96 protein-coding genes, 2 tRNA genes and 1 pseudogene (2 of these 99 cut by a window edge) are annotated in these 115343 nt (G+C 48.1%); 44 read left to right on the top strand and 55 right to left on the bottom strand.

From position 1 onward, the window contains the following. Window positions 1-248, bottom strand: partial view of a dipeptidase PepE gene (gene pepE / locus ACYVIC_RS06010; RefSeq protein ID WP_460858173.1) — the start only. 454 nt of this gene lie to the left of the window's left edge; only the first 248 of its 702 coding nucleotides appear in the window; its start codon is at window positions 246-248; its stop codon lies beyond the left edge, outside the window. A 155-nt stretch (window positions 249-403) separates the two neighbouring features. Between pepE and htpX the strand changes: the two genes are divergently transcribed. Continuing rightward, window positions 404-1270, top strand: a complete 867-nt coding sequence (gene htpX, locus ACYVIC_RS06005; protein WP_460858171.1) for a protease HtpX — start codon at window positions 404-406, stop codon at window positions 1268-1270. A 61-nt stretch (window positions 1271-1331) separates the two neighbouring features. Here htpX and ACYVIC_RS06000 read toward each other — a convergent pair. Further along, window positions 1332-1427, bottom strand: a pseudogene (locus ACYVIC_RS06000) (PhnA domain-containing protein); the annotation flags it as partial. A 167-nt stretch (window positions 1428-1594) separates the two neighbouring features. Between ACYVIC_RS06000 and ACYVIC_RS05995 the strand changes: the two are divergent. Together ACYVIC_RS05995 and ACYVIC_RS05990 are read left to right on the top strand one after the other, a co-directional pair. Continuing rightward, the gene (locus ACYVIC_RS05995) at window positions 1595-2746 is read left to right on the top strand and encodes a pyridoxal-phosphate-dependent aminotransferase family protein (RefSeq protein ID WP_460858168.1); all 1152 of its coding nucleotides are present in this window, start codon (window positions 1595-1597) and stop codon (window positions 2744-2746) included. Between the two features lie 99 nt (window positions 2747-2845). Next, window positions 2846-6124: a S41 family peptidase gene (locus ACYVIC_RS05990; RefSeq protein WP_460858166.1), complete on the top strand. Its 3279-nt coding sequence runs from the start codon at window positions 2846-2848 to the stop codon at window positions 6122-6124. 75 nt (window positions 6125-6199) lie between these two features. On the opposite strand, the gene ACYVIC_RS05985 is transcribed toward ACYVIC_RS05990, so the two are convergent. After that, complete coding sequence (locus ACYVIC_RS05985; RefSeq protein WP_460858164.1) at window positions 6200-8047, bottom strand: ABC transporter ATP-binding protein; 1848 nt, start codon at window positions 8045-8047, stop codon at window positions 6200-6202. 285 nt (window positions 8048-8332) lie between these two features. Here ACYVIC_RS05985 and ribA point away from each other — a divergent pair, with 285 nt between their 5' ends. The 3 genes from ribA to ydiJ all read left to right on the top strand — a co-directional run bounded on the left by ribA (window position 8333) and on the right by ydiJ (window position 12571). Then, window positions 8333-8914 (top strand): GTP cyclohydrolase II, encoded by a 582-nt coding sequence (gene ribA / locus ACYVIC_RS05980; protein WP_460858162.1) that lies wholly within the window; start codon window positions 8333-8335, stop codon window positions 8912-8914. Between the two features lie 94 nt (window positions 8915-9008). Then, on the top strand, window positions 9009-9476 hold the full coding sequence (locus tag ACYVIC_RS05975; protein ID WP_460858161.1) for a YehS family protein: 468 nt from the start codon (window positions 9009-9011) through the stop codon (window positions 9474-9476). A 44-nt stretch (window positions 9477-9520) separates the two neighbouring features. Further along, window positions 9521-12571: a D-2-hydroxyglutarate dehydrogenase YdiJ gene (gene ydiJ / locus ACYVIC_RS05970; RefSeq protein WP_460858159.1), complete on the top strand. Its 3051-nt coding sequence runs from the start codon at window positions 9521-9523 to the stop codon at window positions 12569-12571. Between the two features lie 61 nt (window positions 12572-12632). On the opposite strand, the gene ACYVIC_RS05965 is transcribed toward ydiJ, so the two are convergent. Then, window positions 12633-15242, bottom strand: coding sequence for a TonB-dependent receptor plug domain-containing protein (locus ACYVIC_RS05965; protein WP_460858157.1), 2610 nt, complete (start codon window positions 15240-15242; stop codon window positions 12633-12635). Between the two features lie 219 nt (window positions 15243-15461). Between ACYVIC_RS05965 and ACYVIC_RS05960 the strand changes: the two genes are divergently transcribed. The 6 genes from ACYVIC_RS05960 (at window position 15462) to ACYVIC_RS05935 (ending at window position 20428) form a co-directional block, all read left to right on the top strand. Further along, a complete protein-coding gene (locus tag ACYVIC_RS05960) occupies window positions 15462-16037 on the top strand; it encodes a GNAT family N-acetyltransferase (RefSeq protein WP_460858156.1) in 576 nt (191 codons plus the stop codon). Continuing rightward, window positions 16030-17364, top strand: a complete 1335-nt coding sequence (locus ACYVIC_RS05955; protein ID WP_460858385.1) for an NAD(P)/FAD-dependent oxidoreductase — start codon at window positions 16030-16032, stop codon at window positions 17362-17364. The genes ACYVIC_RS05960 and ACYVIC_RS05955 overlap by 8 nt, the downstream gene beginning before the upstream one ends. A 14-nt stretch (window positions 17365-17378) precedes the next feature. Further along, a complete protein-coding gene (locus ACYVIC_RS05950; protein ID WP_460858154.1) occupies window positions 17379-18026 on the top strand; it encodes a LysE family translocator in 648 nt (215 codons plus the stop codon). A gap of 184 nt (window positions 18027-18210) precedes the next feature. Further along, a complete protein-coding gene (gene trhO / locus ACYVIC_RS05945) occupies window positions 18211-19125 on the top strand; it encodes an oxygen-dependent tRNA uridine(34) hydroxylase TrhO (protein WP_460858153.1) in 915 nt (304 codons plus the stop codon). 171 nt (window positions 19126-19296) lie between these two features. Then, window positions 19297-19845, top strand: coding sequence for a cytochrome b (locus ACYVIC_RS05940; RefSeq protein ID WP_460858151.1), 549 nt, complete (start codon window positions 19297-19299; stop codon window positions 19843-19845). Window positions 19846-19858: 13 nt separating this feature from the next. Next, a complete protein-coding gene (locus ACYVIC_RS05935; protein WP_460858149.1) occupies window positions 19859-20428 on the top strand; it encodes a YceI family protein in 570 nt (189 codons plus the stop codon). Between the two features lie 18 nt (window positions 20429-20446). On the opposite strand, the gene ACYVIC_RS05930 is transcribed toward ACYVIC_RS05935, so the two are convergent. From ACYVIC_RS05930 to ubiG, 5 genes are all read right to left on the bottom strand, one after another. Then, complete coding sequence (locus tag ACYVIC_RS05930; RefSeq protein ID WP_460858148.1) at window positions 20447-21454, bottom strand: tetratricopeptide repeat protein; 1008 nt, start codon at window positions 21452-21454, stop codon at window positions 20447-20449. Between the two features lie 73 nt (window positions 21455-21527). Then, complete coding sequence (gene yfaE / locus ACYVIC_RS05925) at window positions 21528-21782, bottom strand: class I ribonucleotide reductase maintenance protein YfaE (protein WP_460858146.1); 255 nt, start codon at window positions 21780-21782, stop codon at window positions 21528-21530. Window positions 21783-21793: 11 nt separating this feature from the next. Beyond that, complete coding sequence (gene nrdB / locus ACYVIC_RS05920; protein WP_460858145.1) at window positions 21794-22924, bottom strand: class Ia ribonucleoside-diphosphate reductase subunit beta; 1131 nt, start codon at window positions 22922-22924, stop codon at window positions 21794-21796. A 70-nt stretch (window positions 22925-22994) separates the two neighbouring features. Beyond that, window positions 22995-25280, bottom strand: coding sequence for a class 1a ribonucleoside-diphosphate reductase subunit alpha (gene nrdA, locus ACYVIC_RS05915; RefSeq protein ID WP_460858143.1), 2286 nt, complete (start codon window positions 25278-25280; stop codon window positions 22995-22997). 393 nt (window positions 25281-25673) lie between these two features. Further along, a complete protein-coding gene (ubiG, locus tag ACYVIC_RS05910; RefSeq protein WP_460858142.1) occupies window positions 25674-26384 on the bottom strand; it encodes a bifunctional 2-polyprenyl-6-hydroxyphenol methylase/3-demethylubiquinol 3-O-methyltransferase UbiG in 711 nt (236 codons plus the stop codon). 188 nt (window positions 26385-26572) lie between these two features. On the opposite strand from ubiG, the gene gyrA reads away from it, so the two are divergent. The 10 genes from gyrA (at window position 26573) to ACYVIC_RS05860 (ending at window position 38552) form a co-directional block, all read left to right on the top strand. After that, the gene (gene gyrA, locus ACYVIC_RS05905; RefSeq protein WP_460858140.1) at window positions 26573-29191 is read left to right on the top strand and encodes a DNA topoisomerase (ATP-hydrolyzing) subunit A; all 2619 of its coding nucleotides are present in this window, start codon (window positions 26573-26575) and stop codon (window positions 29189-29191) included. Window positions 29192-29335: 144 nt separating this feature from the next. Next, window positions 29336-30418, top strand: a complete 1083-nt coding sequence (gene serC / locus ACYVIC_RS05900; protein WP_460858138.1) for a 3-phosphoserine/phosphohydroxythreonine transaminase — start codon at window positions 29336-29338, stop codon at window positions 30416-30418. Further along, complete coding sequence (gene aroA / locus ACYVIC_RS05895) at window positions 30415-31695, top strand: 3-phosphoshikimate 1-carboxyvinyltransferase (RefSeq protein ID WP_460858137.1); 1281 nt, start codon at window positions 30415-30417, stop codon at window positions 31693-31695. The genes serC and aroA overlap by 4 nt, the downstream gene beginning before the upstream one ends. 143 nt (window positions 31696-31838) lie before the next feature. Further along, window positions 31839-32528: a (d)CMP kinase gene (gene cmk, locus ACYVIC_RS05890; protein WP_460858135.1), complete on the top strand. Its 690-nt coding sequence runs from the start codon at window positions 31839-31841 to the stop codon at window positions 32526-32528. Between the two features lie 111 nt (window positions 32529-32639). Beyond that, window positions 32640-34319: a 30S ribosomal protein S1 gene (gene rpsA / locus ACYVIC_RS05885; protein ID WP_460858384.1), complete on the top strand. Its 1680-nt coding sequence runs from the start codon at window positions 32640-32642 to the stop codon at window positions 34317-34319. 40 nt (window positions 34320-34359) lie between these two features. Then, a complete protein-coding gene (gene ihfB / locus ACYVIC_RS05880) occupies window positions 34360-34668 on the top strand; it encodes an integration host factor subunit beta (RefSeq protein ID WP_460858382.1) in 309 nt (102 codons plus the stop codon). Window positions 34669-34709: 41 nt separating this feature from the next. Further along, window positions 34710-34952 carry a DUF1049 domain-containing protein gene (locus tag ACYVIC_RS05875; RefSeq protein WP_460858133.1) on the top strand — a complete coding sequence of 81 codons (243 nt, stop codon included), beginning with the start codon at window positions 34710-34712 and terminating at the stop codon, window positions 34950-34952. A gap of 2 nt (window positions 34953-34954) precedes the next feature. After that, complete coding sequence (locus tag ACYVIC_RS05870; protein WP_460858131.1) at window positions 34955-36091, top strand: N-acetylglucosaminyl transferase; 1137 nt, start codon at window positions 34955-34957, stop codon at window positions 36089-36091. 15 nt (window positions 36092-36106) lie between these two features. Then, the gene (pyrF, locus tag ACYVIC_RS05865) at window positions 36107-36811 is read left to right on the top strand and encodes an orotidine-5'-phosphate decarboxylase (protein ID WP_460858130.1); all 705 of its coding nucleotides are present in this window, start codon (window positions 36107-36109) and stop codon (window positions 36809-36811) included. Window positions 36812-36827: 16 nt separating this feature from the next. Next, entirely contained in the window at window positions 36828-38552 is a 1725-nt protein-coding gene (locus tag ACYVIC_RS05860) for a potassium/proton antiporter (RefSeq protein ID WP_460858128.1), read from the top strand. On the opposite strand, the gene ACYVIC_RS05855 is transcribed toward ACYVIC_RS05860, so the two are convergent. Next, window positions 38549-39172, bottom strand: coding sequence for a CIA30 family protein (locus ACYVIC_RS05855; RefSeq protein ID WP_460858126.1), 624 nt, complete (start codon window positions 39170-39172; stop codon window positions 38549-38551). The two genes, ACYVIC_RS05860 and ACYVIC_RS05855, sit on opposite strands and share 4 nt — an antisense overlap. Window positions 39173-39694: 522 nt before the next feature. Here ACYVIC_RS05855 and ACYVIC_RS05850 point away from each other — a divergent pair. Then, window positions 39695-40426: an SGNH/GDSL hydrolase family protein gene (locus tag ACYVIC_RS05850; RefSeq protein ID WP_460858124.1), complete on the top strand. Its 732-nt coding sequence runs from the start codon at window positions 39695-39697 to the stop codon at window positions 40424-40426. A gap of 160 nt (window positions 40427-40586) precedes the next feature. Continuing rightward, on the top strand, window positions 40587-41198 hold the full coding sequence (locus tag ACYVIC_RS05845) for a DUF938 domain-containing protein (RefSeq protein WP_460858123.1): 612 nt from the start codon (window positions 40587-40589) through the stop codon (window positions 41196-41198). 32 nt (window positions 41199-41230) lie between these two features. On the opposite strand, the gene ACYVIC_RS05840 is transcribed toward ACYVIC_RS05845, so the two are convergent. The 4 genes from ACYVIC_RS05840 to ACYVIC_RS05825 all read right to left on the bottom strand — a co-directional run bounded on the left by ACYVIC_RS05840 (window position 41231) and on the right by ACYVIC_RS05825 (window position 45282). Then, a complete protein-coding gene (locus tag ACYVIC_RS05840; RefSeq protein ID WP_460858121.1) occupies window positions 41231-41779 on the bottom strand; it encodes a methanogen output domain 1-containing protein in 549 nt (182 codons plus the stop codon). A gap of 157 nt (window positions 41780-41936) precedes the next feature. Then, window positions 41937-43124 (bottom strand): GNAT family N-acetyltransferase, encoded by a 1188-nt coding sequence (locus tag ACYVIC_RS05835; protein ID WP_460858120.1) that lies wholly within the window; start codon window positions 43122-43124, stop codon window positions 41937-41939. Further along, window positions 43124-44383 carry a kynureninase gene (kynU, locus tag ACYVIC_RS05830; RefSeq protein WP_460858118.1) on the bottom strand — a complete coding sequence of 420 codons (1260 nt, stop codon included), beginning with the start codon at window positions 44381-44383 and terminating at the stop codon, window positions 43124-43126. Before kynU ends, ACYVIC_RS05835 begins: the two co-directional genes overlap by 1 nt. After that, the gene (locus ACYVIC_RS05825) at window positions 44380-45282 is read right to left on the bottom strand and encodes an alpha/beta hydrolase fold domain-containing protein (protein ID WP_460858116.1); all 903 of its coding nucleotides are present in this window, start codon (window positions 45280-45282) and stop codon (window positions 44380-44382) included. Before ACYVIC_RS05825 ends, kynU begins: the two co-directional genes overlap by 4 nt. Before the next feature lie 197 nt (window positions 45283-45479). Between ACYVIC_RS05825 and yghU the strand changes: the two genes are divergently transcribed. From yghU to ACYVIC_RS05810, 3 genes are all read left to right on the top strand, one after another. Next, the gene (gene yghU / locus ACYVIC_RS05820; RefSeq protein ID WP_460858113.1) at window positions 45480-46316 is read left to right on the top strand and encodes a glutathione-dependent disulfide-bond oxidoreductase; all 837 of its coding nucleotides are present in this window, start codon (window positions 45480-45482) and stop codon (window positions 46314-46316) included. Window positions 46317-46507: 191 nt separating this feature from the next. Further along, window positions 46508-46708: a hypothetical protein gene (locus ACYVIC_RS05815; protein ID WP_460858111.1), complete on the top strand. Its 201-nt coding sequence runs from the start codon at window positions 46508-46510 to the stop codon at window positions 46706-46708. A 1-nt stretch (window position 46709) separates the two neighbouring features. Beyond that, window positions 46710-46997 (top strand): cell division protein ZapA, encoded by a 288-nt coding sequence (locus tag ACYVIC_RS05810; protein WP_460858109.1) that lies wholly within the window; start codon window positions 46710-46712, stop codon window positions 46995-46997. Between the two features lie 37 nt (window positions 46998-47034). Here the strand turns inward: ACYVIC_RS05810 and ACYVIC_RS05805 are convergent, their stop codons facing one another. From ACYVIC_RS05805 to zwf, 10 genes are all read right to left on the bottom strand, one after another. Then, window positions 47035-48900 carry a DUF885 domain-containing protein gene (locus ACYVIC_RS05805; RefSeq protein WP_460858107.1) on the bottom strand — a complete coding sequence of 622 codons (1866 nt, stop codon included), beginning with the start codon at window positions 48898-48900 and terminating at the stop codon, window positions 47035-47037. A gap of 105 nt (window positions 48901-49005) precedes the next feature. Beyond that, on the bottom strand, window positions 49006-50688 hold the full coding sequence (locus ACYVIC_RS05800; RefSeq protein ID WP_460858105.1) for an NAD-dependent malic enzyme: 1683 nt from the start codon (window positions 50686-50688) through the stop codon (window positions 49006-49008). A 65-nt stretch (window positions 50689-50753) separates the two neighbouring features. Then, window positions 50754-51599 (bottom strand): HDOD domain-containing protein, encoded by an 846-nt coding sequence (locus tag ACYVIC_RS05795; RefSeq protein WP_460858103.1) that lies wholly within the window; start codon window positions 51597-51599, stop codon window positions 50754-50756. Window positions 51600-51785: 186 nt separating this feature from the next. Further along, complete coding sequence (locus ACYVIC_RS05790) at window positions 51786-52253, bottom strand: Dps family protein (protein WP_460858101.1); 468 nt, start codon at window positions 52251-52253, stop codon at window positions 51786-51788. A gap of 205 nt (window positions 52254-52458) precedes the next feature. Then, window positions 52459-54048 carry an ABC-F family ATPase gene (locus ACYVIC_RS05785; protein ID WP_460858099.1) on the bottom strand — a complete coding sequence of 530 codons (1590 nt, stop codon included), beginning with the start codon at window positions 54046-54048 and terminating at the stop codon, window positions 52459-52461. Window positions 54049-54202: 154 nt separating this feature from the next. Beyond that, window positions 54203-54856 carry a bifunctional 4-hydroxy-2-oxoglutarate aldolase/2-dehydro-3-deoxy-phosphogluconate aldolase gene (locus tag ACYVIC_RS05780; protein WP_460858096.1) on the bottom strand — a complete coding sequence of 218 codons (654 nt, stop codon included), beginning with the start codon at window positions 54854-54856 and terminating at the stop codon, window positions 54203-54205. Beyond that, window positions 54840-55826, bottom strand: a complete 987-nt coding sequence (locus tag ACYVIC_RS05775; protein WP_460858093.1) for a glucokinase — start codon at window positions 55824-55826, stop codon at window positions 54840-54842. The genes ACYVIC_RS05780 and ACYVIC_RS05775 overlap by 17 nt, the downstream gene beginning before the upstream one ends. Then, window positions 55819-57651 (bottom strand): phosphogluconate dehydratase, encoded by a 1833-nt coding sequence (edd, locus tag ACYVIC_RS05770; RefSeq protein ID WP_460858091.1) that lies wholly within the window; start codon window positions 57649-57651, stop codon window positions 55819-55821. The genes ACYVIC_RS05775 and edd overlap by 8 nt, the downstream gene beginning before the upstream one ends. Before the next feature lie 9 nt (window positions 57652-57660). Continuing rightward, complete coding sequence (gene pgl / locus ACYVIC_RS05765) at window positions 57661-58353, bottom strand: 6-phosphogluconolactonase (protein WP_460858088.1); 693 nt, start codon at window positions 58351-58353, stop codon at window positions 57661-57663. A gap of 3 nt (window positions 58354-58356) precedes the next feature. Further along, entirely contained in the window at window positions 58357-59826 is a 1470-nt protein-coding gene (gene zwf / locus ACYVIC_RS05760) for a glucose-6-phosphate dehydrogenase (RefSeq protein WP_460858086.1), read from the bottom strand. A 268-nt stretch (window positions 59827-60094) separates the two neighbouring features. Here zwf and ACYVIC_RS05755 point away from each other — a divergent pair, with 268 nt between their 5' ends. Both ACYVIC_RS05755 and pyk read left to right on the top strand, forming a co-directional pair. Further along, complete coding sequence (locus tag ACYVIC_RS05755) at window positions 60095-60952, top strand: MurR/RpiR family transcriptional regulator (RefSeq protein WP_460858084.1); 858 nt, start codon at window positions 60095-60097, stop codon at window positions 60950-60952. A 136-nt stretch (window positions 60953-61088) separates the two neighbouring features. Beyond that, window positions 61089-62525 (top strand): pyruvate kinase, encoded by a 1437-nt coding sequence (pyk, locus tag ACYVIC_RS05750; RefSeq protein WP_460858082.1) that lies wholly within the window; start codon window positions 61089-61091, stop codon window positions 62523-62525. A gap of 59 nt (window positions 62526-62584) precedes the next feature. Here pyk and ACYVIC_RS05745 read toward each other — a convergent pair whose 3' ends face one another. After that, window positions 62585-63556: a DMT family transporter gene (locus ACYVIC_RS05745; RefSeq protein ID WP_460858080.1), complete on the bottom strand. Its 972-nt coding sequence runs from the start codon at window positions 63554-63556 to the stop codon at window positions 62585-62587. A 209-nt stretch (window positions 63557-63765) separates the two neighbouring features. On the opposite strand from ACYVIC_RS05745, the gene ACYVIC_RS05740 reads away from it, so the two are divergent. After that, window positions 63766-64755: a 6-phosphofructokinase gene (locus ACYVIC_RS05740; RefSeq protein WP_460858078.1), complete on the top strand. Its 990-nt coding sequence runs from the start codon at window positions 63766-63768 to the stop codon at window positions 64753-64755. 3 nt (window positions 64756-64758) lie between these two features. Here ACYVIC_RS05740 and ACYVIC_RS05735 read toward each other — a convergent pair whose 3' ends face one another. The 4 genes from ACYVIC_RS05735 to ACYVIC_RS05720 form a co-directional block, all read right to left on the bottom strand. After that, window positions 64759-65577 (bottom strand): LytR/AlgR family response regulator transcription factor, encoded by an 819-nt coding sequence (locus tag ACYVIC_RS05735; protein ID WP_460858075.1) that lies wholly within the window; start codon window positions 65575-65577, stop codon window positions 64759-64761. Beyond that, the gene (locus ACYVIC_RS05730; RefSeq protein WP_460858072.1) at window positions 65570-66652 is read right to left on the bottom strand and encodes a sensor histidine kinase; all 1083 of its coding nucleotides are present in this window, start codon (window positions 66650-66652) and stop codon (window positions 65570-65572) included. Before ACYVIC_RS05730 ends, ACYVIC_RS05735 begins: the two co-directional genes overlap by 8 nt. Window positions 66653-66772: 120 nt before the next feature. After that, a complete protein-coding gene (locus tag ACYVIC_RS05725) occupies window positions 66773-67171 on the bottom strand; it encodes an acyl-CoA thioesterase (protein WP_460858071.1) in 399 nt (132 codons plus the stop codon). A 104-nt stretch (window positions 67172-67275) separates the two neighbouring features. After that, the gene (locus ACYVIC_RS05720) at window positions 67276-67626 is read right to left on the bottom strand and encodes an HIT domain-containing protein (protein WP_460858069.1); all 351 of its coding nucleotides are present in this window, start codon (window positions 67624-67626) and stop codon (window positions 67276-67278) included. Window positions 67627-67701: 75 nt separating this feature from the next. On the opposite strand from ACYVIC_RS05720, the gene ACYVIC_RS05715 reads away from it, so the two are divergent. Further along, complete coding sequence (locus tag ACYVIC_RS05715) at window positions 67702-69477, top strand: M61 family metallopeptidase (RefSeq protein WP_460858067.1); 1776 nt, start codon at window positions 67702-67704, stop codon at window positions 69475-69477. Here the strand turns inward: ACYVIC_RS05715 and ACYVIC_RS05710 are convergent. The 3 genes from ACYVIC_RS05710 to ACYVIC_RS05700 all read right to left on the bottom strand — a co-directional run bounded on the left by ACYVIC_RS05710 (window position 69474) and on the right by ACYVIC_RS05700 (window position 71468). Then, on the bottom strand, window positions 69474-70283 hold the full coding sequence (locus ACYVIC_RS05710; protein ID WP_460858065.1) for a M23 family metallopeptidase: 810 nt from the start codon (window positions 70281-70283) through the stop codon (window positions 69474-69476). The two genes, ACYVIC_RS05715 and ACYVIC_RS05710, sit on opposite strands and share 4 nt — an antisense overlap. Then, window positions 70246-71103 carry a 6-pyruvoyl trahydropterin synthase family protein gene (locus tag ACYVIC_RS05705; RefSeq protein ID WP_460858064.1) on the bottom strand — a complete coding sequence of 286 codons (858 nt, stop codon included), beginning with the start codon at window positions 71101-71103 and terminating at the stop codon, window positions 70246-70248. Before ACYVIC_RS05705 ends, ACYVIC_RS05710 begins: the two co-directional genes overlap by 38 nt. Window positions 71104-71180: 77 nt before the next feature. Further along, window positions 71181-71468, bottom strand: a complete 288-nt coding sequence (locus tag ACYVIC_RS05700) for a hypothetical protein (protein WP_460858062.1) — start codon at window positions 71466-71468, stop codon at window positions 71181-71183. Between the two features lie 114 nt (window positions 71469-71582). Here ACYVIC_RS05700 and fabA point away from each other — a divergent pair, with 114 nt between their 5' ends. Further along, window positions 71583-72095 (top strand): bifunctional 3-hydroxydecanoyl-ACP dehydratase/trans-2-decenoyl-ACP isomerase, encoded by a 513-nt coding sequence (fabA, locus tag ACYVIC_RS05695; protein WP_460858060.1) that lies wholly within the window; start codon window positions 71583-71585, stop codon window positions 72093-72095. Between the two features lie 69 nt (window positions 72096-72164). Here fabA and rmf read toward each other — a convergent pair whose 3' ends face one another. The 5 genes from rmf to rlmKL all read right to left on the bottom strand — a co-directional run bounded on the left by rmf (window position 72165) and on the right by rlmKL (window position 78655). Then, a complete protein-coding gene (gene rmf, locus ACYVIC_RS05690) occupies window positions 72165-72347 on the bottom strand; it encodes a ribosome modulation factor (RefSeq protein WP_460858059.1) in 183 nt (60 codons plus the stop codon). 266 nt (window positions 72348-72613) lie between these two features. After that, window positions 72614-74377 (bottom strand): DUF3466 family protein, encoded by a 1764-nt coding sequence (locus ACYVIC_RS05685; protein WP_460858057.1) that lies wholly within the window; start codon window positions 74375-74377, stop codon window positions 72614-72616. Window positions 74378-74401: 24 nt separating this feature from the next. Continuing rightward, window positions 74402-76300: an ATP-binding cassette ATPase Uup gene (uup, locus tag ACYVIC_RS05680; RefSeq protein ID WP_460858055.1), complete on the bottom strand. Its 1899-nt coding sequence runs from the start codon at window positions 76298-76300 to the stop codon at window positions 74402-74404. Next, window positions 76300-76536 (bottom strand): glutaredoxin family protein, encoded by a 237-nt coding sequence (locus ACYVIC_RS05675; RefSeq protein WP_460858054.1) that lies wholly within the window; start codon window positions 76534-76536, stop codon window positions 76300-76302. The genes uup and ACYVIC_RS05675 overlap by 1 nt, the downstream gene beginning before the upstream one ends. A gap of 4 nt (window positions 76537-76540) precedes the next feature. Further along, on the bottom strand, window positions 76541-78655 hold the full coding sequence (gene rlmKL, locus ACYVIC_RS05670) for a bifunctional 23S rRNA (guanine(2069)-N(7))-methyltransferase RlmK/23S rRNA (guanine(2445)-N(2))-methyltransferase RlmL (protein ID WP_460858052.1): 2115 nt from the start codon (window positions 78653-78655) through the stop codon (window positions 76541-76543). 213 nt (window positions 78656-78868) lie between these two features. Between rlmKL and ACYVIC_RS05665 the strand changes: the two genes are divergently transcribed. The 3 genes from ACYVIC_RS05665 to ACYVIC_RS05655 all read left to right on the top strand — a co-directional run bounded on the left by ACYVIC_RS05665 (window position 78869) and on the right by ACYVIC_RS05655 (window position 80845). Further along, a tRNA-Met gene (locus tag ACYVIC_RS05665) sits at window positions 78869-78945 on the top strand. A 64-nt stretch (window positions 78946-79009) separates the two neighbouring features. Further along, window positions 79010-79086: transfer RNA gene (locus tag ACYVIC_RS05660), tRNA-Met, on the top strand. Window positions 79087-79375: 289 nt separating this feature from the next. Next, complete coding sequence (locus ACYVIC_RS05655; RefSeq protein WP_460858051.1) at window positions 79376-80845, top strand: protein adenylyltransferase SelO; 1470 nt, start codon at window positions 79376-79378, stop codon at window positions 80843-80845. Between the two features lie 55 nt (window positions 80846-80900). Here the strand turns inward: ACYVIC_RS05655 and ppsA are convergent, their stop codons facing one another. After that, on the bottom strand, window positions 80901-83279 hold the full coding sequence (ppsA, locus tag ACYVIC_RS05650) for a phosphoenolpyruvate synthase (protein WP_460858049.1): 2379 nt from the start codon (window positions 83277-83279) through the stop codon (window positions 80901-80903). 136 nt (window positions 83280-83415) lie between these two features. Here ppsA and ppsR point away from each other — a divergent pair, with 136 nt between their 5' ends. Further along, window positions 83416-84225: a posphoenolpyruvate synthetase regulatory kinase/phosphorylase PpsR gene (gene ppsR / locus ACYVIC_RS05645; RefSeq protein WP_460858047.1), complete on the top strand. Its 810-nt coding sequence runs from the start codon at window positions 83416-83418 to the stop codon at window positions 84223-84225. Here the strand turns inward: ppsR and ACYVIC_RS05640 are convergent. From ACYVIC_RS05640 to ACYVIC_RS05630, 3 genes are all read right to left on the bottom strand, one after another. Then, a complete protein-coding gene (locus ACYVIC_RS05640; protein ID WP_460858045.1) occupies window positions 84188-85273 on the bottom strand; it encodes a 2-dehydropantoate 2-reductase in 1086 nt (361 codons plus the stop codon). The two genes, ppsR and ACYVIC_RS05640, sit on opposite strands and share 38 nt — an antisense overlap. Before the next feature lie 22 nt (window positions 85274-85295). After that, complete coding sequence (locus ACYVIC_RS05635) at window positions 85296-86645, bottom strand: class II 3-deoxy-7-phosphoheptulonate synthase (protein WP_460858043.1); 1350 nt, start codon at window positions 86643-86645, stop codon at window positions 85296-85298. A gap of 156 nt (window positions 86646-86801) precedes the next feature. After that, window positions 86802-87260: a low molecular weight protein-tyrosine-phosphatase gene (locus ACYVIC_RS05630; protein WP_460858041.1), complete on the bottom strand. Its 459-nt coding sequence runs from the start codon at window positions 87258-87260 to the stop codon at window positions 86802-86804. 135 nt (window positions 87261-87395) lie between these two features. Here ACYVIC_RS05630 and ACYVIC_RS05625 point away from each other — a divergent pair, with 135 nt between their 5' ends. Then, window positions 87396-88073 (top strand): LuxR C-terminal-related transcriptional regulator, encoded by a 678-nt coding sequence (locus ACYVIC_RS05625; protein ID WP_460858038.1) that lies wholly within the window; start codon window positions 87396-87398, stop codon window positions 88071-88073. Here ACYVIC_RS05625 and ACYVIC_RS05620 read toward each other — a convergent pair. Genes ACYVIC_RS05620 through ACYVIC_RS05600 form a run of 5 tightly spaced genes read right to left on the bottom strand, consistent with a single transcriptional unit; the run spans window position 88040 to window position 91569 of the window. Next, the gene (locus tag ACYVIC_RS05620) at window positions 88040-88822 is read right to left on the bottom strand and encodes a CsgG/HfaB family protein (protein WP_460858036.1); all 783 of its coding nucleotides are present in this window, start codon (window positions 88820-88822) and stop codon (window positions 88040-88042) included. The two genes, ACYVIC_RS05625 and ACYVIC_RS05620, sit on opposite strands and share 34 nt — an antisense overlap. Window positions 88823-88824: 2 nt before the next feature. Beyond that, window positions 88825-89208 (bottom strand): curli assembly protein CsgF, encoded by a 384-nt coding sequence (locus tag ACYVIC_RS05615; RefSeq protein ID WP_460858034.1) that lies wholly within the window; start codon window positions 89206-89208, stop codon window positions 88825-88827. A gap of 17 nt (window positions 89209-89225) precedes the next feature. Further along, the gene (locus tag ACYVIC_RS05610) at window positions 89226-89606 is read right to left on the bottom strand and encodes a curli production assembly/transport protein CsgE (protein ID WP_460858032.1); all 381 of its coding nucleotides are present in this window, start codon (window positions 89604-89606) and stop codon (window positions 89226-89228) included. 43 nt (window positions 89607-89649) lie between these two features. Next, on the bottom strand, window positions 89650-91128 hold the full coding sequence (locus tag ACYVIC_RS05605) for a hypothetical protein (RefSeq protein ID WP_460858031.1): 1479 nt from the start codon (window positions 91126-91128) through the stop codon (window positions 89650-89652). A gap of 48 nt (window positions 91129-91176) precedes the next feature. After that, a complete protein-coding gene (locus tag ACYVIC_RS05600; RefSeq protein WP_460858030.1) occupies window positions 91177-91569 on the bottom strand; it encodes a curlin subunit CsgB in 393 nt (130 codons plus the stop codon). Between the two features lie 293 nt (window positions 91570-91862). Here ACYVIC_RS05600 and ACYVIC_RS05595 point away from each other — a divergent pair, with 293 nt between their 5' ends. From ACYVIC_RS05595 to ACYVIC_RS05580, 4 genes are all read left to right on the top strand, one after another. Further along, window positions 91863-94340, top strand: a complete 2478-nt coding sequence (locus tag ACYVIC_RS05595; protein ID WP_460858028.1) for a S8 family serine peptidase — start codon at window positions 91863-91865, stop codon at window positions 94338-94340. Between the two features lie 94 nt (window positions 94341-94434). Beyond that, window positions 94435-95367, top strand: coding sequence for an AAA family ATPase (locus ACYVIC_RS05590; RefSeq protein WP_460858380.1), 933 nt, complete (start codon window positions 94435-94437; stop codon window positions 95365-95367). Continuing rightward, window positions 95355-96308 carry a DUF58 domain-containing protein gene (locus tag ACYVIC_RS05585; protein ID WP_460858026.1) on the top strand — a complete coding sequence of 318 codons (954 nt, stop codon included), beginning with the start codon at window positions 95355-95357 and terminating at the stop codon, window positions 96306-96308. The genes ACYVIC_RS05590 and ACYVIC_RS05585 overlap by 13 nt, the downstream gene beginning before the upstream one ends. Next, window positions 96302-98245 (top strand): transglutaminase family protein, encoded by a 1944-nt coding sequence (locus ACYVIC_RS05580; RefSeq protein WP_460858024.1) that lies wholly within the window; start codon window positions 96302-96304, stop codon window positions 98243-98245. Before ACYVIC_RS05585 ends, ACYVIC_RS05580 begins: the two co-directional genes overlap by 7 nt. Here ACYVIC_RS05580 and ACYVIC_RS05575 read toward each other — a convergent pair. From ACYVIC_RS05575 to ACYVIC_RS05565, 3 genes are all read right to left on the bottom strand, one after another. After that, window positions 98219-98458, bottom strand: a complete 240-nt coding sequence (locus ACYVIC_RS05575) for a TIGR02647 family protein (protein ID WP_460858022.1) — start codon at window positions 98456-98458, stop codon at window positions 98219-98221. The two genes, ACYVIC_RS05580 and ACYVIC_RS05575, sit on opposite strands and share 27 nt — an antisense overlap. A 160-nt stretch (window positions 98459-98618) precedes the next feature. Beyond that, entirely contained in the window at window positions 98619-100127 is a 1509-nt protein-coding gene (locus ACYVIC_RS05570) for an alanine/glycine:cation symporter family protein (protein ID WP_460858021.1), read from the bottom strand. 83 nt (window positions 100128-100210) lie between these two features. After that, window positions 100211-100897 (bottom strand): glutathione S-transferase family protein, encoded by a 687-nt coding sequence (locus ACYVIC_RS05565; RefSeq protein ID WP_460858019.1) that lies wholly within the window; start codon window positions 100895-100897, stop codon window positions 100211-100213. A gap of 156 nt (window positions 100898-101053) precedes the next feature. Here ACYVIC_RS05565 and ACYVIC_RS05560 point away from each other — a divergent pair, with 156 nt between their 5' ends. Next, a complete protein-coding gene (locus tag ACYVIC_RS05560; RefSeq protein WP_460858017.1) occupies window positions 101054-101848 on the top strand; it encodes a CLCA_X family protein in 795 nt (264 codons plus the stop codon). A gap of 77 nt (window positions 101849-101925) precedes the next feature. Here ACYVIC_RS05560 and ACYVIC_RS05555 read toward each other — a convergent pair whose 3' ends face one another. Further along, window positions 101926-105144 carry a TonB-dependent receptor gene (locus ACYVIC_RS05555; RefSeq protein ID WP_460858016.1) on the bottom strand — a complete coding sequence of 1073 codons (3219 nt, stop codon included), beginning with the start codon at window positions 105142-105144 and terminating at the stop codon, window positions 101926-101928. A 269-nt stretch (window positions 105145-105413) separates the two neighbouring features. Here ACYVIC_RS05555 and ACYVIC_RS05550 point away from each other — a divergent pair, with 269 nt between their 5' ends. Next, entirely contained in the window at window positions 105414-108521 is a 3108-nt protein-coding gene (locus ACYVIC_RS05550; RefSeq protein WP_460858014.1) for a family 20 glycosylhydrolase, read from the top strand. Between the two features lie 31 nt (window positions 108522-108552). On the opposite strand, the gene ACYVIC_RS05545 is transcribed toward ACYVIC_RS05550, so the two are convergent. Genes ACYVIC_RS05545 through ACYVIC_RS05530 form a run of 4 tightly spaced genes read right to left on the bottom strand, consistent with a single transcriptional unit; the run spans window position 108553 to window position 112769 of the window. Beyond that, on the bottom strand, window positions 108553-110007 hold the full coding sequence (locus tag ACYVIC_RS05545; protein WP_460858012.1) for a M81 family metallopeptidase: 1455 nt from the start codon (window positions 110005-110007) through the stop codon (window positions 108553-108555). 9 nt (window positions 110008-110016) lie between these two features. Beyond that, window positions 110017-111507 carry a sodium:solute symporter family protein gene (locus tag ACYVIC_RS05540; RefSeq protein ID WP_460858010.1) on the bottom strand — a complete coding sequence of 497 codons (1491 nt, stop codon included), beginning with the start codon at window positions 111505-111507 and terminating at the stop codon, window positions 110017-110019. Window position 111508: 1 nt separating this feature from the next. Next, window positions 111509-111901 (bottom strand): RidA family protein, encoded by a 393-nt coding sequence (locus tag ACYVIC_RS05535; RefSeq protein ID WP_460858008.1) that lies wholly within the window; start codon window positions 111899-111901, stop codon window positions 111509-111511. A gap of 4 nt (window positions 111902-111905) precedes the next feature. Further along, the gene (locus ACYVIC_RS05530; RefSeq protein WP_460858006.1) at window positions 111906-112769 is read right to left on the bottom strand and encodes a MurR/RpiR family transcriptional regulator; all 864 of its coding nucleotides are present in this window, start codon (window positions 112767-112769) and stop codon (window positions 111906-111908) included. 166 nt (window positions 112770-112935) lie between these two features. Here ACYVIC_RS05530 and ACYVIC_RS05525 point away from each other — a divergent pair, with 166 nt between their 5' ends. Next, window positions 112936-114165 carry an alanine racemase gene (locus ACYVIC_RS05525; RefSeq protein ID WP_460858004.1) on the top strand — a complete coding sequence of 410 codons (1230 nt, stop codon included), beginning with the start codon at window positions 112936-112938 and terminating at the stop codon, window positions 114163-114165. A 6-nt stretch (window positions 114166-114171) separates the two neighbouring features. On the opposite strand, the gene ACYVIC_RS05520 is transcribed toward ACYVIC_RS05525, so the two are convergent. Continuing rightward, window positions 114172-115343 carry the 3' portion of a class I SAM-dependent methyltransferase gene (locus tag ACYVIC_RS05520; protein WP_460858002.1) on the bottom strand. 25 nt of this gene lie beyond the right edge of the window, so the window shows 1172 of its 1197 coding nt (coding positions 26-1197); its start codon lies off the right edge, out of view; the stop codon is at window positions 114172-114174.

The following is a 115343-nucleotide window of genomic DNA, read 5'->3' as shown; positions in this document are numbered from 1 at the left end:
ATGGCTTTAGCGTTAAGTATTGCCTGACGCGCATCTGCGAATTGGTGAATACTGCTGACTTTGATGCCATGCGGTGCTAAAGCCTGCTGCACGGTGGTGAGGTAATCGTCATAACTGATACTGACACCGGCATAAGGAATAAACAGCAGTTCATCGACAGCTGCTAAGTGGTCGCTGATCCAGGTCATATAAGGCGCCAGATAGGCACTGTTGTTGGCACGGGAACTGCTTAGTAGTAATAATTGCATGGCTAACTCCTTCATGTTGCCGCTATTGTATCTAAGATACAAACAGCAGACACCTTTAGTTACAAATTTTCATCTGCTGTTGTTGGTGAAAAACGTTGAAAACAGCCTCTAAGCCCATATAGTACGTTGCATTAAGCTAATTGAGGGTTCGCAGTATGAAGAGAATCGTTTTATTTTTAATCACAAACCTGGCAGTGATATTAGTACTGAGCATTGTACTGAATATCGTGTTTAGCGTTTTAGGTATAGATCGAAGTGGTATAGGCGGTTTATTGGTATTTGCTGCAGTGTTTGGTTTTGGCGGCTCTTTTATATCTCTAGCCATGTCTAAATGGATGGCAAAACGCTCTACCGGTGCTGTCGTTATTGAGCAGCCGCGCAATGCGACTGAGCAATGGTTAATGACCACGGTGGCACGCCAGGCAAAAAACGCCGGTATTGGCATGCCAGAAGTGGCAGTGTACGACTCACCGGAGATGAACGCTTTTGCCACAGGTATGAACCGAAACAATGCGCTGGTGGCAGTAAGTACCGGTTTGCTGCGTAATATGCGCGAAGATGAAGTTGAAGCGGTACTGGCACACGAAGTGTCGCATATTGCCAATGGTGACATGGTTACCCTGACGTTAATTCAGGGCGTGGTAAACACCTTTGTGATATTCCTGGCGCGTTTAGTGGCTGGTATGCTCAATAACAATGGCAATAATAACCAGGGCGGCGGTTTAGCCTATTTCGCTACGGTAATAGTGCTGGAAATGGTGTTTGGTGTGCTGGCCAGTATTATTGTGATGTGGTTCTCACGTCAGCGTGAATACCGTGCTGATGCCGGTGCCGCTAAGCTTGAAGGCGGGCCGAATAAGATGATAGCGGCGCTGGAGCGGTTGAAACATAACCACGAAAGCCAGCTGGAAGGCAGTATGATGGCCTTTGGTATTGCCGGTGGCGCGAAAAAGTCCGAATTGTTTTTAAGCCACCCGCCACTGGAAAAACGTATAGCGGCGCTACGTGGTCAGCAGTTTTAAAACGTAGTTAAGTAAGACACCTGGGGGCAAGAGTTATCGGCCCCCATTTTTTATTGTGGCGTTAGTCCTGCACTTTGCGTACAAACTCCGATTTTAAACTCATGGCGCCGAAGCCATCAATTTTACAGTCGATATCATGGTCGCCCTCTACCAGGCGGGTAGTGTATTCATAGCATGGCTCCAGCAGGGCAAAAAGGCCTATTATACGCTGTCGCTGCGCTTAAGCCGCACTATTAATCCTTTGAATAGCGGTAATAGCCGAACATGACTGGTATCAGGCTGTCGATTTGCTATGGTAAAGCAAAATAATTGTTCGGAGTGATTATGCAACAGGCTTTACTACCAGCACCGAAAATAGCGGCTTTTTTGCCACCACAACGTATTCTGATGGGCCCGGGGCCATCTGATGTGTACCCACAAGTACTAGCGTCGCAAGCAAGGCCGACAGTAGGGCATCTTGACCCGTTATTTGTCGGCATGATGGATGAGCTAAAGCAGCTGCTGCAATATGCTTTTCAAACCCGCAATGAGATGACGCTGGCGGTATCGGCACCGGGCAGTGCCGGCATGGAAACCTGTTTTGTTAATTTGCTGGAGCCGGGCGACAGCGTAATTGTCTGTCGCAATGGCGTGTTTGGTGAGCGGATGCGCCAAAACGTCGAGCGCTGCGGCGCCACCGCCATTACTGTCGACAACGCCTGGGGGGAGCCAGTTAACCCACAACAGGTTGAGGCTGCTTTAAAAGCCAACCCGCAGGTAAAATATCTGGCCTTTGTGCATGCAGAAACCTCTACCGGCGCCTTATCTGATGCGAAAACGCTGTGCGCCTTGGCTAAACAATATGACTGCTTATCCATTGTCGATGCAGTAACCTCGTTAGGCGGTGTTGAACTGCGGGTAGATGAATGGGGCATTGATGCTATTTATTCTGGTAGCCAGAAATGTTTATCCTGTGTGCCGGGTTTATCGCCGGTGTCGTTTTCAACCAACGCTGTTGCACGGATAAAAACCCGCACGCGGCCGGTACAAAGCTGGTTTTTAGACCAAAGTCTGGTGATGAGTTACTGGGGTGGTGGCGCTAAACGCAGCTACCACCATACGGCGCCGGTTAATGCGCTTTATGCTTTGCATGAATCGTTGCGTCAGTTGGCCAGCGAGGGGCTGGAACAAAGCTGGCAACGTCACCGTGAAATGCATCAGCTGTTAAAGCACGGCTTAACTGAGCTGGGGCTTGAGTTTGTGGTAGCCGAGTCCTATCGCTTGCCGCAGCTTAACAGTGTGTATATTCCACAGGGCGTAAATGATGCCGCTGCGCGCAAACAGCTGCTTGAGCTATACAACCTTGAAATAGGTGCTGGTCTGGGCGATTTAGCCGGTAAAGCCTGGCGCATTGGTTTAATGGGCTACGGTGCACGGCGCGAGAATGTGGCGTTGTGTGTTAAAGCATTGTCTGAGGTTTTACTTAATCAGTCATAACTGACATCTGGCCGTTTTTAGTTGGTGTACCTTGCGGCTTCTGCTAATTTGAAGCAGCAAGGTATTCATAACAAACACTAAATAACAACCGAGGCCAGAATGAAACTGCGTTATTCTCTGCTAAGTACTGCGCTACTTAGTATCCTTTCTCTGCCGATGCACGCTGTGCAAGGCTACTATCGCTCACCGGTACTACAACAGGATCAGCTGGTTTTTACCGCTGAGGGCGATCTGTGGCACGCGACGTTAACTGATGTGAATGCCCGGCGCATTACCAGCCACCTGGCAGAAGAAACTCAGCCGCTGCTATCGGCAGATGGCACTCAGCTGGCTTTTGTTGCCAATTATGACGGTGCCAGTGAAATTTACCTGATGCCGCTGTCTGGTGGTGTGGCAAAGCGTGTTAGTTTTGAAAACAGCCGGGTACGTATTCAGCAATGGCTGGCCGATGGCCGTATCTTATATGCTACTGACAGCGCTGCCGGCCCGGCCAATTACTGGTTGTTAAAAACGCTGGACCCGCAAACCCTGCAAACTGAAACGCTGCCGTTGGCCGATGCGTCGGGCGGTAGCATAGACGAGCAAAACGGCACGGTATTTTTTAGCCGTTTTGGTCTGCAATTAACCGGCGACAACACTAAAGTGTATCGTGGCGGTGCCATGGGCGAGTTGTGGCGCTGGGAACTGGGTAGCAAAGATGAGGCTGTGCTGTTAAGTCGTGGTCACAATGGCAGCATTAGCCAGCCGGTGTTTTATCAGGGGCGGGTGTATTTTGTCAGCGACGCTGATGGTAATAGTAATATCTGGTCGGTTAGCGCAAGTGGTGGCGATGTTAAACAGCACAGCTTTCACAAAGACTGGCGCATTGGCCGGATCAGCGTAGCCAATGGTCAGGTGTTATATCAGCTGGGAGCCAACTTGCAGCTGCTCAAGCTCGCTGATGGTCAAACTAATGCGTTACCGATAGCAATACAGTCAGATTTAGTCCAGCAGCGCGAACGCGTTATCAGCAAGCCATTGCGGTATTTCAACTCAGCCTATTATCAGGCGCAGCAGGACGACAGCGATAAAGTCGTTATTACAGCGCGCAGCCAGATTGCTTTAGCCGTGCCTGGCAAACAGCGGCTGGTGCAGATAAGCACGCCTGTTGGCAGCCGCTCGCGTGAGGCGGTGTTATCAAAAGACGGTAACTGGGTGTATGCCATTAATGATCACAGTGGCGAACATGAAATTTGGCGTTTCGCCGCTGATGGCTCAGACAACGCGAAACAACTGACTGCTGACGGTAGCGTGCATCGCTGGCAGCTTAAGTTGTCACCCGATGGAGAGTATCTGGCGCACGATGACAAAAATGGCGATTTGTGGCTGCTGCACCTGCCAAGCGGGCGTAATAGTAAAATCTACACCGGTGGTATAGGGTTATCGCCTTATGACGACATAAACTGGTCAGCCGATAGCAAATTATTGGCGTTTGCGTTTAATTCGTCGCGGCAAAGTCGCGCACAGGTGGTGTTATATAGCCTGGTTGAGCAGCAAAGTGCAGTTGTTACCTCAGAAAAATACGCCGCCTATTCACCGGCATTTAGCCCGGATGGCTTGTGGCTGTATTTTATTTCTAACCGCCAGTTTACTGCCACCCCGGGACACCCCTGGGGCGATCGTAATCTGGGGCCGTTATTTGATAAACGCAGCCAGCTGTTTGCCGTTAGCTTAAAACAGCAAGCTTGTTTTGCATTTCGGCCCGAGCAAGAACTTGATAACTGTAATGATAAGGCCGCCAAAGATAGCAGAACAGCAAAAAAAGGCAGCCTGGTCGACTGGGATGGCCTAAGCACGCGCTTATGGCAGGTGCCGCTGGCGGCAGGCAATTACAGCCAACTGGCTGTGAACGATAAGCGGCTGTATGTGTTAGACCGTGATAGTGGTGCAGCTGCTAAACCGCTATTAAAGCAAATTGAGCTTAGCCAAACTGAAGCCAAAGCTGAGGTGTTTGCCAGCGATGTTAGCGATTATCAACTGGCCGTGAATGGCAAAAAGCTATTTATGCGCAAACACAGCGCAGCAGGTGGCGGCGATATGTATGTTGTTGAAGCAACAGCCAAGGCCCCGGCTGAGCTGAATAAAACGAAACTGAACATCGCCAGTTGGCAGTTAAGTATTAAGCCTACCGATGAATGGCAACAAATGTTTGCTGATGCCTGGCGTATGCACCGTGATTTTCTGTTTGACAAAGGCATGCGTGGGCTAGATTGGACCGCCAGTAAAGCGAAATATCAGCCGTTATTGCAGCGGGTAACCGATCGTCACGAGCTGGACGATATTTTCGCGCAAATGATGGGCGAGCTAAATGCCTTACACTCGCAGGTGCGGGGCGGTGAATATCGCAGCGATGATGCCGCGGCCAAAGCCGCCAGTTTGGGCGCTGAATTTAAGCAAACCCGGCAAGGGCTTAGCATCAGCCATATTTACCGCACCGACAGCGAACTGCCGGCACAGGCAGCACCGCTGGCCAAACCCGGCGTAGAGGCGAAAACCGGTGACATTATTTCCGCGATAAATGGCCAGCCGGTAACCGATATCGCCGGTTTGACCAATTTACTGCGTAATCAGGCCGGTAAGCAGGTATTACTGAGTTTGCAGCGTGGTAAACAGCAATGGCAAACGGTAGTAGAGCCGGTAAGCGCAGGGCAGGACAGTATGCTGCGGTATCAGGACTGGGTGTCGGCTAATCAACACGCCGTTGCCAAGGCCAGCGAGCAGCAATTTGGTTATTTGCATCTGTATGCGATGGGGCCAAATGATATTGCCAACTTTGCCCGTGAATTTTATGCCCATTACGATAAAGCGGGTTTAATCATTGATGTCAGGCGCAATCGTGGCGGTAATATTGATAGCTGGATTATAGAAAAGCTGTTGCGTCGTACCTGGGCATTTTGGCAGCCAACCCAAGGTGCTGGCTATACCAATATGCAGCAAACCTTTCGTGGCCATTTAGTGGTGCTAACTGATCAGCTTACCTATTCAGACGGTGAAACCTTCTCTGCCGGGGTTAAAGCGTTGGGGTTAGGCCCGCTGATTGGTAAGCGCACCGCTGGTGCCGGTGTCTGGTTATCTGGCCGTAACCGGCTGGCCGATAACGGTATGGCACGGGTTGCTGAAACCGCCCAATTTGCCATGGACGGTCGCTGGGTTATTGAAGGCTATGGCGTAACACCGGATGTTGAAGTAGACAACTTACCTTTTGCCCACTTTAACGGCCAGGACGCGCAATTGCAGCAGGCGATTCAGTATTTACAGCAAAAGCTGCAATCTGAACCGGTTGCACCGTTAAACGCCGAGCCGTTAACTGCGCCGATTGCGGCAGATATTAAACCCTGATTCAACACTGAGTTAGAACCGCTAAAAACCAGCCCGGCATTACGCCGGGCTGGCTATAGTTTTTGCGGTGACCGCTCACTCCACACCGATAAAGCCACCGGTTTGATGCGCCCACAGCTGGGCGTATATGCCGCCGCTGGCAATCAGTTCACTGTGTGTACCTTGTTCGACGATATTACCCTGATCCAGAACAATTAAGCGGTCCATCTGCGCTATGGTAGATAAACGGTGGGCGATAGCGATTACCGTTTTTCCAGCCATCAGAGTATTTAAACTGGCCTGAATGGCGGCTTCTACTTCTGAGTCCAGCGCTGAGGTGGCTTCATCCAGAATTAGAATCGGTGCGTTTTTAAGCAACACGCGGGCAATAGCAATACGCTGGCGCTGGCCGCCGGATAACTTAACCCCACGCTCGCCAACCTGTGCATCAAAACCGCTGTTACCCTTAGGATCGGTTAAATCGGCAATAAAGTCGCTGGCTTCGGCTTGCTCTGCCGCCAGTTGCAATTCAGCTTCTGTCGCATCGGGTTTGCCATAGGCAATATTATCGCGTACCGAGCGGTGTAGCAGCGAGGTATCCTGCGTCACCATGGCAATATGCTGGCGCAGGCTTTCCTGGTTTACCAGGCTGATATCCTGGCCATCAATCAGGATTTTACCGCTTTCGACATCGTAAAAGCGCAGCAGCAGGTTAACTAAGGTCGATTTACCGGCACCAGAGCGGCCAACTAAACCGACTTTTTCACCGGGTTTAATCTCCAGGTTTAATTGCTGCAACACCGGTGCTTTGCCATTGTCGCTGCCGGCTTTACCGTAATTAAAACCAACATTATTAAAGCTGATGGCGCCCCGGCTTACCTGCAGCGGTTTGGCATCAACAGCATCCAGTACCTGTGCTGGTTGCGATAAGGTGGTTATGCCATCAGCCACAGTGCCGATATTTTCAAACAAGCTGCTGACTTCCCACATGATCCACTGTGCCATGCCGTTTAAGCGCAACGCTAAACTTACCGCTATGGCGATGGCGCCCACACTGATGGCGCTGTCGGCCCATAAATAAATCGATAACGCCGCTATGGCGAATACCAAAAAGTAGTTCAGCGTTTGTACCGAGACACTTAAGCCGGTGGCTAAACGCATCTGGCGGTATACCGGCTTTAAGAACACTTCCATGCTGTCTTTTGCGTAGGCTTCTTCGCGGTTGGTGTGAGAAAACAACTTAATGGTGGTGATATTGGTGTAACTGTCGACAATGCGACCGGTCATTTCTGAGCGGGCATCAGCCTGACGGGTAGAGGCGGCTTTTAAGCGTGGCACAAAGTAAAACTGCATCGCAATATAAATAGCCAGCCATACCAGCATCGGAATAATCAGGCGCAAGTCAGCATCGGCAATAAAAAATAACATCGAGCCGAAATACACCAAAATGTATACCATTACATCTAGCAGTTTCATTACGGTTTCGCGCACCGCTAGCGACGTTTGCATCACTTTTGTAGCAATTCGGCCGGCAAAGTCATTTTGGTAAAAACTGATACTTTGGCGCAATAAATAGCGGTGGGCTAACCAGCGGATAGACATCGGGTAATTACCCAGTAAGGTTTGGTGCACAATAGCCGCATGAAAAAAGCTCAACGCCGGCAGTAGCACCACGGTAACGACGGCCATCTTAATCAGCGTGGCACGCTCGCTGGTAAACAGCGCTTCCGGCTCATTTTGTACCAGCCAGTCAACCAATTGACCCATAAAGCTAAATAGTGACACTTCCAATATTGCCAGCAAAGCGGTGCTTATCGACATCAGGATCAGTGATGGCTCCATACCTTTGGTATAATGACGGCAAAACGCCAATATACCTTTAGGTGGCTGGGTTGGCTCAACGGCCGGAAAAGGTTTAATAATACGTTCGAAAAAACTTAGCATGAAAGATAACCGGTAGCTAAAACAGCGGCTATTGTAGCGGGTTTAATAAAAATTGCATGGCTGCTGCGCCGGTTGGCCTGATTTTATCGCTACTAATCGTAATAGGCATTTGGTAGTTTGTTTATGTGATAGTATCACATTTTAGCTGCGTCAATTGTTATCAGTGCTGCTATAATGCCTGCAGCAGTTAGCCTTGAATTACCACTGCTGTGGCCCAATAAAGTGTGCGCTGTAGCCAACAACGCTTATGCTGTCTTAAGTGTGGCCGTTATCTGAGAAGTCATAATGAAATTAAAACTTGTAACCTCGACCTTGTTGCCAACCCCTTTTGCCGAATTTCGTTTACATGGCTTTGAGGCACCTAACGGCAAAGAGCATGTCGCATTAACATTGGGCGATGTGACAACTGCTGAGCCGGTACTAGCGCGGGTGCATTCTGAATGTTTAACCGGGGATGCATTATTCAGCCTACGCTGTGATTGCGGGCCGCAGTTGGAAGCGGCGATGCGTAAAATTGCTGATCTGGGCCGTGGTTGTATTTTGTATTTACGCCAGGAAGGTCGTGGCATTGGCCTTATTAATAAAATCCGTGCTTATGCCGAGCAGGACAAGGGCCTGGATACGGTAGAGGCCAATGAAATTTTAGGCTTTTTACCCGATATGCGCGAATACGATATTGCTGCGCAAATGTTTGAGCAATTAGGTATTGCCCAGGTTCGTCTGCTTACTAATAACCCGCGCAAGCTAAAAGCGTTAACCGACGCCGGTGTTAATGTGCTGGAGCGGGTACAACACCGGGTAAAAACTACTGCCCATAGCCATCGTTATCTTGCCACTAAAGCCAGCAAGCTGGGGCATTTACCTTAAGCCGCAGGTTAATAGATAGCGGGATGCGGATTTAACGGTGGCTGTGGTATCATAGCCGCCGTTTTTCATCTGACTTTGTTTACAGGACACTATCTTGACCAATAACGACGTACTGCGCAGCTTGCGTTACACGCTAAATACACCTAATCATGGCATGATAGCCATTTTTGCCTTAACCAATGTCACGGTGACAAAAGAGCAGGTGATGGCCTGGTTAGAATCTGATGAAAGCGAGAGCTTTGCTGCGATCAGCGATGAGTTATTGGCTGGCTTTTTAAACGGCGTAATTATTCAGCGCCGTGGTGCCAAAGACGGTGTTATTCCAGTGCCGGAAACCAAGTTAAATTACAACATTATTATGCGTAAGCTGAAAATCGCCTTTGATTTAAAAGACGATGATATTTTAGCCTTACTGGAAGGTGCTGATTTTCGCTTAAGTAAGCATGAACTGAGTGCGTTTTTCCGCCGGCCTGATCATAAACACTACCGTGCCTGCCAGGAGCAAGTTCTGCGCTATTTTTTACGCGGCATTTCTCTGAAATTCCGTCCTGCTGCCAGCTGATCCTACAGTAAAGTTAATGTTATACTGCAGGCACTTATTGCCGAGTGTCTGCAGTTATGATCCCAAAGCTTAATCCCGAACTTGCGCTGGATGCCAGCATTGTTGCTTTCAGTAAAGCCTTAGTTGCCGCTGGTTTTAGCGGTGATATTGAAACCAGCTACGGCAGCCGTTTGGCAGTGGCCACTGATAACAGCGTGTATCAGGCCCTGCCGCAAGCGGTATTGCTGCCCAAATCTACTGATGATCTGGTTATTCTTACCTCGCTGGCGCAAACCTCCAGTTTCTCGCATATCAAATTCAGCCCGCGCGGCGGTGGCACCGGCACTAACGGCCAGGCATTGACTGAGCATGTGGTGGTGGATTTATCACGCCATATGCGTAATATCCTGGAAATTAACCCTGAGCAGCGCTGGGTAAGGGTGCAGGCCGGGGTAATTAAAGACCAGCTTAATGCCTTTTTAAAGCCGTATGGCTTTTTCTTCGCGCCGGATTTATCCACCTCTAACCGCGCCACTATCGGTGGTATGGTCAATACCGATGCCTCCGGCCAGGGTTCACTGGTGTATGGCAAAACCAGTGACCACGTGCTGGCACTTAAAACTGTGCTGATAGACGGCAATATATTAAAAACGCATAAAATGGCCACCTTTGAGGCAGAGCATCGCGCTGAGCAGCCCAACAGTATCGGCCGCATTTATCGTCAGGTATTGGACAGCTGCCGACAGTACCGGCCACAAATACTGGCCAAATTCCCCCGCATGAACCGGTTTTTAACCGGCTACGATTTAGAGCATGTGTTTAACGATGATTTAACCGAGTTTGATTTATCGCGCATTATTACCGGCTCGGAAGGCTCACTGGGTTTTGTGGTTGAAGCCAAGCTGAATATTACGCCGATTGCTAAATACAAGTGTCTGGTGAATGTGAAGTACGACAGCTTTGAAAGCGCGCTGCGTAATGCACCGTTTCTGGTCGCGGCTGAGGCGACCTCTGTTGAAACCGTCGACAGCAAAGTGCTGAATTTAGCCCGCAATGATATTATCTGGCATCAGGTAAGAGACTTAATCACCGAAGTGCCCGGCATTGAAATGCAGGGGCTGAACATGGTGGAGTACAACAGTGAAAGCCAGGCTGAGATTGAGCAAAAAATTGCCGCGCTAACGGCCCGGCTGGATGGCGCAATAGCCGATAAAACCGACGGCATTATCGGCTATCAGCTGACTTATGATAACGCGGCCATCAGCAATATTTACGCCATGCGCAAAAAAGCGGTGGGCTTGTTGGGTAATACCGCCGGCCGGCAAAAGCCGATTGCCTTTGCTGAAGACACCGCGGTACCGCCGCAGAATCTGGCCGACTTTATTATGGAGTTTCGCGCACTGCTTGACAGTCATGGCTTACATTACGGCATGTTTGGCCATGTTGATGCCGGGGTGTTGCATGTGCGTCCGGCACTGGATTTATGCGATCCGGCGCAAGAGCAATTGCTACGCACTATTTCCGATCAGGTGGTGGCACTTACCGCCAAATATGGTGGCTTAATGTGGGGCGAGCATGGTAAGGGCTATCGCAGTGAATACGGTCCGGCGTTTTTTGGCGATGAACTGTTTACTGAGCTGCGTAAAATTAAGGCCGCATTCGACCCGCGCAACAGAGTAAACCCCGGTAAAATTTGTACGCCGTTTAACAGTGCCGACAGCTTAGTGTCAGTCGATGGCGTAAAACGGGCGTACTTTGACCGGCAAATTCCAGTCGCCGTTAAAGACAGCTTTGACAGTAGCTTAAATTGTAACGGCAATGGCCTGTGCTTTAACTATGAAGAAAACTCGCCAATGTGTCCGTCCAGCAAAATTACTAAAGACAGGCGCCACAGCCCGAAAGGCCGAGCCGGTTTAATGCGCGAATGGTTACGCCTAACCGAAATGCAGGGTGTCGATGTGCTGGCGCAGGAGCAGCAATTACTGCAGCAATCTGGCGGTATTAAAGGCGTGTGGCAACGCACAAAAAATACTCTGGCAAAACGGCGCGGCGAGGAGGATTTCTCGCATGAAGTGATGCAGGCGATGGAAGGCTGTCTGGCGTGTAAAGCCTGCGCTGGCCAATGTCCGGTAAAAGTAGATGTACCCTCATTTCGCTCGCGTTTTTTGCAGCTGTATCACAGCCGCTATCTGCGACCGGCAAAAGATTATATTGTTGGAAATATCGAACGCACTGCACCCTGGTTGGCTAAAGCGCCAAAGTTGGTTAATTTTGTTGTTAAACAAAAAGCTACCGCGGCGTTATTAGAAAAAACCGTCGGCTATGTTGATACGCCGCTGCTATCTGTGCCCACCTTGTCGCAACAGGTAGGAGATTTATACCGCTTTGATTTAGCGGCACTGCAGCGGTTATCCTCAGAGGACAAAGCGCGCACCGTGCTATTAGTTCAAGACCCTTTTACCAGCTTTTACGAAGCAGAGCTGGTGGCAGATGCGTTACATTTGCTGCAAAAGCTGGGCTTTAACCCGGTATTGTTACCATTTTTGCCCAATGGCAAACCGCAGCACGTAAAGGGCTTTTTACGTGAATTTGCCAAAACAGCCGCCAGCGCCGCACAGTTTTTAAATCAGCTGCAACAGCTTGGTTTTCCTATGCTGGGGCTGGATGCGTCTTTAGTGCTGGTTTATCGCGATGAATACCACAAAACATTGGGCGATAAGCGTGGAGATTTTAATGTGCAACTGCTGCATGAATGGCTGGTACAACAAAGCCTACCACAGGTCAACAATAAGGCAGAGTTTGCCTTGTTAGCGCATTGCACTGAAAAAACTGCCTTGCCGGCAACCGAACAAGCCTGGCAGCAAATATTCAATAGCGCAGGGCTAAGCTTAAAACCGGTAAGCGTGGGCTGTTGCGGTATGGCTGGCACCTATGGCCATGAAGCACAAAACCTGGACAACAGCAAAGCGCTGTTTGATATGAGCTGGCGTGCGCCGGTAGAGCAGTTTGGTACAGCGCACATTCTGGTAACCGGTTTTTCCTGTCGCAGCCAGGTAAAGCGGTTGGTTGGTGATAAGCCGAAACATCCGTTACAGGCTTTGCTGCAGCTCTTATAATGTTGATAACATATCAATAAATAACCCGGCAAACATAGCCGGGTTATTTATTGGGTAATCATTAGAAGCGGTATACGCCTTTTAAGTAGTAGTAACCTCCATTAATACCCATAGGTGAGGTTTCATAGTACTTAGCACCGAAAGCGTTATTAGGTTCACCCACTGCACTGAGATTAAGCCGCTCAGGTTTAGTATCAAAAATGTTCTGGGCGCCAACGGCTACAGAGAAGCTATCATTGATAAAGTAACTCAGTTCAGCATCAAAGGTAACTTTGGCTTTTGCATTGACTTCAGTACCCGGTGACCCCGGCGTCCCAACCCAGTCAACATGCACGCCCTGATACTCGCCATAATAGTTTGATCTCAGGAAAAAAGACCAATTATCATAGCTTTGATTCCAGGTTAAAGTAGCACGATGTTTAGGTAAATCATTCTCAAGCCGAGACACTTTATCCAAGCCAGTTATTGCCGTCGCGCTTTTTACCTTAGTGTCGGTCCAGTTATAAGCAAAGTTAAAGCTGCTGCGGCCATCCATCAAATATGTTGAGTAGCTGGCAACAAAATCAATACCTTGAGTTTTGGTGTCAAAGTCATTGGTGAAGAAGCTGACTTGTTGAATAGAGTCTACGTTCTTAACACCTGCGGCTTTAAGCGCTGCGCGGTTGGCATCTGTTAAATTGATTTTACTCGACTGACTGATACGGTCATCAACATCAATACGGTAATAATCCAGTGTCATAAAGATATCTGCACCAGAATAAACCACACCTAATGCGTAACTGGTAGATTCTTCCGGCTGCAGCTCAGAACCGCCTAGTTCCACAGAAACAGGGTTAGTAGGTGGCAACAACGCTGAATCCACTAACAAACCTGAAGAAAGGTTCGTTTGCACATTACTTACATTGGCCTGACCGACCGTCGGTGCCCTGAACCCTGTACTATGTGACGCACGTAACGCCCAATCATCGGTTAACCGATATTGTCCCGTCAGCTTGTAATTTAATGTAGAGCCAAAGGTATCATAATCTTCGAAACGTAACGCAAATCCCAGCAACAGCAATTCAGTAACCTCAGCCTCGACGTCGGAGTAGAAGGCGTAGTTTCTGCGTGATGAGGTACCTGCATCTTCAGGTTTAAAGCCAGGGAAGCCATTTGAACCGATACTGAATCCCTGATCAACAAACTCGCCTACCTGGAAAGATGCCGCATCACCAGCGACCACTTCAAATGTTTCTTCTGTCCACTGTGCACCAAAAGCGACGGTTAGATCTTCATACAACCCGGCAGGCACAAATTTAACAAAGTCAGCTGTAAAGTTTTTCTCCAGCTGAATATATTTACCGGGGTTAAATTCTGTTGGGGTATCTAAACCTAGCGATGCATTTATGGTGTTGGTCATCATGTAACTTGACTCGTTTCTACCAACAGAGCCACTGAAGTCATACATTATTCCTTCCATCCAAGTGCTCTTAAATTCACCTTTAGTACCCACAGTTAAAGAAGTGTCTGTTACATTACCGCCAAACGTTGGTGTAAAACCACCGGGAAACATCGAGAAAAAAGTGAAACAATGTGCTGGTAACGCACCAACTGCTGAGTTAACGGCATCAAATGGCAGATTGTTACCATTGCCATCGGTGAGACCTACTGTAGGACAAGCACCAGCTGAAAAGTCAGTGTTACCGATCAGTAAGGTTTCTCCGCCATCGTTAGAGAAAACGCCGCCGCGGTTATACGGGTTACGATAATAAAAACCACCTGTAACATCCCGCTCTGAGTAGTTACCAAACATGTAGGCTTCACTGTCACTGCTCAGGTCTAAACCGGCATTAACAAAAATAGTGAGATCATCTTTGATTTTAGGTGAGCCCCACACCTGAGTGATAGGTGCAATATGCGGGTTGCCACCATCAGCAAACGCCTGAGCATCTGGGCGCTGAACACTGCGGCTCGTAGGATCAACGTTTTTATACTGAAAACTGGCGTTTACGAAACCGTTATCGGTCAACGGCATACCAACATTACCGGCAAACTCGGTACTAGTGCCATCGCCTTCATAATATTCGCCATGTTTAACTTCAAAAGTACCGCCACTATCGGCGTCTTTCAGCACAAAGTTAATCACACCGGCAATGGCGTCCGAGCCGTATTGTGCCGCTGCACCGTCGCGTAAAATTTCTACTTGCTTTAAAGCTATACCGGGAATAACCGACACATCCGCACCTTGCGCACCATCATTTATACCGCCACCTAGAAAAGCGATAACTGAAGACTTATGCCGGCGTTTACCATTAGTTAAAATCAAGGTGCTGTCGGCTGACAAACCACGCAAGTTCATTGGACGAACTAAGGTTGCTGCATCGCTGATAGGGTTAGAATGCACATTTAGTGATGGTACCGTGGTAGTCATCAGATTCAGCATGTCAGTACTGCCGTTTTTGTTTAGTTCTTCACCACCGATTATATCAATAGGCACCGGCGAATCGCCGATAGAACGCGGCGCTGAGCGACTACCTACCACGGCAATTTTTTCTACCGCTTGTTCTTTTTTTGCCGTATCTGGCGTGTTTTCTTCTGCTAAAACTGTAGCGTTTAAACCCAGCGTTAATGATGCTGCCAAGGCAAATTTCACTGCGCGGGCGACGGGATGGTAATTATTATGACTTTTCATAAGTGATATTTCCTGGATTATTATTTTGATACCAGACGCTTATGTTTTTATTTTTGCGTCCAATTAACAATATGAGATAAATGCGCCGTTGTCTAACGTAGTTTTTTGTTATTTTGTCTCATAAAGTGGTAATTTTGCCAATTAAGGTACGGAAAAACAGATTGCATGCGCATGTCAGACTGTTTATAACTGCAGAAAATGCCTTAATTGAATCACACTATGCAGCTTATTCCATTAGACCCTGACAATTTTTCGGCCGTAATTGCTTTGGCAAATCAGGTGCATGGCGATAACTATCTTGATAGCGTCAGCCTGCAGCAGATGTATTTGCAAGGTATAAAGCTAGGATTGAATGCCAGCCTGGTCGCGGTTGATGAAAGCGGCGAGGTAGTGGGTTACCGGCTGAGTTTTGCCCCAGGGCAATGGCAGCGTGATGAGTGGTGTTCACCGGAACTTTGGTCAGTGTTACCTGACGATATGGCCTACTTTAAATCGGTAGCTGTTGCACCGTCTATGCGGGGCAAAGGTGTTGCTAGTGCTTTGCTCAAAGCGTCAGCTCGGATACTGGTTCTGCAAGGCGCCGGTGCTGGCCTTGCGCACATCTGGCGGGAAAGCCCGGGCAATGCTGCCGAGCGCTACTTTAGTTATGCCGGCGCAGCCTTGCTTAAGGTGCATCCACTGCGTTGGCGGCATTTGTCAGAAACAGCAGGATATATCTGCCCACTCTGTGGTTTGCTATGCAGCTGCAGTGCCGCAGAAATGGAGCTAAAGTTTAGAGATCTAAGTGATGTTTGATCCTATGGTCGACCCTGTTATTCCTGTTGAGCAGCCTTACCCTCAGTCTTATTGGGCAGCACAAACTTTGTTTACCCCTGGTCATCCCGTGTTGGCAGCAGATATCAGCACAGATGTGGTGGTGATAGGTGCCGGTTACACCGGTTTAAGCTGTGCCAGCGAATTAGCCGGCACCTTTGGCCGTGAAGTTACCGTGCTTGAAGCCAACCAAAGCGCCTGGGGCTGTAGTGGCCGCAATGCTGGTTTTGTGCTGCGAGGCACAGGGCGTTTAGGTTTGGCTCAGCTGACACAGCGCTACGGTCATGATACTGCACAGCAATTTCATCTGGAGTATGGCACCGCCCTTGAGCGTGTGCAGCATATGATAGCTGCAGCTAACATTGACTGCCAGGCACAGGCTCCGGGTTACTTAAAAGTGGCACACAATGCCGCTTTAGGTAAACAGCTGCCGCAGCAAGCGGAGTATTTACAACGTCAGTTTGGCTATCAGGTGGAATATATCAGCCCATCAGCGCTGCAGCAGCACTATATGCACAATGTTCAGGCTTTTGGTGCGATCCGTTTTCCGGATTGTTACGGCATAAACCCCCTGGCATTGGCGTTAGGCTATGCCAAATTAGCACAGCAGCAAGGTGCAGCAATTTATTCTGCTTCGCCCGTGATAGCCTGGCAACGCAATGCTAATGGTTTTGTGGTGCAAACGCCGCAGGCAACCGTGCAGTGCCGGCAGATTATTCTGGCGACTAACGCCTACAGCGCCAAACAGTTTTATGCGCCGCTAAATCGTGCCAGCCTGCCAGTGCTTAGTAGTATCATCGTAACCGAGCCGTTAACTGAAACCCAACTGGCTGAAACCGGTCTGAACCATACACAATTGGTGATGGATACCCGGGCGCTAAAATATTATTACCGCAAGTTGCCCGACAACAGGCTGTTGTTTGGCGGGCGCGGCGCGGTTTATGGGAAAGATGCAGCCAAAGCCTGTTATCCGGCCAGATTGTTATCTGCCTTACAGCAGTGTTTTCCGATGCTGCAACAGTTGCAAATAGCCCATCACTGGAGTGGCTGGGTATCTGTGTCGTTGGATGATATGCCGCGTTTGTGCCAAAGCGAGCCGGGGATATTTTACGCCGCGGGCTACTGTGGCAGCGGTGTATCTTTTAGCAGCCTGGCGGGTAAGCGCCTTGCCCAGTTGGCCAGTGGTGTCGCGTTACCACCTCTACCTATTTATCATAGTGGTTTAAAACCATTCCCATTACCGCAGTTTCGCCGTGTCGGCCAGCAAGCGTATTATCAATGGGGCCGCTTTAAAGACCGTTTTTTATAATTTAAGGATGCAGTATGAGTTTTTGGCCAGAGTTTCTGTTAATAGCAAGCGTGCATCTGATGGCCGTTGCCAGTCCGGGGCCGGATTTTGCCATTGTGCTGCGCTACGCGGTAAGGTTTGGCCGGCAGCAGGCATTGGCAGCCAGTTTAGGTATTGGTGTTGCCATCCTGTTGCATGTTACCTGGTCGTTGGTGGGGATAGCGGTATTGATACAGACGACGCCCTGGTTATTTAACGTACTTAGTCTGGCGGCAGCGGTTTATCTAGCTTATATCGGCGTGATGGCACTTCGCAGCAAAGCACCACAACATCCGGAGCAGACTATAACCGGTCATGCAGAAGAAACTATACCCTCTGCTGGTAAAGCTTTTATCGCTGGTTTTATTACCAATGGCTTAAACCCCAAAGCCACCTTGTTCTTTTTATCACTGTTTGCTGTCATTATTTCGCCAGTTACACCACTTTTTTACAAATTGATCTACGGCGTTTATATGGCGGTTGCCACCGCTGCCTGGTTTTGTGTGCTGTCTATGCTGCTAACACACACAAAGGTAAGGGCTTTTTTACTGCTCAAAGGCTATTGGTTTGACCGGCTGATGGGCCTGTTATTGTTGGCACTGGCTTTACATCTGGTTGTCAGTAGTTTTGCACCTAAACTCTGAGTATTCGTCGTAGAGCGAACGAATCAACGTATGGATGCCCTAAACCAGGCCCAACCGGCTATCAATCTATTTAGTAAAAAACCACATTAGCGCTGTGGTCTTGCCTTGTCCGTGCTGAACGTTATAATACGCGCGATTTTAATATTGCTACGGATTTACGGTCCGTCGTTGCAAGAGGTAATTTATGTACGTAGTTGCTGCTTTATACAAGTTTGTTCATTTACCCGATTATATTACGCTGCGCGATACCTTGTACGACTTTATGGTCGCTCATAAAGTTAAAGGCACCTTACTGCTGGCCGAAGAAGGCATTAACGGCACCATCTGTGGTGAGCGTGCAGGTGTAGATGCAGTCAAAGCCTGGCTTGATGCGGATGGCCGTTTTGACGGCATGAGCTACAAAGAATCTTTGTCTGATGAGTCGGCGTTTTACCGTACCAAAGTCAAACTGAAAAAAGAAATTGTTACCATGGGCGTTGAGGGTATTAACCCGGCTCATATTGTTGGTACCTATGTAAAAGGCGATGACTGGAACACGCTGATCAGCGACCCAGACACTATTCTGATCGACACCCGTAACGATTATGAAGTGGCCATTGGCACCTTTAAAAATGCGGTTAATCCCAATACCACGACTTTCCGCGAGTTTCCAAAGTGGGCAGCCGACAATTTAGATAAAACTAAGCATAAAAAAGTCGCTATGTTTTGTACTGGTGGCATCCGCTGTGAAAAATCAACCGCGTTTTTAAAAGAACAGGGCTTTGACGAGGTGTATCACCTTGACGGCGGCATTTTAAAATATCTGGAAGAAATGCCACAGGAAAATAGCTTGTGGCAGGGCGAATGTTTCGTATTTGATCAGCGGGTGGCAGTTAAACACGGCCTGGAGCAGGGCAGTTATGATCAATGCTATGCCTGTCGTATGCCGTTATCAACAGCAGAAATGGCGTCTGAGCACTATGTTAAGGGCTTAAGCTGCCCGCATTGTTATGATCAAACTACTGACGAGCAAAAAGCTGCCTTTGCTGAGCGTCAGCGTCAGGTAGAACTGGCCAAACAACGCGGAGAAAAACATATTCGCGACGGCAAATTTGAGTAAATTTGGCTGATGCCTGTCATATACCCTAAGCCAGCAATATGCTGGCTTTATTTTTACCTGCTATTTAGCCATATTGAACCATTCTTTCTATTTAATAGAACACTAACGCGCTAATAATGCGATTTTAGTTTTAGTAATTAGGGTTATCATCTGCAGCTGTTAGGAGTATTTATGCTTAAAAATTCAGAATCTCATTATGGCATTGTCAGTGTTGTGCTGCATTGGCTGGTTGCGTTTACGGTATTTGGCTTGTTTGCTGTGGGCTTCTGGATGGTAGATCTCAGCTATTACAGCCAGTGGTATCGCACAGCGCCACACTGGCATAAAAGTACAGGTATTTTACTGGTAATCGTAATGCTGGTGCGGCTGCTTTGGCGCTGGCTTAGTCCGCCGCCGCAGGCGTTAGCGACGCATCGCAGTTGGGAGAGAAAAACCTCTGCTGTAGTTCAGTTTTGTTTATATCTGGGCATTTTTGTACTGGCATTGAGCGGCTACCTTATTTCAACCGAGGATGGCCGGCCTATTGCTGTCTTCGACTGGTTTGAAGTGCCGGCATTAGGCGCATTATTTAGTAATCAAGCTGATATTGCCGGGTTGGTACACGAATATGTTGCTTATAGCCTGATAGCACTTGCAGTGCTGCATGGCTTGGCGGCTTTGAAACATCACTATATTGATAAAGACCACACGCTTAAACGTATGTTGGGGCGTAAACCTTAACCCGGAGACAACCATGAAAAAACTGTTACTGGCCGCATCACTGGCGGCGATGATGACATTACCTACACAGGCTGCTGACTATGTAATTGATACGCAGGGAGCACATGCTTTTATTCAGTTTAAAATAAGTCATTTAGGTTACAGCTGGTTATATGGCCGTTTTAACACCTTTGCCGGTGATTTTAGCTATGATGCGGCTAAACTGACTGAAGCAAAAATTCAGCTGAGTATTGATACGGCCAGTGTCGATTCTAACCATGCTGAACGTGATAAACATTTACGCAGTGCCGACTTTCTAAATGTTAGCAAACATCCCAAAGCGACCTTTGTCAGCACTAAAATTGTGCCCAAAGCAGGTGACACCTTCGATTTGCATGGCAATCTGACGTTGAACGGCGTAACTAAAGAAGTGCTAATTGCTGCAGAGAAGCTTGGTGAAGGCCAGGACCCGTGGGGCGGTTATCGTGCTGGCTTTGCCGGGACAACCACATTAACTTTGAAAGACTTCGACATTAAAATGGATCTTGGGCCCGCATCTTCTACCGTTCAATTAGATTTAACGGTAGAAGGTATTCGTAAGTGATACAACCGGCACGCAGTGTTAGGGCTGCGTGTCGTCAGTTTGTGGCGTGACGCTGAAATGTTCTTTGGATTTAAGCGCACTGAGTAAGCTGACTAAAATTAAATTAAACTCGTCATCTTCCACCTGGGCAGTGGTTAGGGCAGCTACCAGCAAGCTGGCTTCAAAACTGTCACCCGTGCGGTACATCAGCTGGGCTAAACGTAACTTTGCCCAAAGTAGGGTTTTGTTTTCGCTGTCTTGATAAAAGTCGATGTATTTTTGTAGCGCACTGATGCCAACTTCAGGCGCCTGATCAGCGATAACCGCCAATCTGCCAATGTGATACAGGGCGTTATAGCGCTCTGTCAAATCGATTGCCAGCTCGGCTGCGTCCTGGTAGGTTGAAAATGCCTGCTGATACTCTGCCAGTTCGTTTAGGATCTGTGCTTTACGTGATAACAACCTTGCAGTGGGCGGGTTCGGCATCATGCTGTTAAGCAGTGCCAGCGCTTCGGCTGGTTTTTTTTCATTTAGTAAGATACGGCTTTGTGCCAGCAAAGCCTGCGCCGGATTATCTTTTGCCAGTTCATCAGCCATTTGCTGTGCTAAGGCTTTGTCGCCACCTGCCGCAGCGGGCGCTATGCTGTAAAAATCGATAAGTGCGGCTCTGGCAGCATAGTGGTCTGGCTTTAAGCGAATTGCCTGTTGCAATAAAGCAACGCCACGGGCGGCGCGATCTTTGGCTGCAAACACATTGCCGTCACTGGCCAAACGAATTTTACTTAAGCCGGCCAGGTAGTTCAGTTCGCTGTTTTGCGGAAACTGTTCAATAGCAAAGTTAAGTAAGGTGTTGGCGTCATCCAGACGTTGTTGGGCAATCAAAGCTTTTGCATAAATGACTAACAAATCACCTTGTTTTTTATACTGCGGGTTTTGGACCAGTTGATGCTCAAGCTCGGTATATTGCGCCCTCGCCAGCAATTGCTCAAAGTCGGCGACCTGAGGTGTGCTAAGGGCAGCGCTCAACAGTAGTAACAGTGACTTCATCGAGGTCGATCTCCTTAAAGATCAGCGATAAACAGCGTTAGTGTGCGGGATTTTCTGGATGATTTCTATGCAACTATGGAATTTCAACCGTAATATCTGTCAGCGGTACACTACAGCAAGGTAAAAACTCACCCTGACGCACAAACGCCAGCGGTTCTTGTAAGTAGCGAACTTCTCCCTGTAGCAACTTACAACGGCAAGCACCGCAATAACCTTCACGGCATTGAAAATTGACCTGTAATTGCTGTTGCTCCAGGGCATTGAGCAGATTTGGCGCACTGCCGTCAAATTCAACGACAGTGACGTTATCAACAGTTACCCTGAGCATCAACAATGCGCTTAAAGATCGAAATCGCCGAAGTCGCCACCATCAACTTCATTGTCTATCTGCCCGACCAGATAAGAGCTGATTTCAGCTTCCTGCGGGGCAACCTGCACGTTATCTGACACCAACCAGGTATTGATCCACGGAATAGGGTTTTGCGTGGTAGAGAAAATGGCTTTCATACCAATAGCCTGCATTCGGCTGTTGGTAATGTATTCCACATATTGGCAGAGAATATCTTTGTTCAGGCCGATCATTGAGCCGTCTTTAAACAAGTACTCTGCCCAATCTTTTTCTTGCTCGGCCGCTTTGCGGAAAATAGCGTAAGCTTCTTCTTCACATTCTTTGGCAATCTTCGCCATGTCGGCATCGTCATCACCGGCCGCCATAATGTTCAGCATATGCTGGGTGCCGGTTAAATGCAGTGCTTCATCGCGTGCAATCAGGCGAATAATCTTGGCATTACCTTCCATCAATTCGCGTTCGGCAAAAGCAAAGCTGCAGGCAAAGCTAACGTAAAACCGGATAGCTTCCAGTACGTTTACCGACATAACGCACAAATATAAACGGCGTTTTAACTCGTACAGGCTGATGCTGTGTGTTTCGCCATTAATAGTATGTGTACCTTCACCACAACGCTGATACAGGTTTATACCGTCGATTAGGGCATCGTAATAACGTGTGACATCGTCAGCACGTTCTAAAATGCGCTCATTGAGCATAATGTCGTCGAACACTTTATGCGGCTCAGCGCTGATATTACGCACAATGTGGGTATAGCTGCGGCTGTGGATGGTTTCGCTGAAGGCCCAGGTTTCAATCCAGGTTTCCAGTTCCGGCAATGACACTATCGGTAAAAAAGCCACGTTAGGCGAGCGGCCCTGCACCGAGTCCAGCAATGTCTGGTATTTCAGATTGCTGATAAAAATGTGCTTTTCGTGCTCTGGCAGGTTTTGGTAGTCAATCCTGTCTTTACTGACATCGACTTCTTCCGGCCGCCAGAAAAAGCTTAGCTGCTTTTCAATCAGCTTTTCAAAAATGCCATACTTTTGCTGATCATAGCGCGAAACGTTCACCGGGTTTCCGAAGAACATCGGCTCTTTCATCTGGTCATTTATTTGTCGGTTAAAGGTTGTGTACGCCATTGCCACTTATCGTCCTAACAGGGATTTATTACAAAGTACGGGCTACCGCAGCAGCCCGTTTAGTTAACCATTAAATTTTACAAGCGCCGCCGGCACAGCCATCGTCTTCTGCTTCGGGCTTAATGTCATCCTGGACGTCTGACGCGCCATCACGGGTGTTGTGGTAATACATGGTTTTTACACCCAGCTTATAGGCTGACAGTAAATCCTGTAGCAGCAACTTCATTGGCACTTTACCGCCGTCAAACTTATTTGGATCATAATTGGTGTTAGCAGAAATGGTCTGGTCGATAAATTTCTGCATAATCGCCACCAGCGCGATATAACCGCTGTTGTTCGGAATATCCCATAACAGTTCGTACTGGTGTTTCAGCCGCTCGTACTCCGGTACTACCTGCTTTAAAATACCGTCTTTACTGGCTTTAACACTGATATGGCCGCGCGGTGGTTCAATACCGTTTGTGGCGTTGGAAATTTGCGACGAGGTTTCAGACGGCATTAATGCTGACAACGTAGAGTTGCGCAAACCATGGCTGAGAATATCGTTACGCAGTTGCTCCCAGTCCAGCAGCAGCGGCTCGTTACAGACTTTATCCAAGTCTTTCTTATAGCTGTCTATCGGCAATATGCCCTGAGCATAAGTCGTTTCGTTAAACTTAGGACAGGCGCCGAATTCCTGTGCCAGCTTGTTTGATGCCTTCAGCAAATAATACTGAATTGCCTCAAAAGTACGGTGGGTTAAACCGTTGGCTGAGCCGTCAGAGTATTTCACGCCGTTTTTCGCCAGATAATAGGCGTAGTTAATTACACCCACACCCAGGGTACGACGGCTGATAGACGCATGGAACGCGGCCGGAATAGGGTAGTCCTGATAATCCAGCAAGCTGTCCAGTGAGCGCACAGCCAGTTCAGCCAGCGGCTCCAACTCGCTTAAGTCTTCAATAGCACCTAAGTTAAACGCCGACAGCGTACAAAGTGCAATTTCACCTTCCGGGTCGTTGACATCGTTCATCGGTTTGGTTGGCAAGGCGATTTCCAGACACAGGTTGCTCTGGCGTACCGGCGCTAACTTCGGATTAAACGGGCTGTGGGTATTACAGTGATCGACGTTTTGCAGATAAATACGGCCGGTGCTGGCGCGTTCCTGCATAAACAGGGTAAACAGCTCCAGTGCTTTTAAGCGCTTCTTGCGAATAGTGGTATCGGCTTCGTACTTAACATACAACTGTTCAAATTTTTCCTGATCTTCAAAGAACGCATCATATAAGCCAGGTACGTCAGACGGGCTGAACAGGGTGATGTAATCATCTTTAATCAGCCGGGTGTACATGAGGCGGTTAAACTGCACACCGTAGTCTAAATGCCGTACGCGGTTTTCTTCCACGCCACGGTTGTTTTTAAGTACCAGCAGCGACTCTACTTCTAAATGCCACAGTGGGTAAAACAGTGTCGCCGCTCCGCCGCGCACACCGCCTTGCGAACAGCTTTTAACCGCCGTTTGAAAATGTTTATAAAACGGAATACAGCCGGTGTGAAACGCTTCGCCGTTGCGAATAGGGCTGCCCAGCGCGCGGATGCGGCCTGCGTTAATGCCGATACCGGCACGCTGGCTAACGTATTTTACAATAGCACTGGAGGTGGCATTGATTGAATCCAGGCTGTCACCACATTCAATCAGTACACAAGAGCTGAACTGGCGGGTAGGGGTGCGCACGCCGGACATAATCGGTGTCGGCAATGATAGCTTAAACAAGGAGCAGGCGTCATAAAAACGCCGCACATAATCTAACCGCGTGGCTTTAGGATAGTTAGCAAACAAACAGGCGGCTACCAGCATATACAGGAACTGCGCGCTCTCGTATATTTCGCCGCTGACACGGTTTTGCACCAGATATTTGCCTTCCAGCTGTTTAACGGCAGCATAGCTAAAGTTTAAATCGCGGCTATGGTCGATAAAACTGTTCATTTGCTCCAGCTCGTCACGGCTGTAATCGGCCAGAATGTGCTGGTCATAGCGTTTGGCTTCAACCATTTTCACTACCTGATCATACAGGTGTGGCGGTTCAAATTGACCATAGGCCTTTTTGCGTAAATGGAATACCGCTAGGCGCGCAGCAAGGTACTGATAATCTGGTGTGTCTTTTGAAATTAAATCTGCAGCTGCTTTAATGATGGTCTCGTGAATATCTTCACTTTTTATACCATCGTAAAACTGAATATGAGATTTCAGCTCAACCTGAGATACCGATACATTGGATAAACCTTCGGCGGCCCAGGTAATAACACGGTGAATTTTATCCAAATCCAGAGGTTCACGCCGGCCATCCCGTTTAGTAACAAAAAGAGCTTGAGTCATTGCTGCAGATTTCCATTTCGGTTGTTGTGCATGGTGTTGTTCAGCCATGTAGCGCACGGCCATAATACCAGCAGCTATTGTTGCTTAATTACACAACATATAGGTGCTTTTGAGAAAGTAATCACAAGATAGTGTGGATCTGGACTTTTTGCAAGGCTTGACAATAGCGAAAAAGAGACGCTGAAAAGATGCGTTAGTAGCTGCTAACCGCGTCGCTAGTGTGCAAAGATGCACGCCAGCGACGCAAGCTTTTTTTTGCAAAAAAATTATTTATTCTATCAATATTTTTTTTATATCACATCGCTATTTAAGTGCAGATAAAACCAGCATGTAACCAATATTGATAACGCTTGACGCTAGCACTTAATATCATCAATACGGCAAGCTAAGCACTCAAAGCGGTTTGCGGGCAACGACAATATAATTTACGTCCAGGCCAGGCCCTGTTTTAAAGCTTTCATTCAGCGGATTAAAATGCAAACCGGTAGCATCGACCAGCTCTAACCCTGCGTGCTCAAGAAAACGCATTAGCTGCGAGGGACGGATAAATTTACTGAACTCGTGTGTACCTTTGGGCACCAGTTTCAGCACGTGCTCGGCACCAACGATAGCCAGCAGATAAGCTTTCCAGGTTTTATTCAGTGTAGAAAAAAACAATGTGGCACCAGGTTTAGCTAAATCAGCGCAGGCCTGTATTACCGACATGGGATCTGGCACGTGCTCTAGCATTTCCATGCAGGTAACTACATCAAAACTGCCAGGATATTCGCCAGCATAGTGCTCTGCTGTGGCTTGTTGGTAGTCAACCTCAACGCCAGCTTCCAGTGCATGCAGACGTGCGACATTTAAAGCGTCACCAGCCATATCCAAAGCGGTTACCTCAGCACCACAACGGGCCATGCTCTCGGCTAAAATACCACCGCCACAACCAATGTCGATAACGCTTTTACCGAATAACCCTTGTAATTCATCATTAATATAAGTCAGCCGAACCGGATTAAGCAGGTGTAAAGGTTTAAATTCACCTGAGGGATCCCACCAGCGTGAGGCAATATCATTAAATTTGGCGATCTCTGTGTGATCAACGTTATTGTCTAATGTCATAGTTGCTGCTCTGTCGTTTTTGCGCATTATAAAGCCTGGATCTGCCAGAGCAATGCTGCTGCGTAATTTGCTAAGCATTTGGGGCATGGCAAGCGGCATTTTCTGTGATAGAATCCCGCGTTGTCTCGCGCTTTATAACATCGACAAATGCGAGTTATCTATCTGATTTTAAGGGAAATTAGCGTTTTATGACAGATCTGGCCAGAGAAATAGTTCCTATAAATATCGAAGACGAATTAAAAAATTCGTACCTCGATTACGCCATGAGCGTTATTGTTGGCCGCGCCTTACCGGACGTAAGGGATGGTTTAAAGCCGGTACACCGTCGCGTGCTGTTTGCGATGAAGGAACTGGGCAACGACTGGAACAAAGCCTACAAAAAATCTGCCCGTGTGGTAGGTGATGTTATCGGTAAATACCACCCGCATGGCGACAGCGCAGTGTATGACACTATAGTTCGTATGGCTCAGCCGTTTTCGCTGCGTTACATGCTGGTAGATGGCCAGGGTAACTTTGGTTCTATCGACGGCGATTCGGCAGCAGCAATGCGTTATACCGAAGTGCGCATGGCGCGTATTGCTCACGAGTTATTAGCCGACCTGGATAAAGAAACCGTTGATTTTGTGCCTAACTATGACGGCACTGAACAAATTCCGGCTGTCATGCCAACCAAGCTTCCTAATTTACTGATTAACGGCTCCAGCGGTATTGCTGTAGGTATGGCAACTAATATCCCGCCACATAACTTAACTGAAGTTATCGACGGTTGCTTAGCCTTAATTGCTAACCCGGATATCGAGCTACACGAGCTGATGCAGTATATCCCGGGCCCGGATTTCCCGACTGCTGCTATTATTAACGGCCGAAAAGGCATTGAAGAAGCCTACCGTACCGGTCGTGGCAAGGTGTATATCCGCGCTAAAACTGTGGTAGAAACCGACGAGAAAACCGGCCGTGAAGCCATTATCGTCAACGAAATTCCGTATCAGGTTAACAAAGCTCGTTTAATTGAAAAAATTGCCGAGCTGGTAAAAGAAAAGCGTATCGAAGGTATTTCGGCGCTGCGCGATGAGTCTGATAAAGACGGTATGCGTATTGTTATTGAGCTTAAACGTGGTGAGTCTACAGATGTAATGCTAAACCAGTTGTATACCAACACTCAGATGCAAACGGTGTTTGGTATTAATATGGTGGCGTTAGATCAAGGCCAACCTAAATTACTTAGTTTAAAAGAAATGCTGCAGTGTTTTGTACTGCACCGCCGTGAAGTGGTAACCCGGCGTACCGTGTATGACTTACGCAAAGCCCGCGACCGTGCCCATATTCTTGAAGGCTTAGCCATAGCGCTGGCCAACATTGATGAAATCATTGAACTGATTAAGCAATCTGCCAGCCCGGCAGAAGCCAAAGCCGGCTTAGTTGAACGTGGTTGGAAGTTAGGTGATGTAAGTGCCATGTTAGAACGTGCCGGTAAAGATGCCGCACGGCCGGAATGGTTAGAAGAGCACTTTGGTATTCGCGATGGCATGTATTTCCTCACCGAACAACAAGCTCAGGCGATTTTGGATTTACGGTTACATAAGCTGACAGGGCTTGAGCACGAGAAAATTCTCGATGAATACAAGCAACTGTTAGAACTGATAGCTGAGTTACTGCATATTCTGGGTAGCCCGGAGCGCTTAATGGAAGTGATCTGCGAAGAATTAGAAGCCATTAAAGCCCAATACGCCGATGCGCGGCGCACTGATATCCAGGACAATATGCTGGATATCAATATGGAAGATTTGATCACTGAAGAAGATGTAGTCGTTACCTTATCGCACTTGGGCTATGCCAAATATCAGCCGTTATCTGATTACGAAGCACAGCGCCGTGGCGGTAAAGGTAAAGCGGCGACTACGGTAAAAGATGAAGACTTCGTCGATAAACTGTTAGTGGCTAGTACCCACGACACTATTTTGTGTTTCTCTAACCGTGGTCGTCTGTACTGGATGAAGGTATATCAGTTACCTCTTGCCAGCCGCACGGCGCGTGGTAAACCAATTATTAACTTACTGCCGCTGGAAGAAGGCGAACGTATTAACGCAATTTTGCCGGTACGTGAGTATGAAGCAGATAAATACGTGTTTATGGCGACTGCCAACGGTACTGTAAAGAAAACCTCATTGGTCGAATACTCGCGGCCGCGTTCAAATGGCATTATTGCCGTTAACCTTAACGATGGTGACCGGTTAATCGGTGTGGGTATTACCGACGGCAATAACGAAATCATGTTGTTCTCTGATGACGGTAAAGTGGTGCGTTTCACTGAAGATCAGGTCCGTGGCATGGGCCGCACTGCTACCGGTGTACGCGGCATTAAACTGCGCGAAGGTGGCTCGGTAGTGTCGCTAATTATACCAAACGGTGATGGCCCGGTGCTTACAGTCACTGAAAACGGCTACGGTAAACGCACTTCGCTAACCGAATATCCGGCGAAGAGCCGTGCTACCCAGGGCGTGGTATCGATTAAGGTATCAGAGCGTAATGGCCTGGTGGTGGGGGCTGTACAGGTGAACGAGTTGGATGAAATTATGATGATTTCCAATAAGGGCACTCTGGTACGTACCCGCGTTAATGAGGTATCGGAAGTTGGCCGTAATACCCAGGGCGTGATCCTGATCCGCACCGCCGACAACGAGAAAGTCGTTGGCGTGGCTAAGGTGGATGAAATCCAGGATGCGGAAGAGTTAGCAGCAGCCGAGGCAGAAAAAGCCGCCAGCACTGTACTGACAGATACCCAATTAGCCCAGGATGAAGCAGAGTAACACCAAAGACAAAACGGGCGCTTATGCGCTCGTTTTGCTTTTTATCAGCACCAGGTTAATAGCATAAGATCGGCACTAAGCCGGCAGCAGTAATACAACCAAGCCAGTTGAATAGACGTGCTAAATCAGGAGCAAGTAGTAAAGATGACCACTTTTAATTTTTGTGCCGGCCCGGCAATGTTACCGACAGAAGTAATGCAGCAGGCACAACAGGAATTTATTAACTGGCAACAACATGGCTGTTCAGTAATGGAAATGAGCCATCGCAGCAAGCCGTTTATCCGCGTCGCCGCTGAAGCAGAGCAAGACTTACGTGATTTACTCGATATTCCGGCTAACTATAAAGTGCTGTTTATGCATGGTGGTGGCCGTGGCCAGTTCTCGGCTGTGCCACTTAATCTGTTAAAAACCGGTAAGCGTGCTGATTATATTGTCTCCGGCGCCTGGGCTAAATCAGCGGTGGAAGAAGCAGTAAAATACGGTGATATTAAGGCGCAGGATATCCGGCTAAAAAGCGTCGCGGGTATCCGTTCGCTGGTTGCACCTACTGATTGGCAGCTAACCCAAGACGCTGCCTATGTGCACTGCTGTCCCAACGAAACCGTTGATGGTATGGAGTTTACCGCTTTACCGGACACTAAAAGCCCAATCGTCGCCGACTTGTCCTCCACAATTTTATCCAGGCCAATTGATGTCAGCCGCTACGGGGTGATTTATGCCGGCGCACAGAAAAATATTGGCCCGTCTGGTTTAACCCTGGCCATAGTGCGAGAAGATTTATTACCGGCGAAGGATGCGCGTATTCCATCGGTATTGGATTACCGTTTAGCCGCAGAAAACGACAGTATGTTTAATACGCCACCTACCTTTGCCTGGTATCTGGCCGGGCTGGTATTTAAATGGTTAAAACAGCAGGGCGGCGTTACCGCAATGGCTACGCGTAACCAAGCTAAAGCTGGTTTACTATATGATTATATTGATAAAAGTGATTTCTACAGCAACGACGTTGATAAACAATATCGCTCGTGGATGAATGTACCGTTTTTCTTAGGTGACGAGCGCTTAAACGACATGTTTGTTGACCAGGCTGAGGCTCATGGCTTGCTGGCGTTAAAGGGCCATCGTATGGTCGGCGGTATGCGAGCCAGCATTTACAACGCCATGCCGATAGAGGGTGTACAAACGCTGGTGAGTTTTATGCAGGAATTTGAGCGGGTACACGGATGAAAACTTTAACCTTAAACCCTATTGCTAAAGTCGCCGGTGAAGTGCATTTGCCGGGTTCAAAAAGTATTTCCAACCGTGTATTGCTGTTGGCAGCGCTGGCAGAAGGTACCACGCACATCACCAACTTGCTTGATAGCGATGATATTAAACATATGCTCAACGCGTTAACGGCGCTGGGCATCAGCTATAAGTTGTCTGATTGTCGCACCAAGTGCGACGTGCAGGGCACTGGCGGTTTATTTAACCATCCCCAGGCGTTGACCCTGTTTCTCGGCAATGCCGGTACCGCAATGCGTCCGCTTACTGCCGCACTGGCCGCATCTAATGTCGATGTTACGCTAAACGGCGAGCCACGCATGTATGAGCGGCCCATCGGCCACTTGGTTGACGCATTACGCCAATGGCAGGCAGATATTCGTTACATTGGCAGTGAAGATTTTCCGCCATTACAGATTAACGGCAAACCACTGCAGGGCGGCAGCATGCAGATAGACGGCAGTATTTCCAGCCAGTTCTTAACTGCTGTGTTAATGGTGGCGCCGCTGCTTGCTGATGACAGCGAAATACACATTAGCGGTGAGCTGGTATCCAAGCCCTATGTTGATATTACACTTGCGCTTATGCAGCGTTTCGGCGTTACGGTGCAAAACCATGACTATAAGCGTTTTAGCATTAAGGGCAGCCAGACTTATCGCTCGCCGGGCCACTGGCTGGTAGAGGGCGATGCGTCGTCCGCATCCTACTTTTTGGCCGCTGCAGCCATTAAAGGCGGCAGTATAAAGGTCACTGGTATTGGTAAACACGCAGTACAGGGCGATATCCATTTTGCTGATGCGCTCGAGGCGATGGGTGCTGAGGTGGACTGGGGTGACGACTACATTATGGTTACGCGCAACCAGCTGAATGGTATAGACCGCGATTACAATGCCATTCCTGATGCTGCCATGACTATCGCCACCACAGCGTTATTTGCCAACGGGCCTACGGTTATCCGCAATGTATATAACTGGCGGGTAAAAGAAACCGACCGCTTAGCGGCTATGGCGACAGAGCTGAGAAAGGTCGGTGCTGAAGTAGAAGAAGGGCACGACTACCTTAAAGTGACACCACCGGGCACGCTTAAACATGCCAGTATTGCCACTTACAATGATCATCGCATGGCGATGTGTTTCTCGCTGGTAGCACTGAGTGATACTGCAGTTACCATTGAAGACCCGGATTGCACCGCGAAAACCTTTCCCGATTACTTTACCACCTTTGCCCGTTTAGCCTGTTAAAAGCTTTATGGTGTAGACGCACAGCCGTCTGGCTGTGCGCTTTTACTGCAGTTTATCCGAATTAAAGCCAGTTTTTGTCGCAAAAGTCTGTATAATAGCGCCGATTTTTATCCGATAAACCAGCAGTTATTAAGGGGGGTAGGATGCCACACTCTGCAGCAGTAATTACCATTGATGGTCCAGGAGGCTCTGGCAAAGGCACTATTTGTCGTTTGCTGGCCCAACGCTTGGGCTGGCAATTACTCGATAGTGGCGCCATCTACCGCGTTTTGGCACTGGCAGCAATGCATCACCATATCGCCAGCGATGATGAAGAAGCGTTGCAACCACTTGCAGCGCACCTGGATGTGCAGTTTGGTAGTGATGATCAAGGCAACATGCGCATTACGCTGGAAGGTGAAAACGTAACGCATACTATACGCACTCAAGAAGTTGCTGATGTAGCATCAAAAATTGCGTCTCTGCCACGGGTGCGTGAAGCCTTGCTGCGCCGGCAACGTGCCTTCGCTGAGGCTCCTGGCCTGGTAGCTGATGGTCGCGATATGGGTACGGTCGTGTTTCCTCAGGCTGAAGTTAAAATATTTTTAACCGCTACGCCGGAAGAGCGCGCCAGACGGCGCTTTTTAGAGTTGAAAGAAAAGGGCTTTGATGTTAATATCGGCGACCTTTTGAGCGAAATCCAGGCCAGAGACGAGCGCGATATTAACCGCGCCACCGCGCCGCTAAAACCAGCTGCCGACGCCTATATGCTGGATTCGACCAATAAAACTATTGAACAAGTGTTGGAAGAGGTACTGAACTACGCCGGTATGAAATTACCTGCTGTAGTGTGAACCAGGCCAAAACCGCATTTTGGACAGCCTGTTAAACGGATTTAAACAGGTAAATTTAGCAACCCCATACGAACATGATGTTCTGTGGCGCACTTAACTGAAAAAGTGAATATGACTGAAAATTTTGCACAATTATTTGAGGAAAGCCTCAAGTCGATCGAAACCCGTCCGGGTGCCATTGTTAAAGGTACTGTTGTAGCCGTTCTGAAAGACGTTGTTATGGTTGACGCCGGTCTGAAATCAGAAGCCGCTATTCCGGTTGAGCAGTTCAAAAATCTGAGCGGCGAAATCGAAGTAAGCGTTGGCGACATCATTGACGTTGCTTTAGATGCGATTGAAGACGGTTTCGGTGAAACTCTGTTATCTCGCGAAAAAGCCAAACGTCACGAAGCCTGGGTACGCCTGGAAAAAGCATGTGAAGACAAAGAAACTGTTATCGGTGTTATCACTGGTAAAGTTAAAGGTGGTTTCACAGTTGAAGTTGACGGTATTCGTGCATTCCTGCCTGGTTCATTAGTAGACGTACGTCCGGTGCGTGACACATTGCACCTGGAAAACAAAGAACTTGAGTTCAAAGTTATCAAGCTGGATCAGAAGCGTAACAACGTGGTGGTATCACGTCGTGCGGTTATTGAATCAGAAAGCAGCCATGAACGTGACCAGTTGTTAGAAACACTGGAAGAAGGCATGGAAGTTAAAGGTATCGTTAAGAACCTGACTGACTATGGTGCATTCGTAGACTTAGGTGGCGTAGACGGTTTACTGCATATCACTGATATGGCATGGAAACGCGTTAAGCACCCAAGCGAAATCGTTAATGTTGGCGACGAGATTCCAGTAAAAGTACTGAAATTCGACCGCGAAAAGCAGCGCGTTTCTTTAGGCCTGAAACAGATGGGCGAAGATCCGTGGGCCGCTATCGCTTCACGTTACCCAGAAGGTGCTCGCATCACTGGTCGCGTAACTAACCTGACTGATTACGGCTGTTTCGTTGAAATCGAAGAAGGCGTTGAAGGCTTAGTACACGTGTCAGAAATGGACTGGACTAACAAGAACATCCACCCATCTAAAGTGGTTAACTTAGGTGACTCTGTGGAAGTTATGGTGCTGGAAATTGACGAAGAACGTCGTCGTATTTCTTTAGGCCTGAAACAGTGTAAAGCCAACCCATGGGAAGAGTTCGCTAAGGGCTTCAATAAGGGTGATCGTGTAAGCGGTAAGATCAAGTCAATCACTGACTTCGGTATCTTCATCGGGTTGGACGGCGGCATCGATGGTCTGGTTCACTTATCAGACATCAGCTGGAACGCTACTGGCGAAGAAGCGGTTCGAGACTTCAAAAAAGGCGACGAAGTACACGCAGTTGTGTTACAAGTTGACCCAGAGCGCGAGCGTATTTCTTTAGGTATCAAGCAACTGGATGAAGATCCGTTCAATGGTTACCTTGCTGACAACAAAAAAGGTGCTATCGTTAAAGGTGAAGTAACTGCCGTTGACGCTAAAGGCGCTACTGTAATGTTAGAAGGTGCCGTAGAAGGTTATGTTCGCGTTTCTGATATCTCGCGTGAGCGTATTGAAGATGCCACTACAGTACTTAAAGTAGGCGAAGAAGTTGAAGCTCGTTTAATGGGTGTGGACCGCAAGAACCGCGTAATCAGCCTGTCAATCAAAGCTAAGTTCGAAGCTGAAGAAAAAGAAGCTATGGATACTATCAACAGCAAGCAACAAGAAGCTGATTTTGGTGGTAACGCTATGGCAGAAGCATTTAAAGCTGCTCAGAAGCAGGATTAATTGCTGACAAAGCAGGGGGCAACTGCCTCCTGCTTTATTCATTAGCAGGTTTGCCGGAGGGTCTATGACAAAGTCTGAATTAATTGAAAAATTAGCTACTGATTTCCCCCATATTCAGGTCAAGGATGTTGAAGCTTCAGTTAAAGAAATCCTCGAGCAGATGGCACAGTCTCTGGCTTCTAACGAACGCATAGAGATCCGTGGCTTTGGCAGTTTTTCACTGCATTACCGTGCACCACGCGTTGGTCGTAATCCTAAAACCGGCGATAAAGTGGAGCTGGACGGTAAGTATGTACCGCATTTCAAACCGGGCAAAGAGTTACGTGACCGGGTAAAAGATAACACCTGATCCTCAAGCCATAGTGTTTGCAGGCGTAAACGGAGTTTCCCTTGCGCAGACTACTTTTTATCGCAGTAATAGTAGCCCTGATTGTAGTAGGGGTGCTGTTTGGTTCTATTAATCAGCAACTGGCTGAATTACATCTTCTGATTGTCAGCGTGCAATTACGCGTTGTTGATATCGCGTTGTTATTTCTGTTACTCGGGCTGGTGCTCGGTTTGCTTATTTCATTGTTGTACTCTTTACAACGCAAAGCTAAAGGTTGGCTGCGTAAATCAGCGGACCCTAGTTAAGTATGTTAGAGCTGCTGTTTTTACTATTACCGGTAGCTGCAGCCTATGGCTGGTTTATGGGCCGCAACAGCATTACACATAAAGAGCTTAAAGGCCGCGCCAGTATTACCCGAAATTTATCTTCCGGCTTAAATTTTCTGCTTACCGATCAGGAAGACAAAGCTATTGAACAATTGCTCGAGCTGCTGGATATCGAAGCGGCAACCATTGAAACCTATCTGGCGCTGGCCAATTTGTTCCGCCGCAAAGGCGATTGGGACAAGGCTATTCGTATTCACGAAAAACTGCATCAACTAAAGCTACCTAAACCACAAGCCCAACAAATTCAGTTTGAATTGGCCAAAGATTACTTTTCCGCCGGATTGTATGACAGGGCAGAAAAATTGCTGGTTAATTTAGTTAGAGCGCCTCAATTGGCAGAGCTGGCATTAAAGCAACTGTTTAGTATTTTTGTTGCCACGCATGAATGGCAAAAAGCATTACAGTATAAAGATGCGGTGCTACAAACAGAATCGAAGTCGTTACGTATTGCTCTGGCTAATATGCAGGCCGAAGCTTTTGCTGAGAATAAAGTGGATGATCTGCAACTGCTTAACGATCTGGCTGATAGTTGTCCGCAAGCAATTCGGCCGAAATATCAACTGGCAACCGCAGCGTTGCAACAACACAATACGTCTTTGGCCAAGGCCGCTATGCGGTATATTGTTGAGCATAAACCGCAGTGGAGTGCAGATATACTGCCTTTATTACAACAATGCGAATTACCGGCCGAAGAGTGGTATCAACTGCTGAGCCAGCTAGCGAATAAACATGATAATATCAGCGCAGTAGTATTGTTAGCTGAATGGTTGGCTGAACATGGTTCGGCAACCGCTGCAGAGCAGTTTTTACAGGACAAACTCAGACAACAACCCAGTATCCGCTTATTTCAAAAGCTGCTGCAGCTGCGCCAGCAACAGTCGGCTCCGGCAGCAGAAGTATTATCGTCAGTGGAAGATCTGGTAAATGCCTACCTGGCAAAAAAATCGCTGTATAGCTGCCGCAACTGTGGTTTTAAAACCCGCAAACATTATTGGTTGTGTCCGTCATGTCAGCAATGGGAAACGGTAGAGCCCATAAGCGGTATTGACGGTCGTTAAAGTAAAGGAAAAAGCATGTCGTGTCAGACCCCTGTTGTGGTTGCTCTTGATTTTGAAAACAAAGCTGAAGCTGTTAATTTAGTTAGCCAGCTTGATCCAAAGCTATGCCGGCTTAAAGTGGGCAAAGAGATGTTCACCCATTTCGGACCGGCATTGGTAAAAGAACTGCAGCAGTATAAATTTGATGTATTTTTAGATTTAAAATTCCATGATATTCCCAATACTGTTGCCAAGGCAGTGAAAGCTGCAGCAGATTTAGGTGTATGGATGGTGAATGTGCATGCCAGTGGTGGTAGTAGAATGATGAGCGCAGCGCGTGAATCTTTAGTATCCTACGGCACTGATAAACCGCATCTTATTGCTGTTACAGTACTTACCAGCATGGAGCAGAGTGACCTAACTGAACTTGGCATTGCTCTTACACCACAACAGCAGGTAATAAAACTTGCGACATTAACGCAGCAAGCCGGTCTTGACGGTGTGGTATGTTCAGCACATGAAGCTACACTGTTAAAGCAACAATTTGGCAAAGATTTTATGTTGGTTACACCAGGCATTCGGCCGGCCAGCAGTGCTGCAGATGATCAACGGCGGATAATGACACCGGCCCAAGCTTTAAATGCCGGAGTCGATTTTATGGTAATTGGACGGCCAATCACTAAGGCAGCTCAGCCACTTGACGCCTTGCATGCCATAGTACGGGAGTTATCAAACGCTTAATTAATAGGAGGTTAGGGTGGATGGCATAAACCTCGCAATATCAGTTGGCGGTTTTCTTTTTGTAATAAGTATTGTCGCTACCCTGATTTCGGCGCGTCTTGGCGCGCCCATGCTATTAGTGTTTTTGATCATTGGCATGCTGGCAGGTGAAGAAGGCCTGGTTGGTATTCAGTTTGATAACCCGGAAGTTGCCTTTCTTATCGGCTCTATTGCGCTGGTGATTATCTTGTTCGATGGCGGTATGCGTACTCATCCTGAGCGCTTTCGGGTAGCGTTAGCGCCGGCGTCGATGTTGGCCACTGTAGGTGTTGTTTTAACCTGCGGTATTATCGGTATAGCGGCTGCCTACTTACTTGATCTTACGTTGCTGCAAGGGCTATTGCTGGGCGCTATTTTAAGCTCAACCGATGCCGCAGCGGTATTTTCGATCTTTCAATCACAAGGCTTACGCATTAAAGAGCGGGTAGCCTCGACACTGGAAATAGAGTCGGGTAGTAATGACCCTATGGCCGTTATGTTAACACTGACGCTGGTTGGTGTGTTGGCTGAAGGTAACTCCTTAAACTGGGAGGTTGCCGGCAGCTTTTTACAACAAGCGGTAGTGGGAGCCGTAATGGGGTATGCAGCGGGGCGGGTGTTTGTATTTTTATGCCGCAAACTACCATTAAGCTTTGCGTTTTTCCCGCTGTTGGCTGTAGCAAGTTGTATTTTTATCTATGCTGCCACCAACATTTTTGGTGGTAGCGGCTTTTTAGCCGTTTACCTAATGGGCTATCTGGTTGGCAATGCCCGTCTGCCACAAATTATTCATATCCTGCGCATGCACGATGGTTTAGCCTGGATAAGCCAGATTAGTATGTTTTTGATGTTAGGCTTGTTGGTCGTGCCCACAAACCTGTTGGACCATCTGGTTCCTGCTTTATTGCTTGCAGCCATTTTAATATTTGTTGCCCGGCCAATTGCGGTTATCGTTAGTCTGGTGCTATTTCGCTTTCCGGCGAGGGATCAGTTATTTATCAGTTGGGTTGGCTTGCGCGGCGCCGTACCGATTATTCTGGCTTTATTTCCGTGGTTGGCAGGTATGCCCGACGAGCATCTGTATTTTGACGTCGCATTCGTCGTGGTAATTGTTTCGCTGGTACTACAAGGTTGGAGCATAGTGCCGGTAGCACGCTGGTTAAAGCTGGAGGTACCCAAAGAACTGGCACCGGATCAAGCCATGCCACTGGACGCAGTACCCAGTAATGATGTGATGGAAGTTCTGGCCTACAATGTTACCGACAGTTCACCGGTACTGGCGCTAAGCTGGGCCGATCTGCAATTTAAACAACCGATACAGTTTTTAGGCCTGCTGCGTGACGGCGAATGGTTGTTACCGGCCAAGAAACCCGTGTTCAAAGCCAGAGACACTATTATGGTGTTAGCAAAATTGAAAGACGTGCAGAAAATAAGTGAAGTACTGGCCCAGGATGCCGAAAAATCGGTTCTTACTAACAGTAGTTTCTTTGGCGACTTTGTCCTAAATGGTGATATTACGCTTAGCGATCTGGATTCGTTCTACACGATAAACTTAGACGGTTTAGACAACAAACAAACTCTAGCCGGTTACATTGGTCAACGGTTTCACCGCCGGGTGGTTATCGGTGACCAGGTGAAGCTTGACCAATTACTGCTAACGGTACGTCAGATTAACGACGCAGGTGAAGCTGTTCAGGTGGGCATTAAGCCTGTTACAGATTAGTTTTGCTGTATTGTCACAAAGCTCAGTGAATACAACGTAATCAGAAAAGGCCCCGGCGTTTTATCCGCCAGCATTACACTAACGTGCGTGATATCAGAGAAGCTTAGCGGCGGCAAGTTACCAACGGGTCTACCACGATAACGACCGGAAAATGCACTGACGCCAAACTCGTAATCATGAGTTTTATGCTGCGATGTAAACTCGGCAACGTAAGCCACACCTTGCGGTGTAAAAGGCGTTTTCAGCCTTAACTGATATCTACGGCCATCCGCTTCCGCATTTAAAATCAACGCTTTACTATTTAACCATGTAATGGGTTTTAACAGCTTAAACTCAGCTGAAGCAAAACCACCATTATTTTCCAGTGATAAAATGCCACTAAAGCGCAACGCGATCTTGTTATGACTAACCACGTTGCCACTGGAACGTCCGCCCATAACAGTATCGTGAACCAGCATGATGCGTTCAAAGTGTCGGTGATCTATAAAATTAAGCGTAACGGCATCTGTCATGGTACTTACTCTGGAAAATACAGTTTGTTCGGTTCGGGTTTCTGCCACAGCAATAATAGGTAAGGCTAACAACAGTAATGTTATAAAGTGGCGAACAATGATCGTCATAAGCGAAACCTGCATATTACCTAAGGCTAAATACGAGGTGCGCGCTAAAATAGATCGCGAGGCGAAGGCGTAATAAGGTAATGAATAAGATCACGCAGTGTCAGTTATGTCAGCGCGAATGTGCTTTAACATTCCATCACTTAATTCCACGAAAAATGCATAGGCGCACATATTTTAAAAAACACTACGACAAAGCAACGCTACAGCAAGGTATCATGCTGTGTAGGTTATGCCATAAGGGAATACATACTCTGCACGATGAAATGACATTGGCAAAGCAACTGAGTACGTTAGCGCTGCTAAAAGCTGATGGTAGAATTAGCCAACATGTTGATTGGGTTAGAAAACAGCGAATAGCAGCTTAGCCAAGCCTTTTAAGTGGCAACACAAAATCTCCCATAATGTATATTATGTTAAATAGATAATCATTTTGGATTACAGACATATCGACTAATAATGATGCAGATTTTTGCACTTGCTAGTATGCTAACAGCTTTAAAGATAAGGCTTAAATTCTAAAAGATGGTAATACGATGGCGACTGCTAACCCTACTATGCTGGCCACTGCTGCTATGGCAAGCAAAGCGCGCACGTAAACGCGCGTTATATTTACCTGAGGCGTCAGGACGGCGCAGCGGCATACTGGGTAGCGGCGAACCGCTGCGATTGTTGATATGCGGCGATTCGGCTGCTGCCGGCGTTGGACTGTTGCAGCAAGAGCAGGCATTTTCCGGGCAATTAGTCGACCTGCTGGCTGAGCGTTATCAGGTAAATTGGCAACTAGCCGCCAAAACCGGCTTGGATAGCGCGGGCTTAAACAGCTTATTACAACAGAGTTATTCACATCCAAATGCGGTGTACCGGCTGGATGTGGTCGTTGTGTCCATTGGCGTGAATGACGTGACGGCTCGCTGCAGCAAAGCTGACTTTCAACAACAGATAAGCGCCTTACTAAGCCGTCTTGCCACCGATTTTACTGATCCTTATGTGCTGTTTAGCGCTATACCCCCTATGCAACACTTTACCGCTTTACCCTCGCCGCTTAATTACTGGTTAGGACTAAAAGCCGCTATGCTTAATCAAGTGTTGGCAACCGAGTTGGCCAACTGGCCGCAAGCGCAGCTGGTATACAGTGATCTGCCATTAAGCGCAGATATGTTTGCTGCCGATGGTTTTCATCCGTCTGAATCAGGTTGTAAAATTTGGGCTCAGCTTGTTTTTGATGCTATTGAGCTTATCGTTAAAGCAAAATAAACTGACGGCCTGATTTTACGGTGCCCGCTCTGGTCAGGCACACGGGCAATTGATATCACCATTGGCAGAAAAAATGCTAGTCTTTGGCTGATTATTTCCTTGGAGCACAACAAAGTGTTTATTGCGTCCTTTGTAGACAGACTGATGCTGACTATCTGATATGAAAAACAATGTAACGCAGTACGATCTGCCCTTCTCGCAAGCCTGTGAAAACAACAAAGCACCGATTTTAGCTGTGCTGCAACAGGCGTTTGCCAATTGCCGCAATGTACTGGAAGTGGGTAGCGGTACCGGCCAGCATGCGGTGCATTTTGCTGCTGGCTTGCCACACCTTAACTGGCAGGCGTCGGATCAGGCGCTCTATTTGCCTGATTTAACCCAAAGGCTGCACCGCGCTGCTTTGCCTAACCTGCCCTTGCCGTTGCTGTTAGATATTCGCTATGCTTCGCCAGCGATTAAAGGTTATGACGCCGTGTTTAGCGCTAACACCTTGCATATAATGTCATGGCCACTGGTGCAGCAGTTTTTTGCCCGCTTAAACGACTTTTGTACAGTGGATGCAACCTTGTGTATTTATGGCCCTGTTAACTACAACGGCCGTTTTAGTAGTGAGAGCAACCAGGCTTTTGATCAGTCACTGAAACATCGTGATCCAGCAATGGGTATTCGTGATATCGAGGCGGTAATTGCTCTGGCTGACAACGCTGGTTTTACCCTGCAACATGATCACGCCATGCCGGCGAATAACCGTTTACTGCAATTTATGCGGTGATTACCTTATGAATCTTGATGCAACCTCCTGATCTATTGACGACCAGATGTATTGTCCTGAAAATATTCTCGAACAGAATCACTTTCTGACTGCTCATATGCCAGATGAATAATAATTCGACAACGGCCGTCAGATTTTGCAATCGTTTCATCCAACTCAACTTTGGCGTAACCAAGATTATCAGCGACAATTCGCCCAAAAACATTCGAAGTCATCATGCACAAGGAGGGTTTGCCAATAACTTTTTCACCAAATGGGCAACGCGAGTTTAAAAGAACAATCTTGTTAGGACTCACTGAATCAATTTTAAAATTACCCTCTATCCGATGTTTCAAATCGACTAAAACACGTGCAACTGTGTCCAAGTCGAAATTGTCTTTTAAATTAGCAGCAGCATGATAGTCTGCATCTAGCAGCTTTCCCATTCTAGCTCCAACCAAACTTATAAATCCCTCTGCATCCTCTAAACCAACAACATCTTCAAGTGTTTTACTTAACTGACTGACAATTTGCAGTAAAAATTCTTCCTTACTGTGTCTTACAGGTAAATTTTCAACCTGTATGCGTTTTGATTCAGTCATTGAATATGTACCTGTTTATTCTAAGACAGTTTAAAGAATAGAAGTAAAACACGATTATGCTACTTAATATCTGTTTATATTTTATTAACTTTATTCGTGATCTGCATCATGATGCGGTTAAAACATCTTGCTGATATCACCGATAAAGTTTTTTAAATTAATCCTTTCGATAAGGAAGCTGTAAAATAGCCTCAATTTGGTACAGTTGTAACTGTCTGGCTTCATGTACAAAATAGTCGGCAATGGCAGGTCCTAGAGGTGTATTGGCAAAGCAGTAACTGCCGTAACGCGTTACAGGCTGAAAGCCACGTTTTAACTTGTGTTCACCCTGGGCACCAGCGTCAAAATAACTAAGTTGATGCGAAATGCAATACTCAATACCCTGATAGTAACAGAGTTCAAAGTGCAGGCAGTCTGCGTCTATCAATGTGCCCCAGTAGCGGCCATACAAGGTGTCAGTACTGCTAAAACATAACGCCATAGCAACAATGTCCTGCGAAGTGTCGTCGGAAAATGCCGCAAATACCACCAGGTTGTCGGCCATGCTACGGCCTAGTTGTATAAAGCTGTCACCGCTGATGTAGCCCTGATGGCCAGAGCGCTTTAAGTAGGTAGCTTGATAACAGCGGACAATAGCCTGCCAATGCAAAGTGCTAAGCTGGTGTCCGTGCAGGGTTCTAATGCTAAAGTCTTTGCTACTGCTGCGCTCGTGCCGTATTTGCTTGCGCTTACGCGAGGTTAGTCGTTTCAAATAATCATCAAATTGGCAGTAACCGGCGTTGTGCCATAAAAACTGCACATCGTGCCGTGCTAAAAAACCTTGTTGGCTAAGGCGTTGTTGCAGGGCCGCACTTGTATACAGCCACTGCACGCTGCAAAAACGCTGCTCGTTCAGGCCTTGCTGCAGGACGTCACACAGCCGCGCCAACACCATTTCAACATCAGCTGTTCTAAGTAAACCCAACCTTGGCCCGCTGACCGGCGTAAATGGAATGGCGGCAATCCATTTGGGGTAATACGGTAAGTTAAACTGCCGGTACGCATCGGCAATTTGCCAGTCGAACAGGTATTCACCGTACGAGTGGCTTTTAAGGTAGCCCGGCACTGCTGCGACCAGTGTATCGCCCTGCCACAGGGTTAAATGCTGGCTAGTCCAGCCTGTATTATGCCGGCTGTTGGCGCTATCGACACTGCCGCCCTGCTCCAGTGCCAGTAAAAAGCTATGCCGGCAAAACGGATTATCACCAGGTGCAGTGCCAGTTAGCCCAGCATCGGCGCTAAACAGCAGATCCCACTGCGCGGCAGTAACGCCGGATAAGCTACTAAGCCAGCGGATACTAAGCATCAGGTAACCTTTTGCTTAATGGCATATTCTGCTTTTTTATATTCAGCGGTACGTACGATATCGGCAAGAATCTCAACCGCGGTCCACATATCGATATAGCGTAAATACAGTGGCGTAAAGCCCAACCGCAGAATATTAGGGGCGCGAAAATCGGCAATTACGCCCTGCTTGATCAGTGCCTGGCACAAGGCATATGCATCTGGGTGCTGATACGCCAGCTGACTACCGCGCTGCGGGTCGGTTAACGGCGTGATCAGCGACAAATCTTGCAGGCAATCGTGCTGCGTCACCAGCTGAGCAAAACTGCGGCTAAGCGCTAAAGATTTATCGCGCAGTTGTGTCATATCGACATCGTCGAATACATCTAACGCCGCATCTAACACACTCATTGATAGCACCGGCGGTGTGCCGGTTAAAAACTGCTTAATGCCGGCTGATTTTACATAATGGTTATCAAAGCTAAACGGGCTGCTGTGCCCCATCCAACCGCTTAATGGCTGACAAATACTGGCATGATGCCGTTTTGCGGCGTACAAAAACGCCGGCGCGCCCGGGCCACCGTTCAGGTATTTGTAACCACAGCCAACGGCAAAATCTACCCCGCAATTATCCAGCTCAATTGGCAAGGCACCGGCGCTGTGCGCCAGATCCCAAATCACCAGTACACCACTGGCATGGGCCAGCTGAGTAAGGTGTTGCATGTCCAGCAAGCGGCCGCTGCGAAAATCAACCTGTGTGAGCAACAGTACCGCCACATCGGTGCTTATGGCTTGTTCCAGTGCGTCGCCTTCTACCAGCTGCAGCTGGCAATGCTGTGTACCAAGCAGGCTGGCAAGGCCTTCTACCATGTATAAATCGGTAGGAAAATTGCCCGCCTGCGATAGCACCACAGTGCGCCCCGGTTGCATTAACATGGCACTGGCCAGCACTTTAAATAAGTTAACTGAGGTCGAGTCGCAGCAAATAACCTGATCGTCAGCGGCGCCAATTAGGCGGCCGATTTTATTGCCTACCCGCAGCGGTAAATCAATCCAGTTGTGGCTGTTCCAGCTTTTAATCAGATCCTCTGCCCATTGCGTTAACAACACTTGCTGCGCACGCTCGGCCGCTACTTTGGGCATGGCACCAAGCGAATTGCCGTCCAGATATATAGTGTTATCCGGCAGTAAAAATGCATGGCGTTTGCTGGCCAGCCCATCCTGCTGGTCACGCTGTTGCAGCTCACTGTAGGTGACAGAGTGGTTCAATACGGTGCTCACTGTGCTAGTAACTCCTTTAGCGCGGCTAAAAACTGTTGATAGGCATTGGTTTGCGGATGGATCCAGTCAAAATGGCCGGCATCCGTCACCAAACGGTATGGCATACCGCTGTCTGTGGCCTGTTCAATGGGTACTATGCTATCGCTGCTACCCTGCAACAACAAGCTAAATGCTGGTGCCGGTTGCATTGCCGGGCTGGCTAGCAGGTAACGGCCAGGCCATTGCTGTGGTGTACCGGCCATAAATTGCTCGGTAGCTCGCTGACAACTGTTAACGCCTTGGCTGTAACTTACTAAATTGGTAATGGCCGCCAAACCTATAACGCCACGTATTGAGCCTGCCGTTGTTGTTTCATATTGCTGCGACGTGGCAGCTAATAAGGCCAAATGGCCGCCGGCCGAGTGCCCTGCCAGCACAATGTTAAGCTGGTCCAGTAAAATGCCCGGGGTTAACTGCGCTAAATCATGCTGTGCAAATTTTACACCGGCAAGCACATCATCAAGACTGCCCGGCCAGCCGCCACCGGCATCGCCGCTACGGCGATACTCTAATGACCATACTGCAATGCCCGCGTTGGCGACGGCCTGGCTAAAGGCAGTGCTGTGTACCATATCATAAGCGTTTAGCCAGCAACCGCCGTGAATAAACACCAGTAACGGTGCTGGCACAGCAGTGCCCTCTGGCGGCAGATATAAGCGGCCAAACTGCAGCGGCTCTGCGCCATACACCAGCTTTATGCTGGTGTCGTCTTGTGCTTCAGCCATCAGGCTGGCGTAACTGACATTGACCGGTCTACTGGCGTTTGTCGTAGCGCTTTCGGGTATGAGCGCAGCACAACCTGCTAATGCAGCCGCACACAACACAGCTAATAGCTGTTTAAAGCTTATGTTTTTAATCATGTTGCTGAACCGTATTATCCTGTTGGCGTAACCAAACTGACAGTTTATGGCGGAAAGTGTCAGCCTGATATTCGAATTAGGTATGTCTTAGAGCTATAACCTCTTTTTGGATCAGTTTGTTATGCTTGAATTTTTTAACTGGACCGCCCATATCTAATCTACACCCAGTGTTTTACATCGCCCACTTAGGAGCTTTTATGACGACGTATACCCCACCTAAAGTCTGGAGCTGGGACGCCGAAAATGGTGGCCAGTTTGCCAGTATTAATCGGCCTATTGCCGGTGCTACATATGAAAAAGCGCTACCGCTGGGTAAGCAGCCGCTGCAGCTATATTCGCTGGCGACGCCAAACGGCGTGAAGGTCACTATTATGCTTGAAGAGCTGCTGGCTCAGGGCCATACCGGCGCTGAGTATGACGCCTGGCTGATCAGTATTAAAGATGGTGAACAGTTTGGCAGCGGCTTTGTTGATATTAATCCAAATTCAAAAATTCCGGCGCTGCTGGATACCAGCAACGGCACCAGGGTGTTTGAATCAGGCTCAATTTTGCTGTATCTGGCAGAAAAATTTACTGCCTTTTTACCCAAGGATGCCGCTAAACGCACTGAAGCATTGAACTGGCTATTCTGGCAAATGGGCAGTGCGCCCTTTGTTGGTGGCGGCTTTGGCCATTTTTATGCTTACGCGCCCGAGAAATTCGAGTATCCGATAAACCGCTACACCATGGAAACCAAACGTCAGTTTGATGTACTGGATAAGCAACTGGCCAAAAACGAATTTATTGCCGGTGATGAATACAGTATTGCCGATATGGCGACTTGGCCCTGGTATGGTGCTATTGCCCTTAACCTGGTTTATGGTGCGGCAGAGTTTTTAGATACCGACAGTTATAGCCATTTAATACGCTGGGCAAAACAAATTGAAGCACGCCCGGCAGTTAAACGCGGTTATATCGTAAATCGCAATTGGGGCGATGGGCCGCAATTGGCCGAGCGACATAGCAGTGCAGATTTTGGTCAGTTTGGGCTTTAACAGCGCTTGCCGTAGGCGGATGGTAAGCGAGATATTTAGCATAAATGCTGTTGTTTAAGCTCGCCGTTCGATGGTTTCTGCTTAAGTTGTTGTTTTAGTGAGCAAACAGCACGCCAGCCCTTATTTTTACTGGAGTTGGCTGGCTAAATTCAGTAAGGTGCCGCTCCTTTAATGCCGTAATGGAAATCACCATGTCAACGCTACTGTCCGCGCTGGAAAGCGCAGTGCAGCAATTGCTGCAACAAAATGCCCAGCTAAAACAACAACTGAGCACTCTGAACGAGCAACACGAATTATTGCAATTGGAAATGATGGAAAAGGACGAGCAGCAAAGCGCTGATGCGGCCCGGCTCCAACACTTGCTGGATAGCGTAAACGCCGGAAACAGTTAACATGTCGGTATTACCACCGGGTTTAACTATAACGGTGCTCGGCCGGGACTATCAATTTAAAGTGCAACAGGGTCAACAAGCAGCATTGCAAGAGCTGGCAAAAGCACTGGACGAAAAATTGTGCTCACTGCACAGTCAGTCGCCGTTAACCAGCCGCGATCAACTGCTGGTGCTAACAATGCTAAACACCTTGCTGGAATTGTCGCAACTGCAGCAACAGTGCCTGCAGGATCAGCATGATGTAACCAGCTTACTTAAGCAAATTAATAGCCAGTTTACAGCGGACTGAGCTCTCGCGCCGCAGCAAGCTGGCTATATATTGCATACTAACTTTGTTTAACGCTGGCAATCCAATTATCTACCCGCTTTTCCAGTACATCCAGCGGCAATGCTCCGCCACCTAATACCGTGTCATGAAAGGCGCGGATATCAAAGTTATCTCCCAGCTCTTGCCGTGCTTTATCACGCAGCTGCAATATTTTAATCATACCTATTTTGTACGCTGTAGCTTGACCTGGCCAGACAATATAGCGGCGTACTTCAGAGATAACTGCGCCTTGAGCTATTGGCGTTTTTTCCAGAAAATAATCTATTGCCTGTTGCTCGGTCCAGCCTTTGCTATGCAGACCGGTGTCGACAACCAGGCGCACCGCGCGCCACATTTCGGTAATTAAACGACCAAAATCAGAATACGGGTTTTGATAAGCGCCCATCTCTTTGGCCAACAGTTCAGAGTACAGTGCCCAGCCTTCGACATAGGCGGTAAAGCCAGCCTGGGTGCGAAACGTTGGAACGGTAGTCAGCTCCTGCGCAATAGAAATTTGCATATGGTGGCCAGGGCTACCTTCATGATAGGCAATTGCCTCCATTTCGTTTTTAGGCATTGAGCGCATATCAGATAAATGCGCGTAGTAAATACCTGGTCTGGCGCCGTCTGGCGTACCAGGGAAGTAATGCTGCGCGGCACCCGGTTGCTCACGGAATGGTTCTACCCTCTTAACGACAAGATCGGCTTTGGGCAAAATGCCAAAGTACTTTGGTAACTTCTCATCAATAAAAGCCAGGTATTGGCGTGAGTCTTCCAGGTAACCTTCACGGCCTTCGTCAGTGTCAGGGTAGTAAAACTGATCGTCTTGTTTGATAAATTGGAAAAAGTCTTTTAATTCCCCCCTAAACCCAACCTGGTTTTTAATCGCAATCATCTCGTTGGTTAACCGTGCGACTTCGTCCAAACCTATTTGATGGATCTGCTCGGCAGTTAAATTGGTGGTAGTAGACACTTTTAACTGATAATCGTAATACGCTTTGCCATTTGGCTGCTTGCCCACACCGGTTGCTATGGCATCAGTTTTAGCAATATCTTTTTCGAGCCATTGTTTTAACGCGTTATATGCCGGTAAAAAATGGCTGTTAAGTGCAGCACGGGTTTCATCGGTAAGCTGTTTTGCCTGCTCGTCGGTGAGTTTATCTTCTTTCACTAGGGCCGCGATCTTACCTTTAGCATCACTCCATAGTGGAATATCCTGCTCACTGTCGGAAAAGGGGGCACCATTAAGCAAGTTGTTAATCTGCTGCAGAACACCCTCATAGGCAAAACGCGGCGGACGCACATCATGCCGGACATTGTTCTGTGCACGCGCTAACAATTGCGTTATGGCAATACTAATGCCCTCAATACGTTTAATATAGGCCTGCATATCATCGATGGTGTCCACTTTATGAAAATTAATCATAATTTGTGGCAGCATAGCGTGAATACCTTGCATCTGGGTAAACACATAGGCATTTTTACGAAAGGCGACGCCCTCTTTAGCCTGCTCATACTGATAAACCCATACATCATAAGAAGTTTGAGCTTCTGGCTCGAGTTTGGCGTAATCAAAACTGGCTTTAAGCTCTGCTACCGTAGCGCCGAGCCAGGCCAGCTGGGCGTCTTCAGCAGCAACTGAGGTGTCATCAACTTGATCATACTTGTCTTTACGGCCAAGAAACGTCATTTGCAGCGGGCTTTGCTGTAATTGCTGCTCGTATTTTTCTTCAAACCATTGATTTAAACGCTCAGTTTCAGCCGAAGCCGGCACTGTAGCTGTTGCAGTTTGAGCTACAGAAATAGATGTACTATTTTGTTCTGGGGCTGGGTTACAGCCTGATAAAATGACTGCAATTGTCAGAGCTAGTACAGACTTGTACATCACAGTTTCCTTATTTGTATGGTGATTAATCAACCACACTAACGCTGTGATGTACTTTAGTCTAAAACAAATTGTAAGCAGGTATATCTTAGCGTCCGCTAAGCACTAGGCGCTAACACGTTTATACTGCCGATATTGCGGTGTCCAAAAGTTTTGCTCTATTTTTTGCTGTAGTTGCTCATCGTCCAGCGCCAGTGCTAAGCCCTGCTGCATCGCCACTTTGGCAACGTTAAAAGCAATGTGTTTACTCAGGGCCGATAATTCAGTAAATGCCGGTAGCAGGCCGCCGCTGCCGCTATTAGCCAGCGGCGATGCATCAGCCAGTGTTTTACTTGCTGCACGCAGCATTTCGTCACTAATTATACGTGCCTTGCATGCCAATACGCCCAAGCCAATTCCCGGGAAAATATAACTGTTGTTACACTGAGCTATGGTATAGGTTTTACCCTGGTAATTTACCGGTTTAAACGGGCTGCCGGTCGCAATAATCACATCGCCGTCAGTCCATTTGATTACTTGCTCTGGCGTAGCTTCAACCTGACGTGACGGATTAGACAAGGGAAATACAATAGGCGTGTCGCAGCCTTTTTTCATGGCCCGCACCACAGCCTCGGTAAACAAACCAGGCTGGCCGGAAACACCAATCAAAATCCCGGGTCTGGCGCAGTTCATTACATCGCGCAAACTGGGAAATTCACTGCTGTAACTCCAATCTTCTATCGCTGCCGACGATTGTACCAACGCTTGCTGAAAATCGCGCAGTCCAGGGGTGGTGTCGGTTAGCAGGCCAAAGCGGTCAATCATATAGATTTGACCACGAGCCTGTTGCTCACTAATGCCCTCTGCAACCATCTGGCTAATCACTTGCTCGGCAATGCCACAACCGGCAGAACCTGCGCCAACAAACACGACTTTTTGCTCTGATAAACGGGCATTCTTACTACGGCAAGCCGCCAGTAAGGTACCTACTGTTACTGCTGCTGTGCCCTGAATATCATCATTGAAACAGCAAATTTCGTCACGATAGCGTTGTAGCAATGGCATCGCATTAGGCTGTGCAAAGTCTTCGAACTGAATAATCGCCTCAGGCCAACGGCGCTTAACGGCCTGAATAAACAGGTCAACAAACTCATCATACTCAACCTGGCTTACACGCTTTTGCCGCAATCCCATATACATAGGATCATTGAGCAGTTTCTCATTGTTGGTGCCCACATCCAGCATAACGGGCAACGTATAGGCCGGGCTGATGCCGCCACAGGCGGTATACAATGATAACTTACCGATCGAAATACCCATGCCGCCAATGCCCTGATCACCCAGCCCTAACACCCGCTCGCCGTCGGTAACCACGATAACTTTAACCTTGCGCTTGGTGGCGTTGCGCAGCACGTCATCTAATTGATGCCGATCCTGATAACTAATAAACAGGCCTCGGGCGCTGCGATAAATATCAGAGAACTGCTCACAGGCATCCCCAACCGTGGGCGTATACACTATGGGCAGCATTTCTTCCAAATGTTGCTGCAGCAAGCTGTAAAACAACGTCTCATTATTATCCTGAATAGCACGCAGATAAATATGTTTATTAATTGCAGTATCAAAACTTTTATATTGCAGATACGCACGACTAACCTGCTCTTCAATCGTTTCGTACCGTGGCGGCAGTAAACCGGCAAGATTAAAAGCCAACCGCTCTTCTGCGGTAAAGGCACTGCCTTTATTTAACAACGGGGTTTCTAACAAGGCCGAACCTGCATAGGCAGTATACAAAGGTGATTTTTTCATAGCACAGCTCAAAAATAACATCCAAATAAGGCAACGGCGGCCAATTGGCCGCCGATAGCAGAAGATTAATAAATGGTGCTGATCCTGGGGTTTAATACCGATAATAGAAACAAGCCTTCGGTATTACAGAAATCTATAGCCCGGATGATGTCTTGTTGTGTCAGGTTTAGCAACTCTAAAACAAAAGGATCGACCAGTTGGCGAGTGTTGTAGATATCAGGGTGTTGATTTGCTAACGCCAGGCGCACGGCCAGATGGATAACTAACTGCGCTTTGTTTTTTGGATCAAAACGGGTGCTGTGTTGCAATGCAACCGGTTCAACAATACTGTCAGGCAGTTGCCACAGATGTAATAATTCAGCGCCACATTCTGCATAAGTAAACTCTAACAGGTTTTGTTGTAGTTGCCAGGGCCGCATTTCTGCGTTGTATTGCTGGCATTGGTTGGCTTGCTGAGCATTATGGTTCAACACCACCATTTCGCCGATATTGTGCAGCAGACCGGCAACATAGTAACGATCTGCGGGTTTTAGCTGGCATTGCTGAGCAATAAACTTGGCGAGAAGCGCGGCATTAATGCTTTGCTCCCAAAAACGCTCAAGATCGATTGCGGAGGTATCTACTTTGCTGCAGGCAGAGGCAATGCCGATACTCAGTACCAAATTATACACCTGGGTTTTACCGAGAACTAACAGTGCTTTGCTAACCGACTCTACCTGAAAAGGTAGACTATAAATTGCGCTGTTTGCCAGTTTTAACAATTTAGACGATAACACCGGGTCGAGTAAAATTACTTCGGCAATTTCGTCCAGACTGGCCGTTTCAGAATCCATCAGTTGTTTAACTCTGAGATATCCTTCCGGCAAGGCAAAAAGGTCTGCAACAGACTGTGCATATTGCAAAGCTTTCATTGAATATAGTCTCCTTCAGCGGACACCTGACATAGAGTGTCAGCTATAAGTGTTACTGCTGGGCGCGATTTTACAAGGTTTGGCAGGAAAAACTTAGTGATTTTTGCCAGACAAACAATTTTATCTGACGAATAGCAGGGATAGCCTCAGGCGCTGATCTAACAGCGCTTTGAGGCTTGTACTCGTTCAGGCAACCAGGCTACGTAACATCCAGGCATTTTTTTCATGTACAGTCATGCGCTGAGTCAGCAAATCCAGAGAGACCTCATCTGACGCGGCATCGGCGACAGGTACAATAGAGCGTGCCGTCTTAGCTATTGCTTCCTGGCCTTTTACCAAATCTTTAATCATTTCTTCTGCGGTTGGTATACCATCAGCCTCTTTAATATTTGTCAACTTGGCAAATTCTTTGTAAGAGCCGGGAGCAAACTCACCCAGTGCACGAATACGCTCGGCGATTTCGTCGACCGCTAGTGCCAGCTCGTTATAATGGGCTTCAAATAAGGTATGTAGTGTCTGAAACATCGGCCCGGTAACGTTCCAATGATAATTATGTGTTTTTAAATACAAGGTATAGGTATCAGCTAACAGTACCGACAAACCGTGGGCAATAGCTTTACGCTGGTCTTCTTCAATACCAATATTAATTTTCATAGCGACTCCTTGGGTTAGGCACAGAGACAAAACACCATAGCATACTACCAACTGACTATGTCAGGCTTTGCTAATTGAGGTCGTGTTTTTGTGTATGCACTCGAATGTTAATTTAGTATATGGGGGCAAACTGTAATAAAAACAAGTTATAAAAAACCGGTCTGTACAGACCGGTTTTATCGTGCAGCTAACATAGATGCTGACGTTATACTGTTTGCGCCGCCAGATACTCTTCGTAGCTACCGACGAAGTTACGGATGTCTTTGTCAGTAATTTCGATAATACGGCTGGCCAGGCTGGAGACAAATTCGCGGTCATGGCTGACAAACAGCAAAGTGCCTTTGTAGTGTTCCAGCGCCAGGTTTAAAGACTCAATAGATTCCATGTCCAAGTGGTTGGTTGGTTCATCCATTACCAGAATATTAGGCCGCTGCAGCATTAATTTACCAAATAACATCCGGCCTTTTTCACCGCCTGACAATACTTTAACCGACTTTTTGATCTCATCCTGTGAGAACAATAACCGGCCAAGAATGCCGCGGATTGCCTGCTCGTCATCTGATGGCTGTTTCCACTGGCTCATCCAGTCAAACAAGGTCATGGCTTCGCTAAATTCGTGGGCATGGTCCTGAGCGTAGTAACCTATTTTTGCATTTTCTGACCACTTAACCATACCCGATTCCGGCGTTGCATCACCCACTAAACATTTGAGTAAGGTGGTTTTACCGATACCGTTTGCGCCCAAAATGGCTACCTTTTCGCCAACTTCAATGGTTAAGCTCAGATTCTTCAGCAGCTTAAGCTCACCGAAACCTTTATGCAAGCCTTCTACTTCTAGTGCCAAACGATACAACTGCTTTTGCTGTTCGAAGCGGATAAACGGGTTTACCCGGCTTGAAGCTTTAACCTCTTCCAGCTGAATTTTATCTATTTGCTTAGCACGGGATGTCGCCTGCTTAGCTTTGGATGCATTAGCAGAAAAGCGGCTAACGAAGGTTTGCAGCTCTGCTATCTGGGCTTTTTTCTTGGCGTTATCCGATAACAACCGCTCACGCGCTTGCGTAGCGGCAAACATATATTCGTCGTAATTACCCGGGTACAAGCGCAGTTCACCGTAGTCAAGATCGGCCATATGAGTACAAACGCTGTTTAAAAAGTGCCTGTCGTGCGAAATGATTACCATGGTACTGTTGCGCTCGGCCAGTACGTTTTCCAGCCAGCGAATAGTGTTAATGTCCAGGTTGTTGGTTGGCTCGTCCAGCAACATAATTTCCGGATCAGCAAATAATACCTGTGCCAGCAATACCCGAAGCTTAAAACCGGGTGCTATGGCCGACATTGGGCCAAAGTGTTGCTCTACCGGAATACCTACCCCAATGAGTAGTTCACCGGCACGGGATTCGGCGGTGTAACCGTCCATTTCGCCAAAGGCAACTTCTAAGTCGGCTACTTTCATGCCGTCTTCTTCGCTCATTTCCGCACTGCTATATATGCGGTCACGCTCTTCTTTCACTGCCCACAGTTCTGCATGCCCCATGATCACAGTGTCGATAACGGAATATTGCTCAAAAGCAAACTGATCCTGATGCAGCTTAGCAACACGGTGGTTAGGCTCAACAAATACATTACCGGCACTGGGTTCCAGCTCGCGGCTTAAAATCTTCATAAAGGTCGATTTGCCGCAGCCATTGGCGCCGATTAAGCCGTAGCGGTTACCCTCGCCAAATTTTATCGAAATATTTTCAAACAGCGGCTTGGCGCCAAATTGCATCGTAATGTTAGCAGTTGATATCACAGTGTGTTCCAGAACAGGTTAAATCGGCATGTAGCCCCGGTTGTTGGGCGCTACAGGGTAAAAAGTGCGCTACTATACGCTTTTTTTGCAGCAAACTCAAAACAAACGCCCGGATAAACCGGGCGTTTTACTACTAATACATGGCCAACACTCTTTAGCGTTGTGCCTGGGCAACGGCGGCTTTGCACAGTTGTGTAATACGGCCCCAATCTTTTGCTGCTACAGCGTCATCCGGTACTATCCAGGACCCACCAACACATTTTACGTTTGGCAGCGCCAGGTACTCGAGGAAGTTTTTCTCGTTGATGCCGCCGGTTGGACAAAAACGGATATCCGCAAAGGGGCCGTGGATAGATTTTAAGGTTTTCACGCCGCCTGCCGCCTCTGCCGGGAAAAACTTAAAGTGGGTATAGCCCAGGCCAGTGCCCTCCATCAGCTCAGAGATACTTGCGATACCAGGAATAAGCGGAATAGCGCAGTCTTTGCCGGCTTGCAGCAGCTCACGGGTTAACCCCGGGCTGATAGCAAACTTAGCGCCGGCATCTACTACTTGCTGCAATTGCACTGCAGTTGTCACGGTGCCAGCACCAACAACAGCGTCGGGTACTTCTTGTGCCAGTAAACGAATAGCATCCAGTGCCACTGGCGTGCGCAATGTCACCTCCAGTACTTTTATGCCACCGGCCATTAATGCTTTGGCCATTGGTACAGCATCGGCTAAGTCTTTAATAACTATCACCGGTACCACAGGGCCCAGATTAAATAAGGTGTCGGGTTGTAACTGCCAGTTTTCAAATGCCATATTCATTACTCGCCAAAAATTGCTTCAGGTAGACTGCAGCGCCGACTAATCCCGGCTGCTCTGCTGTCACGACAAAGGTGGCGATCTGGCGATTAAACGCGCTAAACCGGCCTTTTGCTTCAAAACGGGCTCTGAACTCGCTGTCGGCAAGCAGAGGTAAAAGTTTGGGTGCTATGCCACCGGCAATATAAACACCGCCAAACGTACTTAGCGTCAACGCTAAATTACCGGCCACACTGCCCAGACTGGCAAAAAACTGTTGCACAGTATCGACAGCTAATTTGCTTTCGCCGCTCAGTGCTAACCTGGCAATCTCAGCTGCACTCACCGGCTCGACAACCTGCTGACGATAAAGCGCCAGCGCTTTGTAGATAGCCTCCAGACCGGGGCCAGATAATAACCGCTCTGGTGATACATGACCGTACTCTTTGGCCAGCATCTGTTGAATAAACCATTCCTGCTCATTTTGTGCCGCCCAGTCAATATGACCTCCTTCACCCGGCAGCGGTATAAACTGGTCACCGACTTGCAAGAGATGGGCAACGCCAAGCCCGGTACCGGCACCTAACACGGCCATAGGCTTACCATTTTGCGCAGTACCGCCACCTAATTTCACTTTTTGCTCTGTGGTCAATGCCGGTAAACACATGGCCACTGCAGTAAAATCGTTCATCACGTTAAGTGCAGCTAATCCCAACTGCTGTTGCATCGCTTTGACAGAGAATTGCCAATGAAAATTGGTCATGCTGATCTGGTCGCCGGTCACCGGACAGGCGATAGCAATAGCAACGTGCTTAATATCTGTCAGCGCCTGCTGCTGCATGTAATGCGACAACGCATCAGCCAGAGTGGCAAACTGCGCGCATGGATAAACTGCGACCTTATCCAGCGTCATGCTTTGCAGCGCTACCCGGCTAAAGCGGGCGTTGGTGCCACCTATGTCGGCAACAATAGCGTATGATGGCAATTTAGCCATGCAGGTGCTCCTCGGTAATAAACAGGCTGCAAGCGCCTTGCTCAGCGCCGGTTAGCTGGCTGCGCAAAGCGCCGAACATTTCCCTGCCCATGCCATAGTAGCTTGGTGCCATATCCATCGTTGCAGCTTCACGTGCAGCAAACTCAGCCTCCGGCACAAATACCTCTAAACGACCGCTGTTGCCATCTACCAGCATCATATCGCCGGTTTGTATGCGTGCAATATTGCCGCCATCTATGGCTTCAGGTGTTACGTGAATAGCCGCAGGTACTTTACCCGACGCACCTGACATACGGCCATCTGTTACCAGCGCAACTTTGAATCCCCGGTCCTGCAACACGCCAAGCGGCGGCGTGAGTTTATGTAGCTCAGGCATACCACAGGCTTTAGGGCCTTGAAAACGAACCACAACAATACAGTCTTTATTAAGCTCACCGGCTTTAAACGCGGCATCTAATTCATGCTGGCTGGAAAACACCACTGCTGGTGCTTTAACTACTTCGGTACCCGCGCGAAGCGCCGAGGTTTTAATCACACCACGGCCAACATTACCGGATAACACTTCTAAACCGCCGTGATCTTTAAACGGTTTTCTCACTGTCGTTAAAACATCTGTATCGAGTGAGGATTCCGGTGCATCTACCCACACTAATTTACCATCTTGTAATACCGGCTGCTGGGTGTAACGGCGCAGGCCAGGACCAGCAACAGTTTGCACGTCTTCGTGCAGTAAACCGGCATCGAGTAACTCACGAATAAGCAGCGCCATACCACCAGCATACTGAAAATGGTTAATATCGGCCTGACCATTCGGGTATATTCGGGTTAATAACGGCGTAGCGGCAGAAAGTTCGGCGAAATCGTCCCAGTTGACGATAAAACCAGCCGAACGGGCCATAGCAATTAGATGCATAGTATGGTTTGTTGAACCACCGGTTGCCAGCAAGCCAACAATACCGTTGACTATAGCTTTAGCGTCGATCATTTTACCGGCTGGTAAGTATTCAGTGCCCAGATCAGTTAAACGGGTAACCTGACGTGCAGCGGCTTTTGTTAGTTCATCGCGCAATGGCGTACCCGGGTTAACGAAAGACGACCCAGGCAGATGCAGCCCCATCATTTCAACCACAAGCTGATTAGAATTAGCGGTACCGTAAAAGGTACAGGTGCCGGCCGAGTGGTAAGACGCCGATTCAGCTTCAAGTAGCTCTTCTTTACCCACTTTACCTTCAGCATACAGCTGGCGTACCCGGGCTTTTTCTTTGTTTGGTATGCCAGAAGGCATCGGGCCAGCCGGCACAAACACAAACGGCAGATGGCCAAAACTCATCGCGGCCATAAATAAACCGGGCACAATTTTGTCGCAAATGCCCAACATTAAGCCACCATCAAACATATTATGCGACAAACCCACTGCGGCGGACATGGCAATAATATCGCGGCTGAGCAAACTTAGCTCCATGCCCGGTTGGCCCTGAGTTACACCATCGCACATGGCCGGCACGCCACCGGCAAATTGCGCCACACTGCCTACTTCGCCCACGGCTTGCTTAATCAGAGCAGGATAATGTTCGTAAGGCTGATGTGCAGATAACATATCGTTGTAAGACGATACTATGCCAATATTGGCCTTGGTCAGGCTGCGTAAGTCACTCTTATCCTGTTGATTACAAGCGGCAAAACCATGCGCCAGATTGCCGCAGCTGAGCACGCCACGATGCGGGCCTTTCAGCCGGGCTTGTTCGAGTCGTTGCAAGTAAATTTCTCTGCTGCGCTGACTGCGGGCAATAATTCTGTTGGTTACTTTTTGAATCACAGGATCCATGACTATCCCCTACTTATCGGTGTACATTACTGTTACCGGAGTAACAGGATGTTGAAGAAATGCCCGGATTGGCATGGCCAATACATCAGTATCTGCCATCGCCCTATCCAGCACTACGCGTTTATTGCTGCCTACAAGATGCAAAAAAATATGCCGGCTGTTAAGCAGTCTGGGTAAGCTCAGTGATATGCGCTGATAGGGGGCGGTTGCCGGCTCTGTTGCCAGCACTGCGGGTGCGTCGTCAGCTAAACCTTGTTTAATCTGCGCACTACAGGGAAACAACGACGCCGTATGTCCATCTTCACCCATGCCCAGGATCACCGCATCAAAGGTTGGTAACGCAGCAACACGTGGCAACACTTCAGCCACACCATCGAATGCTGATGCCGTATTGCTATACAAACTGACAAAATGTGCGGCACTGGCATAACCTTGCAGTAAAGTCGCTTTAACCAGGCGCTCGTTTGAGTCAGGTTGGCTAGCATCCAACCAGCGATCATCGGCCAGCAGCACGGTAACCTTATCCCAACCTAAATCAGTTTGGCTTAAGGTAGTAAATAATGCCTGCGGCGTTTTGCCGCCAGACACTACCAGAGAAGCAGCACCACGCTCGTCAATAGCCTGACGTAAAATGGTCGTCAGCCTGCTGGCAAAGTCCTGATTTAACGCCGCCGTATCAGTAAATTGTTGTAATTGCATCATACGTTATTCTTCCCAATTACGGTCGTCTCGAGCCAGCATTGAAATAGCAGCGACAGGCCCCCAACTGCCGGCCTGGTAAGTTTTTGGCGGTTCATTACTGGTTTTCCACGCATCGAGGATACCGTCTACCCATTTCCAGGCGTGCTCTACCTCATCACGACGCACAAACAGATACTGGTTACCTAACATCGCCTCCAGTAACAACCGCTCATATGCATCTGCAATACGCTGCGACTTGAAAGTTTCATCAAAGCTCAGGTCTAACTTGCTTTCCTGCAACCGCATATGCTCGCCCAGGCCGGGGATTTTATTCAGTACCTGAATTTCCACCCCTTCATCAGGTTGCAATCGGATAATCAGTTTATTAGCCGGCAGCTGGTTATAGGTAGCGTGAAAAATATTGTGTGGTTGTGGCTTAAAACAGATAACAACTTCACTAAGCTTTGACGCCATGCGCTTACCGGTACGTAAATAAAACGGCACGCCGGCCCAACGCCAGTTATCAATATCTACCTTTATTGCAACAAATGTCTCAGTTTTGCTGTTTGGTCGGGCACCTTCTTCTTCCAGATAGCCCGGAGCCGCCTTACCGGCAACAAAACCGTTTGCATACTGACCCCGTACGGTCTTTTCCTGAATATTGCTGATGTCTATCCGGCGCAGGGCTTTGAGGACTTTTAGTTTTTCATCACGAATGCTGTCAGCATCTAAGCGGGCTGGTGGCTCCATAGCAATCAACGTTAACACTTGCAATAAATGATTCTGTACCATGTCACGCATCTGGCCAGCATCATCGTAATAGCTCCAGCGTCCTTCTACTCCAACCTCTTCTGCCACGGTAATTTGCACATGATCAATTGAATTATGGTCCCAGTTACCGGCAAAAATGGCATTGGCAAATCGCAGTGCCAGCAGGTTTAACACCGTTTCTTTACCCAGATAATGGTCTATACGATAAATTTGGTTTTCTTTAAAAAACTCAGCTACCTGATCGTTAATCACTTTAGATGACGCTAAATCGTGGCCAATCGGTTTCTCCAGCACGACCCGTGCTGGCTCGGCGGCTAAACCGGCAACGGCCAGGCCCTTACAAATAGCGCCAAACAATGATGGTGGTGTTGCGAAGTAACTTACCGGTACCCGCTTGTTACTATCGGTTACTGCACTAAGTTTTTTGTAATCTTGCTCGTTGGACAAATCCAACTGCACATATAACAGCTTTTGTTGCAAACGCTGCCACACAGCATTATCCAGCGGCTCTTTTAGAAATTTATTCAGGTTGGTTAACACCAGCTCAGCATAGGCTTCTGTTGACATATCATCACGGGCAACACCGATTATGCGTGATTCAGGGCACAGTAAATCAGCTTTCTCCAACTGATACATCGCTGGTAACAGCTTGCGCCGCGCTAAATCACCTTTAGTGCCAAACAGAATTAAATCGCATGCCGAATTTTGTGCTGTTGTCGTCATAACTGACCCTTGTTTTAGATGTAATTTTACAACACTTAAGCCATACTAACGCAGCATTAGCGGGTTGTAAACCAGATATCTTGTAATAAAATTACAGTTTGCGTAATGTTTTGACTATTCTTATATAATAAGGCAGCCTTAGCAACGTAACTGTCAGTTTGTGGTAAATTTAATACTATTTTGATGCCCGCGCTGATGTAAAACAACTCAGGTTACAAGCTAAGTTACACTCTATAGCTGCCACTTATTATAATTCAGGAATAGCCGTATGAACGTGCTGGAAAAAATCGTTACTAGCGTGAACAGTTTTAGCAAATCGGAGCGTAAAGTTGCCGATGTAATACTGGCTAATCCACAAACTACTATTCATAGCAGCATTGCCGCATTGGCCAAAATGGCCGATGTCAGCGAGCCCACAGTTAACCGCTTTTGCCGCCGTCTGGATACTAAAGGGTTTCCTGACTTTAAACTGCACCTGGCACAAAGCCTGGCAAATGGTACACCTTATGTGAACCGGCATGTAGAAGAAGAAGATGGCCCAGAAGCTTACACGGCAAAAATATTTGAATCTACTATGGCTGCTTTAGATACTGCAAGGCAGCGTGTTGATATCCCAATGATTAATCGTGCAGTAGATGTACTGACGCAAGCAAAGAAGATCTCTTTTTTTGGTTTAGGCGCATCGGCTTCTGTTGCTCATGACGCGCAGAATAAGTTTTTCCGCTTTAATGTGCCTGTGGTTTGCTTCGACGATATCGTGATGCAGCGCATGAGCGCAATTAATAGCGCCGAAGGTGATGTGGTGGTGTGTATCAGCCACACCGGAAGAACAAAAAACCTTTGTGATATTGCTGCTATTGCCCGTGAAAACGATGCGACCGTGATAGGTATTACGGCTTATGACAGCCCACTGGCGAAAGAATGTACGTTGGTATTGTCGTTAGACGTACCGGAAGATACCGATATGTATATGCCTATGGCGTCACGCGTAGCACAATTGGTACTAATTGATATTCTGGCAACCGGCTTTACGCTGCGCCGGGGCAGTAAATTCCGCGAGAATCTGAAAAAAGTTAAAGATAGCTTGCGCGGCTCCCGCTTTGAGAAAAAAGACTTTGCCAACTAAGTTGCCCGGTGTTAGTGCCGGTGCAACTGCACCAACCTGTCGCTTTTCTTCGCTTGCGCGCTGTATTATGTAATAAAATTACATTACACTAAAAGTTATCAGATATTCCCTCTTTGCAACACCCAGGATTATTACCATGCACAGAAGAACTAAAATTGTCGCAACGCTGGGCCCGGCTACCAATACTCAGGCTGCTATTGAAAAACTGATACTGGCAGGCGCTTCGGTGTTTCGGCTGAACTTCTCTCACGGCAGCGCGGAAGATCATCGTGAGCGTGCCATTATGGTACGCGCGGCAGCTGACAAACTCGGTGCACATGTTGCCATTCTTGGTGACTTACAAGGTCCAAAAATCCGCGTATCAACTTTTAGAAATGGCGCCGTTACGCTGGAAGAAGGCCAAAGCTATATACTGGATGCAGAGCTTGGCAAAGGTGAAGGTGATGAACAACAAGTCGGCATTGACTATAAAGAGTTGCCACAAGATGTAGAGCCAGGTGACTTGTTGTTGCTGGATGACGGACGTATTCAGTTAAGTGTTATTAAAGTTGAAGGCGCCCGGGTGCATACCCAGGTAACCGTTGGCGGCAAACTTAGTAATAACAAAGGCATTAACCGCCAGGGCGGCGGTTTAACGGCCCCTGCCCTGACCGACAAAGACAAGCGCGATATTATTACAGCAGCAGCAATTGATGTAGATTTTCTCGCCGTATCATTTCCGCGTTGTGGTGATGATTTACGTCTGGCACGTGAACTGGCGCAAGCTGCCGGCTCCGAAGCGCGTATTATGTCGAAAATTGAGCGGGCTGAAGCCGTTGCCGACGACGAAACGCTGGACGATATTATCCGCGCTTCTGATGCAGTGATGGTGGCCCGGGGTGATTTGGGTGTTGAAATTGGTGACGCAGAACTGGTCGGCCAACAAAAGCGGATTATCGCCCGCTCACGTCAGCTTAATCGCGTAGTTATTACTGCGACGCAAATGATGGAATCCATGATTGAAAGCCCGATGCCAACCCGGGCCGAGGTGATGGACGTGGCAAATGCTGTGCTCGATGGTACTGACGCTGTGATGCTATCTGCAGAAACCGCTGCCGGTAAATACCCTACTGAAACGGTGCGTGCCATGGCCAGGGTATGTGATGGCGCAGAAAAACACCCCAGCGTACAAATTTCCAAACACCGGATGGACGTTACTTTTACGGAGATCAGTGAAACTATTGCGTTGTCTGCAATGTATGCGGCCAACCACCTTGCTGGTATCAAAGCCATCATTACGCTGACAGAGTCTGGTTATACCGCCAAGCTTATGTCACGTATTACGTCGCCACAGCCTATTTATGCTTTGTCGCGTCATGCTAAGACGCTAAACAAGATGGCTTTGTACCGTGGTGTTTATCCTGCATTCTTTGACAGTACCGTACTTAGTGGTCAGTCTTTAGCTGATGCGGCTATTGATGCCATTCGGGATAAAGCCGGACTGAAAAGTGGTGATCTGGTTATCATGACACATGGTGATGTGATGGAAACTATCGGCGCTTCAAACACCTGTAAAATTGTGCAGGTTAAATAACCGTACTTTTACGCATAAAAAAGGCTCTGTTGAGCCTTTTTTATTGGCCATGATTTGGCTTAAAACACATCCCGCTGTAACTTGCGCACTTTGCGAGCCGCACGATACTCAACAAACTGCGGTGCCAGTGCGGTTAAAGCTGAGCCGGCGACCACCAGCAAAGCCCCGAGCCATGACCACAGGTTCAGTTGTTGTGGCATTAAATACGCCGGAAATAGCCAGCCGACGATATTCGCAAACAGAATCGTGAACAACGGCGTTACCGCCAGCACAGCACTCACTTTCGATGCTTCCCAATGATGCAGAGCCTCCGCAAAAGCGCCGTAGGCTACCACGGTATTCAGGCAGCAAAATATCAGTAAACCCCAGTGCAGGCTACTCATAGTCAAAAGCGGTGTTAAGTCGGATACCGGTATAAAAGCAAAGGTACCAGCAACATAAAGCAAATACATAATTTGTTTGGAGCTGTAATGCACTAATAATTGCTTTTGTGCCAGCGCATAGGCTGCCCAGGTTATCGCAGCCGCAATAACTAACAGGATGCCTAAGGTTTCGTTGCCGGCCTGCAAAATTAGCTGGACTAAACGCTCATTAAAAAACAACAGCAAGCCAGCCACCAGTAGCAATGCGCCCACTTTTTGCCACAGCAGCAAGCGTTCTTTAAAAATAACAACGCCACCGAGCATCATTAAAAAGGGAGCCAGCTGTATTACCACCTGGCCGGTTTCCGCAGTCAGGTAATTCAGGCCGCTAAGATACATAATATAGTTTGATAATAAACCAAGCACGGCAATCAGCATTAACCAAGCCACTTTGGCGCTACGTAACAACGCCACCTGCGGTAACTTACCTCTTGCGCCAAGCCATACGCCAACGATAACAGCCGCAGCAAAAAAACGAATGGCGGTAATCGCATTGGCAGTGAGAATGTCCAGCAGCATTTTTAATGCTATCGGCAAAATTCCCCATAAAATCGCCGTAATTAGTGCCAGTAACAACCCCAACAAACTTTTACCCGTGGTTTGATGCATATGATGTTGTTCCTGTGAGTGCCTTTTCGGGCAAATGCGGTAGTGGCCATGATAATAGTATTTTCGCTTATTTTACCCCTGCTTGTCTGTATTATTGACAGCCTGACTAGACTAATACACCGGCAGTTGCGCTATATCAAGTGGTGCTGCTGCAAGCTGACATTATACTCAGCTGTACTTATTACTTAGTGAACCGGAGTGAACACAGGATGATAAAACGTATTGGCGTGCTTACGTCCGGCGGCGACGCACCTGGCATGAATGCCGCCATCCGGGCAGCAGTGCTTACTGCGTCGGCATATAATATAGAGGTTGTCGGTTTTCAGCACGGGTTTAATGGTCTGCTGGATGACGAGTACCAAACATTACTGCCGCAGCATGTGCAACACATTATTCAATACGGCGGTACCATCTTAAAAAGTGCCCGCTGCAAAGCCTTATATACACCTGAGGGGGCGCAACAGGCAGCAGAGGTATTACACAGATTGCAGCTTGATGCGCTTATCATTATTGGCGGTGACGGCAGCTTCCGCGGCGCGATGGCGATTGCAGAGTATTACAACGGCCAGCTAATCGGTGTGCCGGGCACTATAGATAATGATGTTGATGGTACCGACTACACCATAGGTTTTGCCACTGCAATTGACACTGCTCTGGATGCTATAGATAAAATCCGCGATACTGCCGACGCCTTTGAGCGAATTTTTTTAGTCGAATTGATGGGCCGTCATTCCGGCTATATTACGCTGTCAGCCGGCATTGCCGCCGGGGCAGAACAAATTATTTGTCCGGAGTTTGGTGCCTTGCACGATGGCGATCTGCAGTCGTTGATCTTACCAATCCAGCGCGCTCAGCTGTTACGCGGTAAAAGCAGTTACATTATTGTAGTGGCAGAACACAGCTACCCGGGCGGTACTACCGTGTTGGCCGATGACCTGAGCAAGGCTTTAGGTATCGAGTGTCGAGCATGCATACTGGGGCATATTCAACGCGGCGGTAAACCCGTCGGTGCTGACCGAATTTTGGCGACAAAGCTCGGTGCCTATGCCGTTGAGCAATTGGTTAAAGGGTCACATTTGATGATGGTAGGAGAGATAAACCAACAGGCAACACTGTACCCGTTGGCGCAAACCGGTGAACGAAAAAAGCAGATCGACCCTTATCTGGTTCGCTGGCAACAACAGATTGCCAGTGACTAAAACTTACTGACTAAATACCTGTTTTACACGGTCTTTATAGCTACGGCTGACTTTAACCGCCTGGCCGTTAGTGAGCATAAGTTGATGCTCTCCATTGGCCAACATTTGCAATTTGGCGATGGTATGAACATTTACTATCGCTGATCGATGCACCCGGACAAACAAACGCGGATCCAACTCTTGCTCCAGCTCTTTCATGGTTCGGCGCAGTATGTGCGTTTGACCATCGCGGGTATGAATACACATATAGTCGCCTGCAGCGTCAACCCATTCAATTGCACTGACCGGGACCCGGGTTATCTCGCCGCTATCTTTGATACTTATTGCTTCAGGGTAACGCTCATTCACCACTGGCTCGGCATTATCCAGCCGCTGTAAAATATGATCTGTATCTTCTCCGGTAAGTCGGGCAACGGCCTCAGCCAGCTGGCCTTTGTGCAGTTGAGAATCTTGTGCCTTAGCCACCCGAAAAGCTTTTTCTACCGCTTGCTTTAGCCGTTCAGGCTCAACAGGCTTTAACACGTAATCCAGAGCACTGACTTCAAATGCGTTAAATGCATAGTGATCATAGGCGGTAACAAATACAACGTAAGGTAAGTGGCCGTTTAACTGCTGTAGTTGTTTCAGCACAGTAAAGCCATCCATACCGGGCATTTCAACGTCAAGAAACACTAAATCGGGTTGCAGCCGGTTTATCGCTTCAATTGCTTGCTCACCGTTGCTGCACTCTGCAATAACCTCAAGTTCAGCGAACTCTTTTAACCTGACCTGCATACCTTTTCGCGCCAGCGGCTCATCATCAACTACTATAACCTTAAGCATGTTCCTGTTCCGTTTGTTCTAATTGTAATGGGATCCTGATATTCACCTTCAGGCCACGCGGCTGATTATGGGTTAGCACCAGTGCAAAGTCATTGTCATACAGCGCTGACAGGCGTTCTTTTGTATTAACCAGGCCGACACCACTGTCGTTACTCTTTGGCAGCCCATTGGTAATGGTCATGCCAGGCCCGTTATCAGCGACCTCTAACAATAAGTCGTGGCCGAATTTCTTGGCGGTAATCGCAATTTCACCGCCATTTATCTGGCTGGCAACGGCATATTTTATTGCGTTTTCAATCAGGGGCTGCAGGATCAGGCTAGGCACCAGTGCTTTCTCTGTACCTGGTTCAATATCAAATATAATGGATAAGCGTTCTGAAAAACGCACTCTTTCAATTTCCAGATATAATCTGGCTGCGTAAATTTCCTGCTCCAGCGCCACTTTGTTAATAGGATCTTTGTACAACGAATAACGCAAAAAGTCACTAAGTCTGGTGACCATTTTATTTGCGGTATCAGATTCATTAATAAGTACCAGCGTCGAAATGGCATTAAGCGTGTTAAACAAAAAGTGTGGGTTAAGCTGGTAGCGCAGCATTTTAAGCTGGGCTTCATGCGCTTTATTAGTTGCCGTTAATGACTTTTGCTTTTCCTGTTGCAAGGTCTGATAGTACTTAATACCAAAATATAAGCCGCTCCAGCTTAGCATTACATAAAAAGCAAAGGGTGTATCACGCACATACTTCAACCAGTCTTGTGGTCTGCCACCGTGCTTGTAGATCTCCCAGTAGTTAAAATTATGCACCGCTGTCCAAATAGCTGCAACCAACGTCGCCAGTAACAACGCGGTTAACGCCAGTTTCCATGGTGACCAATGCCAGATGCGCTGATAGGCATAACGCAGCGGAATGGTAATTAACCAACCTATATAAGCATCCAATACCACGACGATAACATAAGCATCGCGTGTTTCAAGCACCAGTGAGTTCAGGTAATTAACAATGGCAAAGCCAAGCCAGCCTAGGGTATGCAGGATCCAGAATTGCCGGCTTCTGTCTTCAAAAAAATGCTTCAAAATACCAACCTGTGGGCGCTAACATCATGCCCGATTATAACCAAATCAGTTCACGCTGCCTGCAACATCCGCCTTGCTAAGCCAGACATTAATCGCATTTGTTGCAAGAGTACTGTGTGCTTACGCTAATACTGGTGTCGGTTTACGGTCTGGCCCCAGCGCAACAAAGGTGAAGCTACCTGAAATAGCTTTGTGCTGATCATCGTGGTACATATTCTCAACAAAGATATCCACTTGTACACGGATACTGGTGCGGCCAACATGCTCGACTTTAGCAACCAGCTCAATAATCGTTCCTGCCGGAATTGACTCTTTAAAATCAACCCGGTCTGAGCTTACGGTAACCAATGGCTTTCGACAAAAGCGGGTGGCGGCAATAAAAGCGGCTTCATCCATCCAGGCCAGTGCTTCACCACCAAACAAGGTGTTGTGATGATTGGTTCGCCCCGGGAATATGGTCTTGGTTACCCGCGTTACTGCGTATTCAATGCGTTTGGCAATTAGCGCTTCATTACTCATAATATTACCCTTTACTGTAGCAAGACGCGGATTCTATAAGACCAGACCGCAATTGCAACAGTGTGGCAGATAAAAACCACGGTGGCGCCACTAACAGGCCGTTTTTACCGGCTAAGCATCGGGCCAAGTGCCCTGCCGCCGACCAAATGCAGATGAATATGATAAACCTCCTGGCCGCCATGCGCATTGCAGTTCATGATCAATCGATAGCCTTTCTCAGCAATACCATGCTCAGAAGCCAGCTTGCGCGCAACTGAAAATAAGCGGCCAAGTGCCGCTTCATGTTGCTGCTCGACATCATTTACTGTTGGGATCAGTTGGTTAGGTACCAATAAAATATGCACCGGCGCCCTTGGCCGGATATCGCGAAAAGCCGTTACCAGTTCATCCTGATACAAAATGTCAGCATTAGACTCGCGGCGAATAATTTTACTAAATACCGTTTCTGTTGCCATGTAGTTTTCCCTTGACTGGATTTCGCGGCATAATAGCCAGCTTAATACGGCGATACGGAGCAGGCAAAGCAAATTATGACAAAATCGGTGTTTTATCAAATTGATATTGCAGATATCAGTGGCCATATTATTGACGTTACATTGCATTTTTCGCCAACGGCCGGCCAGCATGTGCTGACACTGCCCGCCTGGATCCCCGGCAGCTACATGATCCGTGATTTTGCCCGCAATATCCTCGCTATTAGCGCTCATGACCACACGGGGCCATTGCTGTTGCAGCAAAGAGACAAGCATAGCTGGCAGCTCGATTGCAAAGCCAATGAAGTTACAGTGCGGTATCAGCTTTATGCTTATGATTTGTCAGTACGTGCTGCCTATGTTGATGACGAAGTCGCGATAATTAACCCCGCCTGTATTTGCTTGTCAGTTAGCGAACTACAGCATCTGACACACCGGATTCACGTGACTAAACCCGAGGTTGATATCGCCGGCAACTGGCGCCTGGCAACCGGCTTGTGCCGCGCTACAACTACTGACTTTCTTGGCTTTGGCAGTTATGACGCCAGTAGCTACCAGACATTGATCGACAGCCCGATCCTAGCAGGCCATTTTCAGCTGGCACAATTTAACATTGACGGTATTACTCATTACCTGGTGGTATCCGGTGACAACTTAACTGACTTGTCGCGTTTTAGCGCTGATCTTGAAAAAATCTGCCGACAGCAAGTAAATGTATTTGGCACATTGCCACCTGATTTAAGCAGTTATTGGTTTTTGCTCTGGGTAACAGAAGACGGTTACGGCGGGCTGGAGCACCTTAACTCAACGCTGTTGCTATGTAGCCGGTTTGATTTGCCTGCAGCAACTATGGTGGAGATTGATGAAAACTATCAAAACCTGCTGGCACTTTGCAGCCACGAGTATTTTCATACCTGGTGGGTAAAACGGCTAAAACCAGCCTGCTTTGCCCGGTATCAGCTAGACGCTGAGCAATACACACCACAACTGTGGTTATATGAGGGCTTTACCTCATATTATGATGATTTGGCACTGGCACGCGCCGGTTTAATTGACAGCAAAAACTATGTTAAAACTTTGGAAAGAGCCATATCCAGAGTTACACGTAACCCAAGTGATGTGCAGCAAAGCCTTACTGACAGTAGTTTTACGGCATGGACCAAGTTTTATAAGCAGGATGAAAATGCCGTCAATGCGGTAGTCAGTTATTACGTTAAAGGGGGCCTAGTGGCGTTGTGTCTGGATGCCTGGCTACATAGCCACAACAGCTCATTAGATGAGGTAGTGCGTCAGCTATGGCAGCAGTACCTGCATACAGGTACGCCGGACAATGCTTTGCAGCTTGTACTGGAACAATTGGGTTTTGCAGAACTCTCCGCCCTGACAGATAACTGGCTTAACCAGACAGCCCGCTTGCCATTAGCACAGCTGCTGCCGGGTTTTGGCCTGGAACTGACGCTACGGCCCATGCAGCATGCTGACGATTTTGGTGGCGCAGTAATTGATATGCAACCCTTTATCGGAGCGCAAACAAAAGTCGTTAATGGCTTACTACAGCTGACGCAGGTTTATCAGGGCGGTAGCGCGCATCAGGCTGGTTTAATGGTTGGTGATCAGCTGTTGGCACTTGATGGCAGTAAAATTAACGCCACCAGCTTGCCACAGCTATTAAAACGTCACGGCGTCGGAGCAACAGTAATACTGCACTATTATCGTAAAGATCGCTTATTGCAAAGCCAATTTACATTAGCTGACGCAGTACAACAGGTTGCTATATTAACCGTCACAGAACAAGCAAAGTGCGATAACTGGTTGCAGGTGTCAACAGGTTAAGGCATTTTCAGGCCTGGTAGCAATGCCGGGTCCAGCCGTTCTTGCATCCAGTTAATCCGCCAATCCAGATGCGGGCCGGTAACCCGGCCGCTGGCGCCTACTTCAGCGATTTTCTGCCCCTGAGTTATAACATCACCAACCTCAACGTCCATTTTACTCAGGTGCATAAACGTAGAGCTGACACCAAAACCATGGTCGACAATCAATGTAAGACCAGAATAATAAAGGTCATCTGCCAGCAGTACCTTACCGGCCAAAGGCGCGATAACATGTGCACCAACCGGCGCAGCAACATCCAGGCCGTAATGCGGATTGCGCGGCTCACCATTAAATACCCGTTGGCTGCCATAAACACCGGAAATTCGCCCCTGCGCTGGCATCAACGGCGCACTAAACACCGCATCCTGTTCAGAGATTGTCTGCCGTACCGCTCTTACCCGTTGATTATCTCTGGCAATCCGTTCGCTAACCTCAGCTGGTGGCGTAACATATTTTTGCGCCACACCATTAACATGCTGGATATCGTACTGACGAGCTTTAAATATCAGAGGTTTAACCAAGGTATTATGCTGATATTGTACGGTAAGCTTGTGCTCTGCTTGGGCATCTCGGCCTACGCCAAACACAAAACGCCCCGCCGGGTTTACCTGTAGCTCCGTATCATTAAACCAAACCCGGCTGCCTGCGGGCGCTGCACCGAGCAATATGGCGCCTTGCGTTAATTCGCCTCGCAGTTCTATTTCAATTGCCCCTGCACCGCCAACCAGGCTAGCTGTAAGCAACAGCGCCTTTAGCCACGCCTTCATAAGCTACTACCTTATAGTTTTTTGTATTATCCAGTTGCTTTAGCTGTGCGACGATATAATCGGCCAGGCACTCCACTGTGGTGTCACAAGGTACAATTTCACAATGTGCCTTAGGTATACAAAGCTCAAACCAGCCCTGCCCAGCCTGATATCGAAAACTGTAATCATCCGTGCAGGGTTGCAGATGCTTAAGCGCGCTGGCATCGCATAAGTCTTCTGCAGTACCCAGATAGATATCCTGCCAACGTTCACTCCAGTATTTGTTCAGCCGTGGCGACAGCATATTATCGGTGTAAATTTGAATAGTAGAACGATGACCGTGAGCGATACGCTGACAATTTCCATCGTGCTTTTTTAAACCGTGGCTGTAGTGATAGTAAAAGCCATTGCTGACCTCCGGGCGCAACGTTAACACTAGCTGCGCCACATTATCAGGTAACAGCGGTTTGATTTGTTGTTGCAAAAAAGCCGTTACGCTTAACTCGTTAATTTGCTCAGCCGCTATTGCTACTACTGCTTCTGACGGCGCGGCCATACTAATGATGCCACGGCCACTGTTGAAGCGCAGTACAGTTTGCTCAGCCTGTGATTGCATGCTTAAAGCAGAACAGCCGGCAGGCACCGCCAATTTGTGATCTACCAGTTGATCTATTGCTTGCTTAATAACTTTTTTAACGCGGGAAAAATCCAGCACCATCGAGGTGTCATCCAGATTACCATGCAGCTCTACATCTACGATGTAGCTTTCACCCAGCATGCCTCGTTCAGCACATAAGTAAGAAAAATCAATAACGGTTAAATCCCGTACAAATAAAATCATTGCCGGCTCTCTCCAGGCTGAAATATAGCGCTATTATACCGCCTTAACCGCTATGGCAACACCTGATAACGGATGTTTTACCGTTTATGTTCTGTCAGCCAGCTATTAAGAATGCCCACCTGACCACATTTATGTGCCGCATACATTAAACGGATCGCGTTACTGAGCAGCATGCTATCTGTCCACTGGGTTTTTTGCTGTATTTCCTGATAACACGTCAGTGCTTCCTGAGTCAGATAACCGCGCAGTTCCTTCTTGCCGGACTGTTTTTGCCGTTCGCGATAACGCTGCTGTTTTTCTGCATTAGTTAGTGCTTTTTGTGTCTTCGTAGTCATATTGTCACTCTGTGGCAATAACATTGTCATACCCCCAACCATCACACGACTGAGACGTAAATTGCGATAATGGGACAAATCGGACTTGTCTGGCGTACAAGTGTTCGCTAAAGTGGCCCGGCATTTTCACTGGATTAAACATACATGACTAAGAATAGCTTTACAAAAGAAGATTTAATTGCCTGTGGTAATGGCACCTTATTTGGCGAAGGTAACTCACAATTACCTTCTGACAATATGCTTATGATGGATCGCATCGTGCATATTTCTGAAGAAGGCGGCCTATATGGCAAAGGGCAAATAGTAGCAGAATTAGATATTTCACCAGATTTATGGTTCTTTGCCTGTCATTTTAAAGGTGATCCGGTTATGCCGGGGTGTTTAGGCTTAGATGCAATGTGGCAGTTAGTGGGCTTTTTTCTTGGTTGGTCAGGTGGCCCGGGTAAAGGCCGTGCTCTGGGTGTTGGCGAGGTCAAGTTTACCGGACAGATATTGCCAACAGCAAAAAAAGTGACGTACACCATTAATATAAAACGCGTTATTAAGCGCAAACTGTTTATGGGCATTGCAGACGGTATTGTTAGTGTAGATGGTCGTGACATCTACACAGCTACTGATCTTAAAGTAGGCTTGTTTCAGGACACCTCCAGCTTTTAATCTTTTAGCTATCTTAAAATGACAAAGCCCCGCATCATTGGCGGGGCTTTACTACTGATTATAAGAGAATCACTGGCCTTTATTAAACAAGCCTACACTTCTGTCTTCAATTGCTTCGCGCCAGCCTCCTAACCATTGACAGCGCGTATCTAAACTTTGATAAGGGCAAATTTCTTTTGACCGTCCGGTAACCCCAGCGCGGTAACCTTGAGCATGAGCACGTTCCAGACGATCACGTTTTTGTCTTTTCATACGGCAGTCTTCCTCAACTTTTTTAAGATAAAAATAACCGCTACATCATAAGCGGCTACCCTTTAATTGATAGCTGAGTGGTGCAAAAGGTTCAATCTGAATTCGGCAAATTATTGGCTTGACAATTGCTAACGACCTGAAGTTGTTTAAGATTTGATGACAAATTTATTTAGATCTAATTAAACTAATACAGCTCTCTTTTATACCCATTGTTTGCAACAGGCTGAGAGTTAAAAAAAAGCTGCCGAAGCAGCTTTTTTGTCAGTTTAGCGACTAAAACGTCTGCGCCACAGCAAGCCTGCGCCAAACAATATCCAGGCAAAACCTACAGCCCCGCCCTGACGCTCATACTCTTTATCAGCGGCGTTACAGTCTTCCGCCTCGCCATTGGGAATAGGTTGCAGCTGCAGCACTGTAGACACATCTTCCAGTATGGGGTTGCCAGCGCTGTCCAACACGGGGTCGCCGAATACATCACGGCTTTCTTTTTTCATTAATGCTGTTGCCGTAATAACACCATTGTCATTGATATCTGCCGCATCAACGATAGTGTACGGCGAATTACAGCCTATTAACGTGTTTAAGTCAGTAAAGCTATCGGCGGTGATGTCATAGACAAAACCGTGTTTACGCCGGGTGGTTGTACCGCCAATAATAACTTCAGCATTCCCCACTACCTGATTCATATTATTAATCGCGTTAGGAACAGTAGATGAGCTGGTAAAAAAACCGGTTGGAAAACGGGTTTGGCCGGCAGCATAGTCGTGCACAAACATCTTACTGCGCACACCGCTGTTGATCACTTTATTGGCGTAACCTACCACGATATTATTGTCATTGATATCGGTTGCTGTACTGCCAACAACGCCCGGCGAAATAATAAACCACTCTTTCGGGTCAACAATTGGCAGCACCTGGCCATCGACAAAAATGCTGGCGTGGGCCTGACGATAAATACCGTTTGCATAAAAATTACCAAACAAATAGCGTTCTGTACGATCTGAATCGCTAAACATAGAAATACCAACGGCAATGCCATTGCTATTTACTGCATTAGCCTGGCTGTAATAGGTAATATCATTAGCATCTTCGCCCTCAAATGCTATGCCAGTATTTTTATCGCCCAAAAAGCCATACACAACAGGTGCGCTAACACTGCCATCGCTTTGCAATTGCCATACCATGGCACCTTGCTGATAACTACCGCCAGTGGCGCTATTATACAAACATAAATCAACCGGCAAGGTTTTACCGTTACACGCGGTTGATAGTGCTTCGTATAAATCATCATCCATGCCGGTACTACCATACCCGGCAATACGGTTATCACTGCTGATACTGCGGGCAACAGTAAAACCACCACCTAATTCAGTGTAGGGTGCCGCTAATGTCGTCACTGTATTGCTGTTTAGCACGACAGCTGATGAATACGGCAAATTTGGTACCCAATAATTCACTGTAGCAGGCTCTGGCACCGCTTCGGTCGCTTCCTGGGTAAAGCTTTGATAGCTGAACGTGCTGCTGGCAAAGCCAACGGCAATACCGGCATCGTTCAGTGACAATAGATATTCGCTGTTGCCGCGTTTGGCTTGAGTGTCTCGTAACAACTTATTTTGGGCATTCGCATTGGTCGATTTTACATAGCTAATAACGTCGCCAATTGGTTGAGATGCCGGGTTAACACTTAACAGTATGTTTAAGGTTTCAGCACTAAGATTGCCATTTAGCAAATCAGCCAGTTGCTGCTCGGTAAAAAAACTTTGTAACGTCTCGTTTTCAAAATCTATCAGGCTCAAATCCAATGGAAAATTAAACAATTGAAAGTCTGTAAAGCGCTGGTTCCGGTCGTTAATCTTACTAACCTTAACAGCGCCATTAAATACCGTGTCACCGGCATTATTTATGCCTGCCGCATAGGTAGATTTAAGCTCATCAACCTGGCCAACCTCAACGACGTTGTATACTGCCGCCTGCACAGAAAACACACTTAACAGCGGCAATATTGCCAGACTGATACAAGATAACTTCATTCTAAGCCCCTAAAATACTTCTTTTTATGCGTCTAGTTGTTCCCAGCGCTTATATGCTTGCGCCAGCTTCGACTCGGTCTGTTGCAATAGGTTCAACGTGGTCTGAGTTTGCTCGCTACTTTGTTTAAAAAACTCAGCATCGTTCACAGTTAACTGCAATGCCTCCAACTGGGTTTCCAGCTGCTCTATCAGTGCCGGTAGCTCTTCCAGTTCGCGTTTTTCTTTGTATGATAACTTCTTAGCACTGCTAACAGAAGCCTGTACCGGTGTTTGTTCAACTGCAGCCGGGCTGTTTTTTGTCACTTTTTGTAAGGTGGCGGTGATTTGGTTGCGTTGCTGATAGGCAATTACATCGTCATAACCACCGGCTATTTCAACAATCTTGCCCTGTCCGGCAAATAACAATGAACTGGTAACGGTGTTGTTTACAAATTCACGGTCGTGGCTTACCAGTAACACCGTGCCCTGATATTGCTGCAAAATATCTTCCAGTAACTCCAGTGTTTCTACATCCAGGTCGTTGGTTGGTTCATCGAGGATCAGTAAGTTGCTCGGTCTGGCGAATAACTTTGCCAGCAACAAACGGTTTTTCTCACCGCCAGATAGTGCTTTAACCGGGGTGCGGGCACGCGCTGGTGGGAATAAAAAATCCTGCAGGTAGCTAAGCACATGCCGGCTTTTACCGTTTTGGGTAATTTCCTGCTTACCTTCGGCCACGTTGTCCTGCACTGTGGCTTCTAAATCCAGCGCGATACGATGCTGGTCAAAATAAGCCACTTCAATATTGGTGCCGCGTTTTATCTCGCCGCTATCATGCTGGTAATCACCTAACAACAGCTTGATCAAAGTAGACTTACCAACACCATTAGGGCCAACCAGAGCAATACGGTCACCCCGCATTACCAGTAAATCCAGTGTATCGATGACAGTTTTGCCATTAAAGCCACAGCTAATGGCTTTGGTTTCAAACACCAGCTTGCCTGAGCGGTCGGCCTGCTCGATATTAAAGTCGACCTTGCCCAAGGTTTCTACCCGCTCGGCGCGTTCGCGGCGCAGCGCTTTAAGTGCCCTGACCCGACCTTCGTTGCGGGTACGCCTGGCTTTAATGCCTTGTCGGATCCACACTTCTTCTTCGGCAAGCTTTTTATCAAACAGCGCATTGTGCTGCTGCTCGTCTTCCAGCATTTTTTGCTTGCGATCCAGGTATTCCTGATAATTGCCCGGGTGCGAGGTTAACTGGCCACGGTCGAGGTCAATAATACGGCTGGCTAAGGCGCGGATAAAGGCCCTGTCGTGCGAGATAAAGATAATGGCACCGGAAAAATTCAGTAAAAATTGCTCCAGCCACTGAATAGCCGCGACATCAAGATGGTTAGTGGGTTCATCCAGCAGCAAGATATCCGGCTTGGCGATAAGTGCGCGCGCCAGTGCCGCTTTGCGCAGCCAACCACCCGACAAGGTGGCTAAACTGGCGTCGGGGTTCATATCAAACTGCTGGCACAAATCAGCAACACGCGTCTCAAGCCCCCAACCATCGCGGGTATCCATTTCACTTTGTAACTGCTCAAACAAACGGTAGTCGGCATCTGAAGCGCCGTCTAAATTTTCTGACAAGGTATAAAACCGCTGTGCGATCTGGGCCAAGTCGCCGGCACCTTCACGGATAAAGTCAGCAATTTTCACGTCCATTTTGGCTGGCGGGTCTTGCTCTAAGCGGCTTAACACCACACCGGTGTTGACCACTATCTGGCCATCATCCAGATTTTGCTGACCGGTCAGCAATTTTAAAAATGACGATTTGCCAGCACCATTGCGGCCAACCAAACACACCCGTTCACCGCTAAACAAGCTAAAATCAACGTGGTCTAATATCGGGTGCGTACCAAAGGCTAAACACGCCTGCTGAAAACGTAATAATTCCACTACCTTACATCCTTAAGCCATTTATCAAGCTGGCCTGCATCAAATGGCCAGCATAATTCGTTATCACTCCGGCATAACACCGGGATCATCAAGCGGTAGCGGGCAAATGCCTGCTCATCATCAACAATATCAATAACCCGAAACTGACCTTCAAGCCCCGCTTGCAGCAGTAATTGCTCAGCCTGCTCGCACAAATGGCAACCCCAGGTACTGTATAACGTTAACAGTTGTTGCATGCAGCTACCGCGTCAACTCAAAACAAACGTGAATATTCGGGTTGCGCTTGTAATCTTCCGGCAAGGTGGCGGCTGAAATATCTTTTACCTGCCAGCCGGCGTCATTCAATGCCTGAGTATCAATTTTAAAGCGGCGCTTGTTGTTAGAAAAAATCACTTTGCCACCTGGTGCTAAGCGCGCAGTTAACAGATTTAACAAGTTAACGTGGTCACGCTGTACATCCCAGCTGTCCTGCATCCGTTTCGAGTTTGAAAAGGTTGGCGGGTCAACAAAAATTAAATCAAACTGCGCGCGGCAGCGGCTAAGCCACTGCAGGCAGTCGGCTTGTTCAAACTGATACTGCTTGCCAGTTAAGCCGTTAATGGTGAAGTTACGTTTGGCCCAGTCTAAATAGGTGTTAGACATATCTACCGTAGTCACACTGGCAGCGCCACCAATAGCCGCATGAACTGATGCACTGCCGGTATAAGCAAACAGATTTAATACACTTTTACCGTTAGCCTGCTGCTGGATCATGCGACGCGTTATGCGGTGATCTAAAAACAAACCGGTATCCAAATAATCACGCAGGTTAACTAAAAACGTAGCACCGTACTCGGTAACTTCTTTATATTGGCCGGCTTTATTTAACGCCTGATACTGCGACGTGCCTTTTTGTTTCTCACGTACCTTTAAAATCATCTTGTCTGAGCTGATACCCAGCACCTGTGGTACCTGGTTTACCACGTCAAATAAACGTTTTTGTGATACCTGCTCATCTACTGTACCCGGCGCGGCATATTCGTGCACTACCACTTCGCCGTCGTACCAATCTACCGCCACGTTATATTCAGGGATATCGGCATCGTATAAGCGGTAGCAGCTTAAGCCTTCTTTTTTCGCCCACTTCTGCAATTGCTTGAGGTTTTTGGCTAAACGATTGCCAAACGAGCTGCTTTCGCTAAAAAACAGCGCCGGCGCATCTGAGCTTGTTGCTACCTGCTTTTCGGTTAAATCAAACAGGGTGAAATCACAATCCAGCGGGCCGTTAGTAAACTTATAACTCTTGCTTTTAGATAACCTAAGCGCACGCAGCAAATCGGTGTTTGAGGTAATAATAGCTAAACGCCAGCCCTGATAATGCTGCTTTAACGCCAGTGAAAACTTACTGTACAGCGGTATTAACGAGGGTAAATCGCCCAAGCGCTCGCCATATGGCGGGTTGGTTACTATAACGCCAGGCGTACTGGTTACCGGCGCTTTTAATGTGGTAGCGTCGGCATAATCAAATTGCACGTAGGCGGCAACACCGGCACGGGCGGCGTTTTGTTTGGCCTTGGCTAAATTGCGCTCATCAAAATCTGAACCCCAAAACTGTACTGTTGCTGCCAAGCTACGCTCTGCTGCTTTGGCGTCTTGCTTTAACTGTTGCCAGATAGCATCACGATGGCCGGGCCAGCCTTCAAAGGCAAATTTTTCCCGGCTTAAACCCGGTGCTTTATTCAGTGCAATTAGCGCGGCTTCGACAACGAGGGTGCCACTGCCGCAAAACGGGTCAAAAAACGGTTGTTCAGCTTGCCAGCCAGAGCGTTTTATTAACGCTGCCGCTAAATGCTCTTTTAACGGTGCCTCGCCCTGCCCGGCACGATAACCGCGCTGGTGCAAAGACGGGCCGGAGAAATCCTGTAAAAAGTGAAAATGGGCTTTATCTAACCGCACCTGAAAGCGCACATCGGGGTCCATACGGTCAACGTCGGGCCGGTTGCCGGTTTCTTCACGGAATTGATCGACTATCGCATCTTTTAATCGAATGGCGCCAAACTGGGTATTATCAATTTTCGGGTGCTTGCCAACACACTCTACCGCTAAGGTATTACGCAGCGCCATATGTTGCAGCCAGTCAATTTTTTGTGCCACCTGATATAAGTCGCTGTCGGCGGTTACCGGCTCCGACTGAATAAGCCGCAGTACCCGGGTTGCCAGCCGCGACCATAAACACAGCTGATAAGCCGTTCGTAGCTCTGCTGTAAAGCGCACCACACCCATGGTAACTTTTAACACTTCCCCACCGTGCTGACGAATTTCATCCGCCAACAGCTCTTCTACGCCTTTAGACGTTAACGCCCAGAATTGCAGCATTGCATTACACCCGAATCAAAAATGGCGCACAGTATAGCAGAAGAGCAGCTTTAACCGGTTGGCTTTTTAACAGCGGTGTATTTACCGATTTTTGCTGCTTAAAGCAGCACCTTGTATAACAAAGCAGCAGTCGGGCGCGTTATTAAAAATAAAAGCAGATAAGCCCTTGCATGCTACCTGCAAAAACACTAAGATGCGCCCCGCAATGACGGACGCGGGATGGAGCAGCCTGGTAGCTCGTCGGGCTCATAACCCGAAGGTCGTCGGTTCAAATCCGGCTCCCGCAACCAACTAACGTTGAAACTGCATTGCAAACAATTACTTAACACACTCTGCTCGGTGTTAAGTTACGGACGCGGGATGGAGCAGCCTGGTAGCTCGTCGGGCTCATAACCCGAAGGTCGTCGGTTCAAATCCGGCTCCCGCAACCAACATTTAAGCCAGCATAAAGCTGGTTTTTTTGTATCTAAAATTCAACAACCTAAAGGTCGTCGGTTCGCTCTTCACAAACATCAGGGCTCCCGCAACCAACATCTAAGCCTACTTTAACGTAGGTTTTTTTGTATCTAAAATTCAACAATCTAAAGGTCGTCGGTTCGCTCTTCATAAAGATCAGGGCTCCCGCAACCAACATCTAAGCCAGCATTTTGCTGGTTTTTTTGTATCTGCAACAGCCCCTCTGTACACTAGCGCTATAACCCATCAATGCGAACAGCTGCTATGAGCAATTTTACCGTACAACATACACTCGCTGCGTTAGGCGCCCCTTTTTCTGTGCATTGCAATCCAACGCCGGTAGCAGCGCCTCAATGGCTGGCGTTTAACCAACAATTGGCTACGCAGCTGCAGCTACCCGAACAATACTGGTTAACCGATGCTGGCTTAGGTTTGTTTAGCGGTAACGCCCTGCCGGATTGGACCGAACCGCTGGCGCATGCTTATGCCGGCCATCAGTTTGGCCATTTTGTGCCGCAATTAGGCGATGGCAGAGCACTGCTGCTGGCAGAGCTGGAAGATACTCACGGCCAGCTGTTTGATTTGCAGCTTAAAGGCGCCGGGCGTACGCCGTTTTCACGCCGCGGCGATGGCCGCGCGCCATTAGGCCCAGTGCTGCGCGAGTACTTAGTCAGCGAAGCCATGCATGCGGTGGGTGTTCCAACAACACGGGCACTTGCAGCGGTGTTAACCGGCGATTGGCTGCAACGCGAAACCGCCGAGCCCGGCGCTATTATTACCCGGGTAGCAAAAAGCCATATTCGTATCGGCAGTTTTCAGTATATTGCCGCCCATAGTGATGCAGTCCAGCTGAAAACCTTTGCCGACTATGTAATAGCCCGGCATTATCCACAGTGTGCGCAAGCAGCTAACCCTTATCTGGCGTTACTTGAAGCGGTTATCAGTGCTCAAGCCACCCTGATTGCCAAATGGATGAGCATCGGCTTTATTCATGGCGTAATGAATACCGACAATATGAGCATTACCGGCGAAACCATCGATTATGGCCCCTGCGCTTTTATGGACAGCTTTAACCCGGCGCAGGTATACAGCTTTATCGACAAACAAGGCCGCTATGCCTGGGGTAATCAGCCGCGGATAGCCAGTTGGAATCTGGCACGCTTTGCCGAAACACTACTGCCATTATTACACGAGCAGAGCGAACAGGCTGTTGAACTGGCTGCAGCAGCACTGCAGCAGTTTAACGGCGAAAACGAAGCGGTATTTTTACTGCTGATGGGTGAAAAAATTGGCATTAAGTCAGCCACAAAAGACGACGAAGTGCTGATCAGAGATTTACTTAACCTGATGAGCGAAAACAGCACAGACTTCAGCCAAACATTTCGCTTGTTAAGCCAGTCAGTTGCCAATGCAACGCAAGGCGCTGCCAAGCTTTTTGCCGATAGCAGCAATTGGCAGCAGTGGGCTAACCGCTGGCAAATACGGCTAGCTGAGCAAGGTTTAGCGCTTAGTGAGGTCCAGCAACAGATGGACGCCTGCAACCCAGCCTTAATACCACGCAACCATTTAATTGCCAAGGCAATAGCTGAAGCGACTGAACAGGGCGATTTACGCCTGTTTAATCGGCTAAATAAAGCACTGGCAACGCCTTTTAAGTTGGATAATGACAATACAGACTTGGCCCTGCCGCCGACAACAGAACAATGTATTGGTAATACTTTTTGCGGTACCTGAGCTTTACAACAATTTAAAAAATCACACCCCGCTTAAGCGGGGTGTGATTACAAACTTAGTTTTTACCGTATTTCTCGGCCAGGTATAGCCAGGTTTCCAGCACCGTATCCGGGTTAAGCGATAAGCTGTCGATGCCCTGCTGCATTAGCCAGGCGGCAAAATCTTCGTGATCTGATGGGCCCTGGCCGCAAATGCCTATATATTTGCCTTTGGCTTTACAGGTTTTAATGGCCATTTCAAGCAGCTTGTATATTGCCGGATTACGCTCATCGAATAAGTGCGCGATCAGGCCGCTGTCTCTGTCCAGCCCCAGCGTTAACTGGGTTAAATCGTTCGAACCGATAGAGAAACCATCAAAGTACTCCAGAAACTCTTCTGCCAGCAGTGCGTTAGATGGCAGTTCACACATCATAATTACGCGCAGGCCATTATCACCACGCTTTAAGCCATGCTCAGCCAACAAATCGATTACCGCGCTAGCCTCACCTAAAGTACGCACAAACGGGATCATCACCTCAACGTTAGTAAAGCCCATTACATTACGTACCCGCTTTAATGCTTCAACTTCTAGCGCAAAGCAATCACGGAAGTCTTTGGAGATATAACGCGAGGCGCCGCGAAAGCCGATCATCGGGTTTTCTTCGTGTGGCTCGTACTGGCGACCGCCGACTAAATTAGCATATTCGTTCGATTTAAAATCAGACATCCGTACTATGACTTTTTGCGGCGCAAAAGCACAAGCGAGTGCGGCAATACCCTCAGTCAGCTTGGCGATATAAAACTCGACCGGGTCAGCATAACCGGCCATCATCTCGCTGATAGTGGCTTTAAGCTCCGGCGTTTGGGCGTCAAAGTTAAGCAGTGCTTTGGGGTGCACGCCAATCATACGGTTAATAATAAACTCCAGCCGCGCCAGGCCGATGCCGGCATGTGGCAGCTTGGCAAACGAAAACGCCCGCTCCGGGTTGCCTACGTTCATCATAATTTTTAAATCTAACTTCGGCATTTGGTCAACCCGGCTACTTACCACTTTGTATTCCAGCTTGCCGTCATAAATAAAGCCGGTATCACCTTCAGCACAAGACACGGTAACCTGCTGGCCGGTGCTAATTTTACTGGTGGCATCACCACAGCCAACTACTGCCGGAATGCCCAGTTCGCGGGCGATAATAGCAGCATGACAGGTACGGCCGCCGCGGTTGGTTACAATGGCTGAGGCCCGCTTCATGATCGGTTCCCAATCCGGGTCGGTCATGTCGGTTACCAACACATCACCCGGCTGAATTTGATCCATCTGCTCTATACCTTTTAGCACCTTGGCGGTACCGGCACCGATGCGCTGGCCAATAGCACGGCCTTCAACCAATACCGGGGCTTTGGCCAGCAGCTGGAAGCGTTCCATGTTATTGCTGTCTTCACGGCTTTTTACTGTTTCTGGCCGCGCCTGCACGATATACAGCTTGCCATCGTTACCGTCTTTGGCCCATTCGATATCCATTGCCCGGCCATAGTGGTTAGCTATAATCACCGCTTGCTTGGCTAATTCTTCAACTTCAGCATCGGTCAGTGAAAACTGTCGACTGCGCGAAATATCAATATCAACTACTTTAACTTGCTTGCCGTGGCCTTGCTCGCCCGAGTAAACCATCTCGACTTTTTTACTGCCCAGATTGCGTTTTACCACCGCCGGGCGCCCTGCGGCCAATGTCGGTTTATGTACATAGAACTCATCCGGGTTAACCGCGCCCTGCACCACCATCTCACCTAAGCCATAGGAAGAGGTAATAAACACCACCTCTTCAAAGCCTGACTCGGTATCAATACTGAACATTACGCCCGATGCGGCTAAATCTGAGCGCACCATTTTTTGTACACCGGCCGAGAGCGCCACACCGCGATGGTCATAGCCCTGATGCACGCGGTAAGAAATAGCGCGGTCGTTAAATAATGAAGCAAAAACGTGTTTAATGGCGACGATCACCGCATCATAGCCACGCACGTTTAAAAAGGTTTCCTGCTGACCGGCAAAAGAGGCATCTGGCATATCTTCAGCGGTGGCAGATGAGCGTACGGCAAAAGACACGTCCTGAGCTGCATCTGGGTGTAGTTGCTGATAGGCTTCACGAATGGCTTGCTCTAACTCCGGCTGAAACGGCGTATCGATAACCCATTGCCGGATTTGTGCACCGGCCTTGGCTAGGGCCGTCACGTCGTCAACATCCAGACCGTCAAGCAGCTGATAAATGCGCTCGTTGACGCCGCTTTGTTCAAGAAATTGGTTAAAAGCATAGGCTGAGGTGGCGAAACCGCCCGGCACCTGCACACCGGCATTAGCCAGGTTACTGATCATCTCGCCAAGGGAAGCGTTTTTACCGCCAACCCGGTTTACATCGTGCATCCCCAGGTTTTCATACCAAATCACAAATTCTTGCACAGTTCATCTCCAATTTTTGTCGCGTGGCGTGTAAGCTTACAGCAAGCATTACAAGGCGGGGTAATTTTACACCGGCGCCGGAATGAATTAAAACCTTAATTTTCAATGTAATTTTATAACTACAAATGGAGTGCATGTGCGTACAGCCTTTTATATATCAGACGGTACCGCCATCACGGCAGAAGTGTTTGGACATGCCTTACTAACGCTTTTTCCCGCACAATTTGAACACGTTACCATCCCATTTGTTGAAACCAGCGATATGGCCGATCAAGTAAAGCAACGCATTAACGATCGTTATAAAACAACGGGACAACGGCCTTTGATCTTCCAAACCTTTGTTGACGATACGCTACGGCAAATAATTAACAGCAGTAACGGCATCTGCTATGACTTTCTCAATACCTTTGTTGAACCAATACAGCGCGAGTTAGGCGTTGCGCCAGTGCCGAAAACCCACCGCACCCACAGTATTCACGAAAAAACCTATGATTTTCGTATCGACGCCGTCAACTATGCCCTGGCCAACGATGATGGTTCTAATTTAAAAAACTTTGATCAGGCCGATATTATTCTGGTGGGTGTCAGCCGGTCAGGTAAAACGCCAACCAGTCTGTATTTGGCATTGCAATACGGTATTAAAGCGGCAAACTACCCTTTTGTTGAAGAAGACATGGAGCAACTGCGCCTGCCTGAGGTGCTAAAACGTAATAAAGCTAAACTATTTGGTTTAACCATTACACCGGAACGGTTAAGCCAAATTCGCGAACAGCGTCGGGCCAACAGCCGATATGCCTCTTTACGGCAGTGTCAGCTTGAGCTGGCTGAGGTAGAGAATTTGTATCTGCGCGAACAGATCCCGTATTTAAATTCGACCCATTTATCGATAGAGGAGATCTCGGCAAAAATTATCGCCAAAACCGGCTTGAAGCGGCATAAGTATTAAGCCCGGCCTGACGTAGCAGCTCGTCAATTTGCAGCGCTGCGTTGCCGCTCTCCAGCCGTTTTATTTGTTCAACCAATAAGCTGTTTACCGGTGCCGTTGTCTGATGTAGTTGCGCCATCCGCACTACGGCGCCATTTAAAAACATAATTTCGGTGCGCTTGTGGCTGCGTATGTCGTCGGACATCGATGAGCGGGCCTGCTCATCAATAGCCAGCATTCTGGCGGCAGCGCGACGAAACACCACCGTCGGCAAACGCAACAACCAGGGCAATAAGGCGTTGGGCAACGCCGTGTACGCCAGCGGTTTTACGCCGGCTTTATGGCAAATATTTAACCATTCCTGCATTGCAGCAGCCAGCAACAAGCGCCATTTGCGGTCAAGCAATTGTTGCAACAGCGGCAAGCCGCTAATGGCATTTAACGCATTATTTAAATTCAACAGCAACTTGCCGTACTCTGCCGCGGTAATATCCGCACATAACTGTACCGGCAGATTTAACTGTGCAAACGCCTGAATAGCATAATTTACTGCAACGTGATGGCTCTGCTGCCAGACAATAGCACCGGCACTGGCACGGTGAAATTGGCCGGCGCGGTTTTTTACCACATTAAACGGCACTATTGCCCGCAATACCGGGTTGGCTAAATCCTGGTTTAACATTTCTCCGATACCAATACCGTTTTGCATTGCCACTACCGGCACTTCGGGCCGTAAAAAACGTTTTAGCTGCGTTAGCATCGGCACCAGTGCGGTAGCTTTTACTGTAAGCAACACCACATCGCACTCAATTAAACTGTTAAGCGAGCTGTAAAATGCCACCGGTTGGGCAAAAAAGGGTTGGTGATCAAACGAGGTAGCACTTAAGCCATGGGCAGCCAGTTCTAGGGCCATGGCTTCGCGGCCAAAGAATTTTACATCCAGCGAATTGTCCTGACACAGATGAGCGCCTAAATAGCAACCAACGCTGCCTGCGCCCACTATGCCAACACAATAACGCTGGCCTGCTGTTGCATGCCGGCCAGCGTCCTTAGCCTGTTCTGATAACACTTACGCTCCTGTGAGCGCGTGATTATTTACGCGCTGTGCGTAAAGTATCGGCAATCAGGAAGGCTAATTCCAGTACCTGATCAGCATTTAAACGCGGATCGCATTGGGTGAAGTAACGTTTACCTAAATCATGCTCACTCAAACCGTAGGCACCGCCGGTACATTCAGTCACATGCTCACCGGTCATTTCCAGGTGAATACCGCCAGCATGGCTCCCCTCTGCCTTGTGCACCGCAAAGAAATTACGGATCTCACGCAATATGGCTTCAAAGTCACGGGTTTTGTAGTCGTTGCTGGCTTTAACGGTATTGCCATGCATCGGATCTGAACTCCAGACCACTTTGCGCCCTTCCTGCTGCACCCGGCGTACCAACTGCGGCAGTTTATCCGCCAGTTTATCTGCGCCCATGCGGGTGATCAGCGTTAAACGCCCCGGAATATTATTCGGGTTTAACGCATCAATCAGTTTTATCAGCTCGTCCGGTTGCATGCCTGGGCCAATTTTCACCCCTACCGGGTTATGAATACCGCGGAAGAACTCGATATGGGCATGATCAAGCTGGCGGGTACGCTCGCCAATCCACACCATATGCGCCGAGCAGTCATACCAATCACCGGTGAGTGAATCACGTCGGGTTAATGCTTCTTCATAATTTAGCAGTAAGGCTTCATGTGAAGTGAAAAGCTGCGTCTCGCGGATCGACGGTGAGTTTTGCGCGGTAATGCCGCAAATCTCCATAAAACGCAGCGCTTCCTGCACCCGCTGCGCCACATCCTGATAGCGGTCTTTTAACGGGTTTGACTCAACAAACCCCAGGTTCCACTTACTTACCTGATGCAAATCAGCCAGCCCGCCCTGAGCAAAAGCCCGTAGCAGGTTCAAAGTTGCCGCGGAGTGATGATAGGCCGTAGTCAGCCGATTCGGATCAGGCTGTCTGGCAGCATCAGTAAATTCAAAACTGTTGACGATATCGCCACGATAACTGGGCAATGACACACCATCGATAGTTTCTAAATCGCTTGAACGTGGTTTGGCATATTGACCAGCCATGCGTGCAACTTTTACCACTGGCAAACCGCCGGCAAAGGTTAATACCACGGCCATCTGTAGTAACACTTTAAAGGTATCGCGAATTTTCGGCGCATTAAAATCGTTAAAGCTTTCGGCGCAATCGCCACCTTGTAATAAAAAGCCGTTGCCCTGGGCAACATTGCCCAGCTGACTAAATAAATCGCGTGTTTCTTGCGCAAACACCAATGGCGGATATTTGTGCAGTTGCTGTTCAACACGATGCAATAACTGCTGATCCTGATAGCTTGGTTGCTGTTGGATCGGCAGGCTGCGCCAGCTTTGGGGCGTCCAGGTGGTCACGATGTTTATCCTATGCTTATTAACCTGCCAAGCAAGTTATAGACTTCTGGACGTAAATTCAATGCTGATGTTGGCATAATTTATGACAAAATTTGCGCTTATACATATTGCCGCTTAAAAATTAAGCAAAACATAGCGGTGCCGCCTCTTAGCGCTTTATGTCAGCTGTTGTAACAAGCCATCACATCCTTGTTCAATCAATTGCAAAACCATAGCAAAACCTTTGCTGCCACCATAATAAGGATCTGGCACTTCACTATATTGCGGATACTGTGGATGATACTGCAAAAATAATTGTAATTTATGCTGAAAAGCCGCCGGACAGCGCCGTCTTAGTTCAGCCAGGTTATCAGTATCCATCGCCAGAATAAGATCGTAATAAGCAAAGTCACTGTCCAGTACTTGCCGTGATCTGATACCAGAAAAACTATAACCCAGGCGCTCGCCTTCGCGTACACTGCGAGGGTCCGGTGCCTGGCCTTTATGCGAAGCGCTGGTACCGGCAGACTCGATTTCCAACGTGATTGCCCGTTCAGCCGTTTTTTGCCGTAAAATGGCATGCGCAGTTGGCGAACGGCAGATATTACCAAGACAAACTAATAACAGTTTTTTCAATTTAACTCCTTGTATGCTAACAATGCTTGTCACCAAATATTAAACATTAAGTTAAATGGTTGCATTAAGACCACAGCGGGTACAGTATAAGCGATAGCAGTATCAATGTAGTTAGGTTGTAAGGAAGTTTATCTGATGGATAAGTTTAACAAACTGGTGGTGATTACAGAGCAAGAGTCACCGCATAGTCTGGTATTGCTGGCTCAGTCAGTTGGGCTGCAGGTTGAACAAAAAAGCAGGGTAGCACTTATGGCTGGCGCAGAACAAAAAACCGGCACTTTGCTTGCCTGCCCTTATCTAAGCTCGGATTTAAATAAAAAAGGCTTATCGATAGAATTACAGTATTTACAAAAGAAAGCGCCATGTTTTTTATTTCAGGCAGAGCGCTCTATGGTTGATATTAAAATGGCGGTTCATGCTGGTATTCGTGGCATCGTATTTCGGGACGAACAATTAGATCGCGTGCTAACAGCGTTAAAAACCATGATGAACGGGCAACTTTACTATAGCCGGTTGGTAATGTCTGAGCTATTGGATGAACTGCTCAAACCTAAGTTAGCCTCGATGCACAAGTCAACTACGCTGTCAGACAGCCATTTGCTGACCAAACAAGAGAAACGTATTATTCAACTGGTAGCAGAAGGTGCACGTAACAAAGAGATTGCCGAGCAGCTCAATATTAGTGCACATACTGTCAAAGCTCACTTGTCTGCTATCTTTCGCAAAACGCAGGCCAGAAACCGGGTTGAATTGCTGCGGTCGCAACAGGGAGCAACACGTTATGATGCTCCGCTGTCATTTAAAGCATTTTGACTGTCGGCGCGCCAAAAGCCGCGCTGCTGTCCCTGCAGCACTATTTCAGCCACTGCGGCTTCAATTGCCTGGCGTACACAATACTGCACGGGTTCGTTGGTAGAGTAACCGCCCTCAGCTTCAACCAAGCGATTTAACGACACATAGCGAAACAGCCCGGCGCGCAGCTCTTGCGAAAATACTTTTTTCGTACTGGAAACCGACATCAACACCTGCCCTGTGTGAACATCTACTGCACGCAAGTAAACGGTGACCTGATCTTCACGATATAACTCGGACGCGCCAATGCCAAAATATTCTGCGCCAATACCACCGGTGGTTAAATTGGTTTCGTAACCGGTAATCCCGCCTTCAAACAATAGCCTTGCTTCTTTTAGTGGCGGTAATTCCTGAGACTTTTTGTTTGAACTCTGTATTTTGCGCTCGGTAAGCAGATTTTGTAGCCCTTCCCGCTCCAACGGCGCAAACCAGCCACTATCAAGTAGAATTTGAGTTAATACCGATGTTGCGCCTTGCGTTACCGCAGTAGAAAAACTTGATACATTGGCCTGCGGTTTATACTGTCCGGTCTGGTCGCGAAACGCATATACCGACACAGGAATAGCCGTACGTGGTGCCCCCTGTTGTTGTAACTGCTGCATTAATGGGCTAACAGTATCAATTGCTGCAGGTGTAATATTTAGCGTTGGCTTGGGTATTAGTGAGCAGCCGCCAAGCAATATGGCTGTCGTGACAAATAAGACTTTCATGCTCAGCCTCCAATCACTGGAATAGTAATAACGGTAACTTCACCGGTTTCCAGATTGGTGATGTGCACTATAACACTGCCATCGGTGCCATTATTTATCTCAATTAAAAACTCGCCAGTATTATAAACACCTTCGACCAACTCACCATCAGCGATGCGGCGGGTAAGCGAGTTAATAATATTGCGCTCTAGTGCATCTTGAAATTTCTCGACAAATGACAAGCCTCTATCTTCTGGCTTATGTGCATTTTGACTCTGGGCTTTTTGTAGCAAAAAATTACCGTTTAACGGATTACCACCAAAACTTGGATTAATTGGCGTGTAAACTAACTCCGTAGCGTTAACCACAGAACTGCATGCAAACAACAAGAGGTACTTCAGTTTCATTATTGTTATTCCCCTTACTACATCATTACGTCATTTTGTCCCAGCATTTTTTCTGTCTGAATATTCGCCAGTTCATTAATACTAAGCAATACGGCCTGCTCAGCCATATTTTTTACATCATTATATCTGCGGCCAAAATAGGTCTGGTAGATACGCTTTTGGTTCATCTCAACCCAAAGAAAGGTGCCGGCTTGCGGATAAACCTGCTCATAAATCACAACGGTTACACCTTCTGTCGAGGGCATATCACGCCAATAACCAGAGTAATAAAAAGAGAAATCTTTACCGAAGCGCGAAATGGTGCGGTCCAGCACTAAACCACCAAGGGCAATATCGTCTGCTACCGCAGGAACACTTAACAGCAGCCAGATAAATAGCGTACGAACATAATTTTTCATTTTGATACACAAATTAAGGCGGCTTACGCCGCCCTTAAACAACTTAGTTTTGTACCACAATAGCGGTATTGAAATCACCCACCTGTGTTACTGTCATCAGGTTTGCACTGCCACCCTGACTACCTAACACCAGGTTGTCATTGCCTTGTTGCGTGATATTAACTAAACCGTTGTCACCGGTAACGGCAAAATAATCGTTGTCACCAGCAACCCAGTTACCCCTGCCCGATTGCAAGATATCAATACTGTTGGCATTGCCAGCCAGTAAAATATCTACCAGATTAATACCACCGTCTTGTGAAACAGTGACACTGTTTGCTGATACAGCAACTTCACTGGTAAAAAGTGCGGTGTTTTCTGTGCCTTTTTGCTCTATGTCGAAGGTATTGTCATCACCAATAACATCTACCACGGCAAAGTTTTCATCACCAAGCTGGCGAATTTCTGCCAGGTTATTTGCACCGTTAAAGCCAATACCGGCAATGTTGTTATCGCCGTTGCTATAAATGTTACCGATGTTGTTAGCGCCTATCAGCACCATTTCGCTTACGTTACCATCGCCTTGCTGGCGAATTTCGACATTGTGGCCATCACCCTCAGTGGCAAAAAAGGCACTATTGGCGTCACCACGTTGCCAAACATCGATTTGGTTGTCATTGCCAACCAAGCCAACAGGTGCCTCAATAACGTTGCCGTTACCACGCTGATCTATCAAAACAAGGTTATCATCGCCGGCTAAAGGCTCGAGCAGAAACTCATTACCATCGCCGCGCTGCAGCACATCAACCAGGTTATTATTACCATTTACATCAAAAGCAATAAAAACGTTGGCATTACCGTCTTGCAGCACAGCAACATCGTTGTTGTCGCCTTGTAAACCTACCACGCCACCCACATTGCCATCACCGGACTGCTCGGATTCGAAGACATTGCCATTGCCGGTCAGGTTAAACATGCCTGCTTCGTTATTATTGCCTTCCTGCAATGCCATCAACTCGTTGTCATTGCCGACAAAACCCGCATTGGCCCAGTTACTGTTACCATTTTGTTCAATCTCTACCAGGTTGGTATTTCCGGTTAGCGATACTATAGCCTCGCTAAATTCACCTGCCTGAATCACTGCAGTGTCGTTCGCGTCGCCGTTTACGACCACCTGTGCCTGATTAAAAAAACCGCTTTGAGTCGATGTAGCGGTATTTTCCTGGCCGGCAATATCAACAATGCTAATGTGCCAGTTATCGGTTTGCTCAATGCGGATCTGATTGTCATCACCTGCAACAAAGGTGTAGGCCTCTGTCCAGACACCATTTTGAGTAATAGCCGTCGTATTTAAAGCACCATTTTGCTCAACAACCGCAAGGTTAATATCACCGCTCTGTGTTACTTCTGCAAGGTTACCTTCAGCTGCCGACGTTGATGTTTGGTTGACAATTGCTTCATTGCCAGTGGCAAAAGCCTGACCACTGACGACTAGCGCAATAGCTAAGCCCAGCATGTGTTTGCGTGGAAAACTAAGTTTCATCACATTCTCCCTAACTTATTATTAGTATTTCATTAGTACTGAATTTCATTAGTACTGCACTATAGAAATGGTCTCACCGACGCCGGACTGCTCAATCGAAAAGTGTCGGTTGCCCCATTGCTCTATCTGGATCTGGTTATTTTCACCATATTGAACAACCAGAGCAGAATTGTTGTTGCCATATTGGCTGATTTGCGCACTGTGCCCCACTCCGCGTTGCTGCAGCAATATTTGGTTTAGCAAGCCTTGCTGGATTAAAAGCGCATAGTGCCCCTGCCCCGACTGCGTAACATCAGCAACATTTAAGTCACCAAATTGGGCAATATCGACACCATTTGCCAGCGCGTGGCGTTCCAATAATGACGTGAACTGCACTGATACATCTGCGCTGATCTGGCAAGTTGCCAGCGCCAACCATACAACTGCAGCCCACTTCAACATCTTATTCACCATTACCCCCTCACCTAATTTACAGACCTAGGCTAAAGCACTGCTCAAAAGCTGCAATAGGAATAAACGCCTATTTTTTCACGTTTACGTAACACAAATTAATTTATTATAAGCATTAAAACCAATCAATTAGGATATATAGTTAACATTTACCTATCCTATATGACTAATACTTTTGGGTTATTTTTTTTAAAACGTTTAAATAAAGCTTCTACTCGTGCTATCCATTATTGTGCAACACTTGAAATACATGTTTAACACTTAATTAAAATTGGATAATAACTATGATGAGAAAAAATCTTATCGCTCTTGCCATCGCGGCAAGCCTTTCTTCAGTTTCGGCAGTTGCCGCGACCGGTTCGGGGGAAGACACAATACTGGTCATGTTTAAGCCTGGCGTTGCCAAGCAGGAGCGTGTCGAGGTGGTTAAAAATGCTGGGGCGAGCTTAAGGCAACTGGATGAGCAAGGCCGCGACATGAAAATGCGCTATGTGGCAGATGGCAGAATTGTACAAGTTAAGGTACCCAAAGGGGCCGACAGAGAGCGGTTAATTAAAAAGTTAACACTTAACCCTGCCGTTGAAATTGCAGAGCCGGATTTTCCATTAAAAGCCTTGGCAACACCTAATGATCCGCGCTTCGGCGATTTATGGGGGTTACACAACACAGGCCAGGCTGGCGGCACTGCCGGTGCTGACATCAAAGCAGTAGACGCGTGGGATATTACTACCGGTAGTCGCAATATTATTATCGGTGTTATTGATAGCGGCATGGACTACAACCACCCGGATTTAATCGATAACCGCTGGGTCAACCCTGGTAACCTGCCAGGCAGTACTTATGGCTACTCTACGTTAAATGCAGCACAAGATCCGATGGACAGCGACAGCCATGGCACCCATGTTGCCGGCACAATCGGTGCATCTGGTAACAATGGCACTGGGGTTGTGGGCGTGAACTGGAACGTAACACTATTACCTTGTCAGTTCCTGGGCCCTAGCGGCGGCAGCACAGCTGGCGCTATTGAGTGTATTAACTATTTCACTGATCTGAAAGTAAACCATGGTGTTGATATAAAGGCGACTAACAATTCCTGGGGGGGCGGTGGTTTTTCTGAGACTTTAAAAGCTGCTATCGAATCAGCGGGTGATGCAGGTATCTTATTTATTGCCGCGTCTGGTAATGATGGCGGTAACGCCGATTCAACACCGATGTACCCTGCGGCATATGATTCAGACATAATCGTGTCGGTTGCATCAACCGATCGCAATGATGCGATGTCGGGTTTTTCGAACTACGGCGCAACCTCAGTCGATCTTGGTGCTCCGGGTTCAGCCATTTTGTCAACCGTGCCAGGTGCTGGCTATGCTAGCTATTCAGGTACATCAATGGCCTCACCGCATGTAGCCGGCGCAGCTGCGCTGCTATGGTCAGTTAACCCTGAGCTGTCAGCGCTGGAAATGAAAGCCATACTGATGGACTCTGGTGATGCACTACCTGCACTGGAAGGCAAAACAGTATCAGGTAAACGGTTAAACTTGGTGAATGCGCTCGATGCAGCGGACCCTACACCGTCTTTCAAACTGGCACTAAGCCCAAGAACACAGCACGTTATCGCTGGCAACGCAGCCCAGTACACCTTGGATATTGGCAATATTGCCGATTGGATGGGCGATGTATTACTCAGTGTCGACGTGCAACCGGATTTAGCCGGTGTCAGCTTATCAGCTACAACTGCACAGCCGGGTCAATCAGTAACGTTGGACGTGACCACTGCGGCCGACACGGCCTGGGGTAACTATCAATTTACTATTACCGGCACCGATGCAGCAAGTGGTGAATTGGTCAAATCTGTTGATGCCAGCCTCAGCGTGCTACCGCAAGGCCTGCAAGACTATGAATTTGAAAACCCCACACCAATTGCCATCCCGGACAACAATGCTGAAGGCATCGCCAGCATTATAAATGTAGCGCAAGCAGGCGCAGTATTTGGCACCGATGTTGGCGTAAACATTACGCACACCTGGCGCGGTGACTTGCTGGTTAAGTTGCGCTCACCACAGGGTACTGAACACACCTTACATAACCGTTCTGGCAGCAATGCTGACGATTTAGTCCAAAGCTGGCAGCTAGATGTCTTTAATGGCGAAGCAATGCAGGGTGACTGGACATTACTGGTGTCTGATAATGCAGGTTTAGATACAGGCACGCTAAACAGCTGGAATCTGACGTTAACTGCTCTGTCTGATGGTGATACCAACCCGGATCCGGTAGCACCCGTTGCTGATTTCAGCTATAGCGTATCGGGTTTAACAGTCACATTCACCGATATGTCAACTGATGCAGACAATGATATTCAAAGTATCAGCTGGGATTTTGGTGATGGTAACAGCTCGACCGACGCCCTGGTAACACACAGCTACGCAGCTGCGGGAAGCTATAACGTTAGTTTGACCGCTACCGACAGCACCGGGCTTAGCAACACGGTTGTAAAATCCGTTACTGTTAACGAAGCTGATAGCGAATTAGCTCTTACATTGCAGCGTTCAATACGTACCCGCACCGGTTCAACTATTGTTGACCTGCGCTGGACAGGGACGGCAGACTCGGTTGATATTTACCGCGATAGTCAGTTAATTGATACAACCAGCGACAACGGTCGCTACCGTGATCGCTTTAACTCACAGGCAGCAACAGTAAGCTATAAAATATGCCTGGCAGGCACTGACACCTGCTCAGCAGATTTAACCGTTAGCTTCTGATAGTCATCATGAGTACTATAAGGCGGCTTTTGCCGCCTTTTTTATGTTTGCAGTTCTTAATCTGACAAGTAGTATACTGCGTAATAACACCATTATGCTGTACGAAAGAGGACTGTCAGTGTTAACACAACTACATCAGGTAGAACAAAGCCTGAATCAGGTTATTCTGGGAAAAGCTAGCCAGATAAGACTAGCTTTGTGTTGCTTGTTAGCAGAAGGACACTTACTGCTGGAAGATTTACCCGGCATGGGCAAAACAACTCTTGCACATGCTTTAGCCAATAGTCTTGGTCTTAGCTACCGCAGAGTGCAATTTACCAGTGATTTATTGCCAGGCGATTTAGTCGGCCTGAGCATTTATGATGCCCGCTCACAACAATTTCGTTTTCAACCTGGACCAATTTTTAGCCAGGTATTACTGGCAGATGAAATTAACCGCGCCAGTCCGAAAACACAGAGCGCGTTACTTGAAGCAATGGAAGAGCGCCAGGTATCCGTTGACGGTGAAACCCGGCCGTTGCCGTCACCGTTTTTTGTTATCGCCACGCAAAACCCGCTGTTTCATGCCGGCACTTCACCGCTGCCCGAATCACAGCTAGACCGTTTTATGTTTCGTTTATCGTTGGGATTCCCTGAACGTGAAGCTGAACACGAGCTATTGCGCAGTGATAACCGCAGCTCCAGATTGACCTTGCTAAACGCTCAACTCAGCCCGGAACAGCTCAACCTGTTACAACTGGCGGTAGACAAAATTAACACCAGCGATGCACTTATAGACTATCTATTATCGCTGGTGAGTAGCAGCAGGCAGCGCCGTGACATGCTTCCGCTATCGCCCAGAGCATCTAAAGCGATACTTCGTGCGGCCAAAGCTTATGCTCTTATAAACGGTCGCGACTATGTCAGCGCTGAAGACGTAAAAACTGTCTTCCCTTTTGTCGCGGAGCATCGGTTAGATCCTGCGTCAAATGCCAGAGAATGTAAGTTAAGCGCAATGTTGCTGCAACAAACACCATGTCCTTTGTAGCTGTGCGTCAGTCTCTTTACCAGCGATACTGGCGCTGGATCAGTCGTTATCTGGACAAACGGCAACCTGCGGCTGACACCGTGGTGCTAACACAAAAGCTGATTTTTATTCTGCCAAGTCGTTATGGTTGCTGGTTCATGTTGCTCACGGCTTTATTGTATTTGCTTGGTACTAATTATCAGAATAACCTGATTTTGCTTTTGAGCTACCTGATGCTCAGCCTGTTTCTACTTTGCATTGTGCTGACATACCAGAATATGAGTGGTTTAACACTACGCTGCCCTCGCGCGCCAGAATTATTTGCGGATACAGCTGGCATTGCGGCTGTTGAGCTTAGTTCGGTCAAAAACCACTTTATGCTACAGCTTAACTTCATTGGCCACAACGCCATAACGCTGGAACAACGTGTTGATAGCGCTGCACTGACTTTACAACCAACGTTGAGAGGCTGTTACCTTTTGCCCAGATTGAAAATTAGCAGTGATTATCCGTTCGGTTTGTGGCGCAGTTGGAGTTATGTAGCCATACAACAACAGTATTGGGTATACCCCGCGCCGGTCGCCGGACAACAGCAGCAAGCCGCAGACGATGCGACCAACAGCGCAGAACAAGATACCAGCGTGCCATCGGGCGATAATCTTGCGCCATATCGCAGTGGTGACAGTTTACGTTACCTGCTGTGGAAAAGACTGGCCAGAGACCCTTACAATCCGGTGATCCGCCAGCAACATCACAGCCCTGAAGCAAAACCAGATTGGGTTGAGGTTCCGCCTGTAAGTGGAGATGCGTTAGAACGTGCGCTAAGTATTGCCTGCCAGCAACTACTCGCGCTGGAACACAGCGGTAATCGTTACGGGTTGAAATTACGCGGTACAGTTATCGGCCAGTCGAACGGGCCCGCCCATTTGCAACGCTGCTTACAAGAGCTGGCATTATGCTGAAATCACAACATCTGCTCCTATTATGGGCGACCTTACAGCTGCTTTTATTAGCATTACTGCAAGAAGCTTTCGCCTGGTGGATTATTGCTATCTATGCCCTGCTGATACTTTACTCGGCAACCGCGGTGTTACAAAAAAAAGCCTCTGCCAGCCTCAAACTTGCCAATATCATCGCCGCGCTGCTCACTGTTGCCCTGTTGCTTAATATGCGCCAGGCTGGTGTGTTACATTTTATGCTACAAATTCTATTGCTATCGGCAATACTACGGCTATTTGCCCTGCGTCATCTGCACGAAGCACGTCAGTTAGTGTGGGTGCAGTATTTTCTGATTGCCAGCTGTTTTATCCTGCATCAGCAGATGTTGGTTGCATTTGCTATTGTCGTGCTGTTTGGCGCTAACTGTTATAGCCATTACAAGTTGTTTGCCCCGGCCGCAGCCAGGCTAGACCTTGTCCTTAGCGGACGAGCAGTGTTAATTATTCTGCCGCTGTGGTTAGGTATGTTTTTATTGTTTCCTCGTTTGCCACCATTTTGGCAAATCCCCAATGCGAAAATTGCCAGCACCGGCTTGTCTGACACGTTAGACCCCGGCTCTATTGAAAAACTGGTGCAAGATGACCGTTTGGCGTTTCGCGCGGAGTTCAGCGGCGCACTGCCTGAGCGGCAGCAACTATACTGGCGTAGCTATCTTTACGAAGACTTCGATGGCCGGCGCTGGCAGGTGAATCCATTGCGGCGGCAAGACCATACCACAATACCTCCAACAGCTACTGCTGTCGAATCAGAAACCAGTTATCGGATTATCGCCGAAGCCAGCCAGCAGCGTAATTTGTTTGCGCTTGGCGTGCCGCTGCAAAGTAGCAACGGCGTAAAAGTTGTCAGTAGCGGACTGGTTATAGCCGACAAAGCAGTTAGCCAGCGCTTCAGTTACAGCATAAGCAGTGCACTGCAAGCGTTGCCGCTGCAGTCGTCGAGGGAGCGTGACATTAATCTGCAGCTGGCGCCCGGTAATCCGGCCACCAAAGAATTAGCACTCCAACTTCGGCAACAATATGCCGATACCGCAGACTTGGTTAACGCATTGGCAGCATTTTTTAATCAGCAGGATTTTTATTACAGCCTTACACCGCCGGCTCTTGGCCGCGATAGCGTAGATCAATTTTTGTTTCAGACCCGTAGCGGGTTTTGCAGCCACTATGCCTCTGCAACTGCGCTGTTGCTGCGTCATGCTGGCGTACCCGCACGCGTAGTTGGTGGCTATCTCGGTGGCGATTGGCATCAGGCGCAAGGCTATCTGGCCGTGCGCCAGCGAGAAGCTCACGCCTGGGTTGAGTATTATTCTCAAGGCTATTGGCAACGATTTGATCCTACCGCAGCTGTTGCACCAGAGCGTATTTTACAGAGCCTGGATATGGCGTTGTCCGATGACGAGCGCGACATGTTGACACCATTTTGGCAACGCTCATCTGTACTACAAATAATCAGCGTGCAACTTATGCATCTCGATTATTATTGGTCCGTCTGGGTGCTGGGCTTTGACGATACACGGCAAAACAACTTATGGCGCAGTATACGCCAGCATGCCAGTCTTATCGCTTATGTTAGCGCGGCGGCTGTTGTTTTGCTGCTTCTGGTTGTCGGTTTGTGGTTGCTGCAACGGCGAAAAACCAACCAACCGTTGCCGGCAAAAGCATTGCTGTTAAAAGCACTGAAGCCGGCGCTAACATCCAAAGCACCGGCACAAAGTGTGTCCGCTTGTATACATGACCTCGCCAAACGCCATCCCAGCCACAGTAAAATGCTACAGCTACTGCTGCAGCAATACGAGTTAGCGGTATTCGCTGAACAGCATCAAGCCAAGCTGACACTGCGGCAGTTATTAAAACAACACAAAACCAGCCTGATAGCGCTAAACCGGGCCGTTAAGGATACGTAACGCCGTATGCAAATGTTCTGCACAATGAATACCAAGATCAGTTAAAAACCCACCGTCGGGCTGGGTAACCAGCCCCTTGTCATACAGTCGGTGTATCGCTGCCAGGGTGTCAGCTTCGGCAGACTGATGAACTTTGATACCCTCCATGGCGCTGTCGAGATTAAACATTGTCAAGATACGAATTTCGGCATTCAACTGCGGGGATATAGGCATGGCGACACTCCTTTATAGTTATCTAATCAACATAGTCAGCTGTGGCACAAAAGCAACACCAGCCGATATAAAACCGCAGTTTTGCCAACATGTGCTAAAGCAAAAAATAAAAACCCGGCGCAGTTAAACTAATACCGGGTTTTACTATGCAATCAACTTGCTACTGTGACAAGTCTTGTTGCTTCTGTTTAGCTAAGCGCTTTTCCCAGAACGTAGCATTGGTAATACCTAATTTAACCGGGTCAAAGGTTATAGGGCCGCCAGCCTTCTTTTGTTGCTCAAAATCACGCAGGCAGCGCATGGTCGGCTTATACATAAAAAAGATTAGTAAAATACCCAACACATTAACCCAAGCCATTAAGCCAACGCCAATATCACCGATATTCCAGATATAACCGGCATTATTAACGGTGCCATAGGCCACCATAAACATCAGTAGTATCTTAAAAACCAAACTAGGCAGTTTGTTATTGAAGATACGGTTTAGATAAGCCACATTGGTTTCGGTTATGTAGTAGTACGCCAGAATAGTTGTAAAAGCGAAGAAAAACAGCGCCAGACCAACAAATAACTGACCGAAATTACCAAAGACACTAAATAGCGCCATCTGCGTAAAGGCTGCAGAACCAATTTCGGTAGCTGCATCAACGTTTTGCACGATAAACTGCCCAGCTGGCAGCTCGCCAACCACATTGTATTGCTGGGTGATCAGAATCATCAGCGCCGTAGCAGTACAAACAAACAGCGTATCAACATAAACAGAAAACGCCTGCACCAAGCCTTGCTGCGCCGGATGATCAACTTCAGCCGCCGCCGCTGCGTGTGGCCCGGTGCCCTGCCCGGCTTCATTAGAATATATACCGCGTTTAACGCCCCAACCTATCGCAGCGCCAAAACCGGCTTGAGCGGTAAAAGCATCAGACAAAATGAGACTGAAAACCCCAGGTACTTTATCCAGATTAAGAAACACCACAATAAGCGCCAGCACGATATAACCCAATGCCATAAACGGCACCACAATCTGGGTAAAATGAGCAATCCGCTTAATACCGCCGAAAATAATAAACGCCAGAACTATCAGGATCACCGCCAGCGCAATCAGCTTATGAGTGCCCACTTCGCCAAAGCTGGTAACCACCATGTTGCCATCACCAAACACCTGAGTAACCGCATTACCCACAGCATTGGCTTGTACACCAGGCAGGAAGATACCACAACCGATAATGGCAGAAATGGCAAATAAAATACCCAGCCATTTCCAGCCCAGGCAACGCTCAAAATAATAGGCCGGACCGCCGCGATACTGGCCGTTTTCTTCTACTTTGTAAAGTTGCCCGAGTGTAGACTCAACGTAAGCGGTACTGGCCCCTAAAAAGGCCACCACCCACATCCAGAAAATTGCACCTGGCCCACCAAAGCCGATAGCAGCAGCAACACCGGCGATGTTACCCACACCTACCCGACCTGACAGCGACACCGCCAGCGCCTGAAATGATGATATGCCTTTATCTGACTCAGTATTGTTTAGCAGCAGTTTGCACATTTCTTTAAAATGCCTAACCTGTGCAAAACGAGTTAAAATTGAATAAAACAAACCGGCGCCAAGACACAAATAAATCAGCGCCGGGCTCCAGATAATGCCATTAAGCGCACTAATAAAGCCTTCCATTTCCCTTCCTTATAGTTATATTTCAAAGCATTTGTTGTTATACGGTAATAATTTGCCACATCAGCGCTACAATAGCTACGCCGTTAACTTAACTGACGATAATCGGCGGTAATTTTGCCATAATCGGCAATTTCTTTGTCATGGGCATCATCGGTCCATGGCTCGGCTAATGCTTGTTGATACCAGTCTTGCATGGCAGGCAATGCCAGCAAATGTTGCAGGTAACTTTTTGCCCGCTCAGAGAAGGCTAAGTCATAGCTTTGCATGCGAAATGCAACCGGCGCAAAAAAGGCATCTGCGGCACTAAACTGCGCACCAGCCAAAAATGGCCCGCCAAACTGGCTAATACCCTGCTCAAAAAGTTCTGATAGACGGTCGATATCCTGTTGAAGCGCAAAAGTGACATTATGCAGCTGCACACGATGTCGACAACTCATGCCGCATATGTTGCGCAGCGCAGAAAAACCAGAATGCATTTCGGCAGCGGCGCAACGGGCAAACGCCCGGGCTTTAGTATCTGCAGGCCAAACATTGCTGTGGCTTTCATACAAAAATTCAGCGATGGCCAGCGAATCCCATACCACCAGATCTTTTTGCACCAGACAAGGAACCTTACCACTAGGCGAAAAAGTACGGAACTTGTCAAAGTTGCCTTGCTGACTAAAGGGAACCAATTGCTCGATAAAAGGGATCTGCAGTTGTTGCATTAAAACCCAGGGCCGCAGTGACCAGGAAGAGTAGTTTTTATTTGCTATATAGAGTTCCCGCATACAAAGCTCCAGTCTTTATTAGTATCAATATAGGATAAACCAAGCGAACGAAAATCACTGACTTATTTGTGCCCCTTGATGGCTTTGCAGTTTTTATCAGACCGCATTAATCGTGTTAAGCTAGCGGCATTTAGGCTGTGTATTAATTGCATTACCATGTTTAAACAGCGAATTCAGCGACAGTTTTACCGCAATGGGCCAGCCCATCGCAGTGGTGCAGACGTCAGCTTTAGCGATCTGGTTAAAGTATTTGGTTTTAACAGCATTCATATTGGCCGCTGGGTAACGGCCGAAGAGCTACAACTGGCAGCCAATTTATTTTTTGACGCTTTTTGCGATTTACAACACCTGCTGCAAGTTCCACCGCAAGTGATCTCACTAAACGGTAGCTTAGCTATTACCTTTGGCATTGGTGGTCAACCCGGTGTTTGCGCGCATTATCAGCCGCAGGGGCGTATTTTAGCGCTGGCGAAAAATGCCGGCGGCGGCAGTTTGGCTCACGAGTGGTTTCATGCGTTTGATCACTACATCGCTGACAAAATGTTTGCCAAAACCGCTACGCGTAACCAATTTTCCAGCTCGGCCTGGCTGCAAAATTTACCCATTATTCCACATTATCTCAATGAGTTACTAAGTACCGCTTACCAAATACTGTATTTATCTGCCGACGGTCAAAACAAAAGTGATTTCTTTGAGCATTGCCGCCAACTTGACTGCCAAAGCAACAGATTATATCTGGCGATGCCAGAAGAAATGGCCGCCAGAGCGTTTGAAAAAGTCTTGCAACGCCAGCCGCTAAAAAACAACTTTCTGGTGGCTGGTACGCTAAAAGGTAAAGGCGCAGAATCAGGTATTTATCCTACCGACACGCTAAGCGATATGCTTGGCAACATTTGGCTGGAGTATTTTCAATTGTTGGGCCAGGGCTTACGCCATAAATCCCGGAGTTGATGCTGATAAATAATAAAAACCGCGTAATAGCCCTGCTACGCGGTTTTTATTTCACCAGAACGTTCAGATCTTAGTGATCAGAATACGGCCCTTACACTCAGCGCATAGCGCCGGTCAGTAGTAAAACTTAGCGCATCCGTTTTTACACCCGCCTGGTTCATCTGATACTGGGTTTTAGTTTCGGTATTCAGCAAGTTGCTGCCTTCAATACCAATTTTCCAATTATCATTGATTGTGTAGTAAAAGCTGGCATCCAGCATACCCGACGCTTTAGCAAACGCTGGTACGTATTCTTCTGATTCACGCAGCGTTAGCAGATATTCAGAGCGCCAGGTGTAAGCCAGGCGAAATGAGATATCTTCATACTCGTACATACCAACGATATTCAGATTCTGATCTGAGTAGCCCTGCAACGGCAAACCTGAGAATACCCGGAAAGTATTCCGGTTGTCGTCAACGCGGCTGCCATCTTCTTTAAAGCCCAAAGTTCCTGCTGCAATCTCGTTTGGATCTTCCAGACCGCTTTGGTCAATATAGGTGTAGTTAAACTGCAAACCTAAACCGCGCCAGGCGCCCGGTAACATGTCATAGAATTGCGAATACGAAAACTCTACGCCACTAATAGTGCCCGAGCCGGTGTTGGCCGGACCATAGGCAGAGACATCGTATTTCTCACCGTTGTAGGTAACATCCAAATCGAATTGCCGGTTGCGGATGATATTATCCAGCTTTTTATGGAACAGGCCCACATTTAAGAAACCAGCACTGGCAAAATACCACTCAGCGGTTAAATCAACATTAAATGACTCCTCCGGCTCCAGGTATGGGTTACCTGCCAGTGCAGTAACCTCGATATTGTCCAGCGCCACTACCGGGTTATTAACTTCGTCCTGATCCTGGCCCGGCGTTTGCAAACGGCGGGTGTAATCTAAATCCAGCAAGCTGATATTACGTGCGTCTGACAGGCTGGGGTAATACAAGCCTTTGGAGGCGGCAAACCGCAGCACGATATCGTCGCTAACGCCAAAGTTCAGGTTCAAGCTGGGTAACACTGTATCGTAATCAGTGCCGTCTACCGTGCTAAGTTGTGAGTCGCCAGAAGCCAAATCGTAATAACGCTTATACTCGCTCTGTTGCATAACTGTATTCAATGAGCTGCCCGGCTCACCGCGTTTAATCGCCAACGGCTGCACAAAGGCGCCAGTAGATTGCAGCTTATAACTGACATAACGCAAACCAAGGTTACCTTTTACCGGTATATCCAGATCGGTCAATTCAAAATCACCACGCAGGTAAAACTCTGTGCGCTTTTCATTTGAAGAGCTAATATTGTGGGCCGCAAAAGGGCCTTCAACCCGGTTAGGTTTATCGGTGTAGGGCACATAAGTACCACTACAAACGCCGTTATTCGCTGCGCTATTGGTGGCGTTATGCCAGCCTTCCTGGCAGCCCTGACGTAATGAATTAGCAAAGTTTTTTACCAGTGACATTTTAGGAAATAAAAAGCTGTTTACACTGCCCAGTAGCACATCACCATGGTAGTAATCGGCAAAGTTAACCTGCTCAAACAGCTCAGGTCGGTTGACCGCGGCGGCAGCATTGCGATCATTTTGATTCCAGGGCGTGCCAATTGCGGTCCAGCCTTCATATGCGGTATCACGGATGGTCAGGTCTTTGTCAGTAAAATATGCGCCGGTGCGAACACTGGTCCAGACGCCATCGAGTTCATACTTTAGATTGAACTTAAAACTGTCTGCTTTTGCCGTATTATGCTCCTCTTGCTCCATCCCTGTACCCAGAAATAAATTCGGTACCGGGCCGTCCCACTCGGGATTAGGCGACCAACCCGGGGTCTGGATGTTATTGCTGAGAAACTCAATAGTCGGCCGCGAACCGCGCATATCCAGGAAATAAGGCGATACAACCTGCACACTTGACCCCCGGGTCTGACCAGACATACTGTAGTTATGCACCACTTTGTCTGAATCAATACGCTGGTAATCAAACTCCATACTTAAGCGATCTGTAGGTTTATATTTCAGATTAAACGAGGTGTCTTTAACGGTATTTTCGTTGTAGTTCCAACGACTGCGATAAAAAAACGGTGTCTCGGGGCTAACGCCTAATGCCACACCAGAGGTAACAAAGCCGTTTTCAGTAGTTAACGGGTACCCGGAAGCGGCATCATCGCGCCAGTTCTGAGAAAAACCCATAAAACTTCTGAAACCCTGCGCCGCCTGACCAATCTGCCGCTCTTCCCACTCTAAGGACGCGTCAGAATTAATGTGCTCTAAAGTAGCCACAATAGTGTTGTCGCTGTTGGCCCACTGAAGTGATGAGGTAAAGCCAGTGCGTTTACGATCGTTATCGGCAGTGCTCATATGTATTGCCGCAGGAACATGCCAGACACTGCCTGCCGGTTGTCCTGGCAATGCCGGCCCATCAAGCGGAGAATCCGGATCTACATCTACCATGCCACCCCATTGATCAAGAACAGGAACAAAAGCATCGCCACGCGAGTGAAAGTTGCCTAACCCGACGCCATCACCACGTGTTTTATATTCAGATTGCGAAGCGGCAATAAGAAAACCGAACTTGCCGGCGTTAGTTTCCCAGCTGTCTGAGAACAAAGCAGAAAATGATGGCGTAATCTCTTCGCGAAAATCGCCGTAGTTGGCTTTACCATTAAAAGAAAACACACGCTTGTCAGAATCGAAGGGTTTACGGGTAATCAGGTTAACGGTACCAGCAATACCGCCTGAAATCAGATCTGCAGTCTGGTTTTTTACCACTTCTACTGCGCCGAGCAATTCCGCCGGAAAATCTTCATAGCTTAACCCCCCCCAGGGATTGGCACTGAAAGCGCCCCTGCCATTAACTTCTGAGCGAACCCGATCCAAACCGCGTACCAGTACACCTGTACCTTCATCGGCGTAGTGTTTAGGATCGTCAGAAGAGGCAAAACGCTCAATGGTAACACCGGGCACCCGTTGTAATGCTTCGGTTACCGATTTGTCTGGCAAGGCGCCGATATCGGTAGCAGTAATCAGATCTTTTACGGTATCGGCATAACGTTTCAGGTTTTGTGCACTGTTTAAGCTGCCACGTATACCTTTTATCTCTATCACTTCGACTGAGTCTGCACTATTCTGCGCAATGACATCGCTGTCATTTTGTGGTGAAGTTTGTGCCAGAGTTGCTAACGGGGCCAGGCCCAATAGTGCAGCTGAAATAGCCAGGCTGAGTCTGGCCCGTTTAATACCGTTATTATAGCTATCGCTGAGTAGTTCAGACATGATGTAGTCTCTTCTGTTCTTGTTTTATTCCGTTCAGCTTTGCCTGCAGCGCAACTACCGGCAAAACCAATATGTACTTATCTTGTTCTTCCTGGTTAAACCTGACATCACTACCAAATACGCCAGACTCAAATGTTACTTTGTACCATGAAGACCAAAAAGTAAACACCTTAAAGCGAAAAAACCGCCACATATAGCAAGCAGTTCTAGACTTTATTATCTTTATTGCTTATTAATATGTTACCAAGTAACAAGTGACGAGGCTTCAGATGCGCTGCTTTCTATATTTATTGTTGATTATTCTGGCTACAGCCGCTCTGGCAAAAGAGCATACTATGCTGTTGCCTCAGCCTGTTGCGGTAAAGACTAAGCCGGGAGAGTTCCGCTTGGATGACAGCGTTGTGTTGAGTATTCCACCCTCACCTGCTATAGCTGGAGTAGCTAAATATTTCCGCCAGCGTTTGCTCACACAAACAGGCTTACACTTAAATAAGCACGGTAACAAAACGCTTAGCTTTAGCTTAACCGATACCAACTCAGGCATACCGAAACCTGATATGCAGGAGCAGTATCAGCTGTCTGTTAGTGCAGAGCAAATAACGTTGCATGCCCAAAGTCGAGTTGGCTTAAGCCGCGGTATCGAAACCCTGCTGCAACTGATCCAGCAAGACGCCGCTGGATATTACCTGCCACAGCTAGAGATCACAGATGCGCCCCGCTTTGCCTGGCGCGGCCTGCTGCTTGACCCAGCGCGACGTTTTTTGCCCATTAGCGTGCTACAGCGCCAGGTAGATATTATGGCCGCTGCAAAACTAAATGTTCTGCATCTGCACCTGACGGACGATCAAGGTTGGCGTTTTGAATCAAAACATTTTCCCAGGCTGCAGAAAATTGGCGGTGCTGACGGTTTTTATACCCAAGATGAACTAAAACAACTGGTAGCCTACGCAGCACAACGTGGTATTAGAGTAGTACCCGAAATTGATTTACCCGGCCATACCACCGCATTAGGCGCTGCTTATCCGCAGCTTATGGCGCAGCCGGGCCCGGCAATGCCAGAGCGGCATTGGGGCGTACACCCGGCAGTACTTGACCCAACTAAGCCTGAGGTATATCAGTTTATTCAAACCCTGCTGACAGAAGTCGCGGCGGTGTTTCCTGATCCCTATATTCATATAGGTGGCGACGAAGTATTGCCTGATCACTGGTTACAAACCTCTCATATTGCCGCGTTTATGCAACAGCAGAATTTTACCAGCACACAACAGCTACACTCCTACTTTAACCGCCGCCTGCAACAGATTTTGCAACAGCTTGATAAGAAAATGATAGGTTGGGATGAAGTACTTGACGGCGAGCTCCCTCAGTCAGTGTTGGTGCAATCCTGGCGTGGCACTGAATCTTTATATAAGGCGGCACAGGCAGGCCATCCGGCAATTTTGTCTACCGGCTTTTATCTGGATCAGCCGCAATTTGCCGACTTCCACTACCGCAATGACCCGCTACCAAAGCCGGTAACAATGCCTGATCTGAACCAGTATCACACCCTTGGACACTGGCAGTTCCAACTTGCGCGCAAACGCGGTGCACCGGTAAAAGCCCAGCTAATGATACTGAACAACACTGCCGGATCCAGCGCCGTTATCCTGCAATTTGACGGTCGCGCTGCGCGCTATATTGACAACTTTAGCTTAAACGCCAATGAATTACAGTTTCAAATCGATAGCTGGATGGGCCCATTACACGCCAGGCTAACCCTGCTAGCAGAAGTATCCGGTGAAGTTGTGGTGGGCAATGCCGCCTATGCAGCGACAGGCCTACAGTTACATCAGGCGGCGCCTTTGCAAGTTGTTAACCTTAATATCAGCCCGGACGCTGCGGCTAATATTCTCGGTGGCGAAATTACCCTGTGGGGAGAGCTGGTAACGCCAGACAATATCGATATTCGGCTGTGGCCGAACGGCTTTGCCGTCGCAGAGCGGCTTTGGTCTGCTGCGGATGTATCCGATACTGACAGCCTGTATCAGCGACTGACGCACTTTAAGCGCTGGGCAACACTAAGCGCTGGTGTAGCAACTGCAGCACAGCAACAGGCCGGTTTAACCCGGTTAGCCGCTCCGGCCAAGGCTGATGCTTTAGCTACGCTGACAGAAATACTGGAGCCGGCGCACTATTACCATCGTTTGCACGAGAAATCAGTTGCGGGTTTATATCATGCAGATGCGCCGTTAAACCAACTAGCCGACTACCTAAGTGCTGAACACTCTGCACTCCGCAAATTCACGGCTATGGTGCACACCTGGCTTAAACAGAAAGAGCCTGACAACCTGCACGCATTATTGCTGCAATTACAACATTGGCAACAGGCAGCTGAGCAGCTGCAATGGGTCGCCGAACCAACAGCAGCGCTAGTTAAACGCACCCAACGTCTATTGGAAGTGGCAATAAACACGCTGCAGCAATATCAGCAACAGGGTTACATCAGCCTGCAAGTTCAGCAGACGCTACAACAACAATTGTCCGACGCCGCCAGCATAGAGCAGGAAATCATTATCGCGCTGCACCGGCCACTGCGTTTGTTGCTGCAGCATTTACCGGTAAGCCGGCACTGGGTAGCACCAGGCACGTTTAGCGCATCGGCTGAAGGTCCGGCTTTGGATAGCAAGGGCAATTTGTATGCGGTGAATTATGGCACTGACGGCACCATTGGTATGATCAGCCCTGATGGCATCGCCAGGCAATTGTTACAACTGCCGGTGGGCAGTATTGCCAATGGTATAGTGTTTGATAAGCAAGACGTGATGTATATGGCCGACTACACCGGGCATCAGGTATTGCGTTATCAACATGGGAAACTCAGTGTGCATGCCACAGAGCCACGTATGCACCAGCCAAACGATCTGGCAATTATGCACGATGGCACCCTGTTTGCCAGCGATCCGGATTGGCAGAACAACAGCGGGCAATTGTGGCGCATCGATACAGATGGCAGCAGCCATTTACTGGAGTCTGAAATGGGCACCACCAACGGTATTGCAGTCAGCCCGGATCAACAGTTTTTGTATGTCAATGAAAGTGTGCAACGGCGTATCTGGCGTTATCGCATTAACAAAGCCGGTTCAATATCTGACAAAACACTGTTTGCCAGTTTCTCTGACTATGGTTTAGATGGCATGCGAACTAACGCAGCAGGAGATGTGTTTATTGCCCGCTATGGTAAAGGTACGGTGGTGCGGCTGAATGCTGCAGGGTATCTGATTGACGAGTACCAGTTACAGCACGCCCTACCAACCAATGTCGCAGTAAGTAAAGCCGGTCCTAACCGGCTGTATGTCACTATTCAGCAATGTGGTTGTATAGAGGTTATCGACTTATAGCCCTGCCTCGGCGGCTGCCAGTGGACAGCCGCTAAGCAAATGGCGATTCTACTATCGGCCACAACGGCCGGCTTAATTTGCGATACCCGTTACGCACCGGATCACTAGGATAAGGTGCACCAGCATCAACATAAATTATTTTTGCCGCCAGAGGTGCAAAGCCCTGATAAAAATGGTTGGTGGATTTTACCAGCAATAATTGATACTGCTGCGGTTCAAGCTGTAACGCCCGGAACAAGCTAGGGTCAAAAGACTGGCAACGATTTGAATTTAAAATAACGTCGATACCAGCAAAACTAATGACAGCACAATCGCCCATTGGCACTTCACTGCCGGCAAAATACTGCATCGCATTGCGTTGCAAATAACGCACAGTTACCTGAGCATCAATCGGACTGCCTGCGGTTGCACAGCTTTTACCGCCAAAGCGTAGCATTATGCTGGCACCTTCACCGGCAGCAAAACACAGCTTTACTGCCATCGGATCCCAAATTGTGCCCACAGCAACCCGGCGTAAACCGCGGCGGATAATCTCAGCTAAAATCAAGGTACCGTCACCGGCCACGCCGCCGCCAGGGTTATCCCAGACATCTGCCAGTACAACCGGCCCTTCAACTTTGCAGGCGTCATCAAGCGCCGCAGCAATAGCAGAAAAAGCCGGCAACGTTTTACCACGGTAGGAAAACAGCTCCATGCCAAGTTGCTCAGCCAGCTGCGCACCGCGCTCGGGCTGATTATTACTAATGACCAACAGGTGCGTGCCCATCTCTGCAACGTCACCTGCCATAAAGCCGTGGATCACTGATAACGACAAAATATCATCCTGGCCTTCAAGCTGGCTCAGCTTATCGACAAAAGAGCGCATTGGCTCCCGGCTGGTTGGCAATACATCAATCATACGACAATCAAAGCTGCTCATTACCGGTCGGATCTTACCCCGTACCGCATCAACAGTCAGAGCAACCAGCTCCCTCGCACGCTGCATAAAATCCAGATGAGGAAACTCTTTAAAGGCAATCAGTATATCGGCGCTGGCCAAACGCTGGCGTGTTAAATGACTATGCGGGTCTAATGTCGCGGCTATTACTACATGATCTCCGGCGATTACGCGCATCCTGGACAGTAAATCACCTTCACAATCGTCATAACCTTGCGCCACCATAGCTCCATGTAACCCCAGCACCACAGCCTGCACCGGTAAGGCTGCACGCAGCTGGACGAGAATTTCATCACGCAAATGCTCATACGACTGCTGGTTTAGTAACCCACCGGGCTCTGCCCAGGCACAGCTTCCCTCTATGGTTTCAATACTGTTATCGGCAGCGCTAAGTTCACGGCAGGCGATTAGAGGCGCACTGCACAATGTAGGCGTTGATGGATGTTGTCCTGGTGGAGCATAAAAACTCTGATAAAAGCTCTCCAGATCAGTATACATCGGTGAAAACGTATTGGTTTCTGTTGCCAGCGAGGCGGTAAAGATTCGCATAGTTCCTCTTTAATTCGGCGTCGGTGATGACATACTGACATTATTATCACTGTGCTGCGCTCCCTGGCCTTCCCGCTGTGCCGTAATAAGCGCTAAAGCCGCAATGCGGCTGCAGTTACTTGCAGGCGTGAGCAGGCTTACGCCAATCGCACAGACAGTTGCACTAAACAAGGCTGGTATAACCGGATTCCCCCAAAACAGTAGCCAGTGGTTGTTAAACAGCACTGACAATGACACCAGTACCGCACTGACGATTGCCGCCATGATGCCAGCTGCATTTAACCGCGGCCAAAAGCGTCCCAATAGGCAGCTGACAAACAAGCCTGACATTAAGGTTGCTATCATGGCACTGATATAGCGGATAATGTCATCGGCATACAGCGCCAGCAGCAGCGACAAGGCTGACACCAATAGCACGCCGTAACGCGAATAACGCAGCACTTTTTCAGACGGCGGCATGCTGCCATAAGCTGCAAAATAAAGATCACGTATTAATACCGAGACCGCCGCAATAGCATCCGAGCTGGCAGAGGACAAGGTTGCAGACAGGCCCGCCAGCAACACCAGAATAGCCACTAAAGGTGGTAACAGTGCGGTGATCAGGCCAGTAAATGCGTGTTGATGGTATGTCAAATCCGGCAATAACTGGCTGGCAACAATGCCTAAAACAGCCGGCAATACAGCAAACAGCAGATACACCAGCCCGGCACTACCAAATGCGCGCCTGATTGCCGAAACACTGGCGCCGGCGTATATTCGCTGGCGAAATGAAGGTGCCGCCATCACTCCTACCGCTACCACAACCGCCAGTGACAACGCCGGTAATAAACCTGGCGTTTGCATCCGTCCCTGCAGCTGCGCTGTCTCAACTATATGCTGCAAACCGGTAAAGCCGCCACTGCTTTGCAATACCACCCAGGCCAGTAACAAAAAACCACTAAACAGGATCAGCGCCATCAAGCTGTCGGTCCATACCACTGCCCGGTAGCCACCAATTAACACATACAAGGTAAATATGCCCGCTAGTAGCCATTTTGCCGCAACCAGATTAAAACCGGTCGCCCAGGACAGGTATAAAGCACCGCCCAAAATATGCGCACCAAGCCAGCCCAACGAACAGAGAAAAATCAGCAACGCACTGAGATGTTTTACCCAAACGTCAGCACCGGCATAGTAGCTTAGCTCTTCACTCATCGTCATAAAACGCAGCGCCCTAAGCGGTGCAAACAGCCATGCAGTTAACAAAATGCCTACCGCACCGCCCAGGCCATACATTATTCCGGCCCAGCCATGCAAATATGCATAACCCACAGCCCCCATGCTGGTGCCAGTGCCAATCATAGTGGCCACGGTAGTGCCGAAGGTTAAGCCAGATGATACATTGCGCCCTGCCAGTAAAAAATCATCGCCCGTGTGCTGTCGGCGCGATGCGATATAACTGATGCACAGCATCAGCAAAACATAACCGCATAACCCCCACAGAACCAGGCTATTATCCATGTCAGCCTCTGTCGTCGCGGTAGCAGGTCAAATCCACTTCAACCTTACAATCCACTACCAAATCGGCCACAGCACAGATCCGTGCCGGTGGCGCGCCGGCAAACACTCTGGCAAACACCTGGTTAAAACTACTAAAATAGCGGGCATCGGTAAGATACACTTTTACATGCACTACATCGGCTAAGCCATAACCGGCTTGCTGCATAATATCGATACAATTTTTAAGTGCCAGCTCAGACTGTTCTACAATGCCACCTTCGACTACTTCGCCATTGCGCATTGGTGTCTGGCCTGATACATACAACCAACCGCCTGCTTCAACTGCTTTAGCAAACGGCAGTTTTTGCCCACCGGTACCTACGCTGGCGTCAATACCGTAACGTTTTATCGGCATAGTATTAGTCTCCCAATGGTTGGCGCTCGTCACCACCACGGTGACTGTCCAGCGACAGCTTAACCCGCCGCAGTTTATCGCGTGATTTGCGCTTGTTTAGCTTGGCGACTTCTGTCGCCAGCACATCAATAATGGCTAACATGGCATAGCGCGAAGCTGACGGTTTATAGATAAAGTCAGACTCTGGTGCCTGTAGTCCAAGCACTATGTCTGCCTGGGCCGCCAGTGGCGATGCAGGCCGGGTAATCGCAATAACTTTGGCACCGTATTGCCGCGCTATCGCTGCCGCATCAATGATCTCCGCCGTATTGCCGGTGAGCGATATTGCCACTACAACATCCTGTGGCTCTACAGATGCAGCAACCATTCTGGTTAACACCCCATCCTGATAACTACTTACGGGCATACCGAAGCGAAACAAGCGGTATTGCAGCTCTTGAGAGCCAATTGACGAACCGCCGCCCATGCCAAAGCAAAATATCATTCTGGCTTGTTGCAGATAGGCAACTGCGCGGTGAATATCTGCTTCAACCAACATTTTCCGGCTGGTTTCCAGCGTATTTTTAATTGCTTCAAATACGCCGTGAATACCGTCAAGATCGGGCGTTTCTTCGACAAAGCGCTGGCCTACTGCCAGAGACTGAGCCAACTTAACCTTTAGTTGCCTGACATCTTTACAGTCGACTGTGCGGGCAAAACGGGTCACGGTTGCCTGACTTACACTTGCTGCATCGGCCAGCCTGGCGATACTCATTTCGGTGGCAGCCTTAACGTTATCCAGAATCAACTGAGCAACACGTTGTTCAGACTCGCTCATCTCGACAAAGCGCTCGGATATGCGCGACAGCACATCAATTTCATAGCTCATGGCATTTATTATCCTGCATTGTTACTCAGTAACACTTGTAAAAGTAACACAATCTGATATATAGAAGATACTTTGTACCAAGAAGTTCAAAAAGTAAATAGCAAAGTCAGTTTGTTAGGCGATTATAGCGCACCGGAGTAAGTGCAAAGATAGTGGAGGCATCACCATGAGTGTTATTAAGTACCAATCTATTCAACACAAATCTGCATGCATGATCAGTGACACTACCGCTAACGTGTTTAATGAGCATATTAGCCTGCCGGCTTTGCTGCTAAAAAAACAAGCGGCATTGCACAATATTGATTGGATGCAGCGCTTTGCCAACCACAGCAAGGTGTTGTTAGCTCCCCATGCTAAAACCAGTATGACGCCCTGGCTACTGCAGGCCCAATTGGCAGCGGGAGCCTGGGGCCTTACGGTGGCAACGCCCTACCAGGCGCATATTGCCTCACAAGCTGGTGCACAGCGTATTTTATGTGCAAATCAACTTGTTGGTGCTGCAAATGTGGCAATAATAAGCGGGTTAATGGCGACCGGCACTGAAGTCTTTGTATTTATTGATAACGCAAAAAACGCCTCAGTACTGTCACGCGCCTTCGCTGAAACAAATCAGGTTTTACCGGTATTGATTGAACTTGGTGGAACTGCCGGTCGCTGCGGTTGTCGTGACAATCAACAGGCATTAGCACTTGCACAGCATATTTTACCCTTACCTGGTTTGGCACTGGCTGGCATCAGTTTTTATGAAGGCGCAATGGCTCACAACGACAACGTCAGTAACGTAAAGCGCTTTATCCAACAGGCCGCCGCACTGGCAAAGGTGCTGTTTCGCCAGCAACTACTACAATATCAACATATGTTGTTAAGCGGTGCCGGTTCAGTTTGGTATGACATCGTAGCTCAGGAGCTAGACCGGGCAACCTTGCCGGCCGATATGCAGGTGATACTGCGTCCGGGCTGTTATGTCAGTCATGATCACGGCATTTACCAACAGGCACAACAGTTGGTGCAGCAGCGTTGTACGCTGGCAAACCGCCTGGGGCCCCCGCTACAAAATGCCTTGGAAATCGCCGCCTATGTGCAGTCGTTACCTGAAGACGGGTTAGCCATTATTGCCTGTGGCAAAAGAGATGTCGCGTTTGATGCCGGACTGCCGGCAGTAGTGCGAGTGTATCGTGCTGGGAAAGTACTGGCCGAGCTACCAGAGTCATCAGCAACCTTTCGCATTATGGACCAGCACTGTTTTTGGCACTATCCGGCAGAACTGACACTGGAAGTGGGTGATATTGTTTTACTGGTAACCTCACATCCGTGCCTGACATTCGATAAATGGCGCACATTATGGTTAACAGACGATAACTATAATCTGCTAAAACAGTTACCCACCTGCTTCTAAGCGACGTTAATCGTCTTTTTGCTGTAATAGCGTTTCCAGACATTGCTGCTTAATACCGTAAAATGTTTTAAGCTCAGCAACCTGTTGCAGTATTTTACGGTTATCCCGGGGCTGATGACGTTTGGTGGCCAGGATCATTTTATTTTTACTGGTGTGCTCCAGCGAAATAAACTCAAACACCTTGGTATCATAACCCTGTGCCTGCAACAACATCGCGCGCAGGCTGTCGGTGAGCATTTCGGCTTCCTGCCCTAAATGAATACCAAAACTGAGCGGCCCGGCAAGTACCGCTGGCACCGTCAGTTGCGGGCGTAATTCTTTGTGGCAGCATGGTGAACACATAATAATTTCTGCGCCGGTAGCAATACCCATATGAATGGCATAGTCGGTTGCAATATCACAGGCATGCAGTGCTATCATCACGTTTATACCGCGGGCTTTAAAATGTTTTACGTCCCCCTGTTCAAACTGAATGCCGGCTAAGCCAAGCTTGGCTGAGGTTTGATTACAATGATCCACCAACGCCTGACGCAATTCTACACCCGTTACCCGGGCATCTAATTGCAAGGTGTTGGTCAAATAATCATGCATCGCAAAAGTAAGGTAGGCCTTGCCAGAGCCAAAATCGGCAACGTGTAATTGTTGGTGCGACGCTAAACCACTGTCTACCACAGCACCGGAGAATATTTCGATAAATTTGTTTATCTGCTTCCACTTACGCGACATCGCAGGAATAAGTTGCTGCTGGGCATCTGTCACACCCAATTCACGGAGAAACTGCCGGTCTAAAGTTAAATAACGCTGCTTTTCACGGTTGTGTGTGGCGGCTAAGGGTTTAATGTCTGTCGTAAGTTTTTTGTCCGATAACAACACTTTGCCTTTTTTACTGATACTCAGTTGTACTTCCTGCTGCGCTGTAAACAAGTTAGCAGCACTGAACTCAGCGCCAATAACACGTTGCAATTCTGCTATCGCCGCTTCTGCCGTAAAGTTTTTACTTTGATCATTTGTTTGAAATTTATAGGTAAAACTCAGCTGCCATTGCTGTTTCAATAATACCGGACGCACTTGCAGCTGCTTTAAAGGCTCAGTGCCCTGATATTTGCTTAATACCAGTTTAACTAACTGCTGCTCGGTAATAGCGCTACTAAGGTTAGCAAAAAACGCCGCAAGTTGCG

The organism is Rheinheimera gaetbuli, from assembly GCF_054781935.1.
This window is presented reverse-complemented; position numbering and strand designations above follow the sequence as displayed.

What these genes read in the sequence shown, in the direction of transcription:
- ubiG (WP_460858142.1), bottom strand. Translation starts at nt 26,384, where the DNA reads ATGACATTAGACAATAACGTTGATCACACAGAGATCGCCAAATTTAAT.
- rlmKL (WP_460858052.1), bottom strand. Translation starts at nt 78,655, where the DNA reads ATGCTGCAATTCTGGGCGTTAACGTCTAAAGGCGTAGAAGAGCTGTTG.
- ACYVIC_RS05725 (WP_460858071.1), bottom strand. Translation starts at nt 67,171, where the DNA reads ATGAGTAATGAAGCGCTAATTGCCAAACGCATTGAATACGCAGTAACG.
- ACYVIC_RS05715 (WP_460858067.1), top strand. Translation starts at nt 67,702, where the DNA reads ATGACAAAATCGGTGTTTTATCAAATTGATATTGCAGATATCAGTGGC.
- ACYVIC_RS05600 (WP_460858030.1), bottom strand. Translation starts at nt 91,569, where the DNA reads ATGTTGAAGTGGGCTGCAGTTGTATGGTTGGCGCTGGCAACTTGCCAG.
- ACYVIC_RS05775 (WP_460858093.1), bottom strand. Translation starts at nt 55,826, where the DNA reads ATGGCTAAATTGCCATCATACGCTATTGTTGCCGACATAGGTGGCACC.
- ACYVIC_RS05615 (WP_460858034.1), bottom strand. Translation starts at nt 89,208, where the DNA reads ATGAAACTGAAGTACCTCTTGTTGTTTGCATGCAGTTCTGTGGTTAAC.
- ACYVIC_RS05560 (WP_460858017.1), top strand. Translation starts at nt 101,054, where the DNA reads ATGTTTAAACAGCGAATTCAGCGACAGTTTTACCGCAATGGGCCAGCC.
- ACYVIC_RS05965 (WP_460858157.1), bottom strand. Translation starts at nt 15,242, where the DNA reads ATGAAAAGTCATAATAATTACCATCCCGTCGCCCGCGCAGTGAAATTT.
- cmk (WP_460858135.1), top strand. Translation starts at nt 31,839, where the DNA reads ATGCCACACTCTGCAGCAGTAATTACCATTGATGGTCCAGGAGGCTCT.
- ACYVIC_RS05700 (WP_460858062.1), bottom strand. Translation starts at nt 71,468, where the DNA reads ATGACAATGTTATTGCCACAGAGTGACAATATGACTACGAAGACACAA.
- zwf (WP_460858086.1), bottom strand. Translation starts at nt 59,826, where the DNA reads ATGACGACAACAGCACAAAATTCGGCATGCGATTTAATTCTGTTTGGC.
- ACYVIC_RS05675 (WP_460858054.1), bottom strand. Translation starts at nt 76,536, where the DNA reads ATGCAACAACTGTTAACGTTATACAGTACCTGGGGTTGCCATTTGTGC.
- ACYVIC_RS05555 (WP_460858016.1), bottom strand. Translation starts at nt 105,144, where the DNA reads ATGTCTGAACTACTCAGCGATAGCTATAATAACGGTATTAAACGGGCC.
- ACYVIC_RS05790 (WP_460858101.1), bottom strand. Translation starts at nt 52,253, where the DNA reads ATGAAAATTAATATTGGTATTGAAGAAGACCAGCGTAAAGCTATTGCC.
- ACYVIC_RS05930 (WP_460858148.1), bottom strand. Translation starts at nt 21,454, where the DNA reads ATGAAGTCACTGTTACTACTGTTGAGCGCTGCCCTTAGCACACCTCAG.
- ACYVIC_RS05960 (WP_460858156.1), top strand. Translation starts at nt 15,462, where the DNA reads ATGCAGCTTATTCCATTAGACCCTGACAATTTTTCGGCCGTAATTGCT.
- trhO (WP_460858153.1), top strand. Translation starts at nt 18,211, where the DNA reads ATGTACGTAGTTGCTGCTTTATACAAGTTTGTTCATTTACCCGATTAT.
- ACYVIC_RS05720 (WP_460858069.1), bottom strand. Translation starts at nt 67,626, where the DNA reads ATGGCAACAGAAACGGTATTTAGTAAAATTATTCGCCGCGAGTCTAAT.
- ribA (WP_460858162.1), top strand. Translation starts at nt 8,333, where the DNA reads ATGAAATTAAAACTTGTAACCTCGACCTTGTTGCCAACCCCTTTTGCC.
- ACYVIC_RS05805 (WP_460858107.1), bottom strand. Translation starts at nt 48,900, where the DNA reads ATGTACAAGTCTGTACTAGCTCTGACAATTGCAGTCATTTTATCAGGC.
- ACYVIC_RS05550 (WP_460858014.1), top strand. Translation starts at nt 105,414, where the DNA reads ATGCGCTGCTTTCTATATTTATTGTTGATTATTCTGGCTACAGCCGCT.
- ACYVIC_RS05620 (WP_460858036.1), bottom strand. Translation starts at nt 88,822, where the DNA reads ATGAAAGTCTTATTTGTCACGACAGCCATATTGCTTGGCGGCTGCTCA.
- ACYVIC_RS05840 (WP_460858121.1), bottom strand. Translation starts at nt 41,779, where the DNA reads ATGACTGAATCAAAACGCATACAGGTTGAAAATTTACCTGTAAGACAC.
- ACYVIC_RS05590 (WP_460858380.1), top strand. Translation starts at nt 94,435, where the DNA reads ATGCTGTACGAAAGAGGACTGTCAGTGTTAACACAACTACATCAGGTA.
- ACYVIC_RS05845 (WP_460858123.1), top strand. Translation starts at nt 40,587, where the DNA reads ATGAAAAACAATGTAACGCAGTACGATCTGCCCTTCTCGCAAGCCTGT.
- ACYVIC_RS05810 (WP_460858109.1), top strand. Translation starts at nt 46,710, where the DNA reads ATGTCGGTATTACCACCGGGTTTAACTATAACGGTGCTCGGCCGGGAC.
- ACYVIC_RS05950 (WP_460858154.1), top strand. Translation starts at nt 17,379, where the DNA reads ATGAGTTTTTGGCCAGAGTTTCTGTTAATAGCAAGCGTGCATCTGATG.
- ACYVIC_RS05545 (WP_460858012.1), bottom strand. Translation starts at nt 110,007, where the DNA reads ATGCGAATCTTTACCGCCTCGCTGGCAACAGAAACCAATACGTTTTCA.
- serC (WP_460858138.1), top strand. Translation starts at nt 29,336, where the DNA reads ATGACCACTTTTAATTTTTGTGCCGGCCCGGCAATGTTACCGACAGAA.
- ACYVIC_RS05955 (WP_460858385.1), top strand. Translation starts at nt 16,030, where the DNA reads ATGTTTGATCCTATGGTCGACCCTGTTATTCCTGTTGAGCAGCCTTAC.
- fabA (WP_460858060.1), top strand. Translation starts at nt 71,583, where the DNA reads ATGACTAAGAATAGCTTTACAAAAGAAGATTTAATTGCCTGTGGTAAT.
- rpsA (WP_460858384.1), top strand. Translation starts at nt 32,640, where the DNA reads ATGACTGAAAATTTTGCACAATTATTTGAGGAAAGCCTCAAGTCGATC.
- ACYVIC_RS05685 (WP_460858057.1), bottom strand. Translation starts at nt 74,377, where the DNA reads ATGAAGTTATCTTGTATCAGTCTGGCAATATTGCCGCTGTTAAGTGTG.
- ACYVIC_RS05580 (WP_460858024.1), top strand. Translation starts at nt 96,302, where the DNA reads ATGCTGAAATCACAACATCTGCTCCTATTATGGGCGACCTTACAGCTG.
- ACYVIC_RS05985 (WP_460858164.1), bottom strand. Translation starts at nt 8,047, where the DNA reads ATGCTAAGTTTTTTCGAACGTATTATTAAACCTTTTCCGGCCGTTGAG.
- ACYVIC_RS05570 (WP_460858021.1), bottom strand. Translation starts at nt 100,127, where the DNA reads ATGGAAGGCTTTATTAGTGCGCTTAATGGCATTATCTGGAGCCCGGCG.
- ACYVIC_RS05540 (WP_460858010.1), bottom strand. Translation starts at nt 111,507, where the DNA reads ATGGATAATAGCCTGGTTCTGTGGGGGTTATGCGGTTATGTTTTGCTG.
- edd (WP_460858091.1), bottom strand. Translation starts at nt 57,651, where the DNA reads ATGGATCCTGTGATTCAAAAAGTAACCAACAGAATTATTGCCCGCAGT.
- ACYVIC_RS05940 (WP_460858151.1), top strand. Translation starts at nt 19,297, where the DNA reads ATGCTTAAAAATTCAGAATCTCATTATGGCATTGTCAGTGTTGTGCTG.
- ACYVIC_RS05850 (WP_460858124.1), top strand. Translation starts at nt 39,695, where the DNA reads ATGGTAATACGATGGCGACTGCTAACCCTACTATGCTGGCCACTGCTG.
- ACYVIC_RS05740 (WP_460858078.1), top strand. Translation starts at nt 63,766, where the DNA reads ATGATAAAACGTATTGGCGTGCTTACGTCCGGCGGCGACGCACCTGGC.
- nrdB (WP_460858145.1), bottom strand. Translation starts at nt 22,924, where the DNA reads ATGGCGTACACAACCTTTAACCGACAAATAAATGACCAGATGAAAGAG.
- ACYVIC_RS05705 (WP_460858064.1), bottom strand. Translation starts at nt 71,103, where the DNA reads ATGATTTTATTTGTACGGGATTTAACCGTTATTGATTTTTCTTACTTA.
- ACYVIC_RS05745 (WP_460858080.1), bottom strand. Translation starts at nt 63,556, where the DNA reads ATGCATCAAACCACGGGTAAAAGTTTGTTGGGGTTGTTACTGGCACTA.
- pgl (WP_460858088.1), bottom strand. Translation starts at nt 58,353, where the DNA reads ATGATGCAATTACAACAATTTACTGATACGGCGGCGTTAAATCAGGAC.
- ACYVIC_RS05795 (WP_460858103.1), bottom strand. Translation starts at nt 51,599, where the DNA reads ATGAAAGCTTTGCAATATGCACAGTCTGTTGCAGACCTTTTTGCCTTG.
- ACYVIC_RS05755 (WP_460858084.1), top strand. Translation starts at nt 60,095, where the DNA reads ATGAACGTGCTGGAAAAAATCGTTACTAGCGTGAACAGTTTTAGCAAA.
- aroA (WP_460858137.1), top strand. Translation starts at nt 30,415, where the DNA reads ATGAAAACTTTAACCTTAAACCCTATTGCTAAAGTCGCCGGTGAAGTG.
- ACYVIC_RS05575 (WP_460858022.1), bottom strand. Translation starts at nt 98,458, where the DNA reads ATGCCTATATCCCCGCAGTTGAATGCCGAAATTCGTATCTTGACAATG.
- ACYVIC_RS05610 (WP_460858032.1), bottom strand. Translation starts at nt 89,606, where the DNA reads ATGAAAAATTATGTTCGTACGCTATTTATCTGGCTGCTGTTAAGTGTT.
- rmf (WP_460858059.1), bottom strand. Translation starts at nt 72,347, where the DNA reads ATGAAAAGACAAAAACGTGATCGTCTGGAACGTGCTCATGCTCAAGGT.
- ACYVIC_RS05870 (WP_460858131.1), top strand. Translation starts at nt 34,955, where the DNA reads ATGTTAGAGCTGCTGTTTTTACTATTACCGGTAGCTGCAGCCTATGGC.
- ACYVIC_RS05825 (WP_460858116.1), bottom strand. Translation starts at nt 45,282, where the DNA reads ATGATTAAAAACATAAGCTTTAAACAGCTATTAGCTGTGTTGTGTGCG.
- ACYVIC_RS05990 (WP_460858166.1), top strand. Translation starts at nt 2,846, where the DNA reads ATGAAACTGCGTTATTCTCTGCTAAGTACTGCGCTACTTAGTATCCTT.
- pyk (WP_460858082.1), top strand. Translation starts at nt 61,089, where the DNA reads ATGCACAGAAGAACTAAAATTGTCGCAACGCTGGGCCCGGCTACCAAT.
- ACYVIC_RS05585 (WP_460858026.1), top strand. Translation starts at nt 95,355, where the DNA reads ATGTCCTTTGTAGCTGTGCGTCAGTCTCTTTACCAGCGATACTGGCGC.
- ACYVIC_RS05815 (WP_460858111.1), top strand. Translation starts at nt 46,508, where the DNA reads ATGTCAACGCTACTGTCCGCGCTGGAAAGCGCAGTGCAGCAATTGCTG.
- yghU (WP_460858113.1), top strand. Translation starts at nt 45,480, where the DNA reads ATGACGACGTATACCCCACCTAAAGTCTGGAGCTGGGACGCCGAAAAT.
- htpX (WP_460858171.1), top strand. Translation starts at nt 404, where the DNA reads ATGAAGAGAATCGTTTTATTTTTAATCACAAACCTGGCAGTGATATTA.
- ACYVIC_RS05535 (WP_460858008.1), bottom strand. Translation starts at nt 111,901, where the DNA reads ATGCCGATAAAACGTTACGGTATTGACGCCAGCGTAGGTACCGGTGGG.
- ACYVIC_RS05565 (WP_460858019.1), bottom strand. Translation starts at nt 100,897, where the DNA reads ATGCGGGAACTCTATATAGCAAATAAAAACTACTCTTCCTGGTCACTG.
- gyrA (WP_460858140.1), top strand. Translation starts at nt 26,573, where the DNA reads ATGACAGATCTGGCCAGAGAAATAGTTCCTATAAATATCGAAGACGAA.
- ACYVIC_RS05710 (WP_460858065.1), bottom strand. Translation starts at nt 70,283, where the DNA reads ATGAAGGCGTGGCTAAAGGCGCTGTTGCTTACAGCTAGCCTGGTTGGC.
- yfaE (WP_460858146.1), bottom strand. Translation starts at nt 21,782, where the DNA reads ATGCTCAGGGTAACTGTTGATAACGTCACTGTCGTTGAATTTGACGGC.
- ACYVIC_RS05625 (WP_460858038.1), top strand. Translation starts at nt 87,396, where the DNA reads ATGGATAAGTTTAACAAACTGGTGGTGATTACAGAGCAAGAGTCACCG.
- pyrF (WP_460858130.1), top strand. Translation starts at nt 36,107, where the DNA reads ATGTCGTGTCAGACCCCTGTTGTGGTTGCTCTTGATTTTGAAAACAAA.
- nrdA (WP_460858143.1), bottom strand. Translation starts at nt 25,280, where the DNA reads ATGACTCAAGCTCTTTTTGTTACTAAACGGGATGGCCGGCGTGAACCT.
- ACYVIC_RS05595 (WP_460858028.1), top strand. Translation starts at nt 91,863, where the DNA reads ATGATGAGAAAAAATCTTATCGCTCTTGCCATCGCGGCAAGCCTTTCT.
- ACYVIC_RS05855 (WP_460858126.1), bottom strand. Translation starts at nt 39,172, where the DNA reads ATGACGATCATTGTTCGCCACTTTATAACATTACTGTTGTTAGCCTTA.
- ACYVIC_RS05800 (WP_460858105.1), bottom strand. Translation starts at nt 50,688, where the DNA reads ATGAAAAAATCACCTTTGTATACTGCCTATGCAGGTTCGGCCTTGTTA.
- ACYVIC_RS05935 (WP_460858149.1), top strand. Translation starts at nt 19,859, where the DNA reads ATGAAAAAACTGTTACTGGCCGCATCACTGGCGGCGATGATGACATTA.
- ACYVIC_RS05605 (WP_460858031.1), bottom strand. Translation starts at nt 91,128, where the DNA reads ATGAAACTTAGTTTTCCACGCAAACACATGCTGGGCTTAGCTATTGCG.
- ACYVIC_RS05735 (WP_460858075.1), bottom strand. Translation starts at nt 65,577, where the DNA reads ATGCTTAAGGTTATAGTAGTTGATGATGAGCCGCTGGCGCGAAAAGGT.
- ACYVIC_RS05525 (WP_460858004.1), top strand. Translation starts at nt 112,936, where the DNA reads ATGAGTGTTATTAAGTACCAATCTATTCAACACAAATCTGCATGCATG.
- ACYVIC_RS05655 (WP_460858051.1), top strand. Translation starts at nt 79,376, where the DNA reads ATGAGCAATTTTACCGTACAACATACACTCGCTGCGTTAGGCGCCCCT.
- ACYVIC_RS05995 (WP_460858168.1), top strand. Translation starts at nt 1,595, where the DNA reads ATGCAACAGGCTTTACTACCAGCACCGAAAATAGCGGCTTTTTTGCCA.
- ACYVIC_RS05780 (WP_460858096.1), bottom strand. Translation starts at nt 54,856, where the DNA reads ATGAATATGGCATTTGAAAACTGGCAGTTACAACCCGACACCTTATTT.
- ACYVIC_RS05530 (WP_460858006.1), bottom strand. Translation starts at nt 112,769, where the DNA reads ATGAGCTATGAAATTGATGTGCTGTCGCGCATATCCGAGCGCTTTGTC.
- ACYVIC_RS05835 (WP_460858120.1), bottom strand. Translation starts at nt 43,124, where the DNA reads ATGCTTAGTATCCGCTGGCTTAGTAGCTTATCCGGCGTTACTGCCGCG.